The organism is Flavobacterium sp. UBA2787, from assembly GCA_002352205.1.
Lineage (GTDB): Bacteria > Bacteroidota > Bacteroidia > Flavobacteriales > Flavobacteriaceae > Flavobacterium.
The window spans coordinates 1-104,893 of record DEHZ01000001.1 but is presented as its reverse complement, the minus strand read 5'-3'; the positions used below and the strand labels follow the sequence as shown (position 1 = coordinate 104,893).

The 104,893-nt window shown below is 33.7% G+C and carries 82 protein-coding genes, 3 tRNA genes, 1 pseudogene and 1 riboswitch; of the genes and pseudogenes, 38 read left to right on the top strand and 48 right to left on the bottom strand.

What is annotated here, in order from left to right:
- The first annotated feature begins 120 nt into the window (after positions 1 to 120).
- The 16 genes from B4N66_RS00435 to B4N66_RS00360 all read left to right on the top strand — a co-directional run bounded on the left by B4N66_RS00435 (position 121) and on the right by B4N66_RS00360 (position 23,116).
- Positions 121 to 2,088 (top strand): tetratricopeptide repeat-containing sensor histidine kinase, encoded by a 1,968-nt coding sequence (locus B4N66_RS00435; protein ID WP_291091622.1) that lies wholly within the window; start codon positions 121 to 123, stop codon positions 2,086 to 2,088.
- Between the two features lie 57 nt (positions 2,089 to 2,145).
- Entirely contained in the window at positions 2,146 to 2,907 is a 762-nt protein-coding gene (locus B4N66_RS00430) for a LytR/AlgR family response regulator transcription factor (protein WP_291091620.1), read from the top strand.
- Positions 2,908 to 3,001: 94 nt separating this feature from the next.
- Positions 3,002 to 6,247, top strand: a complete 3,246-nt coding sequence (locus B4N66_RS00425; RefSeq protein ID WP_291091618.1) for a T9SS type A sorting domain-containing protein — start codon at positions 3,002 to 3,004, stop codon at positions 6,245 to 6,247.
- A 197-nt stretch (positions 6,248 to 6,444) separates the two neighbouring features.
- Complete coding sequence (locus B4N66_RS00420; RefSeq protein WP_291091617.1) at positions 6,445 to 7,728, top strand: citrate synthase; 1,284 nt, start codon at positions 6,445 to 6,447, stop codon at positions 7,726 to 7,728.
- 177 nt (positions 7,729 to 7,905) lie between these two features.
- Positions 7,906 to 10,143, top strand: a complete 2,238-nt coding sequence (locus B4N66_RS00415) for a C25 family cysteine peptidase (protein ID WP_291091615.1) — start codon at positions 7,906 to 7,908, stop codon at positions 10,141 to 10,143.
- A gap of 130 nt (positions 10,144 to 10,273) precedes the next feature.
- Complete coding sequence (locus B4N66_RS00410) at positions 10,274 to 11,893, top strand: hypothetical protein (protein ID WP_291091613.1); 1,620 nt, start codon at positions 10,274 to 10,276, stop codon at positions 11,891 to 11,893.
- The gene (locus B4N66_RS00405; protein ID WP_291091611.1) at positions 11,893 to 12,960 is read left to right on the top strand and encodes a lipid II:glycine glycyltransferase FemX; all 1,068 of its coding nucleotides are present in this window, start codon (positions 11,893 to 11,895) and stop codon (positions 12,958 to 12,960) included. Before B4N66_RS00410 ends, B4N66_RS00405 begins: the two co-directional genes overlap by 1 nt.
- Positions 12,957 to 13,427, top strand: coding sequence for a hypothetical protein (locus B4N66_RS00400; protein WP_291091609.1), 471 nt, complete (start codon positions 12,957 to 12,959; stop codon positions 13,425 to 13,427). Before B4N66_RS00405 ends, B4N66_RS00400 begins: the two co-directional genes overlap by 4 nt.
- 84 nt (positions 13,428 to 13,511) lie before the next feature.
- Positions 13,512 to 14,429, top strand: coding sequence for a dimethylarginine dimethylaminohydrolase family protein (locus B4N66_RS00395; protein ID WP_291091607.1), 918 nt, complete (start codon positions 13,512 to 13,514; stop codon positions 14,427 to 14,429).
- Positions 14,430 to 14,484: 55 nt separating this feature from the next.
- Positions 14,485 to 15,420 (top strand): citrulline utilization hydrolase CtlX, encoded by a 936-nt coding sequence (gene ctlX / locus B4N66_RS00390; RefSeq protein WP_291091605.1) that lies wholly within the window; start codon positions 14,485 to 14,487, stop codon positions 15,418 to 15,420.
- Between the two features lie 673 nt (positions 15,421 to 16,093).
- Positions 16,094 to 18,202, top strand: a complete 2,109-nt coding sequence (locus tag B4N66_RS00385; RefSeq protein ID WP_291091603.1) for a TonB-dependent receptor plug domain-containing protein — start codon at positions 16,094 to 16,096, stop codon at positions 18,200 to 18,202.
- A gap of 19 nt (positions 18,203 to 18,221) precedes the next feature.
- Positions 18,222 to 19,304 carry an HmuY family protein gene (locus B4N66_RS00380; RefSeq protein WP_291091601.1) on the top strand — a complete coding sequence of 361 codons (1,083 nt, stop codon included), beginning with the start codon at positions 18,222 to 18,224 and terminating at the stop codon, positions 19,302 to 19,304.
- A 128-nt stretch (positions 19,305 to 19,432) separates the two neighbouring features.
- Entirely contained in the window at positions 19,433 to 20,266 is an 834-nt protein-coding gene (locus tag B4N66_RS00375; protein ID WP_291091599.1) for a heme/hemin ABC transporter substrate-binding protein, read from the top strand.
- Positions 20,256 to 21,290: a FecCD family ABC transporter permease gene (locus tag B4N66_RS00370; RefSeq protein WP_291091597.1), complete on the top strand. Its 1,035-nt coding sequence runs from the start codon at positions 20,256 to 20,258 to the stop codon at positions 21,288 to 21,290. The genes B4N66_RS00375 and B4N66_RS00370 overlap by 11 nt, the downstream gene beginning before the upstream one ends.
- Positions 21,287 to 22,063 (top strand): heme ABC transporter ATP-binding protein, encoded by a 777-nt coding sequence (locus B4N66_RS00365; protein ID WP_291091595.1) that lies wholly within the window; start codon positions 21,287 to 21,289, stop codon positions 22,061 to 22,063. The genes B4N66_RS00370 and B4N66_RS00365 overlap by 4 nt, the downstream gene beginning before the upstream one ends.
- 15 nt (positions 22,064 to 22,078) lie before the next feature.
- Entirely contained in the window at positions 22,079 to 23,116 is a 1,038-nt protein-coding gene (locus B4N66_RS00360; protein WP_291091593.1) for a hemin-degrading factor, read from the top strand.
- A gap of 119 nt (positions 23,117 to 23,235) precedes the next feature.
- Here the strand turns inward: B4N66_RS00360 and B4N66_RS00355 are convergent, their stop codons facing one another.
- On the bottom strand, positions 23,236 to 24,006 hold the full coding sequence (locus B4N66_RS00355; protein WP_291091591.1) for a LytR/AlgR family response regulator transcription factor: 771 nt from the start codon (positions 24,004 to 24,006) through the stop codon (positions 23,236 to 23,238).
- Positions 24,003 to 26,909 carry a sensor histidine kinase gene (locus B4N66_RS00350; protein WP_291091589.1) on the bottom strand — a complete coding sequence of 969 codons (2,907 nt, stop codon included), beginning with the start codon at positions 26,907 to 26,909 and terminating at the stop codon, positions 24,003 to 24,005. The genes B4N66_RS00355 and B4N66_RS00350 overlap by 4 nt, the downstream gene beginning before the upstream one ends.
- A gap of 238 nt (positions 26,910 to 27,147) precedes the next feature.
- On the opposite strand from B4N66_RS00350, the gene B4N66_RS00345 reads away from it, so the two are divergent.
- Together B4N66_RS00345 and B4N66_RS00340 are read left to right on the top strand one after the other, a co-directional pair.
- Positions 27,148 to 30,648, top strand: a complete 3,501-nt coding sequence (locus B4N66_RS00345) for a fibronectin type III domain-containing protein (protein ID WP_291091587.1) — start codon at positions 27,148 to 27,150, stop codon at positions 30,646 to 30,648.
- 647 nt (positions 30,649 to 31,295) lie between these two features.
- Positions 31,296 to 31,664: pseudogene (locus B4N66_RS00340) on the top strand (ChuX/HutX family heme-like substrate-binding protein); the annotation flags it as partial.
- A 254-nt stretch (positions 31,665 to 31,918) separates the two neighbouring features.
- Here B4N66_RS00340 and B4N66_RS00335 read toward each other — a convergent pair.
- Positions 31,919 to 32,365, bottom strand: a complete 447-nt coding sequence (locus B4N66_RS00335; RefSeq protein WP_291091585.1) for a hypothetical protein — start codon at positions 32,363 to 32,365, stop codon at positions 31,919 to 31,921.
- 260 nt (positions 32,366 to 32,625) lie between these two features.
- Between B4N66_RS00335 and B4N66_RS00330 the strand changes: the two genes are divergently transcribed.
- Genes B4N66_RS00330 through B4N66_RS00320 form a run of 3 tightly spaced genes read left to right on the top strand, consistent with a single transcriptional unit; the run spans position 32,626 to position 33,970 of the window.
- Entirely contained in the window at positions 32,626 to 33,060 is a 435-nt protein-coding gene (locus B4N66_RS00330; RefSeq protein ID WP_291091583.1) for a DUF1801 domain-containing protein, read from the top strand.
- A 28-nt stretch (positions 33,061 to 33,088) separates the two neighbouring features.
- Positions 33,089 to 33,571, top strand: a complete 483-nt coding sequence (locus B4N66_RS00325; protein ID WP_291091581.1) for a nuclear transport factor 2 family protein — start codon at positions 33,089 to 33,091, stop codon at positions 33,569 to 33,571.
- Positions 33,572 to 33,583: 12 nt separating this feature from the next.
- A complete protein-coding gene (locus B4N66_RS00320; RefSeq protein ID WP_291091579.1) occupies positions 33,584 to 33,970 on the top strand; it encodes a hypothetical protein in 387 nt (128 codons plus the stop codon).
- A gap of 12 nt (positions 33,971 to 33,982) precedes the next feature.
- On the opposite strand, the gene B4N66_RS00315 is transcribed toward B4N66_RS00320, so the two are convergent.
- From B4N66_RS00315 to B4N66_RS00295, 5 genes are all read right to left on the bottom strand, one after another.
- The gene (locus tag B4N66_RS00315) at positions 33,983 to 34,291 is read right to left on the bottom strand and encodes a hypothetical protein (protein WP_291091577.1); all 309 of its coding nucleotides are present in this window, start codon (positions 34,289 to 34,291) and stop codon (positions 33,983 to 33,985) included.
- A gap of 125 nt (positions 34,292 to 34,416) precedes the next feature.
- Positions 34,417 to 35,031, bottom strand: a complete 615-nt coding sequence (locus B4N66_RS00310) for a chromophore lyase CpcT/CpeT (RefSeq protein WP_291091575.1) — start codon at positions 35,029 to 35,031, stop codon at positions 34,417 to 34,419.
- Positions 35,032 to 35,266: 235 nt separating this feature from the next.
- Positions 35,267 to 36,688, bottom strand: a complete 1,422-nt coding sequence (locus tag B4N66_RS00305) for an SDR family oxidoreductase (protein WP_291091573.1) — start codon at positions 36,686 to 36,688, stop codon at positions 35,267 to 35,269.
- A 48-nt stretch (positions 36,689 to 36,736) separates the two neighbouring features.
- Positions 36,737 to 37,360: a MarC family NAAT transporter gene (locus B4N66_RS00300; RefSeq protein ID WP_291091571.1), complete on the bottom strand. Its 624-nt coding sequence runs from the start codon at positions 37,358 to 37,360 to the stop codon at positions 36,737 to 36,739.
- Between the two features lie 65 nt (positions 37,361 to 37,425).
- Positions 37,426 to 37,854, bottom strand: coding sequence for a hypothetical protein (locus tag B4N66_RS00295; RefSeq protein WP_291091569.1), 429 nt, complete (start codon positions 37,852 to 37,854; stop codon positions 37,426 to 37,428).
- A 162-nt stretch (positions 37,855 to 38,016) separates the two neighbouring features.
- Here B4N66_RS00295 and B4N66_RS00290 point away from each other — a divergent pair, with 162 nt between their 5' ends.
- Positions 38,017 to 38,376: a CoA-binding protein gene (locus B4N66_RS00290; RefSeq protein WP_291091567.1), complete on the top strand. Its 360-nt coding sequence runs from the start codon at positions 38,017 to 38,019 to the stop codon at positions 38,374 to 38,376.
- Between the two features lie 195 nt (positions 38,377 to 38,571).
- On the opposite strand, the gene B4N66_RS00285 is transcribed toward B4N66_RS00290, so the two are convergent.
- The 6 genes from B4N66_RS00285 to B4N66_RS00260 all read right to left on the bottom strand — a co-directional run bounded on the left by B4N66_RS00285 (position 38,572) and on the right by B4N66_RS00260 (position 43,612).
- Positions 38,572 to 40,011 carry a sodium:solute symporter gene (locus B4N66_RS00285; protein WP_291091565.1) on the bottom strand — a complete coding sequence of 480 codons (1,440 nt, stop codon included), beginning with the start codon at positions 40,009 to 40,011 and terminating at the stop codon, positions 38,572 to 38,574.
- Between the two features lie 254 nt (positions 40,012 to 40,265).
- Positions 40,266 to 40,793 (bottom strand): DUF4252 domain-containing protein, encoded by a 528-nt coding sequence (locus B4N66_RS00280; protein WP_291091563.1) that lies wholly within the window; start codon positions 40,791 to 40,793, stop codon positions 40,266 to 40,268.
- 2 nt (positions 40,794 to 40,795) lie between these two features.
- The gene (locus B4N66_RS00275) at positions 40,796 to 42,007 is read right to left on the bottom strand and encodes a carboxypeptidase-like regulatory domain-containing protein (RefSeq protein ID WP_291091561.1); all 1,212 of its coding nucleotides are present in this window, start codon (positions 42,005 to 42,007) and stop codon (positions 40,796 to 40,798) included.
- Positions 42,008 to 42,116: 109 nt separating this feature from the next.
- Positions 42,117 to 42,650 carry a DUF4252 domain-containing protein gene (locus B4N66_RS00270; protein WP_291091559.1) on the bottom strand — a complete coding sequence of 178 codons (534 nt, stop codon included), beginning with the start codon at positions 42,648 to 42,650 and terminating at the stop codon, positions 42,117 to 42,119.
- Positions 42,651 to 42,654: 4 nt separating this feature from the next.
- Positions 42,655 to 43,116 (bottom strand): hypothetical protein, encoded by a 462-nt coding sequence (locus B4N66_RS00265; RefSeq protein ID WP_291091557.1) that lies wholly within the window; start codon positions 43,114 to 43,116, stop codon positions 42,655 to 42,657.
- Positions 43,103 to 43,612: an RNA polymerase sigma factor gene (locus B4N66_RS00260; RefSeq protein ID WP_291091555.1), complete on the bottom strand. Its 510-nt coding sequence runs from the start codon at positions 43,610 to 43,612 to the stop codon at positions 43,103 to 43,105. The genes B4N66_RS00265 and B4N66_RS00260 overlap by 14 nt, the downstream gene beginning before the upstream one ends.
- 115 nt (positions 43,613 to 43,727) lie before the next feature.
- On the opposite strand from B4N66_RS00260, the gene B4N66_RS00255 reads away from it, so the two are divergent.
- Positions 43,728 to 45,191 carry a S41 family peptidase gene (locus tag B4N66_RS00255; RefSeq protein ID WP_291091553.1) on the top strand — a complete coding sequence of 488 codons (1,464 nt, stop codon included), beginning with the start codon at positions 43,728 to 43,730 and terminating at the stop codon, positions 45,189 to 45,191.
- 29 nt (positions 45,192 to 45,220) lie between these two features.
- On the opposite strand, the gene B4N66_RS00250 is transcribed toward B4N66_RS00255, so the two are convergent.
- Positions 45,221 to 47,149 carry a TonB-dependent receptor plug domain-containing protein gene (locus B4N66_RS00250; protein ID WP_291091551.1) on the bottom strand — a complete coding sequence of 643 codons (1,929 nt, stop codon included), beginning with the start codon at positions 47,147 to 47,149 and terminating at the stop codon, positions 45,221 to 45,223.
- A gap of 79 nt (positions 47,150 to 47,228) precedes the next feature.
- Positions 47,229 to 47,496: riboswitch (cobalamin riboswitch) on the bottom strand.
- 405 nt (positions 47,497 to 47,901) lie between these two features.
- Here B4N66_RS00250 and B4N66_RS00245 point away from each other — a divergent pair.
- The 4 genes from B4N66_RS00245 (at position 47,902) to B4N66_RS00230 (ending at position 51,243) form a co-directional block, all read left to right on the top strand.
- Positions 47,902 to 49,032 (top strand): ABC transporter substrate-binding protein, encoded by a 1,131-nt coding sequence (locus B4N66_RS00245; protein ID WP_291091549.1) that lies wholly within the window; start codon positions 47,902 to 47,904, stop codon positions 49,030 to 49,032.
- Positions 49,033 to 49,095: 63 nt separating this feature from the next.
- On the top strand, positions 49,096 to 50,109 hold the full coding sequence (locus B4N66_RS00240) for an iron ABC transporter permease (protein WP_291091547.1): 1,014 nt from the start codon (positions 49,096 to 49,098) through the stop codon (positions 50,107 to 50,109).
- A gap of 47 nt (positions 50,110 to 50,156) precedes the next feature.
- Positions 50,157 to 50,927 (top strand): ABC transporter ATP-binding protein, encoded by a 771-nt coding sequence (locus B4N66_RS00235; RefSeq protein WP_291091546.1) that lies wholly within the window; start codon positions 50,157 to 50,159, stop codon positions 50,925 to 50,927.
- A gap of 82 nt (positions 50,928 to 51,009) precedes the next feature.
- Positions 51,010 to 51,243 carry a hypothetical protein gene (locus B4N66_RS00230; RefSeq protein WP_291091543.1) on the top strand — a complete coding sequence of 78 codons (234 nt, stop codon included), beginning with the start codon at positions 51,010 to 51,012 and terminating at the stop codon, positions 51,241 to 51,243.
- A 1-nt stretch (position 51,244) separates the two neighbouring features.
- On the opposite strand, the gene B4N66_RS00225 is transcribed toward B4N66_RS00230, so the two are convergent.
- The gene (locus tag B4N66_RS00225; protein ID WP_291091541.1) at positions 51,245 to 52,852 is read right to left on the bottom strand and encodes a class I SAM-dependent methyltransferase; all 1,608 of its coding nucleotides are present in this window, start codon (positions 52,850 to 52,852) and stop codon (positions 51,245 to 51,247) included.
- Between the two features lie 110 nt (positions 52,853 to 52,962).
- On the opposite strand from B4N66_RS00225, the gene rmuC reads away from it, so the two are divergent.
- The 4 genes from rmuC to B4N66_RS00205 all read left to right on the top strand — a co-directional run bounded on the left by rmuC (position 52,963) and on the right by B4N66_RS00205 (position 59,287).
- The gene (rmuC, locus tag B4N66_RS00220) at positions 52,963 to 54,330 is read left to right on the top strand and encodes a DNA recombination protein RmuC (protein WP_291091539.1); all 1,368 of its coding nucleotides are present in this window, start codon (positions 52,963 to 52,965) and stop codon (positions 54,328 to 54,330) included.
- A gap of 212 nt (positions 54,331 to 54,542) precedes the next feature.
- Positions 54,543 to 55,958 carry an Ig-like domain-containing protein gene (locus B4N66_RS00215; protein WP_291091537.1) on the top strand — a complete coding sequence of 472 codons (1,416 nt, stop codon included), beginning with the start codon at positions 54,543 to 54,545 and terminating at the stop codon, positions 55,956 to 55,958.
- Between the two features lie 29 nt (positions 55,959 to 55,987).
- Entirely contained in the window at positions 55,988 to 58,030 is a 2,043-nt protein-coding gene (locus tag B4N66_RS00210) for an FG-GAP-like repeat-containing protein (RefSeq protein WP_291091535.1), read from the top strand.
- Positions 58,031 to 58,111: 81 nt separating this feature from the next.
- Entirely contained in the window at positions 58,112 to 59,287 is a 1,176-nt protein-coding gene (locus B4N66_RS00205; RefSeq protein ID WP_291091533.1) for a GlmU family protein, read from the top strand.
- 121 nt (positions 59,288 to 59,408) lie between these two features.
- On the opposite strand, the gene B4N66_RS00200 is transcribed toward B4N66_RS00205, so the two are convergent.
- From B4N66_RS00200 to B4N66_RS00190, 3 genes are all read right to left on the bottom strand, one after another.
- Positions 59,409 to 59,711, bottom strand: a complete 303-nt coding sequence (locus tag B4N66_RS00200; RefSeq protein WP_291091531.1) for a hypothetical protein — start codon at positions 59,709 to 59,711, stop codon at positions 59,409 to 59,411.
- 104 nt (positions 59,712 to 59,815) lie between these two features.
- Positions 59,816 to 61,414: an ABC transporter substrate-binding protein gene (locus B4N66_RS00195; RefSeq protein ID WP_291091529.1), complete on the bottom strand. Its 1,599-nt coding sequence runs from the start codon at positions 61,412 to 61,414 to the stop codon at positions 59,816 to 59,818.
- A 97-nt stretch (positions 61,415 to 61,511) separates the two neighbouring features.
- A complete protein-coding gene (locus B4N66_RS00190) occupies positions 61,512 to 62,021 on the bottom strand; it encodes a pyridoxamine 5'-phosphate oxidase family protein (RefSeq protein WP_291091527.1) in 510 nt (169 codons plus the stop codon).
- Between the two features lie 208 nt (positions 62,022 to 62,229).
- Here B4N66_RS00190 and mtaB point away from each other — a divergent pair, with 208 nt between their 5' ends.
- Complete coding sequence (gene mtaB, locus B4N66_RS00185; RefSeq protein ID WP_291091525.1) at positions 62,230 to 63,564, top strand: tRNA (N(6)-L-threonylcarbamoyladenosine(37)-C(2))-methylthiotransferase MtaB; 1,335 nt, start codon at positions 62,230 to 62,232, stop codon at positions 63,562 to 63,564.
- 225 nt (positions 63,565 to 63,789) lie between these two features.
- Here mtaB and B4N66_RS00180 read toward each other — a convergent pair whose 3' ends face one another.
- Both B4N66_RS00180 and B4N66_RS00175 read right to left on the bottom strand, forming a co-directional pair.
- Entirely contained in the window at positions 63,790 to 64,416 is a 627-nt protein-coding gene (locus B4N66_RS00180) for a class I SAM-dependent methyltransferase (RefSeq protein WP_291091523.1), read from the bottom strand.
- A gap of 2 nt (positions 64,417 to 64,418) precedes the next feature.
- The gene (locus B4N66_RS00175; protein ID WP_291091521.1) at positions 64,419 to 64,700 is read right to left on the bottom strand and encodes a GNAT family N-acetyltransferase; all 282 of its coding nucleotides are present in this window, start codon (positions 64,698 to 64,700) and stop codon (positions 64,419 to 64,421) included.
- Positions 64,701 to 64,874: 174 nt separating this feature from the next.
- On the opposite strand from B4N66_RS00175, the gene B4N66_RS00170 reads away from it, so the two are divergent.
- The 3 genes from B4N66_RS00170 to B4N66_RS00160 are packed head-to-tail and all read left to right on the top strand — an operon-like array spanning position 64,875 to position 66,859.
- Complete coding sequence (locus tag B4N66_RS00170) at positions 64,875 to 65,537, top strand: alpha/beta hydrolase (RefSeq protein ID WP_291091519.1); 663 nt, start codon at positions 64,875 to 64,877, stop codon at positions 65,535 to 65,537.
- A gap of 50 nt (positions 65,538 to 65,587) precedes the next feature.
- Positions 65,588 to 66,475, top strand: a complete 888-nt coding sequence (locus B4N66_RS00165; RefSeq protein ID WP_291091517.1) for a lytic transglycosylase domain-containing protein — start codon at positions 65,588 to 65,590, stop codon at positions 66,473 to 66,475.
- Between the two features lie 18 nt (positions 66,476 to 66,493).
- On the top strand, positions 66,494 to 66,859 hold the full coding sequence (locus tag B4N66_RS00160; RefSeq protein WP_291091515.1) for a sulfite exporter TauE/SafE family protein: 366 nt from the start codon (positions 66,494 to 66,496) through the stop codon (positions 66,857 to 66,859).
- Here the strand turns inward: B4N66_RS00160 and B4N66_RS00155 are convergent, their stop codons facing one another.
- From B4N66_RS00155 to B4N66_RS00095, 12 genes are all read right to left on the bottom strand, one after another.
- Positions 66,860 to 67,561 (bottom strand): TlpA family protein disulfide reductase, encoded by a 702-nt coding sequence (locus B4N66_RS00155; RefSeq protein WP_291091513.1) that lies wholly within the window; start codon positions 67,559 to 67,561, stop codon positions 66,860 to 66,862.
- 120 nt (positions 67,562 to 67,681) lie between these two features.
- Positions 67,682 to 69,379, bottom strand: a complete 1,698-nt coding sequence (locus B4N66_RS16355; RefSeq protein ID WP_324522882.1) for a family 16 glycosylhydrolase — start codon at positions 69,377 to 69,379, stop codon at positions 67,682 to 67,684.
- 124 nt (positions 69,380 to 69,503) lie between these two features.
- Positions 69,504 to 70,439 (bottom strand): glycosyl hydrolase family 17 protein, encoded by a 936-nt coding sequence (locus B4N66_RS00140; protein WP_291091511.1) that lies wholly within the window; start codon positions 70,437 to 70,439, stop codon positions 69,504 to 69,506.
- Positions 70,429 to 72,795 carry an MFS transporter gene (locus B4N66_RS00135; protein ID WP_291091509.1) on the bottom strand — a complete coding sequence of 789 codons (2,367 nt, stop codon included), beginning with the start codon at positions 72,793 to 72,795 and terminating at the stop codon, positions 70,429 to 70,431. Before B4N66_RS00135 ends, B4N66_RS00140 begins: the two co-directional genes overlap by 11 nt.
- Before the next feature lie 25 nt (positions 72,796 to 72,820).
- A complete protein-coding gene (locus tag B4N66_RS00130) occupies positions 72,821 to 74,332 on the bottom strand; it encodes a glycoside hydrolase family 30 protein (protein WP_291091507.1) in 1,512 nt (503 codons plus the stop codon).
- Between the two features lie 3 nt (positions 74,333 to 74,335).
- On the bottom strand, positions 74,336 to 75,586 hold the full coding sequence (locus B4N66_RS00125; protein WP_291091505.1) for a glycosyl hydrolase family 17 protein: 1,251 nt from the start codon (positions 75,584 to 75,586) through the stop codon (positions 74,336 to 74,338).
- Entirely contained in the window at positions 75,586 to 79,059 is a 3,474-nt protein-coding gene (locus B4N66_RS00120) for a hypothetical protein (protein ID WP_291091503.1), read from the bottom strand. The genes B4N66_RS00125 and B4N66_RS00120 overlap by 1 nt, the downstream gene beginning before the upstream one ends.
- A 34-nt stretch (positions 79,060 to 79,093) precedes the next feature.
- Positions 79,094 to 79,909 (bottom strand): glycoside hydrolase family 16 protein, encoded by an 816-nt coding sequence (locus B4N66_RS00115; RefSeq protein WP_291091501.1) that lies wholly within the window; start codon positions 79,907 to 79,909, stop codon positions 79,094 to 79,096.
- A 35-nt stretch (positions 79,910 to 79,944) separates the two neighbouring features.
- Positions 79,945 to 81,360 (bottom strand): Ig-like domain-containing protein, encoded by a 1,416-nt coding sequence (locus B4N66_RS00110; protein ID WP_291091499.1) that lies wholly within the window; start codon positions 81,358 to 81,360, stop codon positions 79,945 to 79,947.
- An 18-nt stretch (positions 81,361 to 81,378) separates the two neighbouring features.
- Complete coding sequence (locus B4N66_RS00105; RefSeq protein ID WP_291091497.1) at positions 81,379 to 84,504, bottom strand: glycosidase; 3,126 nt, start codon at positions 84,502 to 84,504, stop codon at positions 81,379 to 81,381.
- Positions 84,505 to 85,380: 876 nt separating this feature from the next.
- Positions 85,381 to 86,766, bottom strand: coding sequence for a T9SS type A sorting domain-containing protein (locus B4N66_RS00100; protein WP_291091495.1), 1,386 nt, complete (start codon positions 86,764 to 86,766; stop codon positions 85,381 to 85,383).
- A gap of 383 nt (positions 86,767 to 87,149) precedes the next feature.
- Entirely contained in the window at positions 87,150 to 87,665 is a 516-nt protein-coding gene (locus B4N66_RS00095) for a DUF2892 domain-containing protein (RefSeq protein ID WP_291091494.1), read from the bottom strand.
- A gap of 157 nt (positions 87,666 to 87,822) precedes the next feature.
- Here B4N66_RS00095 and rpmH point away from each other — a divergent pair, with 157 nt between their 5' ends.
- Positions 87,823 to 87,984, top strand: a complete 162-nt coding sequence (gene rpmH, locus B4N66_RS00090; protein ID WP_026710894.1) for a 50S ribosomal protein L34 — start codon at positions 87,823 to 87,825, stop codon at positions 87,982 to 87,984.
- A gap of 102 nt (positions 87,985 to 88,086) precedes the next feature.
- Positions 88,087 to 90,939 (top strand): carbamoyl-phosphate synthase large subunit, encoded by a 2,853-nt coding sequence (gene carB, locus B4N66_RS00085; protein ID WP_291091492.1) that lies wholly within the window; start codon positions 88,087 to 88,089, stop codon positions 90,937 to 90,939.
- 40 nt (positions 90,940 to 90,979) lie between these two features.
- Here carB and B4N66_RS00080 read toward each other — a convergent pair whose 3' ends face one another.
- The 9 genes from B4N66_RS00080 to B4N66_RS00040 all read right to left on the bottom strand — a co-directional run bounded on the left by B4N66_RS00080 (position 90,980) and on the right by B4N66_RS00040 (position 99,406).
- Complete coding sequence (locus tag B4N66_RS00080; RefSeq protein ID WP_291091490.1) at positions 90,980 to 93,133, bottom strand: DUF3857 domain-containing protein; 2,154 nt, start codon at positions 93,131 to 93,133, stop codon at positions 90,980 to 90,982.
- A 4-nt stretch (positions 93,134 to 93,137) separates the two neighbouring features.
- Positions 93,138 to 95,057: a transglutaminase-like domain-containing protein gene (locus B4N66_RS00075; protein WP_291091489.1), complete on the bottom strand. Its 1,920-nt coding sequence runs from the start codon at positions 95,055 to 95,057 to the stop codon at positions 93,138 to 93,140.
- Between the two features lie 103 nt (positions 95,058 to 95,160).
- On the bottom strand, positions 95,161 to 95,610 hold the full coding sequence (locus tag B4N66_RS00070; protein WP_291091487.1) for a sterol desaturase family protein: 450 nt from the start codon (positions 95,608 to 95,610) through the stop codon (positions 95,161 to 95,163).
- A gap of 1 nt (position 95,611) precedes the next feature.
- Positions 95,612 to 96,451, bottom strand: a complete 840-nt coding sequence (locus tag B4N66_RS00065; RefSeq protein WP_291091485.1) for a phytoene/squalene synthase family protein — start codon at positions 96,449 to 96,451, stop codon at positions 95,612 to 95,614.
- Positions 96,452 to 96,462: 11 nt separating this feature from the next.
- Complete coding sequence (locus B4N66_RS00060; protein ID WP_291091483.1) at positions 96,463 to 97,932, bottom strand: phytoene desaturase family protein; 1,470 nt, start codon at positions 97,930 to 97,932, stop codon at positions 96,463 to 96,465.
- A gap of 54 nt (positions 97,933 to 97,986) precedes the next feature.
- On the bottom strand, positions 97,987 to 98,883 hold the full coding sequence (locus B4N66_RS00055; RefSeq protein WP_291091481.1) for a MerR family transcriptional regulator: 897 nt from the start codon (positions 98,881 to 98,883) through the stop codon (positions 97,987 to 97,989).
- 200 nt (positions 98,884 to 99,083) lie between these two features.
- A tRNA-Leu gene (locus tag B4N66_RS00050) sits at positions 99,084 to 99,165 on the bottom strand.
- A 46-nt stretch (positions 99,166 to 99,211) separates the two neighbouring features.
- A tRNA-Lys gene (locus B4N66_RS00045) sits at positions 99,212 to 99,284 on the bottom strand.
- A gap of 49 nt (positions 99,285 to 99,333) precedes the next feature.
- Positions 99,334 to 99,406, bottom strand: a tRNA-Lys gene (locus tag B4N66_RS00040).
- 125 nt (positions 99,407 to 99,531) lie between these two features.
- Between B4N66_RS00040 and B4N66_RS00035 the strand changes: the two genes are divergently transcribed.
- The gene (locus B4N66_RS00035; protein ID WP_291091479.1) at positions 99,532 to 100,053 is read left to right on the top strand and encodes a shikimate kinase; all 522 of its coding nucleotides are present in this window, start codon (positions 99,532 to 99,534) and stop codon (positions 100,051 to 100,053) included.
- On the opposite strand, the gene B4N66_RS00030 is transcribed toward B4N66_RS00035, so the two are convergent.
- From B4N66_RS00030 to thrS, 6 genes are all read right to left on the bottom strand, one after another.
- Positions 100,042 to 100,542, bottom strand: a complete 501-nt coding sequence (locus tag B4N66_RS00030; RefSeq protein WP_291091477.1) for a phosphoribosyltransferase family protein — start codon at positions 100,540 to 100,542, stop codon at positions 100,042 to 100,044. The genes B4N66_RS00035 and B4N66_RS00030 overlap by 12 nt on opposite strands.
- Before the next feature lie 119 nt (positions 100,543 to 100,661).
- Positions 100,662 to 101,234: a hypothetical protein gene (locus tag B4N66_RS00025; RefSeq protein ID WP_291091475.1), complete on the bottom strand. Its 573-nt coding sequence runs from the start codon at positions 101,232 to 101,234 to the stop codon at positions 100,662 to 100,664.
- A gap of 110 nt (positions 101,235 to 101,344) precedes the next feature.
- Entirely contained in the window at positions 101,345 to 101,689 is a 345-nt protein-coding gene (gene rplT / locus B4N66_RS00020; protein ID WP_112086596.1) for a 50S ribosomal protein L20, read from the bottom strand.
- Positions 101,690 to 101,839: 150 nt separating this feature from the next.
- Positions 101,840 to 102,037 carry a 50S ribosomal protein L35 gene (gene rpmI, locus B4N66_RS00015; RefSeq protein WP_091398482.1) on the bottom strand — a complete coding sequence of 66 codons (198 nt, stop codon included), beginning with the start codon at positions 102,035 to 102,037 and terminating at the stop codon, positions 101,840 to 101,842.
- Between the two features lie 101 nt (positions 102,038 to 102,138).
- Positions 102,139 to 102,687, bottom strand: coding sequence for a translation initiation factor IF-3 (infC, locus tag B4N66_RS00010; RefSeq protein ID WP_262510653.1), 549 nt, complete (start codon positions 102,685 to 102,687; stop codon positions 102,139 to 102,141).
- Positions 102,688 to 102,710: 23 nt separating this feature from the next.
- Positions 102,711 to 104,657 carry a threonine--tRNA ligase gene (gene thrS / locus B4N66_RS00005; RefSeq protein ID WP_291091471.1) on the bottom strand — a complete coding sequence of 649 codons (1,947 nt, stop codon included), beginning with the start codon at positions 104,655 to 104,657 and terminating at the stop codon, positions 102,711 to 102,713.
- Positions 104,658 to 104,893 lie beyond the last annotated feature (236 nt).

The window sequence follows — 104,893 nt, the reverse complement described above, 5'->3', positions numbered from 1 at the left end:
CCGAGAAATCGGAGGTTTTTTTTATGATTTTATTTCAGATTCTCATTCAAAACCCACAATTACTCATTTACGGATTAACTTCAAAAAGGATAACTTATATTTGTTTATCAAATAATGTGTATGAAGAAGTTATACCTTTTATTCTTTTTATATTGTTGTAGTTTTACATTTGTTTTCGGACAAAATAAAGTAGGAGACAGTTTAAAGAATGTCTTGAATCAAACAAAAAATGACATTGAAAAGGTGCAACTTCTCAATGAGATTGCTGATTATTATAAAAGCAGTAATCCGGTTTTGATGAATGAATATGCTAGTAAAGCATTAGTGTTAGCAAAAAAAATTAACTATCAGACAGAAGAAGGAACTGCTTTGCTTAATTTGGGAATTACCAAAATTATTACAGGAAATTATCCCGAGGCGTTAGATTTTTTTTCCCAAGCAAAATTGATTTATGAAAACGAGCTTGCTGTTAATTTAAAAGATAATCTTAAACTTAAAAACGGGTTAGCCAGAGTGTATGGAAGTATGGGAGTAGTTTTTTCGGAACAAAGTAATTATGCAAGAGCACTTCAACATCACCTTAAAGCCGTTTCCATTTATGAAGAAACAAAAGAACAAGAAAAATTAGCACGGGTTTATAATAATATTGGAATTGTTTACCGAGCCCAAAACGAAGATTTTAAAGCGTTGGATTATTTTAGCAAAGCTCAAAAAATTCAAGAAAAATTAGGTGATCCAACGGTCGGAATAACGTTAACAAACATTGGTAATCTACAATTAAAACAAAATAACCTCAAAGAAGCAGAAGATTATTATACGAAAGCAAAATACTATTTTGAAAAATTTCCTAATCCGCGTGGTTTAGGTGAATTGTATAATAACTTAGGGTTGCTTTATAAGAAAAATTCAACTTCAGAAAAAGCATTGGAAAGTTGGAATTTGGCTTTACAATCATTCGATTTAATTGATGATAAATTCGGAAAATCCGACACGTATCTGTTCATGGGAGACTATTTTTATGAACAAAATAATTGGAATGAAGCGTTGAAACATGCTCAAAAAGCAGCTGAATTATCCAAACAACTTAATGTTCTGGAAGGAAGAGCTTTAGCAGAAAAATTAATGAGTTCTATTTATGAAAAACTCAACCAGCCTGCAGAAGCGTTCAAACATTTCAAATTATATAAAACAGCACAAGACAGCTTGATTAATCACGAAAACATCAGAAAGAGTGTGCAAGCCGAAATGAATTATGAATTTGAAAAGAAAGAAGCCATCAAGAAAAAAGAGCAAGAAAAGAAAGCATTACTTTTAACCGAAAAATCTAAAAGACAAACTTTACAAACCATTTTTATAGCCTTGTTTGTATTGCTTTTGTTGGGAATTGCTTTTTTGATTTACAATCGTATTCAGTTAAAGAAAAACTTAACATTACAAAAAGAATTGGCAGAATATGAGCAAAAAGCGTTACATCTTCAAATGAATCCGCATTTTGTTTTTAATTGTTTGGGATCCATCTCGAGTTTTATTGTTCAAAACGGAACAGATTCGGCTATCAAATACTTATCAAAATTTTCCAAATTAATGCGATTGACTTTAGAATACTCCAAAGAGTCACTCATTCCGATTGATAAAGAAATTGAAAGTTTGCAAAACTATTTAGAATTAGAACAACTTCGTTTTAATAATGTTTTTGAATTTAACATATCAAAAAGTCTGGAAATAGAAGATGATATGGCTTTACCACCTTTATTATTACAACCATTTGTGGAAAATGCCATTATTCACGGCTTAATTCCTAAAAAAGAGAACGGAACAATTTCGGTTGATTTTTCGATAGAAAAAGATAATCTGGTTTGCACTATTTTGGATGATGGAATCGGGTTTGATAAATCCAAAGAAATCAAAGAAAATTTGGTAGCTATTCATAAATCGATGGCATTGGATATTACCAAAAAACGATTAGAAATGATGGAAGCATCTACCGCTCAAAAAGCCAAAGTGGAAATTAAAGAAATAAGAAATGATTTAGGAGAAATTCAAGGCACAAAAGTCGTACTGAATTTACCAATCCAATATATAAAATAACAATAAACGGTTTGTGTTTTAACTTGAAACCTTAAACTTGAAACTTGCAATTTAATCATGACAACAGCCATATTAATAGACGACGATGCCAACTTGAGAGCCGGAATGCGACAAATGCTTTCGCGATATGCTCCTGATATTTCAATAATAGGAGAAGCAGATAGTGTGCAATCCGGTGTGGAAACCATTAACCGATTGAAACCGCAAGTTTTGTTCTTAGATATTCAATTAACAGACGGAACCGGTTTTGATGTGTTGGAACAATTGGCGGAACTTAACGGAAAAATCACTTCGCAAGTGGTGTTTATAACGGCTCACGAACAATATGCCATTAAAGCATTTCGGTTTAGTGCATTAGATTTTTTATTAAAACCCGTTGATCCGGATGAATTGCAAAAAGTGATTGGAAAGATTAATCAGGTTTTATCCCAAAGTGATAACTATGCTCACATTGATTTGTTATTGGAGAACATTCGCAGAAAAGTAGATAATTTCAAACGAATTGCACTCTCCACTTCAGACGGAATTCATTTGTTTGAAATCAGCGATATTATTCGATGTGAAAGCGAAGACAATTACACCAAGTTTTATATCAAAAACAATAAACCGATTTTGATTTCCAAAACCTTGAAAGAATATGAAGAATTGTTAACAGAACATGGTTTTGAACGCATTCATCAATCGCATTTAATCAATTTGGCTTATTTGAAATCGTATATCAAAAAAGACGGCGGTTATGTGGTGATGGCAGATAATAGTAATCTTCCTATTTCACAACGAAAAAAAGAACGATTGCAAGAGTTATTGAAATCATTTTAAATTCTAATTCAAAACCACTAGATACTCATTAATCGATTTTTAAACTAAAAACATAAATTAAATTAGCTAAATAAATTTTCAAATTAAAACGATCATGAAAAAATTTCTACATTCATTTCTAATACTAATTTTCTTGAGTTTGTCTTCGTTACTAAGTGCTCAAGACGAATTGACTCCTATTACTGCTTGTGATACAATTGGTAATGGTACTGCTGAATTTAATTTAGTTTTTGCTTTTGAAGCGTATACATTGTCTGGAACAACCCCTTCCACACATGCGATTGCATTTTATGAAACTGAACAGGAATTATTGGATCGTGAAAATCCAATTATTTCTTATACAGATTATACAAATATTTCTAATCCCCAAACCATTCATGTTCGATTAGAAAATATTGAAAATAGTGCTGATTTTTTCTATTACACAGTCAATTTAGTAGCCCATCCTCCGGTAGTGATAAATGAGCCAATTAATTTATTCAGTTCGTCCGGTTTCTTTGATTTAACAGTGAACGAACCTATTATTTTGGGTGCCAGTACAGGGTATGAATTGGCTTTTTTTGAAACAAATCAAGACGCAGCAAATTTTGCTAATCAGCTAGCTAATCCAACATCTTATTTTTCTCAATCTCCTTCTCAAACAATCTGGGTAAGAGTCGTTGATAGTTCTACGGGTTGCTTTGAAATAACTAGTTTTATAATTTATAATACAGATGGTGATTTGCCTATTCCATCTAGTATCACACAATATATTTGTGATGACAATTCAAACGGTTTAGTCGTTTTTGATTTAGAGACTGCTATTCCAACTGTTCTGGGTGATTTAAATCCTAGTGAATATACTTTTTCATTTCATAGCACGCAACAAAACGCACTAAATAACATAAGTCCTATTTTAGATACAGCCAATTACATAGCAGGTGGAATGGGCTGGGTTGTATATTGTAGGGTGCAAAACATTGCTACAAATGAAGTAGGTTACACACAACTTTTACTAAGTGTTAAAAGAAAGCCAGTAGTTTACACTATTCCGGATCTTGTAGCCTATCAAGGAATTGATTTTACGGGAACAGCTTCATTTGATTTAGTTCAGGAAGTTGCTATGGGTGAATTTATCATTCTACCTAACCAAGAAAGCGGAACAATTGACGTAAAATTCTATTTAACAGAAAGTGATGCTATAAATGGAATAAATGATTTAGGTTCATCAGGTGCAAATTTATCAGCTTATGTTAATGTGTCAAACCCGCAAACAGTTTATATTGGTGCAACGAATAACTCAGATGGAGTTCAAGGGTGTGAAGCTACCTATTCAAGTTTTCAATTAAGAGTGGAAGCCGGCGATGAAGAAATTGTTTTTATACCGGATGCCAATTTTAAAGCTAAAATTTTGGAAGCCGATGTTACTAATTCTATAGCACAAAATCTTTCTTGGCAAAATATAAAAGTTGATGCCAATGATGATGGGGAAATTCAAATAAGCGAAGCAAGAGCAGTAGGTTCACTTACTGTTTCCAACGCAGTAATTGCCGATTTAACAGGATTGAATAGTTTTATTTACCTAAGAACTTTCGATGCACGAATAAATCAAATCACAACTATCAATACAACGGGTTTGCATTTTATGGTTAATCTTTACTTAGAAAATAATCCACTCACAGAAGCAACTTTGGTCGATTTAAATAATATTGTGATGTTAAACCTGAGCAATACCACTCTGAGTCATATTGATTTGAGTCAAACTTTTGGTGGTTTTGAGTTCTTTTGCTCCAATACACCCAACCTTACCTCTTTGAACGTTAAAAATGGCGTTCCAGGTAATATCTATTTAGGCTTAGGAGAATGGGAAAACAACGAAATAATTAACACAACTGCATTAGAATTAATATGTGCAGATGATTTTAACGTTAGTAGTTATATTGATTTCCTTAATATGTTTCAAAATGCCGAAGACATTATTGTTAATTCTTATTGTTCATTTAGTTCAGAAGGAAACAACATTATTTCAGGAACAGTAACCTATGATTTTAATAATGATGGCTGTGGTGAAGGTGATATTACTCGTTTTACAAAAATTGTACTAAATGATGGAACACAAGAAGGAGCATCTTTTAGCAATGACGAAGGAAATTATCTATTTTATACACAAGCAGGAGCTTTTACATTGAATGCTCAACTTGAAAACCCAAGTTATTTTACAGTTACGCCAACTAGTTCCACAGTTAATTTTCCCTTGGTTGATGGAAGCCAAGAAATAGTAAACTTTTGCATTACACCAAGCGGAACTCATCCTGATTTAGAAGTAGTTATTGCACCATTAATACCTGCACGTCCCGGATTTAATGCGACTTATCAATTAGTTTACAGAAATAAAGGTAATACAATTTTATCGCAAGACTATGGTTTAAGCTTTTTCTATAATCAACACCTTATGAGTTTTATTTCTGCTACTCAAACTCCTGAAAGTCAAATTGAAGGAGCTGTAAATTGGAGTTATGAAGATTTATTGCCTTTTGAAAGTAGAAGCATCATAGTTACATTTTTAATTAATGCCCCTACTGATGCTGAAAATCCGGTAAATATTGATGATGTGTTGACTTTTACTTCCATAATTACGCCACAAACAGGAGACGAGAATGTAATTGATAACACGTTTATTTTAAATCAAGTAGTTGTGGGTGCGTATGACCCGAATGATATAACTTGTATCGAAGGCGATGTAGTAAGCCCGGATTTAATTGGAGAGGAATTGCACTATGTAATCCAATTTGAAAATACAGGAAATTTTTATGCCGAGAATATCGTTGTAGTAATGGATATTGATGAAACTAACTATGATGTTTCCAGTTTAAAAGTTTTAGAAAGTTCTCATGATATGCGAGCACAAGTAAGAGGAAATAAAGCCGAGTTTATTTTTAACAACATTTATTTAGATTCAGGTGGTCATGGAAACATTTTACTAGTGATGAATTCAAAAAACACACTGATTAATGGTGATTTCGTAAAAAGTAAAGCGAATATCTATTTTGATTACAACTATCCGATTACAACTAACGAGGCTAAAACATTATTTGAAGCTTTAAGTGTTGTAAATCCAATTTTAGAAAATTTGATAACCATCTATCCAAATCCCGTAAAAGATATCGTTAATATAACCATCAAAAACAATTCAACCATCAAAACCATTGAATTGTATGATATTCAAGGAAGATTATTGCAAACGCAATTGGTGAATGATATCACTTCCGAATTAAATTTATCATCACGAGCAAACGGAATGTATTTTATAAAAATTAATACTGATAAAGGAAGTAAAGTAGAAAAATTAATTAAAGAATAAGTGGTTTAAATTAATTTTAGTTAGAAAAACTCACGTATTTTCATGCGTGAGTTTTTTGTTTTCCCTATAGCTATAGGAAATTAGCAATATTTATACTAAATTTAACGAAATCGTTTCGAATAAAATTTTAACAATCCTACTTTATTTCGTAATTTCGCAACAAACATTATTTATACCCATAAATTTATTATAAAATCATGTCAAAAACTGCAATATTAAAATTCGATGGCAAAGAATATGAGTTTCCTGTAATCGTAGGAAGTGAAAATGAAGCTGCTATCGACATCGAACAATTACGTGCTTTAACCGGTGCGATTACGCTAGATCCGGGATACAAAAATTCAGGTTCTTGTAAAAGTGAAATTACCTTTCTAGATGGTGAAGAAGGAATTCTTCGCTATCGTGGTTATTCTATCGAAGAATTAGCCGAAAAAGCAGACTTCCTTGAAGTTTCTTATTTGTTGATTTTTGGTGAATTACCAACTAAAACCCAATTAGAAAAATTCGAAAACGATATTCGTAAATATACATTGGTAAACGAAGAGATGAAAAACATCATCGACGGTTTCCCAAAAACAGCTCACCCAATGGGCGTTTTAGCTTCTTTGACTAGTGCGTTAACTGCTTTTAATCCAAAGTCGGTTAACCCTCATAACGAAAAAGAGATGTATGAAGCGGTTTGCAAAACTATGGGCAAATTTTTAGTAATTGCTACTTGGACATACCGTAAATCAATGGGCTATCCATTAAATTACTATGATAATACAAAAGGATATGTAGAGAATTTTATGCATTTAATGTATGAATTACCAACCGGCCCATACAAAATTGATCAAACAGTTGTTCAAGCCTTAGATAAATTATTCATTCTACATGCTGATCACGAACAAAACTGTTCTACTTCAACCGTACGAATAGTAGGATCATCACACGCGGGATTATTTGCGTCTATTGCTGCCGGAGTTTCTGCACTTTGGGGACCACTTCACGGTGGAGCTAATCAAGCTGTTTTAGAAATGTTGGAAGAAATTCACAAAAATGGTGGTGATGTAGATAAATATGTACTAAAAGCAAAAGATAAAGACGATTCATTCCGTTTGATGGGATTTGGTCACAGAGTGTACAAAAACTTTGATCCAAGAGCAAAAATCATCAAAAAAGCGGCTGATGATGTTTTAAATTCATTAGGAATTGATGATCCTTTATTAGATATCGCTAAAAAATTAGAAAAAGTTGCGTTAGAAGACGAATACTTTAAATCAAGAAACTTATATCCAAACGTCGATTTCTATTCAGGAATCATTTACCGAGCATTAGGAATTCCATCTGAAATGTTCACGGTAATGTTTGCCATCGGTCGTTTACCGGGCTGGATTGCACAATGGAAAGAAATGCGTGTGAACAAAGAACCAATAGGAAGACCTCGTCAAGTGTATGTAGGTTCTCCGTTGAGAGATTTTGTTCCGATAGAAAAGAGATAAAGAATCAAAATTGAATGATTTTAAAAGAAGCTTTCCCAAATTTGGAAAGCTTTTTTGTTTTTTAACAAATCTATCTTAGACTTATATTTCCATAATTTCTTTTCATTTGTTAAACCTATCACTCTTTTAAATATATTTGTAAGTGCTTTAAAATGAACAATTCAGTTGGAAATTTATATGAAAAAAAATTACGTACTCTTCTTAATCCTTTTTAGCAGTATTTTTTTCTGCTCAGCCCAAACATTTGAAGTTAAAAATTTAGCTAACGAGCCTTTGGAATTATCTTTACGTTTGCCGGCTTACATTAGCCAACAAAAAACGGTAGAAGGACAAAACTATGAAGATTTCTCAGCTCTCAGTAGTATATTGATGTTGCAAAAAGATGCACCGTCATTACCGATGTTTTCTGAGTCATTGCAAGTGCCCGATTCAGGTGCATTTTCATTAGAAATTAGTTATGACAGTTTTGAGGAGTACACCAATGTGGAAGTTTTACCATCCAAAGGAAGTTTAAAACGAAACATTAATCCGGAGACTATTCCTTACACAAAAGGTGAAGTATTTAATCAAGATACATTCTTTCCGGGAACGTTAGCTCAACTAGGAACACCTTATATTTTTAGACAAACTCGAGGAGTGACTGTGACGTTTTATCCTTTTCAATACAATCCCATTACTAAAACATTACGCATTTATCATAATGTAACCGCAAAAATTATTCATCAACCAAACGAAATTGGCTTGAATGAACGTTCTGTTTCTTCTCCAAAAAGAGATGAGGTTTTTGCTCCGTTTTATCAAAATCATTATGCGAATGCAGTTCAATACCAAAGCATGCTAGAACAAGGGCATCTTCTAATTGTTTGTCCACCAGCTTATCGCAATGTGGTTGAATCATTAGCCAACTGGAAAAAAGAAAAAGGAATAAACACCAGTATTATCGAGTTGACTCAATCGGGCATAATTTCCTCTTTTGATATTAAAAGCTTGGTCCAAACCCAATACCAAGCTAATCCTGATTTGGTTTATGTATTACTAATAGGTGATCATGAACAACTACCTACTCACAATTATGGATTCAACGGTGAAGAGAATTTATACAGCGACTCTTTTTACGGACAGTTAGAAGGAACGGATTTTTATCCTGAATTGTTTGTCGGACGATTTTCAGGTAACTTAGCTCAAGTGCTAACCATGGTAAACCGAACCTTAGAATATGAAATTAGTCCTTTTTCTGGAGCTTGGATGACAAATGCTATCGGAATAGGTTCTAATGAAGGATACGGATATGGCGATGACGGAGAAGCTGATTGGCAGCATCTTAGAAATATTAAAACGAAACTACAGGCATTCGGATACAATACCGTTCATGAATTTTACGAAGGTTCACAGGGAGAAGGAGATAGTCCGGGAAATCCATCCTCATCAATGATTGTAAACGCACTCAATCAAGGAGCCGGTTTGATGAATTATACCGGTCATGGTTGGACAGAAGGCGTAAGTACCGGAGATTTTACAAACAGTTCTGTAAATCAGTTAACCAATTCAGGAAAATATCCATTTGTGGTTTCGGTAGCTTGTAATAACGGAACCTTTGTAGGAAATACTTCTTTATGTGAGTCATTGTTGTGTGCCAAACAAGGTAGTGACATCACCGGAGCCATTGCCAGTTGCGGTTCTTCCATTCTCATGGCTTGGGCTGAACCGATGCAAACCCAAGACGAAATGACAGAATTGATTATTCAAAGTGATGAAAATACTCGAATGACAACCTTGGGTGGTTTGTTCTACAATGGTCAATTAAGTATGTTGGAAGCGTATAATCAAAGCAATACTGCGATTGAAGTAATGCAAACGTGGGTGTTTTTTGGCGATCCAACGGTTGTCTTCCGCAATCAGGTTTCGGAGGCAATTACTGCAATTCATCCGGAAGAAATTTCTATTAATGGTGGTGTAATTTCTGTTGGGAGTAACGTAACCGATGCAAATGTAACCCTTACCCAAAACAATATCATTTTGTATGATGGAATAATGATTAATAATGAAATAGAAATTGATTTGGCTTCGTTTAGTTCAGAGGAAGTTGTAAAAGTAACACTTACTAAACCCAATATGACTCCGTATCGAGGTGAAATTGATGTGAATGAGACTCTTTCCGTTTCCGATTTTGATAATGGATTTTCAATATATCCAAACCCTGCCAAGGATGTTATCAATATTAAAAGCAATCGTGCTGATTTAGGATTTGCTACTTTAAAATTGTTTGATTTAAATGGCAGAATGTTAGCGAATTATGAAAACGTTTCTCTTGATACGAATTACAGTATCTCAGTACAAAATCTTTTATCAGGAATTTATGTCTTGACAATTCAGAGCGGTGATTTGCAGAAAAAAAAAAAAATTGTGGTGAAATAAACTTATTTTAAATTTTTTTAAAAGCTCCTTTTTTGGGAGCTTTTTTTATTCGATTCTTTTAAAATTTATTTTTTTGGCAATAGTTAAGCGATAAAATGTATTTTTACGTTTTCAAATTTCTTACTTGAATATGATTGAATCTGTATATTTCGTTTCAAAAAATGGAGATAAAAAGTCTATTCAGAAAGAAATTATCTCTAACAAATTGGCATTTGATAGTAATGAATTTGATGCTTTCAAATCACAATCTTTTTCTATTTGTATAGCATTTAAAATACCTATCATTTCCTTCAGAAATCATGATTATACCTGGGTAAGATGTAATCAGGATAGAATTGCAAATGAATTTTGTCCAAAGATTATTATATTAGAAAATGGATATTATATACAACCAAATATCAATTTTGGAATATGGGAAGTCAATCCATCTAATCCAAAAAAACTTATTTGGCACTTTAATCCTGAAAACTCAAATCCTTTAACGGAATATAAAGGAAAAGAAAATTCAAAAAAAATTGTTCAGGCGAACAATTCGTTTGATTTTTTTATTCAACCCACATTACTTTTTTCACAACATTATGCAATCGAATTTAGTCGATCGAAAATTCCATTTTCTGCCATTGTGAGTTTTACAGATCATTGTGATTTTGACACATTAGAGAGTATTCGGTTACAAAGAATATTTTTTAAAGAAAACAATATAAAGGTTACAAAAGGTTTTTTTCTTAATCATTTTTCAAAAAGAGAAGATAATGCTTCCTTTGAAAATAACTCAGAAGAGCTATTACTTTGGAAAGAAGACGGACATGAATTGGCTTATCATTCTTTATCACAATCATTGAAACCGTTAGATGAAAGTTTAGCAGACTTTTTTAATTTTCAACCACCATTTGATGAAGTGTCAACATGGATAGATCATGGATACCAACCTTATAATTTTAGTTTGTATCATAATACTAAAATTGATTCCAAAGATTTTTCCAATAATCTGACACAAAAAAAAATCAAAATACTTTGGAATTACATCGATTCAGGAACTGCTACAAGAGGAGTGATTAATCAGTTAAACAGAAATGATTTTACTCTAATTAGTTTCCTAAAAGGGATTAAAGATTACTCTATTAAAGATAGACTTGGAATGATGATTAAAAACATAATATTTCATTTTTATGCAGATAGAAATTTGATTCTTAAATATGGAAAAACAGCTGGAAGTTTTAAACGTTTTTTTTATCAAAGAAAGTTTAAGTCTTTATTTACGTTTGTTAATTGTGTTTTGAGTCTGTTTTTTCCTATTATAAAGGTTTTTCTGTTTTGGAAATCTAATAAAAATAAAACATATAAATACGCAAACTATTCTCCGCTTTTTTTCAAACATAAACTAGTTAACAATGAATTTTATGTTTTTCAAACTTTAGAAATGGTCGATTTTAAAAAGGCTTTACATAAAGAAAATATCATAAAACTAATAAATGAAAAGGGAATATTTATAGCTCACACGTATTTTGCTGTTCCAATGAAGTATCATACTGGTAGAATTTTTAAAGAGCCAAATCAAATTGATGATGAAGTAGCAGAAAATTTCTCTTATTTAGGTAAAAAAATTAAAGATGATGAAATTTGGAATCCAACTTTAATCGAATTAGTAAATTATTTATCTAAATTTGAAAAAACCGTTTTAAATATTGATTTGGATGGAAAAATTGTTGTTTCAAATTCAAATGATTTACTATACAGAATTGTGAATTAATGGAAATTGTTTTTTCAAAAGACAAACTTTGGCTAGATAAATGGGATTCTTATGTAATAAATGAGGATCGAGGCTCTCATTTATTACTTTCTGATTGGAATAAGTCCTTTTATTCATACGGTTTTGATTTTGAAATTGGGATATTACTCGATAATGACAAAATTATTGGAGGTTTCGCCGCTGTTATTGCCAAAGCATTCGTTTTTAAATTTTACATTATTCCTTACGGACCAATTGTTAGTTTGGGGTATGAAGAATGTTTAAATGAATTAATTGAAGCGACTAATACAAGGGCAAAATATCATAAAACATGTTACTGCCATATAAATATTCCAATAACCGAAACTCAAAATTTACATACATTATCAGCAATTGATAATCTCTCGTCTTTAAAATCCGCCCAAAAAGGTCATGTTTTTAAATATGTGTATTCTACCAATGGATTAAATTGGGTAGATTTAAAATCGTATAATGAAGAATCAAAATTAAATTCTTTAAAATCTTCTGTCAGACGAGATATCAGAAGTTCGTATAGAAAAGATTTGCAGTTTGAAATCATCGAAACAAACCAACAGATTGAAGAAGCTTATCGATTATACTTGGAAAATGCAAAATCGGCAAATTACAGCATAAGAGATTGGAATGATATAAAAACCACATTGTTTGAACTTCAGAAGAAAAATGTATTAAAAATTCTTGTAGTTCGAAAAGAAAACCAAATTAAAGGTTCAATATTATTAATCAAATCAGGGAATTATTATACTTATATTTTAGGAGGAACAAAAAGAGAAAAACCTGATCTTTTAGCAGGTCATTTTTTACAATGGGAGGCAATTAAACTTTCATTAAATGAAAATCATTCGGGTTACAACATATCTCTTGGTGGTTCTAAAGGTGTTTTTGAGTTTAAAAATAGTTTTAACACAGAACAATTTTACTTTAAAGGTGGTCAATATCATTGGGTAATAAATTCAAACTATTTTAAACTTTATCAAATGCTTGAAAAGCATTTAAAAAAGAAAAAGAAGAAAATTTCTTCGCTTTTAAAATTTTTAAAGAGAAAATGATAAAAAAAATTAAACCTTATTTAAAAATTAAAAAAATTGATGTCTTATTATATTATATGACACCCGATTTTTTTGTTCAATTTCCTTCCCTTGATTTTAAGATTGAAATGGAAAAAATTAATGATAATAAATCCAAATATTTTATTAGAATTAATAATGTATATGTACACAAAAGCTTTCTTTTTAAAAAGCTTAATCTGCTTGCTATAATCAATAAAAAAGGACCAGCAATTGGAGAGTGTTCAACTATAAATGAATATAAAGGAAAATCAATTTACCCGTTTGTGATAAATTACATTGCTAGAGATGTTTTAAAAATAAGTAAAGAAGTTTTTATAGTTGTCAATACAGACAATACAAGTTCTATAAGAGGAATTGAAAAAGCCGGCTTTAAATTACATAAAAGAGTTCAAGCTAAAAGGTTCTTATGGTTTTACTACAATGTAAAATTGAATAATTCACAATAAGCATTTTATAAAACTATTAATTTCACAATAACTATTGCTTTTGAAACCCTTTTTTTATCTTTGTCAAAAGCCAATTTCAACTTTATGTTACCACTCAACATTCAAAACGAAACTTCCCGATTAAGGGCCGTGGTCCTAGGAACTGCTGTTAGCAACGGACCAACTCCAACTGCCGACGAAGCCTATGACCCAAAATCACTCGAACACATTTTAGCGGGAACCTATCCCATTGAATCCGATATGATTACCGAAATGGAAGCGTTTAATCAAGTATTCAAAAAATACGATGTAGAAGTTTTCAGACCGGATATCATCAATAATTACAACCAAATTTTCAGTCGTGACATCGGTTTTGTCATCGATGATATTTTCATCAAAGCCAATATTCTTCCCGACAGAGAAAAAGAACTCGATGCCATTCAATATGTTATCGATCACATCGATCCAAAAAAAGTCGTTCGCCCACCCGAAGAAGTCCATATTGAAGGTGGTGATGTAATGTTATGGAACGATTATATTTTCATCGGAACATACAAAGGTTCCGATTACAAAGATTACATCACAGCTCGAACTAACTGGCAAGGCGTGGAATATATCAAACAATTATTTCCGCACAAAAAAGTAAAAGATTTCGATTTAGTTAAGTCAAAAATAGAAGCTCGTGACAATGCGTTGCACCTCGATTGTTGTTTTCAACCCGTGGGAAAAGACAAAGGAATTATCTACAAAAGCGGTTTCCGTGAAGAAGCTGATTATATGTTTTTAGTGAACCTTTTCGGAAAAGATAATTTATTTCACATCACGCGAGATGAAATGTATCATATGAATTCCAACGTGTTTTCCATTGCACCCGATGTGGTGGTTTCTGAACGAAATTTTACCCGCTTAAACAATTGGCTTCGTGAAAATGGCTTCACCGTCGAAGAAATTCCATACGCCGAAATCGCAAAGCAAGAAGGACTTTTAAGATGTTCGACACTTCCATTAGTAAGAGATAAATAACAGCAGGTTTATAGCACTAAACAACCTGAAACTTGAAACCTGAAACAAAAAAACTATGAATCAAACTACAAACTCAATTCTAATGATCCGTCCCGTTGCCTTCCGAATGAATGAGCAAACGGCCGTCAATAATTATTATCAAAAAGTATTAGACAATACAACTCCAGCCACTGTGAATGCCAAAGCTCAGCAAGAGTTTGATGCGTTTGTAGAAAAATTGCAAAAAGTGGGCGTTAACGTAATTGTCGTAGATGATACACTTGATCCCGATACGCCCGACAGTATTTTTCCAAACAACTGGATTTCCTTTCACGAAAATGGCGATGTAACCTTGTACCCAATGTTTGCCGAAAACCGTCGTTTGGAGCGAAGAGAAGATATCCTTGACATCATCGAAGATCGTGGATTTGTGGTCAACGAAATTATGGATTACACTTCTGCCGAAGAAGACGGATTTTTCCTCGAAGGCACCGGAAGCATCCTCTTAGACCGCGACAATGCCAAAGCTTATTGTGCACTTTCGCCTCGTGCTGACGAAGAATTATTCATCGAATTTTGCGAAGATTTCGATTTGGCTCCTGTTATTTTCGAAGCCTATCAAACCGTCAATGGCGAGCGAAAACACATTTACCACACCAACGTAATGATGTGTCTGGCCGAAACCTTTGCCGTGATTTGTGCCGACTGCATCGACGATAAAAAAGAACGCAAAATGGTGCTCGACAACCTGCGTGCCGACGGAAAAGACATCATCCTCATCACCGAAGACCAAGTGAACAACTTCGCCGGAAATATGTTGCAAGTCAAAGGAAAAGACAACAAACGCTATTTGGTTATGAGCAATTCCGCTCACCAAAGTCTGACCAAAGCCCAACTTCACAAAATTGAAGAACACTGCGAAATAATCTCCTCGAGCCTCGACACCATCGAAGCCTGCGGCGGCGGAAGTGCCCGCTGTATGATGGCTGAGGTTTTTCTTCCGCAAGCATAAAAACATAAATTTATAATTCCACATCAGCTTTGTCAAAACTCCAAACTTTGACAAAGCTTTTTTTTCTCCCAACTCCCAACTTTTAACTTTTTTCAGAAGCTATTCCCGCTTTCCATTCCAAGCTTGTTTGTCTTGTTGTTTTTTTCTAAGTCAAAAAAAGAGCTTCCTTTGGTCGCTTTTTTTTGCCAAGAAAAAATACAACAATCCATCACAAGGCTTTCCATTTCAATCGGGGCTAGGGGAGCAGTAGTCAGTTTTCAGTCTCTGACTCAGTTTTCACACAATCTTGTCTTTCCTTAGGAATCCTTTCAATGTTCTCCGTGAGAAAAGAATTTTGTCCCAATTTTCACATCATCTTGTCATTCCGACGAAGGAGGAATCTCCATAAAGATTAATCAAAATTCTCAATAAAATGAAAATGCTACCCTAAACGAATCCATCCAAATCGTTTTATGGCGAAGCTATCAATCAGCTAAAATTATTATATCTATCAAATCCGTGTGCTATTTAAAACAGATTAGAATGATAAATAATAAATACATAAAGCAATTTCCGATTATCTTTTGACAATCAATTGTTTAAAATAATTAACATAAAAAAATACTATGTTTATTTAGAATAAATAAAAATAACATATATATTTGCCCAATATTATTTAGAAACAATCTTAATAGTGAGAAATTTAATCCCCATTTTATTCTTTTTATATGCTTCTTCAAGTTGGGCACAAGCAATTGACACCACCAAAACAATCGCTTTAGCCGATGTTGTTGTCACTGGTCAATTTGAACCGCAATCACTAAAAAAATCGGTTCATAACGTTCGTGTTATAACAAGTCAAGATATTAAAAACCTTGCTGCAAACAATTTGGGCGATGTGCTAAATCAATATTTAAACATTACTGTAAGACCAAGTAGCAGCACCGGCCGTTCAACTGTTTCGATGTTTGGATTAGACGCACAATATTTCAAAATTTTAGTAGATAACATTCCGCTAGTCAACGAAGCCGGATTTGGTAACAATGTCGATTTATCACAAATTAACCTCAACGACATCGAACGAATTGAAATCATCGAAGGTTCAATGGGAGTAACACACGGAGCCAATGCCGTTTCCGGAATTTTAAATATCATCACCAAAAAAAGCAATACACACAAATGGGCAATCAGCACAACGCTGCAAGAAGAAACCATTGGCAACGAATACGAATGGTTTGATAAAGGAAGACACATTCAAAACCTGAAAGTAGCTCATAACATTTCAGATAAATGGTTTGCCAGTATTGGCGTGAATCGCAATGATTTTCAGGGATTTTTAAATGAGCAAAAAGGAAAAAATCATTCTGAAAACGATGGACAAAGAGGTTATCGTTGGCTACCAAAAGAGCAGTGGAATTCAACCGCTTTAGTCAGTTTTAGAAAAGGTAATTTTCAAGCGTTTTACAAATTTGAATATTTGGATGAACAAGTTGATTTTTTCAATAGTGTCGTTCAATCCGGTTTCAGTAATCAGTTAGGAGCTTATAAGTACGGCGATGACATCCGCTATTTTACCAATCGATTTTACCATCATTTGAATGCGGTTGGAAAATTATTTTCCAAAGTAAATTACAATATTTCAGTTTCGCATCAATTACAAGAAAGATTATTTGAAGAATTCAGGTATAATATTTCAGCAAGAAACGAAATGAACAACAATGAATTCAAAGATCAATCGATGGAAGTCTTGTATTCAATCGGAAACTTCAGCAACTTTTTTAACAATGACAAATTCGATTTACAATTGGGTTATGAACTAGTCAATAATTACGGTTTTTCATTAATAGAAGGAGAAAATAACACCACCAAAACCATCCGTGAACGAATCGACAATTATGATATTTTTGCGGTTTCCGAAGTTAAACTTTCCTCTACTTTTTCACTTCGTCCGGGAGCACGTTACTCTTTTCAATCCAAATTCGACAATCAATATGCTCTTTCTTTAGGTGCCAGACAATTATTTAAGGACAATTTAGAAATACGGGCTTCTGTTGGAAAATCATTCCGAACGCCCAATTTTGAAGAAATGTTTAACGAAATGATTTTCTCCGGACACTTTTTTGTCGGTAATGAAAACTTAACTCCCGAAGTAAGTAATTCCTACGAAGCAAGTGTAAAAAAGCGATTTTCTTTTGGTTCCGATGTGGCTGTTTCAACAAATTTGATTGCCAGTTTTATGGATATCAAAGACAGAATCGATATGGCTTTAATCGGTTTTGATGAAACCACCAATAATCCAATGTACCAATACATCAACATCAACAAATACAATATGTGGAATGTTTCTACGAATAATCAATTGGAATACAACCAATGGCGATTCAATTTAGGAGCCTCTTTAGTGGGAATTTCCCGTTTGATTGATGATGGCGAATTTACTTCAGACGACAAATACCTTTATTCATTCAACCTGAATAGCAGTGTTTCATACAACATTGAAAAGTGGAATACCATTGCTTCCTTATATTACAAATTCACCGGAAAAACGCAACAATTTGTAGTGGGTCAACAAGGTTATATTTTGTCTGATATTGAATCGTATAATTGGTTGGATGCTTCCATTCAAAAGAATTTTTTCAATGAAAAATTAGAACTCACCATCGGAGCACGAAATTTATTCAACATAACCGACATCAATCAAACTAATCTAAATCAAGGTGGCGGACATTCCGTTTCCTCTCAAATTTTACTGGCTTACGGAACCAGTTATTTTACCAAACTTACGTATAACCTCAATTTTTAATTTTATAAAATCAATCACAATGAAAAAAGGATTTTTTATTTTATCACTTAGTGTTTTATCACTTGCATCTTGTTCAAGCGATGATGAAGGCACACCTTATGTTCCACCGATTTCAGAAGCTGTAATTGAAGCTTCAACAGGAGGCCCTAACCAACAAAATCAATTGTATGTCGATTTAAGTACATCAACCAAAACTTCTGTTGCAAGAGAATCTTGGGATTTAGGTTTTTCTTCAGGCTCAGCATTTAGAGTAGCTATAAACGGTTCATTAAAAATGGCTGTAAAACAGTTGAATACAACCAATATCGATGAGGTTCAAACGGAAGATGCATCGGTTTCTGTAGGTTTTTCAACCTTAGCTTCGTTAGGTTATGTTGACAATCCAACCGGAATTTTAGAAGGTGCGGGAGCTGGAGTAGGAACAGCCATTGCCGAAATTTCTGCCAACGATGCAGATAACAAAGTATATTTGGTAAACTTAGGTTTTAAAGCCGGAACTACTACGCCAAACCTTGGTGCTGTTGCCACCGACGGAGATCCAAGAGGTTGGAAAAAAATCAGAATTACCAGAAGTGGAGATAACTACGTGTTGCAATATGCCGATTTAGGTGCAACCACACATTCAACGGTGACCATTTCTAAAAATACAGCGTTTCATTTTTCATTCTTCAGTTTAGTTAGCGGACAAGAAGTTGCTGCTCAACCTGAGAAAAACAAATGGGATTTGAATTTCACAACTTTCACCAACTATTTCCCTTATATGGGAGCTGATGTAACTTATGGTTATGCTGATTTTATTACGACAAACGTAAAAGGAGGAACAACAGTTTATGAACTTTTAACAGCTGATGTAGCGTATGACACTTTCGGTTTAGCAGATGTAATCGAATCTTCATTCACTGTTTCGGCCACAGACCAAAGAGTTATTGGTGCAAATTGGAGATTGGGTGGTGGTCCTGGAGCATTGCCAAGCATCAGAGACGATCGTTTTTATATAGTGAAAGATGTGGAAGGAAACATTTACAAACTTCGCTTTTTATCGTTAACCAATGATGCAGGAGAAAGAGGTTTCCCGGTTTTTGAATATGAAATATTGAACTAATAATTACTGAGTTTTTTGTTTGTATGGATAATCGGGCTGGTAAAACGGCTCGGTTTTCTTAAACAAATAATAACTTAATGAACCTTAATTTCTTAATGATTTCAAAAAAATACTTAAAGTCAAAAACTATGAAAAATACAATCACATTTCTTTTTTGTTTGATTGGTATAGTTGCTTTTTCAAATGAAAATCAACAAAATCAATCACGAATTATCACCTTAAATGGAGCCATCACCGAGATGGTTTGTGCTCTTGGTCATCAAGATAAAATTGTGGCAACCGATGTCACCAGTACGTTTCCAACCACTTTAAAAGTAAAAGATTTAGGTCACGTGCGAACGCTTTCCATCGAATCGATTATGGCATTAAAACCAACCTTGATTTTAGCAACAGAAAAAGATATGAACCCCGATTTAGCTGCCAAATTGAAAGCTTCCGGTGTTAAAACACATATTTTTAAACAAGAATTTTCGATTCAAGGAACTAAAAACTTGATTCAAGAAGTGGCGATTGTTTTAGGCGAAAAAAAATTTGCTGCTTTACAGTCGTCAATTGATAAGAAAGTAAAAACCGCAAAAGCAATTCCGACTAAACCAAAAGTATTGTTTGTTTATGCTCGTGGTGCCGGAACATTAATGGTGGCCGGGAAGAACACACCGGTTGATAAAATGATTGCTTTAGCCGGAGGACAAAACGCTGTGAATGGATTTGATGATTTTAAACCTTTAACACCCGAAGCTTTGTTAGCTAATAATCCTGATTATATTCTCTTTTTTGATTCCGGTTTACAAAGTTTAGGCGGAGTAGAAGGAGCTTTAAAAATTGAAGGTTTAGCTAAAACCAAAGCCGGAAAAAATAAAAATATTATCGCAATGGACGGTGCATTACTCTCCGGTTTCGGGCCAAGAGTTGGCGAAGGCGTAGTAGAACTTAATCAATTAATTTCAGGAAATGCCAAATAAACTCGTTACCTACCTGCTTTTAAGTATTTTGTTGCTGATTATTTTGGCAACCGTATCTTTATTTGTAGGTGTGTATGAATTTGAAACAGACGTTTTTTCCATCCTGAAAAGTTTCTTCGTTTCTTCCACGGAAGTCTCAGAAGCCGATCAGTACATTTTATTTGATTTACGCTTACCACGAATTGTGATGGGTATTCTCATTGGCAGTATGTTATCCGTTTCGGGAACGTGTATGCAAGGAATGTTTAAAAATCCATTAGCAACTCCCGATTTAATTGGGATTACCTCGGGAGCGACTTTATTCGCCGCAACTTCCATTGTTTTGGGCGGTGTTTTAAAAGCCTTCATTCCGGAAAGTTTACATTTTTATTTGTTGAGTTTGATGGCGTTTTTAGGCTCTTTACTCACGATGTTAATTGTGTATAAAATTGCCACCGTCAACGGAAAAACCAATGTGGTTATGATGTTGCTTACCGGAGTTGCCATTACAGCCATCGGATTTGCTTTCACCGGATTTTTAATTTACATCTCAAAAGAAGAACAACTTCGCGATTTAACGTTTTGGAATTTAGGAAGTTTGGCCGGAGCAACTTGGATGAAAAACGGTTTACTTTTAGTAGTTTTATTGATCTCTTATTTCTTTTTATTAGGAAAAGGAAAATCATTAAATGCTTTGATGTTAGGCGAAAATGATGCAAAACATTTAGGTATTCCGGTGGAAAAAATAAAAAAGCAAATTGTAGTTTTTACCGCTTTGATGGTGGGAACGACAGTAGCTTTTTCAGGCACAATTGGTTTTGTAGGATTGGTAATTCCGTATATTTTACGGTTGATTTTTAAATCCAATTATCAATTGATTTTACCTTTATCGGCTGTTTTTGGTAGTATTTTATTAGTTGTTGCGGACACCATTAGCCGAACAATTGTAGCACCATCAGAAATTCCAATCGGCATTTTAACAGCGATGTTAGGAGCACCGGTTTTTATTCTTATTTTAATCAAAAATAAAAAATCAATTGTATGATAGTTGCTCGCAAAATATCGTATGCTCACAAAAAAGTGGCGATTCTTCAAAACATTGATGTGGATGTTAATTATGGCGAATTGGTTGTAATTGTTGGTCCAAATGGTGCCGGAAAATCTACTTTATTATCAATGTTGGCTAATGAAATGACCGATAACGAAGAACCTATTTTTTTTAAAAAGAAAACGTTTGAAGAGTGGGATCATAAGTTATTACCCCTTCACAAAGCCAAGTTTTCACAACAATACAATCACGATATTCCGCTTACGGTGGAAGAAGTGGTTTTGATGGGAAGGTATCCGTATTTTGAATCCGTTCCCTCCAAAGAAGATAATACTGCGGTTGAAAAAGCAATGGTTGAAACCGATGTAATTCCATTCGCCAAACGAAGTTACAACACACTTTCGGGTGGTGAAAAACAGCGAGTACATTTGGCTCGTGTACTCACGCAATTAGACAACGAAGTTGCTCATAAATTATTATTTCTAGATGAGCCGCTCAACAATTTAGATGTGTTGCATCAACATACCGTGATGCAATCCATCCGAACATTTACTCAAAAAGCAAACACAGCCGTAGTGGTGTTGCACGATTTAAATTTGGCAGCTCAATTTGCCACACATATTATAATGATGAAAAAAGGAAAAGTCTTTTGTCAAGGAAAACCAACCGACGTTTTTACAGGCGAAAACATCAGCAAGGTGTATAATTTTCCGTGTACAATTTGCACTAATCCCATCAATCAAAATCCGTTAATTTTATTTGGAACTTAATACAATCATACAAAAATGAATACAACAGAAACAACATTAAAAAATCAATGGGAAGCTTTAAAAGCAAGCAATCCCAACTTAAGAATTAGAAATGCTGCCGAGCAATTAGGCGTGAGCGAAGCGGAATTAGTTGCAACACAAATCGGTGAAACAGTCACTCGTTTGAAACCGGAATTTTCATCCATTTTATCCGAAATCGAAAGCTTAGGAAAAGTGATGGCTTTGACGCGTAACGAAGAATGTGTACACGAACGCAAAGGAATTTACTTGAATCCGGATTTCAGTAGTCCACACGCAGGATTATTTGTAGGTGAAGATATTGATTTGCGAATTTTTCTTTCCGCTTGGGATAAAGCCTATGCTGTAAGCGAAACATCTGAACATGGAACTCGCAAAAGTTTACAATTTTTTGGGAAGGATGGTTTGGCGATTCACAAAATCTATTTAACTCCCGACAGCAACGGATCGGCTTTTGATGCTTTGGTTGAAAAATACAAATCAGAAAATCAAGAAACGACTGAAACTTCTACTGAAGTTACAATACTGCCTACCGAAAAACCAGACTCAGAAATTGATGTTGAAGGATTTCAAAAAGCCTGGATTGAGTTGAAAGACACGCACGAATTTTTTGGAATGTTGAAAAAATTCGGAGTAACCAGAACACAAGCTTTACGTTTGGCTCCGAACGATTATTTTGCTAAAAAAGTAGAAAAAGAAGTCATCGTTACCTTATTGGAAGAAGCGGCGAAACAAAAATTACCTATTATGGTTTTTGTTGGAAATCGTGGAAATATTCAAATTCACACTGGAACTGTTCGCAAAACAATGTGGCACGGAACGTGGTATAATGTGATGGATCCTGATTTCAATTTACATTTAGATATGTCAAAAATTGCACAAACGTATATCGTTAGAAAACCTACTGAAGATGGCGTAGTTACAGCTGTTGAGGTGTTTAATGATAAAGGCGAAATCATCGTTCAGTTTTTTGGAAAACGCAAACCGGGCATTCCTGAATTGGAAGGATGGAGAGAAATTGTGGCAGGGTTGTAATGGGGTAATTTTAATAAGTTTAGTTATAGCCCAAATCATATTAAAAGTATTTGGGCTTTTTTTTGATGCTATATAAATGAAATTTTAGATTTTTTTTGAATTTTAGGATGAACTACTCTTTATATATTTCCTCTTAATTTCATCAGCACTTCCGGTTTTTTTCTTCTGGCTACTTCAAAGGTTTCATCGTTTGTCATTTGGATGATAAAAGGTTCACCTTTGAAATAGTTTTTGATATAAGAGGCATTGATAAGGTGTGATTTACTGATGCGAACAAAACTCGACTTTTCGCCGAAATAGTCTTCAAAATCTTTCAGGTTTTTTGGAGTAGTGAGCGTTTCTCCGGATTGAAGGATAACTTGACAATATCTTCCATCTCCTTTGATTACTTGAACATCTGAGCTATTAATCATTTTTACTTTTTCGCCATTGTGAATGGCAAATTTTTTATCAGAAGTATTCGTTACCAAACTTTGGATTAAGTTAATCACTTGATGGTTTTGATTGATTTTAGAGGTTACGTTTTTTATTACTTTCTCAACAGCTACTTCTAATTCTTTTACATCAATGGGTTTTAGCAAGTAATCCAACGCATTGAACTTTATCGCCGTAATGGCAAATTGGTCAAAACTGGTGACAAAAATGACTTCAAACGGAATTTCTTCCCACTTTTTGAGTAAGTTAAACCCATTGGCTTGTGGCATTTGAATATCTAAAAAAACCAGTTGAGGTTGTAATTTTATACACAATTGATACGCTTCATCTACATTGGATGCTTCGCCGATGATTTCGATTTCGGGATGCTTTTTTTCCAGCAGTTTGGTGAGCACTTCTCTGCTGTTTTTTTCGTCATCTACCAAAATGGTTTTTATGGTTGCTGTGTTGTTCATCCTCCTAAAGGTAAAAATAATGCTACTTTTGTTCCACTTGCTTCTTGTTTATCATCATATAAATCTTGAATTACCACTTTCACTTCATTGGTATTCCAGATGTTTTTTATCATTTCCAAACGTTCTTCGGTGAGTTGCATACCAACCGAATGATGAATAGTGGTGGTTTTGAATTCATTCGATTTTACTCTGCCAACGCCATTGTCTTCGATGATGATTTTTAACAGATCATTTTCTGTTGAAATAGCAATCGTTAATTTTCCGGTTCTTTCTTTTTTCAAGTTCATTAATCCATGCCAAATGGCATTTTCAACATACGGTTGAATGAGCATCGAAGGGATTTCTATTTCGTAGGGATTCACAGATGGATCAATCGTGAGCTGATAATCAAACGCGTGGTCAAAGCGAAGTTGTTCTAATTCGATATACAACGCCAGCATATCCAATTCTTCCTGTAAAGTTAATTCTTTATTTCTGGAATTATTTAAAACCAAACGGACGAGTTTACTGAATTTGGTTAGATAGTTATACGCTTCCTCTTCTTTTTTATTTAGGATATAATTTTGAATGCCATTTATCGCATTGAAAATAAAATGTGGATTCATTTGAGCTTGCAAAGCACTCAGTTGCGACTCGGATAGTAAGGTGTTGATGCGTGTTTTTTCAGCTTCTCTTTTTTTAATCGATTGAATGACTTGTTTTATGATTAGAATTATGACGAAAAGGATTAAAACTATCATCGACACGATGAACCAAGCGGTTTTCCAAAAAGGCGGATGAATTTTGAATTGCAGTTGCAATGGTTTTTCACTTTTTAAACCATCATTATTTATCGCATACATTACAAGTTTATACTCGGCTGGAGCTAAATTTTCAAAGCGAAGTACCTTAGTATTCTCTTTCCTGAATTCGGAATCCTGACCGATTAATTTATACAATATACCTTCTTGATTCCCTTTTTTAAAATGCAAACGATCTAAGGTTACGGTTAAATTGTTTTGCCAATAGTCCAGTTTAATAGTTTTATTTTCATAAGTATAAATAGAGTCGTTTACGCGAAGTTGAGCCACCAATAGGTGAGGAGGCGTTTGGTTTTTCAGTTCTGTTTCTATAGGAAATTGGCATAAACCATCAGGAGAAGAAAGAAAAAGTTTATTTTGATAATTACTCAAATGTGTAATATCATTAGATACTAATCCGTTTGCTTTGCTGTAAACATTCGATTTTTTGGGATGATACTTTATCAAGCCGTTATTGCCGGCTATCCAAATATTTCCATGTTCATCTTCTGTGAGATCATTCATTACCAAACTGGCATTTTCTATCGGAATAGCAATAGCCTTGTCATTTTCTAATTGATAAAAACCTTGTCCTTTAGTGGTAAAATAAACCTTGCCTTTTTTAGAAATTAAAATTTTTGAAACAGCGGTGTTGATGTCTTTTATTTTTTCCAACGTATTGGAAAGGGGTTTTATTTTATACAAACCGTCATTACAACCCACATACAGTAAATCTTCATTCAGTACTTTGAAACACCTTCCTTTGGAAGGTAAAGATTGCGGAAGGATCTCTGTTTTGTTTCCATTGTATCGATACACTGCACCAACTCCTAAAATATACACTTGATTGCCAAAATCATCGAGTTGATAACCCGTTAAATTACCATTATTTTTAGGACTTTCTATCGTTCTTTCAACTTGATATTGGTTATTTAAAGTGCCAAAATACCCTTTAGTTGCAATGTATAACTTATTCTTGAACCCTAAAATATCGGTTATGTCTGTATTGCCGGTTGATAGTAATTTTGTGTTATAAATTTGATTGTTTTCTATTCTCAATAATTGATCAATTTCAGTTGATAAAAACAGTTGATTGTTGATGGTTTTTAAAAATGTAGTTTTCTTATTCAGTTCTTTTTTATCCGGATAATGCAACACCGAGTAGTTTCCGGCATAAAATACACCTTTTTCCGTTGTAGTACACCATGTACCACCTTCTTTGTCCACTGCAATTGAACTAACGGTTAATCCATTTAAGCCATGATTAAACGTTTCTAAACTTTTGCTGTTGGGATAATGATAGACACCGTTGGAGCTGGTGCCTACCCATAATCCATGTTTCTTATGGATGTAAAGAGAAGAAATTACACTTGAAAAAGGGACGACTTTTATATTCAGCTCCTCATCAATTTGAATCAGGTTGTTGTGAACAGATACAAAAGTATAACTATCACTGTTTACTATTCTTGAACGCCAATCTAACCGCGAATCGTTGAGTAGGTTAATTGTAATTTTTTTTGCTTTTCCATTTCCTATAATGGCTATATCCAATTGATTATTTCTCTTTTGAAGTTCGCTTATCCATTTGATATTGTTTTTAACAAAAAAGCTGTTGTCTTTGTTTTTGTCAATCACTAGATAAGCATCCGTTTGATAGTTGTTGTGCGAAGATAAATCAATAATGTTTTTTGTTTTTGTATCAATTTGAATAGTGCGTTGTTGCGAATTAATGATTAGGTTATCCTTAGTGTCTTTGTTTATCAGATAGCTGATGTCAAAGGTGTGTTCTAATGAATTTAGCGAAAGGTAGCGTTGAATTTTTTGCGATATTTTTTCTTCTTTAATGGTATTGTTTATTATACTTAAAAACCGATTATTCGATGTGATGAGCATCAGTTCTCCCGGTTTTCTCTCTTCTATATAATACACACCATTTTCAGTCAAACCATTTTGTTTGTCAAATATGATGCTGCTGTCTTTGCTGTATTTTACCAAACCATTTTCAGTTGCAATCCAAATATACCCCTTGGCATCTTGCAGTACATTATAACATTCTTGTGAGGGTAGATTTAAGGAGTTACTTACGTTGGTAAAATAAATTTCCTGTCCGGAAAGAGTGCTCATCCATCCGAAAAAAAATAATAATGGTATTGTTTGAAGTAATTTAATATACCGGTTTTTATATTTTCAAAAATAACAGTTTTACTTTATTTAAGAGATGAAAATGTGTGCGATTTATGTTTTTAACGGTTCTTTAAAAAAGGAGTTGTTTTTTAGTTTAGCATTTTAGATGAATAGGGATTGAAAATTGAAATTGTATAATAAAGATTCCATTTTTTTGATTCTTTTTAAATGAATTACTATGCAAAAAATTACTTTTTCATTTTTATTGTTGATGCTGTTTTCAACTATTTCGTTACATAGTCAGTGTACAACAGGAACTCCCGTATCATCGGTTACGTTTACACCCAATTATTCCGGGAATGCAGAAACCATTGATTTGTTCACGGCTTCCAATGGAAAATACCATAAATTGAATGTATTGGCCAATCGTTTTTATACTTTTTATGCGTATAAAACCGGTGATGCTGAACAAGGGTATCAGGACTATATAACCATTACAGATGATCAAGGTTTTTATTTAACAGCCGGTTATTCTCCTTTGGTATTCAAAAACTTTAATTACACCGGTGAAGCACGTGTGTATTATCATACCAATGAAGCCTGTCAAACCAATAGCATCAACAAAACGGTTTATGTGATGAGTTCACTTCAGGATCGTTTTCCGCCCACAAACTTGACAATTACCAATGTATCGACCAATTCTGTTTCGTTCAGTTGGCAATGGGATTGGATTGGTCTGCCTCCCACCAATGGGTATCAATATCATATTATTGAAGCTCCCGGAAGTTTTAGTTTGCCGCTTCCGCCGAGTAACTCTTCTGATTCCGCTTTTACTGGATTTTCAGCTACAACTTCAGCCACCGTATCTAATTTAAATCCTAACAAACGTTATCATTATTGGGTGCGTTCTAACTATAACGGGCAATACAGTGTTTGGATGCAAGGTGGAGAGTTTTTTACCTCTGCAGTTGTTTGCAATCAACCCACTAATTTAAGTGTGAACAATATCACCGCCAATTCTGCCTTCTTTACATGGAATGCACCGAGTCCGGCACCGTCAAACGGTTATGAGTTTGCCTATAATTTAACAGGACTAGAACCGAATGCCTCTCAAACCTCTTATCCGCTCAATACCAGTACACTCATCAATAATTTATCCAGTAATACAACGTACTACTATTTTGTGCGTTCCAATTGTAATACGGTTCAATCAACCTGGTTATTCGGTGGAAGTTTTACTACTCCGCAGGGTCTTAATTGTAATAGTGCGTTTTATGGTTTACATCCAACAGCCACTTTTACACCTGCTTGTACTGGAAATTCGGAAACGATTGTTTCTAATGCAAAAGCCGGAGAATATTCGAATGTAAATGTATTGGCGAACAAACAATATACTTTTGGCAGTTCTATCGCCACGGATTATCTCACTATTACCAATGAATCAGGTACAGTTTCATATGCTGCCGGAATAACGCCTTTGGTTTGGCAATCCAGTGCTTCTGCGGAAACGGTTCGCTTTTTTCTGCATTCCAATTCGTCTTGTGGGAATAGTGCTACCTTACGTACCAGAACAGTTACTTGTGCTCCGTCTGCCGGTTGTGTACCGCCAACCAATTTGAGTACGTTTAACGTAGGCGTAAACCAAGCCAGTATCAGTTGGACGGCTTCTCCCTCCAATCCATCGTTTTATGATGTTTATTTTTCAATTAACAATACCGCTCCAACAAGCGGAACAACTCCTAATGGAAGTATAGCTGCTACTTCGGCAACAATGAATAACTTGACCCCTTCAACAACTTATTATTACTGGGTTCGTTCTAATTGTGAGGGTTTAACAAGTGCGTGGATTTCCGGTGGTAGTTTTACCACGTTATCCGTTGGAGCGTGTAACACTGCCTTTTATGGTTTGTATCCTGAAACTACTTTTTCCCCTTCTTGTACCGGAACTGCCGAGTTGATTGTTAGTGATGCTTGGGCAGGGGAGTACACCAACGTAACTATTTTAGCCAATCGCTCTTATACATTTTCAAGTTCAGTAACAACTGATTATATTACGATAACCAATGTCGCAGGTACCACTATTTTCGCCAGTGGTTTGTCTCCTTTATCATGGAATTCTACCACCAACAACGGGGTATTTCGTTATTACCTACATGCTAATGCCAATTGCGGAAATCAAAATGTAAATCGCTCTAGATTCATCAGTTGTCAGACCACTGCACCATCTTGTGGAAGTCCGTCCGGTATCAGTTTTTCGGCTATAACTTCGGGTACAGCAACCGCTACTTGGACGGCCGCTTCTCCGGTGCCTTCTAACGGATATGATGTGTATTTGTCCACTTCATCCACTGCTCCAATAGCAAGTACTACACCATCCGGTAACGTGACCGGAACATCTGCCAACCTAAACGGATTGTTAGCCGGAACAGTTTATTATGTTTGGGTTCGAGCTAATTGCGGTGCTACGCAAAGTGCATGGATTCCCGGTGGAAACTTTACGACACTCACTGCCAATGGTTGTACGACCGCTGTGTATGGATTATTTCCGGATGCTACTTTTACTCCAACGTGTAGCGGAACCGCTGAGTTGATTGTTAACAATGCTTGGGCGGGAGAATATAGCAATGTGACCATAGTGTCTAATCGTTCCTATACGTTTTCGAGTTCAACGGCGACTGACTATATTACGATTACCAATGCGGCCGGAACTACAGTTTTAGCTCATGGAGTTTCTCCTTTGTCATGGAATTCGGAAGCCAATAATGGTATTTTCCGTTATTATTTGCATACTAATGCGTCTTGTGGTAATCAAGATTCAATTCGTTCTCGATTTATCACTTGTCAAACACCTGCTGGTTGTGCTGATCCATCTAATATCAACATCATTTTTGCTACGGCTACTTCTGCTTCTTTCCTTTGGACAGCAGCCAATCCCGCTCCTGTGAATGGGTATCAATATTATATTTCAACTTCTTCAACGCCGCCCAATGCATCGACTATACCAACAGGAAGTATTGTCAATCAAACTACAGTAAATGTTTTTGGATTGAACCCCAATACCCTTTATTATTTTTGGTTGCGTTCGAATTGTACGCCAACTCCCGGGACATGGATTAGTGGCGGAGCTGTAACTACACAAGGAACTTCCACTTTTTGTTCTACTGCCGTTTATGGGCAGCATCCTGCCACAACTTTTACACCAGCCTGTACAGAAAGCAATGAAATAATTGTGAACAATGCCCGAGCAGGAGAATTTACTACTGTAAATATTTTACCAAACAAACAATATACGTTCACAAGTTCTGTAACCTCAGATTATCTAACCATTACCAATAGTAGTGGAACAGCTTTAGTGATTAGTGGACTTTCTCCGCTAACCTGGAATTCCGGTTCAACTTCCGGATTACTACGTTATTATTTACATGCTGATGGAGCTTGTTCGTTTGAAAATGCCAACCGTACTCGATCAATAATGTGTGTAAATGCGTTAAGTACTCCCGATGAGTCATTACAACGATTTACGGTGTATCCAAATCCGACTGGCTCAGTGGTAACGATAAAAGCATCCCAAACAATGATGAAAATTGAAGTAATCAATTCTATTGGTCAATTGATTACTACGCAAACAGTATCAACGGAACAGACACAAGTTGACTTGTCTGCTTATCCGAATGGCGTTTATTTATTCCGAATTCATGCAACAAATGGAATAGAGACAGTTAAGGTGGTGAAACGATAAGGTTTTTATTAACTGAAACTAAATTAACAAAAAAATAGTCAGGTAATTATCTTATCTGACTGTTTTCTGTTTATAGTCTTCTTCTTATTGAATGGTGTTATTCCCTAACATATTTTCTTCCGGACGCTGAATTCTACCTCTGGAATTATATGGAAAACTTTTAGTGTGAATTTTAATCATTGTCTCCAGATTATCCCCATCATAATCGATAATTTGAATTTTTTCATTTTTAAAGGAAAACCTAAAAGACGGTCAACCAATCAAAGTCTCCAATAAATTTTTAAAAGGTGATTTTGAAAAATTTTATTCTATTTGCCGGCATTATTTGATGGAATCATAAACATTATGCAACATCTCTATATAAATAAAGTGTTTAAGTACTAATTTAAATTCAATATATGATTAAAATAAGGTTGATATTCCTCCCGAACAATATCGTAAAATGTATCTAGACCTTGGTAGTTATTACAACTTATTTGTTTACTTTGTAAAGATATGAGACATTTGCCTTTACTTTGGATTTGATAAAAAAAGTTTAAATTTATTCAAAGGAAAGCAGAGGTGAACTTAAGCATTTGTAGTTAAAAACTATGCTCTGCATTAGTTCCTCTGCCTTCTTCTTGAATCCGTTGAATTGCTTCAAATAAAATGATTATTTTGCCAAAAAAGTAGAAAAAGAAATCATTGTTATTTTATTGGAAGAAGCCGCAAAGCAAAAATTACCGATTATGGTTTTTGTTGGAAATCGTGGAAATATTCAAATTCACACAGGAACCGTTCGTAAAACAATGTGGCACGGAACGTGATATAATGTGATGGATCCTGATTTCAATTTGCATTTAGATATGTCAAAAATTGCACAAACGTACATCGTTAGAAAACCAACCGAAGATGGCGTTGTTACTGCAGTTGAGGTGTTTAATGAGCAAGAAGAAATCATCGTTCAGTTTTTTGGAAAACGCAAACCGGGCATTCCTGAATTGGAAGGTTGGAGAGAAATTGTGGCTGGGTTGTAATGTGGCGATTAGACAATGAGACGATGTGTCAATTTTATGGCAAGCTTAACATATAAACAAAAACAGTCAGATAATTTTCTGACTGTTTTTGTTTTTCTTAGTATTTGTAAAGTGAAACTTCCAAAGGAGAGGGGAGCCGAGCTGTTGAAATAACTGCTAATTTAGTTGTGAGTAATCCGCTTCAATCCACTTTCGCTAAGCGAATAAAAATCAGCGGAAATCAATTTAATCCTATCAAATCTGCGTTCTATTAATTAAAATTCAGTTTTCAACCTAACGGTATCATTCCCCAACATGTTTTCTTTCGGTCGCTGAATTCTACCTCGAGAATTATATGGAAAATTTTTAGTGTGAATTTTAATCATTGTCTCCGGACTATCCCCATCATAATCAATAATTTGAATTTTTTCATTCTTAAATAATGAATAACCGCCATATTCTAACGGTAATTCTTCTTCAATAGTCCATTGGCCATTTTGCCAGAAATGATAAATATTTTCGCTTAAATCATAATAAACCCTCATGTTAGGATAATAATGATAGCGAATAGTTAGTCCTGTTGTTTTACTTGTTTCAAGAATAACTTCTTTTTTGTCTTCTTTTTTAGAATCCTTTTTTGGATCAGTTGGGTCTGTGTGTGTTGCCCATGAATTGGAAGTACATGTGCAAACAATAGCGATGAAGAGTAGTAAATTTTTCATAGTTATTTGATTTAATTTGTACATTACAAAGTTGTTTAAAAAGCAATAATTTCGTTTTACAACAATTTTTCATTTTGTTACAAGATTTTCATGTTATCAAAAACTAGCAAGCCTAAACGTGTGGCTCATCCTAAAGATTTACATCTTCTATTTATTTAAATTAATATCAAGTTCTATTTATTTTAGAACCTATCCATTTTTTTTATAATTTAGGCATTAAAATTCATCCTGAATTAAAAGTAATTACTAATTTTTTTCTTATGGCGACAAACAAAACAAACGAAACCCAAGTTAGTGTAACCGAGTTTATTCATTCTTTTGTAGATAATGATCAAAAGAAATCCGATAGTTTTGAACTAATTAAATTAATGCAGGAATGGTCCGGTTTTGAAGCCAAAATGTGGGGACCTACTATTATTGGTTTTGGGAGGTATCACTATAAATACGCGAGCGGTCACGAAGGCGATGCTCCCATGCTTGGTTTTTCACCCCGCAAAGCGGAATTTTCGTTGTATGTTTACTCGCCTAGAGAAGACAACAAACATTTATTGGATAATTTCGGAAAATTTAAAATGGGAAAAGCTTGTATTTATATCAAAAAACTAGCTGATATTGATTTAGCTGTGTTAGAAAAAATGTGTCGTGATTCTATTGCATATTTAGAAGAACATCATGAGTGTGCGTGTAGGAAGTAAAGTAGTTTAAAATTATATACTAAATAGTATGAAAAAAAGTATTTTGCCGATTTTTCTATCAATAACATCATTGCTCTCCGCTCAAGTGGCTAAGGATTCCGAATTGTTTCTAGCCTTAAAAAAGCAGGACAGTCTTTTTTTTGAAAAGAGTTTTAACGAATGCGATTTGGTTTTTTTGGAAAAAGCAATTCATTCCGAATTAGTTTTTTATCACGATCAAGGTGGTGTTCAAAATAAGACAAGTTTTTTGGAAAGTGTAAAAAATAACATTTGCTCCAACCCAATCCAAAAGCCAATCAGAAAAGTTAAAGCAGAAAGTTTGGAAGTTTTTCCGTTATATCAAAATGGCCAATTATATGGTGTTATACAAAATGGAATCCATGAATTTTATATTCGAGAGCCTCATAAAAAAGATATATTGACAAGTACTGCAAGATTTACACACGTTTATCTTTTAGAAAATAATCATTGGATTTTGAAGGAAGTATTGAGTTTTGATCATAAAAATTAATTCAATTCCAATATGCTTTTAGTTTCAAAGTATACCATTATCTTTTTCGGACTTTTCTTTTTCTTTGCGGGAGGCGTGATGCTTTTTAATCCCACAAAATTCAGGAACTGGGTGAGTATGGCCGGTAGTACAAACTTCATCAATTATACAGAAATCACGCTTCGATTAATTCCTGCCGCAGCCATGTTTTATTATGCAGAAGAATCGAAGTTTACATTAGTTTTTAAAATATTTGGAGGATTTATGATGATTACTTCGCTTGTTTTATACTTCGTTCCGAGACGTTACCACCATCAATTGTCTGTTAAGTTTGCTAATTTTTTGAAACCATTATATTTCCAATTAATTTCTCCATTGGCTTTTTTGATAGGTTTATTTATACTATATTCGGTAATGTAATTCGTGCTGAATCTAACTTCCGGCAAATGGAGTTCCAAAGATGCCAACAGCCAATTCAGCCCATACTAAAAATAAAATTACTAACACTATTCCGCAAAGAAGAATTCTGTTTTGAGTTGAACGAACTGTTCGTAATACCAGTTCACATACTAATCCGGTGCCAAGTAATAGCACAGCGGCCACAATAAAATCAAAGGAATCCCAGTTAACTTCTTCTGTAAATTCCATTGCGATTAACGGAATGAGAAGCAACGATACTACTATAACTACAATGCCCATCAATCTTTGATTGGGTGTGATTTTAAATGATTTGTTTTCCATACTTTTTGTTTTTTGAATATCTGCCAAAGCAGCGTGATGATTATGAGAGCAAAAGTATTAAAAGAACTTTGAAATACAAAGTAAAAATACGGTTTTTTTATAATATACCTTTTTTTAAATTTTAATTAATTGATTTTATCAAACACATAACCACCTTTTATGGCTCCCCAAACTTGCTTACCATCCTTGTCAAAACCTTGATCCCAAGAAAGTATTTGGGTAGGAGTAACGGTTACTTTTGAAGAAGCATAAGAAGCTCCTCTCAATTCACTCAGACAGGTTTTTTCACCGGTTTGACCAATGAAAGTTCCGTCAGTTTGTTTTTTTAAAATGACTTCACAGCCCGGTTTTAGTTCAATGTCCGATTCGGATAAAGTATCAAAAGCTTCGGGAGTTTTCCACTTTCCAATCCATTCTTTTTCGTTTTTTAACGTGTAAATTTCACTCACGAATTCATTATTTCGTTGAGAAACTTTGTAAATACGAACACGATATGGACTTTCCTGTTTCTCAAACATGGCTTGCTCTACATACAGATAATTTCCTTTTTCTTTCCAAATAGGAATCATCCGTAAAGAAATATTGAAGTATTCTTCATCTGTTATAGATTGTTTTTCAGAAGAATAAGTGCCTTGCATAATTTTAACAAGATATTCTAAATCGCTAGCTTTATTTTCTTGTGCTGATTTACATCCGATAATAAGAAATAGAGAAAATACGGTGAAAATTTTATAGTTCATATTTTTTTGTTTCAAGTTTCAAGTTTCAGGTTGGGTCTTGTTTAGAAGAAAATGTTCTCCAATAAATCCGTTTCAATCCATTATAGCAAAGCTATCAAATCGGTGAAAATCTGACTAATCTGTTCAATCCGTGTTCCATTTAAAGTTTTAGATTTCATGTTGATAGTTCGTTTTATTACTTTTCAAATTTCTAAAATTTTTTAAACCACTGTTCAAAAAACTTATTTTTTTTAAATTATTTCCCAATATTCCTTATCATTCCACCAAAAATAAAATAATGAAACGGAACCAAGCTGTACCAATACAATCTTCCAAAAAGTCCTCTTGGTCTAAAAGTGGCAATTTGGTGTAAAACATTTTCTTCATCAATTCTAAATTCCAGCCACGCTTCACCGGGCAAACGCATTTCGGCAAACAAAAGCAATCTTTTTTCCTCTTTATTAGCTAACAAAACCCGCCAAAAATCTAATGAATCACCACTGTCTAAATTGAAAGGGTGTGTTCTTCCTCTTCGTAAACCAACGCCTCCAAATAGTTTGTCCATGAAGCCACGAGCTTGCCACATCCAATTGCCGTAATACCATCCTTTTAATCCACCAATTGTCCAGATGTTGTCTAATACTTTCTCTGGGTTTTCAATCTTCATTTTCTTCTCATCTTTCAAACAACCAAAAGTTGGAACCTGAATAAATTCGGATAAATTGTGCTGAAAACGACCACTCACTAAACTGTCTTTCCAACTTGAAATAACTAAGTTTTGTTCTATTTTTATGAATGCCAATTTGATAGCTTCGGTATAGGAAATAGGTCTGATTCCTAACATTTTTTGTAAGCGATTGTCGTTGCAAACCACTTCCATTTTCATACTATCTACTAAATTCATAGCCAATTTATACGAAGTTGAGGTCACAAAATACAACCAATAGGAAGATAGTTTAGGAGTCATTATCGGAACTGTAAAAATCCAATTGCGAAAGCCTCTCGTCTTGGCATAAAGTTGCATCATTTGTTTATACGTCAGCACATTGGGTCCACCAATGTCGTAGGAATCGTTATAACATTCTTCTTTCAATAAAACACCCATCAAAAATTTAATTATATCGCGAATGGCAATGGGTTGTGTTTTGGTTAACACCCATTTTGGCGTAATCATCACCGGTAATTTTTCACATAAATCGCGAATAATTTCAAAAGAAGAACTTCCGGAACCTACAATAATTCCTGCACGAAGTACGGTTACATTGTAATTTCCTTTATATAAAATTTCTTCCACATTTTTACGCGATTGCAAGTGTTTTGAAAGCGTATTGTTGTTCACAATTCCACTTAGATAAATCACTTGTTTCACGCCAATGTGATTCATATAGCGATTGAAATTCTCGGCCGCTTTTGATTCCATTGTATCAAAAACTTGGGTAGAAGACGACATAGAATGAATCAAATAATAAGCCACATCAATGTCTTTTGGTGTGTTTTCGAATGATACTTCTTCCAAAAAATCTACTTCCCAAATTGTTATGGCGTCAAGCGTCGTCTTATCTAAACCTAATCGATTTTTATCGCGAACGCAACAAATTATTTCGTGATTTTGCGATAAAAGTTCGGGTAATAAACGACGGCCTACATACCCATTTGCACCTGTTAAGAGGATTTTCATTTTCTGCTATTTTTCTTAAAGATACTAAGAAAAATAGTTGAACAATCGTTAAATTGTTTTGAAGATATTTACAACAGAACTACTAATATATTGCACACCAATCGCGATAACAATAAATCCGATAATTCTGGAAATTGCCACAATTCCGGATGCTCCTAATATTCTGGAAAGATAATGAGCACTTTTTAACACAAAATAAATCACTAAAGCAACACCTAAAATGGCTAAGCAAGCAATTATTTTTTCACTGATTTTAGTATAATCTTGGTAGAAAGCAATCAATAAAGAAATAGAACCGGGACCAGCTAACATTGGAATTGCCAACGGAGTTAACGCAATTTGGTTTCTGGTTTGAGCATCATTTTCTACTTTCTTGTTTACACCGCGTGTTTTATTGAACTTTCCGGTAAGCAAAGAAAATCCGGAACTAACAATGATTAAACCACCGGCAATTCGAAGTGCGTCAATACTTATTCCAAAAAACTTCAACACATATTCACCTATAAAAAAGGAAATAATCAAGATGATGAAAACGTTCAATGCGGTTAATAGTGAAACCCGAGAACGTTCTACTTTAGTGTAATCTTGAGTTAATCCCACAAAAATTGGTACGGCTCCTAACGGATTTAAGACAGAAAACAAAGCAGCGAAAATGTAGATAAATAGTTCCATTGTTTTTTTGCAAAATAACAACAACCTTATTTTTGAAAGGTTATTAAATCAATAAAACAAAGTTACTATAAATCGTCAATATAAGTAGGAGAATTATCGGTTTTATATTGATTTAATTTTTCGATGAAACTATTCACACTTTTGTTTTTTGGAGGTGCATCAATCGAAATAAAGTGATGATCCATATGAAAAGTGAATGAATTCGCGGGTTTAAAAATCACTAGTTTATAGAAAGGAATCACCAAAGAAAAAGTTTCTAACAACGATCGAAAACGAATAATTATTCCTTTCGGACGTAATTCTATATTACAGAAATTACGATTGTTATCATACGAAAGAAGTGTGGCAATTTCTTCGCTGGTTTTGATTATGTCTAATCGTGGCGAACCAATTCCGTTTAATTTGATATTATCGATTAAACCAAATGGATTTCCAACCAAATCATTAATTGCTTGATTTATCTTTTTTTCGTTGTAGGAGGTATTTACTAGCATTTAATATGTCAATTAGTCAAATGTGCCGATTAGTAATATTTGTAAAATTAATGAATTGAAAATGTTGTTTTGAACGAATTAATATAGCTTTAAGAGTTGTTCTATTTTAAAAGTAGGATGAAGTTTATAAAAAGCATTATCTTTGTAACATAGAACAGTAAGATGAAAAAAACCTTAGTTATTGGTGCTTCCACAAAACCGGAACGCTATTCTTTTTTAGCAATTAATAGTTTAGTTGATAAGCAACATTCAGTAGTCGCTATTGGGCAGAAGATTGGTGAAGTAGCAGGTGTGAAAATCCAAACCAAACAAATTCCCTTTAAAAACATCCATACCGTAACGTTGTATTTAAATCCAAAAGGGCAGCGTGATTATTACAATTATATCGTTGGTTTACAACCAAAACGAGTAATTTTTAATCCAGGAACAGCAAATCCGGAGTTTTATGCGTTGTTGGGGATTAACAATATTAAAGTGGAAGAGGCTTGTACGTTGGTTTTACTTTCTACGAATCAGTATTAAATTGTTAATTGTTGAGAGTTGTATGAAATTGTGTACAGATTGAAATAGTATAGCTTCGCTATTTTTTTTTAAAGGAATACGGATTAGATAGATTAAAAGGGTTTTCACAGATTTGATAGCTTTGCTATAATGGATCGGGATGGATTCGCTCTGAGAACATTCTTTTTCATAGCAATTTATTTACTGAAAACTTTTTTACCGTTTACGAATGAGCATCAATCCTACAAAAGTCAACAATCCATTTACGATTAAAATTTCAAAACCAAAAGCAAAACCAAACCAGGATTCGCTATACAAATTCAGAATTATCGACGATAAAACTGCTGTAATAGCTACAATTGGCACCCATTTGTCTTTCACATTCCATTTTGTGAATAGTCCAAAACTATAAAGACCGAGTAAAGGACCGTAAGTAAATCCGGCAAATTTCAATACTTTATCAATAATACTTGCGTCTTCCACAAAATATTTGAATCCTAAAATAACTAATACAGAAACCAACACAAACATCTTGTGAATTTGTTTTCTGATGACTACTTGTTTTACGGAATCGTATTTTTTTTCTATTTCTAAAATATCAATGCTAAAAGAAGTTGTCAATGAAGTCAAAGCACTATCAGCACTTGAATAGGCTGCAGCAATTAATCCCAGAATGAAGAAAAATGCAACTCCAATTCCTAAGTATTCATTTGCTAAAATAGGGAAGAGCTGATCTTTGTGAGCATCAATGTTGTATTTTAAGGCATATTCCGTGAACAATAATCCCATCACTAAGAAAAGAAAATTCACAAACGTGAGCACAATCGTAAACCAAAACATGTTTTTTTGAGCATCTCTTAAACTGCGGCAAGTGAGGTTTTTTTGCATCATATCCTGGTCAAGTCCCGTCATTACAATTGCAATAAAAGCTCCTGATAAAAACTGTTTCCAGAAATAATTTGGGGAACTAAAATCTTCAAAAAAGAAGGTTTTAGACAAATCACTATCGGCAATAAAACCTGAAATGTTAGTAATATTTAATCCTAAATCCTGCGAAACTGTCACGATACAAAATACTACGGCAATTAGCATAAATAGTGTTTGCAAGGTGTCTGTCCAAATAATGGTTTTGATGCCTGATTTATTGGTGTATACCCAAATCAGTAATATGGTAACGGTTACTGTAATCCAATACGGAACATTTAATTTATCAAAAACGATGGTTTGGAGTACATCGGCCACCAACATTAACCGTAAGTTAGAGCCAACTGTTCTGGAAATGATAAAAAACCAAGCTCCGGTTTTATAGGAGTTTCTTCCAAATCGGTCACCTAAATAGGCATAAATTGAAGTAAGATTTAATCGATAATAAAGTGGTAATAAAACAGTTCCAATTACAAAGTAACCCACAATGTAACCAAGAACCAACTGAAAATAAACAAATTGTGAAGCTTCTACTTTTCCGGGAACAGAAATAAACGTGACACCCGAAAGCGATGCTCCAATCATTCCGAACGCGACTAAATACCAAGGTGAGTTTTTGTTGGCTTTAAAAAAGGCATCATTTCCTTCGTCTTTTTTACTGATTAAAGAAGAAATCAGAATAAGTAATCCAAAATAACCCAGAATGAGTAGTAGAATAGAAATCGGTTCCATTTGTAATTTTTAATTCGTTTGCAAATTACAAAAAGGAACCGGTATTCTGATTTTATAAATTATTTTTATACAACTTAAATTCAGTAAATATTCTTTATTTCAATTTAACCTTAGTAATTATAATTTGTAACCACAAATTCACAAATAAAAATGTCTTTCTTTATAAAAATTAGTTGTTCATCTTAGATGAAAATTCGAATGAAATCAAATGAATACTAAATTTGAATTCGTGGGTTCGTGGTTTTTTATAAAAATTATTTAAAAATTCCTTCCAAAGGTTTGAGTTGATCCATGTCGATGTCTGATTTTTGAAGAGCACTCAACAATGTCATAAAATCTTCAGGATTCATTTTGTCGCCTAAAATTCGAACAACGGCAAAACCATTTTCGTCTTTACTACCGTAGAGTACAAATTCTTCAATAGCATCGTCTTTTCCCACAAAATAGACTGCCGCACCTTCTTTACCTGAACCAAATTTCATCAATTCCTGGTATTTTTCGTCTTTTAAAATTTCTTTCACTTTGGTTCTTTCCCCATCAAATTTAGATTTGTTTTCTTGATTGATTTTGAAGGCCAAAATATTCATTTTTTTGAATGTTTTCAAAGCTTCTTGTTGTTCCATAGACAATGCATCCGGTTTGATGTTCAATATACTTGGCGACATATCAACAGAAATAAAATCAGTAGATTCTGTTTTTTCTACAAAATATTTTTGCAAGCTGGGTTCTTTTTCACAGGCGATGAAACTCATCAGCAAAAGTGAAAACAGTAATTTTTTCATAATTATTTACTTTTTAAAGTTTGTAAAATCCGCTCTTCATTTTCAGAAAGTGGTAAGGCGTTGTTAGTTTCCCAGAAGTTTTCTGTGAAATTCATTCCGTTTGAATATAGATTTCTTTCCTTGAAAATTTTATTTTTTTCTGGTAATGAGGAAACATCATCTGTAAAATCAGTCACTACCAAATCACTAACACACATCATTCGGTCATTCATTTGCTTACCAAATTTTATATGTATGTCAATTATTGATTTTCTATACGAAGGTATGTATTTGTCATTTGAATATTTATAGGTTTGCTTAATTTGAATATCATGAACTGCAAATTTCATGATTAATGCATTAATTGTTTCGACGTGTTGTTTGTGGTTTTCAGACATTTTTATATCAATGTCTAAAACTACTTTTTGAATAGGGTCATAAATGATTTTTCCTGTTAATAAAGCTTTTGCAACGTTTGGTTTTGGTTTTATATAAATTACTTCAAGCGTGTTACCATTCTGATCTTTTTTAGAACGAAGTTCAAAATCATAACTTTCGTTAGCTTTATCAGATGAAATTCTGTCAATATATTCATAGGTAAAAAAGCCATTTGCAGCCTTTTGAATATCAAAAAAGGAATCCATTTCAGATAAATCTGCTTTTCCTTTTTTCTCAATTTCATCAATACCAGCCAATTGAAATGCTCTACTTTGATTAACAACAAGCTTGCTTTCAATTTTTTCTTTCTTTTTGGGTTGAATGTAAAAATCAATTACGCCATCAGAGAATTTTGAATATTTATCATTGATTTTTACAAATTCACGGTAATAGGTTTCTAGTTTTATACTTTTATCTAACTGATTTTTAGAATTAGATAAAATTCCAGCCAATATTTGATTGATAGGTTTGTTCGTTACAATTACTTCTTCCAACGCCATTTCATCTGTTTCTAGTTGAATTGTAATGGGTTCAGCCTTGATTTCAGTCACCGAAAAAATTTGTGTTTTATAACCAATATGTCCAACTTCAATATTTTTTGCACCATTTGGAATGTAAAATTTAAAAATACCATCTTCATTTGAAATAACGCCTTGCGTAGAATTTTGAACAAAAATGTTTGTAAACGGAATACTTTCCTGTGTAGTTTTGTCTACAATTTTACCTTCAAAAACAAGAGATTGAGCAGTTGACGACAATGCAATTAAAGCGAAAAGAAACAAATAAATTTTTTTCATGTGTTGAATTGGTTTTGATTTTTAAAGATGCCAAGGTAAGAATTTACAACAAAAAAAACTTTGCCAAAAATGGCTTTTGACAAAGTTTTTATCATTTAATTTCAAAAGTTTACTTATTTCCTTTTGAAGCTTTTTTCAAATTATCGCCACCGGGAAGATTCATTTGTTCCGTTAATGCTGAAATTTCATCTAAATTAAAGTTTCCGGTTAACGAGAATAAAACGGTTTCATTGTCTTTTGAATTTCCTTCAATAAACATAAATAATTCTTTAACTATAGAATCATTTGCACCTGATCGCATATAGATTTTCACGTTTTTCCCGCCATCTGAAACCCGCATCAACTCATCCATACCGGCAGTTTTTAAATATTTGTCTGCTGTAGCACGCATTTCTGCAGTTTGTTTTTGGCTCGTTGTGATAAATACTTTCAGGTTATCCAGTTTCTTAAGTAGATTCACATATTGTTGAGTTTCCTTGTCGTTAGCTTTCACTTTGCTCATCATTTCAAACATTTTTTTGTTAACAATGATGGTTTTTACATCTTCTGGACCGTCAAATTTGTCAAAGACAGACTGACCAAACATTACTTGTGAAATTAATAATGTTGCAAATACTAATAATGATGTTATAATTCTAGACATTTTTTTATTTTTTAAAGATTAAATTTTTTGAGTTTTCGTATTCATTAATATAGTTTACACTTTCCATGCCAATATTTACTTTTTCTGATAAAAGAGCTAGTGCTTTTTGTGTTTCTTCAAAGGCTTCTTCTGGTGTTTCAAAAGAGCCTAATTCAGAATTAGCAACTTTTGGTTGGTTTTTGATTGGATTATAGTTTAAAATGGCAATAACACCTAAAAAGAAAATTAGACTAGCGGCAATACTTATCCTGGCAACAGTAAATCGTTTTTTAGTTTTTAAGGATAGCGTTGGCGTAAATATTTCTTCTTTTTCGGTAGCAAAAAAACCAAAAAGTGGTTTGTAGTGCTCCAAATGTGCGGCTACTTGTTCTGTTGAAAAGTACTGTTTCAACTGAATTTCTTCTGCAATGGTGGTTTCTCCTTCGAAGTATTTTTCTAGTAATTGTTCTATTTTAGCTAATTCCATATTGATGGGTTTTAGTCATTTTTTCTCTAATTGTTTTTCGTGCTCGGGATAAATTTACTCGAACCGCTGTTTCATTCATGTCGAGTATTTTGGCAATTTCTTCAAATTCATATTGCTCGATATCACGCATTTGAATAATTATTTTTTGTTGTTCCGGCAATTCGTTTATCATTTTTTCTACCCAATTCCAACTGTCCGAATCTTCCACTTTTTTGTCTAAAGAAGCTTCGGTAGAAGTAAAATTGTTATGCACAATTTTCATATTCGATGCTCTTTTCGACTTTAATTGATCCAAACAATAATTTTTGGTCATTGTCATCGCTAATGCTTCCACACTTGCGTAATTTTCTAAACCATTTTTTTTGTCCCATAATTTTACCAAAATGTCCTGCGTAGCATCCTGAGCTTCTTCGTTACTCACCAGTAAACGCTTGGCAAGTCTGAAGACCTTATCCTTAAAAGGAGCTATCAGAGTTATAAACTCATTTTGGTTCATTGGTCTGGTTTAAAACTTGGTTATATAGTCAAGACGATTCATAATCTTTTTTGTTACAAAGAAATTGAAATTAAAACTAAAGTTATTAAATTTACGTTCTTAAAAAGAAAAAGCTATGAGATTATTTTCAAAAATGGTTGCGTTTACCGTCTTTTCACTTTTGATTTTTCAATCGTGTGAAGATATGGACGACAAACCCGTTCCATCTGAATTAGAAATAAAAGATTTCATTTGGAAAGGATTAAATTTATATTATTTATGGCAAGCTGATCAACCAAAATTAGCAGATGATTTATTTGAAACACAACGTGATTTAAATGTTTTTTTAGCAGAATATGATACTCCTGAAGCTTTGTTTAGTGATTTAAAAGTGGCTCCTGATATCGATCGCTTCAGTGTAATGTTTAGTGATTATAGAGTTTTGGAGAATGCTCTACAAGGCGGTTTTCGAACAAACGGAATTGAGTTTAGCCTGAGATACAAAGACGATACACAAACCGATATTTTTGGCTATGTGCGTTATGTTTTGCCGAATACAAGTGCTTCCAATCAAGGGGTGGAACGCGGAATGATTTTTTATTCCATTAATTCTACTCCATTATCAGCATCCAATGAATCATTGTGGCGAGCGGCTTTAGCACAAGATTCATATACGCTACAGTTTGCAGATTACGATGGAGGAAATATTACCCCAAACGGAATTTCGCTAAGTTTTACTAAAGCTCAATACAACGAAAACCCTGTTTATTTAACCAATGTAATTGAAGTAGATGACAAACGAATCGGCTATTTAATGTATAATGGATTTTTCTCTAATTATGAAACACAATTAAACCAAGCCTTTGGTCAACTAAAAGCAGCAAATGTTACTCATTTAGTACTTGATTTGCGTTATAATTCCGGAGGTTCTGTTGATACCGCTACACGTTTAGCAAGTATGATTACGGGTCAGTTTAACGGACAAGTTTTTGCCAGACAAGTTTGGAATCAAAAAGTAATGAACTTTTTTAACGAAACAAATCCAGAGCAATTAATCAATCGTTTTACCAATCAAATTGGAAACGGAAACACGATTAATAGTTTAAATTTAAATAAGGTTTATGTTCTCACTACTGGTCTAACTGCTTCTGCAAGCGAATTAATTATCAATAGCTTAAAGCCTTATATTGATGTGGTTCAAATTGGTACCATCACAGTTGGAAAAAATGACGGGTCAATTACACTGTATGATTCGCCAACGTTTGGTTCAAATAACAGAAATCCAAATCATCGCTATGCCATGCAACCATTAGTTTTAAAAATTGCTGACAGAGATGGAGATGGTGAATATCAAAATGGAATAGAGCCTATCCCATCATTAATTCAATTTGAGGATGTTGCCAATTTAGGTGTTTTAGGAGATCAAAATGAACCTTATTTAAATACAGCAATCAACGATATTTTGGCCAACGGAAGAGTTGGAAACCGATACATCGAGTCAAAAGATTTGCAAGTTGAAAATAGCAAATCAATGCGAAAACTAAGTAACGAAATGTATATCGAAAAAGTTCCCGAAGGATTATTCCAATTATTACAATAAAAAAAAGGCTCTTAATTGAGCCTTTTTCATTAAAACAAAAATGTGAATCCGAGTTGTACATTCCGACCACGCGTACTATAACCCACGGTTTCTACAAATTCTTCATTCAAAATATTATTCACAGAACCAAAAACGGTTACTCTGTTTTTCAATACATCATATTTTACTAATCCATTTACTAATTGGTAAGAGCCCAACATAACATCAGTAGTTGCAAAAGTACCACCATCAAAAAATGCATCTCTTCTTCCATCAACATATTGATAGTTTAAAGAGAATAAAGTCCGCTCATTCGCTCTAAAATCTAAAGCTACATTTCCTTTGTGCTTCGGAATCAATCTATTCAATTCTTGCGGAATATCCGTAAACGAATAATTTCCATTTAACCTCAATTTAGAAGTAATCTGATAACTCAACGTAGTTTCAATTCCGCGAACATTATTTTCTCCTTCCACATTCACATAATACGAATCAAACGTTTCCGGATCAAAAAAGAAACCAATTGAATGAGACTCTTCTCTGTAAAAACCAACCGCACTAAACGTAATTTTTTTGTTTAATAATGTAGTTTCAAAACCAACTTCAGCCGTTGCATTTTCCTCCGGTTTTAGTTCTAAATTTCCGTAAGGTGAATATAATTGATACAAACTCGGAGTGATATATGCCGTACTATACGAAGTAATGATTTTTAAAGGAAAATTTTTAAAATTATACGACGGATTAAAATTATAAACCAATTGATTATCATAAACCGAATGTAAATTCATTCGAGCTCCAGCATTAATATTCAAACCAAAATTAGAATTGTAAACTGCCGTTACATAAGGATCAATTAAATTTAATTTGGCACTTTCACGATTAATCTCATCAAAAGGCGTTTGCGTTTTCATGTCGTGAAACTGAAATTGTGTTCCCACAATCAAAAAGAAATTTTTATGAAAGTTATATTTATTCATCGCATCCACACTCACGCTTCTTGAAGTATAAACATATTGGTCAATTGTACCTGAAAACGAACTAAATTCATCATAACTTCGTTCCAATAAAGTAAAACCGGAATTAACAATGAACTCACCTTTGTTGTACTTGTATTTCGGATTAAATCCAAACCGAAATTGCTCCGACAGCGAAACATTTTCCAACACATCCGGACTATTGAAATTGTCAAACGGACCATCATAATCGGTTTTCATTCTGTCGTAATTACTAAAGAAATCCAACTTTAATTTTGAAGTAGCTTGAAAGCCAATTTTTGCCAATGCATTCACTCTCGAAAAACGATCTTCTTCAAAATTTTTCCCCGCAGCCTGCGAAATTCCTTTGGTTTCTGTACTATTTAAGGAAGCATAATAATAAATTTTGTCAACCGTTCCGTTCAAACCAAAACCTTGATTAAAATCTTGCGGATTCGCTTTAAAACTTTCCGTCGTGTTTTGCGTACCAAAATTCATATACGCATTTCCGGAAATTGCTTTTTTGGCCGATTTTTTCAACGTAATGTTAATCACACCAGAAGCCGCACCCGTTCCGTACAACGTACTTGCAGCACCTTTCATAATCTCAATGCTTTCCACTTGTTCCGCAGGAAGCAATCGCAAATCATACTCAAAATTAATCCCCGAAGCATCCGTCATCGGGATACCGTCAATCACAATCAAAACCTGACGATTTCGCCCGCCACGAATAAAATAACTCAAATTTTTTCCATTCGCACTTTGGTTTCCATTCACTTCCAAACCAACGGCTTGACTCAAAATCGTAGCAACCGATTGACCGGTGTTTCGCTCCAAATCTTTTGCCGAAATTTTTTCAATAATTTTACCTGATTTTTCTTTGGACTGCTCAAATTTTGTGTCCGAAATCACAACTTCGCTCAACGAAATCGTGTCTTGTTGTGCAAAAGCACACGTTCCCCATAACGCCAAAATAGCGGTACAGTACCTGAATTTTTGATTCATTTTAATTAAAAATAATTTTACTAAAAATGGGAGAAAAGTATAGAATTTACCCATACCCAAACCTTTTTTCCCGAAAGTTTGTTACTCGATGTATAAGGCAGGTCTCCTGGCTTGCGTCTTGTTGTTGGCCTTCTCGTTCGCCGCGGCGAACAATGGCATGAAAGTGAACAACAAGCTAAATAGCTTACAGTTGCGGGTACAGCTCAGGATTTAAACAGCTCAAATTTATAAAGTTACAAACTCCAACTCGGAACTCGAAACCAATAAACCCGAAACCAATTTCACCTGATTCCCTTTTAATGCTCGGCCTAAAAAAGGCGTTGCAACCAAAATACGGTGCGAAAGTAAACATTTTTAATTAAACAATTCATAAAATTTTTCAGAAGCAATTCCGGCTTTTCACTGCAAGTTTTTTTTCAAAACAAAAGTTTTGCAAGTCGTGGCAAGAGCTCCCAAGGTCGCTTTGCCAAGCCAACAAAACTAATTTGTTTTTTCAAAAAAAGCTTTTCGTTGCAATCCGGGCTAGAAGATAGTGCAATAGCGAAAATTCATTTGTCAATCGTCTTTTTTCTTATTCATTTTAACCCATAACCAAATAAAACCAACTATAAAGTGAACTAGAATAATACCACCAACGATATACATGAACGTATTTGAATCTCGCATTTTATTTTTTATGTAAAAGTAAAAAGACATTTTTTTTCAGAACATAACATTTGTTACAAACAGTTACCTTTGCAAAAAAGCACTTAATGAAAAACTACATATTACTTTCCATATTTTCTTTTATTTTGATTTCATGTCAGCAAAAAGAGAATAAAAATACAGAAAACCAATCTCCCGAAAATTACATTCGCTATGCCAGCGGACTTTCCATTCAAAAATATGCTGATTTTTCAATCGTAACCGTTTCCAATCCTTGGCCAACAGCCGATAAAAATTATACCTATATTTTACACAAACAATCAGCTAAAATTCCCGATAGTTTACAAAAATATTCCGCCATCCAAGTTCCGATAAAATCAATTGTAGTAACATCAACCACACACATTCCGGCATTAGAACTATTAGAAGTAGAAAATAAATTAATCGGATTTCCAAATACTGATTACATTTCCTCTGAAAAAACAAGAACTTTAATCGAAACCGGAAAAGTACGCGAAATCGGAACCAACCAAAGTTTAAACACCGAAGTTTTACTCGATATGCAACCCGACCTAATCATCGGATTTGGCGTAGATGGCGAAAAGAAAACCTATGATAATCTGCAACAAAATGGTCTAAAAATTCTCTACAATGGCGACTGGACAGAACAACATCCGCTCGGTCGAGCCGAATGGATTCAACTTTTTGGTGTTTTATTCGGCTTGGAAGAAAAGGCAGATCAAGTTTTCAAAACCATCGAAAATGATTATTTGGAAGCCATTGAATTAGCCAAAAAAGCCACTTCAAAACCAACCATTTTGAGCGGAGCCATTTACCAAGATCAATGGTATTTGCCACAAGGAAAAAGTTGGGCTGCTCAATTTCTAGACAATGCAAACGGCAATTATTTCTGGAAAGATTCCGAAGGAACAGGAAGTTTATCTTTATCGTTTGAAACCGTTCTCGAAAAAGCCCAAGATGCCGATTTTTGGATTGGTCCCGGACAATTTACGTCCTTCGAAGAACTTGAAAAAGCCAATCCAAACTACAAATATTTCAAATCTTTTCAAAACAAAAACGTTTATTCGTTCAGTTCCAAAAAAGGAAAAACCGGAGGCGTAATTTATTATGAATTAGCGTCTAATCGTCCGGATTTAGTGCTCAAAGATTTAATCAAAATTCTTCATCCGGAATTATTGAACGATTATGAACTGTATTTTTTTGAGAAATTGAAATAATCAACGAATTACATTTTAATTAAAGTCTTAGTATATTTACAACTTTCTTAATGGTTTAAAAAATTGCCAACTCAAAAACATAAAATACTTTTCGTTTTTTTAAGTTTCGTTTTAATCGGAACGTTTTTACTTAACCTTAGTTTAGGTTCAGTTTCCATTCCAACAATCGAAATTTTTAATTCAATTATTGGAAAAGAAATCAAACCTTCTTGGGAAATTATTTTATGGAATTTTCGCCTTCCAAAAGCCATCACAGCCATTTTAGTCGGAATGGGTTTGTCGATTTCAGGTTTATTAATGCAAACGTTGTTTAGAAATCCGCTTGCCGGACCGTATGTGTTAGGATTGAGTTCCGGTTCGAGTCTAGGTGTTGCTTTTGTCATCATGGGAGCCGGTTTTTTACCTTCTTTTTTGGTTTCCGATTATGGAATCGTTTTGGCTTCGTCTTTGGGAAGTTTTTTAGTTTTATTAGCGGTTTTGGTAGTTTCACAAAAATTGCGTGACACAATGGCGATTTTAATTGTCGGATTGATGTTTGGTAGTTTCACCAGTGCGATTGTAAGTGTGTTGAGTTATTTCAGCACTGCTCAAGAACTACAAAAATTCACCTTTTGGTCAATGGGAAGTTTAGCTAATTTACCGTGGAATTCCATTTTAATTTTAGCTATATGTTGTGGTTTGGGATTAGTGTTGAGTATTTTCAGCATCAAACCTTTGAATGCATTATTATTAGGAGAGAATTATGCTAAAAGTTTAGGTTTAAATTTCAGAAGAACGCGTTTAATAATCATCTTTGCCACCAGTATTTTAGCCGGAAGCATTACCGCTTTTGCAGGACCAATCGCTTTTGTCGGATTGGCTGTTCCTCATTTAGCAAAATTGCTTTTTCAAACCAGCAATCATTTCATTCTATTTTGGAGCACATTACTAATTGGAGCCATTTTGATGTTAATTTGCGACAGCATCGCTCAACTTCCCGGCAGCGATTATACCTTACCAATTAATGCCATAACTTCTATGGTTGGAGCACCGGTGGTGGTCTGGCTATTAGTTAGAAAACGAAAAATAATGATTTAATAAAACCCAGCAACTCAGTATCTCAGCAACTCAGCAACTCAAAAAAAATGATTCTCCAAACCAAAAATCTCACAATCGGCTACACTTCTAAAGCAACTACCAAAACGGTAGCTTCAGACGTTGCAATTAGTTTGGAACCCGGAAAATTAATCGGTTTAGTAGGAGCAAACGGAATTGGGAAATCAACTTTGTTGCGAACTATTACCGGCATTCAAAAACCACTTTCAGGAACCGTTTTATTAAACGAAAAATCAATCGAAGTTTTTGAACCATTAGCTTTGGCTCAACAAATTAGTGTGGTGTTAACCGAAAAATTACCACCAAGTAATTTAACCGTTTATGAATTAATTGCGTTAGGAAGACAACCCTATACCAATTGGCTTGGGAAATTAACAGACGACGATAAAATCAAAATCGATGAAGCCATTGAACTAACTGAAATCAATCATCTAATCCATCAAAAGCATTACGAAATCAGCGACGGACAATTGCAAAAAGTTTTAATAGCCAGAGCATTAGCACAAGACACACCGCTGATTGTTTTGGATGAACCTACTACGCATTTGGATTTACTACATAAAGTTTCGCTTTTTAAACTCTTGAAAAAATTAACTACTGAAACCCAAAAATGCATTTTATTTTCCACTCACGACATTGATTTAGCCATTCAATTGAGTGATGAAATGATTGTGATGGACGGAAAAACCGTCATACAAGATCAACCTTGTAATTTAATTTCAAAAGGTGTTTTTTCTACTTTATTTAAAAACGAACATATTCAGTTCGATACTTCAAAAGGAAAGTTTGTAATCATCTAAAACTTAACAATCTTTTTACATTCGTTGAAGTAACAAAATAAATTCAAATTCTACTTATTAATAAACTTAAAATGAGTAGATTATGGATACTAAATTTTACAGATTTTTATACGGAGGTTTTGTTTTATTTGGATTGTATTATGCGATTTTTTCGCAAAACTACAGCGACGCCGGAATGATGTTAGGAATTGCGTTAGCTTTTGATCCGTTCGATCAAAAACAACCTTTCAACGAACGACCAACTTGGCAAAAAGCGTGGTTATTTGTGCATTTAATTTTAGTGTTTGCTTTTTTTGGAATTGCTTTTTTGGGTTAAATTATTTCCCTTTCAACAAATTAATACTCACGGTTGCATACTCCGTGTTTGGGAATTTATGAAATAATTTTTCGTCGGGTTGCAATCCTGCTTCGGCAGCAATTTTATGCAAAACATCAATTTCAACAATGTACTGATCGGAAAATCCGTGTGTAGCATCATAAGCTGTTGCTGCTGTTTTGCCTAAATTTTTTGCCGTTAAGTCAGGTGAAATCGTATGTAATTCAATTAAAAGCAAACCGTATTTTGCCACAAAAGGGGACCATTTTTTCAAATGTTCTAATAAATTATCTTCCACATCATTATTTGTAATTCGCTCACCTCGAAAAGCAAAAGCTCCAGTTGATGGACTTAAGCGATTTGGTGTTTTCGTTTTCGGATTTTCCCAAATTCGGTTGTGGTCCAGAAAGGTTCGAACATTCAACAAATCATTTAATTGAATACCGTAATTTTCACTTAAATCTTTGGCTAATACATCGGGTTGACCAATATCGCCCCAAATCACTTTTGCCCAGATATCAGCATTAATCAAATTGGCTCTGGTGACTTTCAACGCAGCTTGATTATAATCGGCACCGACCAAAAATAGGGGATAATCATCCAACATTCTTCCTCGCAATGTTTGTCGATCAATGACTTCAAAAATATGCTGAATAAAGGCTCCGTTACCACATCCCATATCTAAAATACCTTTCGGTTGTTCTTCAATCGGACGGTTAAAAAGTTCAATTATAATTTCATCAACTACTTTAAAATAGGTTGCGTGAGCTCCGCCACTTCCCCAAACATTCATTTCACGGTCCACGTGCAATTCATCTTCGCCTAAACCTACATTTCGTAGCACATTTGGATTGCCAAAAATCAATTCATCTACTTTTCGAAACATTGGTAAATAGGAAACCGTAACGCCATAAGCCGCCACTTTTTTAGCAAAGAATAAACCATCTTCCGTAAATTGATAAAATCCGTTTTTTTCGGTGAACCATCCCAAATGCACAAAAAAGTTCAGAATTTGCGTAAAATGTTCCGGTTGTTTGTGAAATTCTTCCGGTTTAAAACTCGTTTCCATAAAATACTTATGAAACATGCCATTCATTCCCAATCGTACTAAGGTGGAACCCACTAAATTCCCTTCAATATGTCGTAAAACTTGCTTTTGAATCGAAAGTGTTGTTTCATCATCCGAAAAAGTGATTCCACAATTGTTTTTATATTTTTCAAACAATGGTTTTAAACGTAAAAAAGGTTCTTCCTGAAAAACCCGATTATGAAAATTTCCGGCGAATTTGGATAATTCCACTACATCCTTATACAACGGAAACAAATTAAATGCAAGTTTACTTTTTTCGTTTATCGAATAGGAAACTTCATTCGATTGATTATTCACTTGAAAATCAATAAAACCTTGTGAAGCCAAAACCCGCATCGCCACATTGAGATAACCTTCGTTTGATTTGAATTGCGTTGACAAATCAGACAGTGAAACTGATTTTTCAGATAATAAATAATCCAACACACCTTTTCCCCATAAAGCATAGGCTACGGGAGCGGTTACTAATCCATCTAAATGTTGAAAAAGCTGACTTCTAAGTAAAGATTTGTCTTGCATAGTGAACCTATTTTTGTTAAAGATAAAAATTTTTTCATTTAAATCGAACGAGTTCTTTGTATATGCATTTTTCTTTTACGTATTTTTACTTTTCAAAAAATCATCGCCAAATGTCGGACATTATTCTTTTTACCATTGTATTTATTCTTGCTTTAGCCATAGGAATTTATATCGGAAAACTACTTTTCACAGCTCAATCCAAATCAGAAAAATCAGGTTTGGAAGAACGAGTGAATGGACTTTTGGCTCAAATTAATCAATTAAAAATTTCTTTTTTAGAGGAAAAAAATCAGTTTGAAAAAAATTTAGAATTAGAAAGAAAAGATAAAGAAGAAATTCGCCGAGAAAAAGATTCTTTATCGATGCAATTGACCAAAAAAGAAGCCGATTTTGAAAATCTTTGGCAACGCAACAAAGAACAAAAACAAGAAGTAGAGGAGTTACAGGAAAAATTTACGAAAGAATTTGAAAATTTAGCCAATAAAATTCTCGAAGAAAAAACAGTGAAATTTACGGAACAAAATAAGGAAAATTTAAAAAATATTTTATCGCCATTACAGGAAAAAATTCAACATTTTGAAAAGAAAGTAGAAGATACGCACAAAGAAAGCATTGATTATCACGCTGCTCTTCGTCAGCAAATTGTTGGGTTGAAAGAAATGAATGAGCAAATGAGTAAAGAAACGCTCAATTTGACAAAAGCGTTGAAAGGCGACAGTAAAATGCAAGGAAATTGGGGCGAATTAATTTTGGAACGCGTTCTCGAAAAATCCGGATTAGAAAAAGGGCGTGAATATCACGTGCAACAAAGTTTTCAAACTGAAGAGGGCAGTCGTGTTTTTCCGGATGTCGTGATTAGTTTACCTGATGGAAAGAAAATGATTGTCGATTCAAAAGTTTCGTTGACGGCTTATGAACGTTATGCTAACGAGGAAGATGATGTGCAAAAAGCAGTATTTTTAAGAGAACATATCAATTCTATCAAACGTCACGTAGAACAATTGAGTGATAAAAATTACCACGATTTGTATCAAATGGAAAGTCCGGATTTTGTCTTGCTTTTTATTCCGATTGAATCCGCTTTTGCGATTGCTTTGAATGATGATAATTCGTTGTATAACAAAGCTTTTGAAAGAAATATCATCATTGTTACGCCAACAACTTTATTAGCAACCTTGCGAACCATTGACAGCATGTGGACCAATCAAAAGCAACAAGAAAATGCTTTAGAAATTGCTCGTCAGGCTGGAGCTTTGTATGATAAATTTGAAGGTTTTGTTTCCGATTTAATCAAAATCGGCAAAAAAATGGATGAAGCAAAAGTGGAATACGGAAATGCAATGGGAAAATTGGTAGAAGGCAAAGGAAACCTTGTAGGTAGTGTAGAACGTCTCAGAAAAATGGGTGCAAAAGCCAAAAAAGCACTTCCTGAATCTATTTTAAAACGAGCAGGCGAAGAAGAAGGCGAAGAAATGTAAGATTCACATTTTCAGATTCATATAGTTTTGTGTTTTCAAGAAATTAAGAAAACCTTATGAATAAAGAACTTTTGAGGTATTTTAAAAATTTGAAATGACGTAACCGTATTGAATTTGCTTTTTTTGCTTGTAAATTCTTAAAACTATTTCAGTTTATTTGTGAATCTTATTGATTTTTTATTATTTTTGGATGCAAATTCCAAAAACTAATAATGAAAAAGAGTTACGCATATTTATTCCTATTTATTTTTACTTTAGGCTCAACTTTTACTATCGTTTCATGTTCTGATGATGATGATTATACTCCGATTGAAGATGTTTTGCCCATTGCTACTGATGATTTTGCAACTTATCCTTTGGCAGAATCTGTGGAAATCCCAGTTTTAGAGAACGATATAACCGGAGATGAAGTAATTCCAACAACTGTAAGCATTGTTGGAGGAGTAGATACTGATTCAAACGGAACATTAGACAAATTAGATGTTGCTAATGAAGGAATTTGGACAGTAAATGCATTGAGCGGAAATATTACATTTACTCCTTCAGAATCTTTTATTGGAAATCCTACAGTTATTAAATATACTGTAGAAGATTTGGAAGGAAATGTCTCCAATCAAGCCAATGTAACTATAACAGCCGTTTCAATAGCAGTTGTTGATTTAACTCAAGTTCCTTATCCAAAATTATCCGACTACAAATTTTTTGTTGGCGATATAAAAAATCAAAATCCATCTTATGGTGTTTTACCATATAAACCGGCAAGTTCTCTTTTTACAGATTATGCTCTAAAAGCACGATTTGTTTGGATGCCGGATGGAACAACTGCAACCTATAACGGTGATGAAAATAATTTAGAATTGCCTGTTGGAGCTGTTTTGATTAAGAATTTTTACTACAATAATGTACAACCTTCCAATACAACCCGAATTATTGAAACTCGTTTAATGATTAGAAAAAGTGAAGGTTGGATTTTTGCCGAATATGTTTGGAACAATGAACAAACCGAAGCTTTTTTACAAACAGGAGGAAGTTTGACGAGTATAACTTGGTTGAATCAAAATGGAGTTTCTCAAACGGTTTCAAATTATAGAATTCCTTCGGAGGTTGAATGTTTAACTTGTCATAAACAAGAAGTAAATCCAATTCCAATCGGAATTAAACCACAAAATTTAAATACTATTTATAATTATCAAACCGGAATGCAAAATCAATTGGCAAAATGGATTGAGATGGGTTATTTGCAAGATAACTTACCAAATACAATAGCTTCAGCAGTTGATTATAATGATACTTCTAAATCATTAGATTTACGAGTTCGTTCCTATCTTGATATTAATTGTGCTCACTGCCACAGCGAAATGGGACATTGTAATTACAGAGACATTCGCCTAGATTTTGTAGATACAACAATACCTGCCAATTTAGGTATTTGTGTGCCACCGGTTCAACCAGTAGATGGTGCCACAAGTATCGTTGAACCAGGAAATCCTGCACGTTCTGCTTTACATGGTAGAATGAATACTAATGAAGCAAATTTGATGATGCCTTTAGTTGGCAGATCAGTAATACATGAAGAAGGAGTTCAATTGATTCAGGATTGGATTAATTCTTTAAATGGATGTAATTAATATAACTAACTAAAAATAAACTAAATAACATGAAAAAAATTACAATTTTAATGCTGACTTTTATTAGCATTTCTTTTTTTCAGGTAAATGCTCAAGATACTTGTGCTACAGCTCAAGGAATTACTGCAGGTACCTACACAGTTTCAACAATTGATGGAACTCAAATTCCATTACCGGTTTGTTCATCAAACGGAACAGGAGCTAGTAATGGTGAATGGTATTCTTATACCTCTACAATTAATGTAAATGTTACTGTTACAACTGATTTACAAGTGAATATATGTAAAGATACTCGTATTCAAGTGTACACAGGTAGCTGTGATGCCCTTGTTTGTATAACCGGAGACGATGATTCAGGAGTAATTCAATGTACTACTAATAATAATACAAGTTATTTATCGGTAGCAAACTTTACAGCTATGGCAGGAGTAACTTACTATATTGCTTTTGATGATAAATGGAGTGATAGCGGATTCGATTTTGATTTAATTGAGTCAGAGTATGAAGAACCCGTAGTGCCAAGAATTTCATTTACAAATACAAACATCGCATTAACAGGAACTTTTAAGGAGTGTACCGTGGATATGAATAATGATTTTTTAGATGATATAGTTGGTATTAGTCAAGATTTTGTTCATATTTTTTATCAAAATCCTGAAGGAGGATTTACCACAAACCAAGTAATTCCAACAACTAGTGCACAATTTATGCCTTCATGGAGTACAGCTGCCGGAGATATTGACAAAGATGGTTATAATGATTTATTATATGGAGGAGGACAAGGTGTAACGTTTATGAAATCTATAAACAATGGAACCGGTTTTGTTCAGATGTCAACTAGTGAATATGTGTTTTCACAACGTTCAAATTTTGTTGATATTAATAATGACGGACACTTAGATGCATTTGTGTGTCATGATGTGGCTCCAAATGTATTCTACCTTAATGATGGTGAAGGAAATCTTAGTTTTAATCAAGGAGGAATTGGAAACTATCCTTCAGGTGGTCATTATGGTTCTCTTTGGGTTGATTATGATAATGATGGAGATATCGATATGTTTATCGCTAAATGTGGTGGTGAAATAGCAAGAAGAACTAATCAATTATTTAGAAATGATGGAAATGGTGTGTTCACAGAAGTTGGTGCAGAAGCCGGATTAGCAGATCCAATTCAAACATGGTCTTCCGCTTGGGCAGATTATGATAATGATGGCGATATGGATGTTTTAGTTGGTTCTTATGTAACCAACGAAGCTCACAAATTAATGCGTAACAATGGTGATGGAACATTCACAGATGTAACTGTCGGTTCAGGATGGAACTTAAATACTGCTGTTGGTACAGAATATATTACCTATGATTTTGATAACGACGGATTTGCTGATGTATTGGGTTCTGGTGGAATTGTAATGTTTGGAAACGGAGATTTAACTTTTACTCCTTTTACAGTGTCAGGACTATGGGTTGGACCAGTAGGAGATTTTAATAACGATGGGTTTTTAGATATCCAAGCAGGAAATACTTTAAAAATTAATGATGCTAATGATAATAATTGGGTAAAATTAAACTTTAGAGGAATTCAAAGTAACGGAAACGGAATTGGAGCTCGTGTTGAAATTTATGGAGCCTGGGGTAAACAAATTAGAGACGTAAGAAGTGGTGAAGGGTTTGCTTATATGAGTTCTTTAAACGTTCATTTTGGTATCGGTCAAGCAACAGCAATCGATCAAATCATCGTAAGATGGCCTTCAGGAATTGTTGATACTATTGATAATCCTTCAATTAACGAAGCTTTATTGGTTGTAGAAGGAGAAACATTAAGTGTAAACAACAACGCTTTTTCAAGCTTTAAAGTGTATCCAAACCCTGCAAAAGATATTGTAACATTACAATCTTCAAATAATTCTGAAGTTGTTTCAGCTGAAATTTTTGACCTTAACGGAAGAAAAGTTTTTGAAACTCCTGTGGTAAATGAAACTATCTCAATTCAATCACTTGCTACCGGAACGTATATTCTTTTAGCAAAAGATAGCCAAGGAACACCTTCAACACACAAGTTGATTAAACAATAATACCTAACCAAACTAAATTTTGAAAAAGCCCTCCTTTGTGAGGGCTTTTTTATAACTTTGAATTTCAAAAAAATTATCAAAATGAATTACATACTTTTTGACGGTCCGGTTCGAAATGCACTTTTGCCCTTTACATTTACCCGTCCGGTGGCAGATATACGTGTCGGAATTTTAACCATTCGCGAAAAATGGGAAAAATATTTAGGCTATACCACCACAACTATTACCGAAGAATATTTATCAGAAAAATTTCCAATGGTTGAAATGGAAGAAAATATTCTAATCAATTCTTCTTTTTTGCCGAATGAAGTATTGGTAGAAATGATTAAAAGTTTAGAAAAAAATCAAGCCATTTTTAAAGGCGAAGAAGTAGTTGCTTTCTATACGAATGATACACAAGAAGAAGTAGATTTTGATACGTATGAAATCATCGATTATAACGAAGAGGGTTTACGCATTGAACACACATGGGATATTTTTGCTAAAAATGATGCCGCCATCCGCGAAGATTTTGAACTCCTAACCGAAGGAAGAACATCACAACCCATTCCAAAAAGCGTAAACGTCATTAATCCTGAAAATATTTTTATTGAAAAAGGAGCAAAGCTCGAATTTGTCACCTTAAACGCCTCCACCGGACCAATCTATATCGGCTACAATTCCGAAATCATGGAAGGTTCTGTCATTCGCGGCCCTTTTGCCTTGTGTGAAGAAGCTCAAGTAAAGTTAGCTACAAAAGTCTACGGAGCAACCACAGTTGGCCCACATTGCCGAATAGGTGGTGAAGTCAATAACTCTGTTCTTTTTGGTTATTCCAACAAAGGTCACGATGGATTTTTAGGAAATGCTGTTTTAGGCGAATGGTGCAACATTGGAGCAGATTCAAACAATTCCAACTTAAAAAACAACTACGAAGAAGTAAAATTATGGAGCTACGAAACCGAAGGTTTTGAAAAAACCGGCTTGCAGTTTTGCGGACTCATGATGGGCGATCACAGTAAATGTGGAATCAACACCATGTTTAATACGGGAACTGTCGTAGGAGTTTCAACCAACATTTTCGGTAGCGGATTTCCAAGAAATTTTGTGCCGAGTTTCAGTTGGGGAGGAGCAGCCGGGTTTTCTACTTACATCACCAAAAAAGCATTTGAAACAGCTCGAATCGTCATGTCTCGCCGTCATGTAGAATTCACCGAACAAGATGCGAGAATTTTAGAACATGTGTTTGAAGAGACGAAGAAGTGGAGGAAGGAGTAATTCTTTTTATTTCTCGCAAAGACGCCAAGACGCGGTAAAAAGCTTTGCGTCTTTGCGTCTTTGCGAGATATTATTTTTAGCGTTCTTAGCGTAAACCTTTGCGAACTTTGAGGTTAAATCATCACTTCACTTTATAAAAAAATCCCTCAATCCATTTCCAATTATAATTGAATATATAAAGAACAATAAAAAGCATAATTAGAAACAAAATAACTTTTATAATAAGTTTTTTTCGTTCTAATTTCCGTTCAACAAGCATTTTTTCTCGAATGGATTCCAATAATTCAGGTGTCGCTTGCACGTGATCCACAAACTCAGACGTTTCGTTGGACGTGTTTTCCAAACGTTTTAATTTGTCAATTCGATTGCGTTTGTTGTTTCTCGAACTGATTAAAGCGTGCAACATTGAACCTTCTCCGGGCATAACCTTTATTTTATGTTTTAGTTTTCTCGCAAAGACGCAAAGACGCCAAGTTTTTTCTCTGCGACTTAGCGTCTTTGCGAGAAATTACTTTTGTGAGCTTAGGTTTAAAGCTTCCTAACTCTTTTTAAAGATAACAAATTCAACGGATTAATCCCCAAACCTTCCACATTTTTCCTTGTAAACCGAGCCACTTTATCATAAAAAAGTAAAATAACCGGAGCTTCTTCAATGATGATTTTATCCATTTGTTGATACAATTCAAATCGCTTGGCATCATCGGTTTCTAAAAACGCTTTTTCATATAAAGCATCAAATTCAGCATTTGAAAAATGAGTATAATTCGGTCCGTTTGGAGCAAAGTTCTTACTATAAAAAAGTGATAGATAATTCTCCGCATCGGGATAATCGGCAATCCAACTTGCTCTGAAGAAAGTTACTTTGCCAGTCGCAATCGCTTGTCGTAATGTCGATGGCGGATTCACATCAATTTCAACATCCAAACCTATTTTTTGCCATTCGCGTTGTAAAAATTCACCAATATCAATGTAAGTTGCATTCGTACTTAAAACAATTTTTGGTTTTTTAATGCCTGTTTCTTTGATATAATCAGCTACCAATGATTTGGCTTTTTCGGGTTCGAAGTCATACCCTTTTTGATTATTGAAACTTGGCATTCCGCTTGGAATTATTCCACTTTTTGCCGGAATTCCCATATTGTTTCGAAGATAGGTAATCATCTTAGCTCTATCGAAACCATAATTTAATGCTTGACGAATTCGTTTGTCCAAGATTGTTTTATCCGAACCATCCATTCGAAAACCTAGATATTCAGTGTTGAGATATGAACCGCTAATTAAATTCACATCATCTGCATATTTCGGTTGTAATTCACCTTTTTGTGTTAGAATTTCATCTTTATAGGAAGGATCCAAGCCGGAAACAAAATCAATTTTTCCTTGAATAAATTCTAAAAAACCACTTTGTTTATCGGGTAAAAAAGTAATGGCAACGGCTTCTAAATAAGGCAATTGCTTTCCGTTTTCATCTTTTTCAAAATAAATCGGGTTTCGTCGCAACACCAATTTTACATTTTCTTCCCAAAATTTAAATTGAAAAGGACCGGTTCCAATTGGTTTTGTTCTGAAATCATAATTCGGACTTTCAATAATTTCTTTTGGAACAACCGATGCATATTTCATCGATAACAAACCTAAAAAAGCCGGAAAAGATTTGGCTAATTTTATTTCGAAAATAGTATCATTTATCGCTTGAAAATTTTCCACATTCTGTAAAATCCATCCTCCGGGTGAAGCGATTTTTTCGTCTTTCAATCGTTTTAAACTGTATTTAAAATCACTTGCTTTCACAGTTCGAGTGGAATCTTTTCCAAACAAATGATGCTTATGAAAATACACATCGGTACGAAGTACGAATTGATAGGTTTTTCCATCTTCCGAAATCGTCCAACTTTTGGCAATATCGGGTTGAATTTTCAAACTATCATCCAACTGAACCAATCCGTTAAACAATTGATTACAAGCCCAAATGATGTTTTGTGATTTTGAAAATGCAGGATCTAAAGTGGCAATGTTCGCACTTTCATTGTACCTAAAAACATCTTTTACATTTTTATTCTTCTTGGAATCTGTGCATCCAAAAGTTAATAGTAGTAACAAAAAAAGGATAAATCTTGTAATCTTCATCTTTAAATTATAATCTCGATTACAAATATATAGATTAGAAAGTCGATTACTTTAGGAATAACAAACAAAAATAAAATCTTCCCGGATTTCTTTTTTGTTATACAGTTATTCTTCCTTCTACTCCATCTGAGTTATCCGATTTTTTACCGCTAACAATCGCTCCAAAAAAGTGTAGCATTGAAATAAATTTTCCGGATTTTGTATCCCAATAGTAAACTTCAGAAGGTTGAACTCTTATTATGCTAACGTTTGGATCCTCTTTTCCATCAAACCAAGCATTTGCAAAAACTGACCATTTTTCGTCTATCATTGATTGATTATCATAAATATATGCATTTCCTAAAATAGATAAGTACTCATAATCCCCGTTGTTCATAAAATAGAGTTGAACCTGATTATCTTGCAGAATTTCCATATTTTTATTACTTGCCTTGCTACTAATAAACCATAAATTTCCTTCTTCATCACATTCTTGCAAACTCATTGGTCTTGCGTTAAATGGTAAACTGGTTTTCAAATTGGTAATAAACATACAATTTTTGGCTTTTTCAGCTAATTCTTTAAGCTTTGCAATTCCTTCTTTATTAAATAAATTTTCTTTAGACATAGTTATAGATTTTTAAACGATTTTGTAATTTTTGTTACTTTCAAAATTCCATCATTTTTGTACATTTTGCATTACATTATTTTGAGAAATTGTTATATAATTAATAATTGCGACTAAATCGGTTTTGAAAAAACCAGTGTATTTTAAAATTGTTTGTAAATTTGCGGCGTTCATTCTTTGACAACGATTTCATTAATGGACGCTAGCTATGAAGAATAATAAAAAAGTCGCTTTTTACACGCTTGGCTGTAAACTGAATTTTTCAGAAACATCTACAATTGCTCGAAATTTTCAACAAGAAGGTTTTGAACGAGTTGATTTTGAAGAAGTTGCTGATATTTACGTGATTAACACCTGTTCGGTAACGGAAAATGCTGATAAACAATTCAAACAAATTGTAAAAAAAGCATTGAAAAATAATGAGAAAGCGTTTGTAGTTGCGGTTGGATGTTATGCTCAATTAAAACCCGAAGAATTGGCAGCTGTTGATGGTGTAGATTTGGTTTTGGGTGCGACAGAAAAATTCAAAATCACTGATTATCTCAACGATTTGAGTAAAAATGATATGGGCGAAGTGCATTCTTGCGAGATTGAAGAAGCCAATTTTTACGTAGGAAGTTACTCCATTGGCGACCGAACGCGTGCGTTTTTGAAAGTTCAAGACGGTTGCGATTACAAATGTACGTATTGCACGATTCCGCTTGCTCGTGGGATTTCACGTAGTGATGAATTGCAAAATGTGTTGAATAATGCCAAGGAAATTTCGCAACAAGGTATCAAAGAAATTGTGCTAACCGGTGTAAACATTGGTGATTATGGTAAAGGCGAATTTGGTAATAAAAAACACGAACATACTTTTTTAGAATTGGTTCAGGCTTTGGATGAAGTGGAAGGCATTGAGCGATTGCGAATTTCTTCCATCGAACCCAATTTATTGAAAAATGAAACCATCGATTTTGTTTCAAAAAGCCGAACGTTTGTACCGCATTTTCACATTCCATTGCAATCGGGAAGTAATGACATTTTAAAGAAAATGAAACGTCGTTATTTGCGAGAATTGTATGTGGATCGGGTGACTAAAATTCGCGAAGTGATGCCGGATGCGTGCATTGGTGTGGATGTAATAGTAGGTTTTCCCGGAGAAACAGATGAACATTTTTTAGAAACCTATCATTTTTTGAATGATTTAGATATTTCCTATTTGCACGTTTTCACGTATTCTGAACGAGATAATACTGAAGCAGCTGAGATGGAAAATGTAATTCCGGCAAATGTTCGCTCCAAAAGAAGTAAAATGCTTCGCGGATTATCCGTAAAGAAAAGAAGAGCATTCTACGAAAGTCAACTCGGAACTACCCGAACCGTTTTGTTTGAAGCTGAAAATAAAGAAGGATACATTCACGGTTTTACCGAAAATTATGTGAAAGTAAAAACGCCTTGGAATCCGGAATTGGTTAATACGTTACACGAAATCAAACTGACGAAGATTGATGAAGATGGTTCGGTTAGGATGGAGTTTTTGAAGGATTTTGTTTCGGTTTAAAAATAGAATTTTTCTCATATCTGTGTCATCCGACGATAAGGAAACCCGAACTAAGCCAACAGGTGAAGCAAATCACACAAAGTTGAGATTGCGTATTCTATTAGTTTAGTAACACTTTAACTTGGATTATGTGATTTCTCCTATCGTCGAAATGACACAACTGGGCGGGAAAACTGTTCCTGTAGTTGCAGACTGAATACTGATCACTGCGACTGTGACTGATCACTACTTCTCAAAAACCGCCATTCTTCCATCAATATAAAATTTAGAAAACCCAATATTCTTACTAATCCAATCCATTGTTTTAGGATGATAAAAGAACACGTGCGTTGGGTCATTTTTATAATACCACGAATCAAAATTATTTTTTTCCGAAAAGAAATCGGTTTTGCAGTATAATTTTCCGCCGGGTAAAAGTAAATCATACAATTTCTTGAACTCTTTGTAGGGATGATGAAAGTGCTCAATCACTTCGCAACAAGCAATAAAGTCGTATTTTTCGGTTAGAACTTCAGGATTGTTTGCAAAAAATGGATCGTATTCCACAATTGAAAAACCTTCATCACGAAGCATTTTTGTAATAACAGGTCCGGTTCCGCTGCCAAAATCTAATCCTTTGTGTTTTGTAGTAAAGTCTTTTTTGATTGCATCAACAATTGGAGAAACAAATTGCTGATAACCAAGGTCGTTTACATCATTGTTGTGAAGTTCGTAATGTTTTTGTTCTTCAGTTTTAGAGATGTAATTTCTATCATCCAAAAAAACAGAAAAACAATTGGTACAGAAATAAAATTCTCTCGAATTATGACTGTAAAAATGGTTAGATGGCGAAGAACAAAGTGGACATTTCATGGTTACAATTTTATTCCGGGTGGTAATAATTCTTTGTAAACCGGGTTTTTTCTGAAAAAATGAGTAACTTTTGGGTGCGTAGGAACAACTTTAAACTTTCTTTCTTCGGCAATGGAAAGTACAGCTTTAATAAAATCATTAATGATTTCTAGGTCTAAATCTTCAGAATGATGAAGTTTTGTTAAAAACAATTTTCGTTCTTGTATAGCATATTCCATTACCAATAAACCGAAATCGGTTTGGGTTTCAAATTGTCTTAATAATTGATTGTCTTTGATTTCCATACTTTTGTTGGGTTAGGAAAAATGAAATTAGTTTAAGCAAATGTACGGATTTTTAAAATTTTTTCTTTCAAAAAGAATGTTAATGTCTGCCATTGCTAAAATTATCAGTAAATTAACTACCAATTCAATTCAATTTCATTGTAAAGTTTTAATTTTAGGACTTAAATAATTGTTATGGAAAAAATTCCAGTTTATTTCATGCCAGGATTGGCGGCAAGTACGTCAATTTTTGAAAGAATCGAATTGCCGAAAGATCAATTTGAAGTATTTTTGTTAGAATGGATACTTCCAAATCCAAAAGAATCAATAGCTGATTATTGTATCCGACTTTCAAAAAATATTAAACACAAAAATCCGGTTTTAATTGGTGTTTCGTTTGGTGGTGTAATTGTGCAGGAAATGTCCAAAGTGATTCCGGTTCAAAAAACAATTATTATTTCCAGTGTAAAATCGAATAAGGAGTTTCCCAGACGATTGAAAATTGCAAAATCAACCAAAGTTTATAAATTATTGCCAACGGGGCTAGTTCAAAATGTAGAAACATTGTCAAAATTTGCTTACGGTGATACGGTCAAGCAACGATTAAAATTATATGATCGCTACCTTTGTGTGCGAGACAAATGCTATTTAGATTGGGCTATTGAAACTATAATTCTTTGGGACAGAATTGAACCAGACCCAACAATAATTCATATTCACGGCGATGCTGATAATGTTTTTCCAATAAAATATATCAAAGATTCGATCGTTGTTAAAGGCGGAACACATATTATGATTTTAAATAAATTTAAATGGCTCAACGAAAATTTGCCAAAAATTATTTTAAATAATAGCTGAGTTGGACTGATTTTTGTAGTTTTACAATTAACAAATAAATAATGTTAGGTATGAAAAGGATAAAAAATGTAGCAATTGCGGCAGTTTTAATAGGTTTGAGTGGACTATTTGTTTATTCATCATCTAAGAAGATTGTTGTAACAGAAAAAAGAGAAGTAATAGCACTTCCTTTGGAAATTGATTTTGCCGGTGAAAAAGCACCTTTAAATATTGCTGATGTTCGTGAGCGGTTGGATAGAGAAATGGTTATTAACACCAATTTGCATTCAACCACAACGTTAATTTTAAAAAGAGCAAATCGTGCTTTTCCAATCATCGAACCTATTTTAAAGAAATATGGTGTTCCTGATGATTTTAAATATTTAGCCGTTATTGAAAGTGGTTTAGCTAATGTAGTTTCGCCAGCGGGAGCTCGTGGTGTTTGGCAATTTATGCCTGAAACTGCTAAAGAACACGGAATGGAAGTGAACGATTTTGTAGATGAACGTTACCATCTTGAGAAATCAACCGAAGCTGCTTGTCGTTATCTTTTAGCCGCAAAAAATAAGTTTGGAAATTGGACTTTGGCCGCTGCTGCTTACAATGGCGGATCTGGTGGTGTGAATAAACAAATTACCAATCAACAAGTAACGGATTATTATGATTTGTTGCTAACGGAAGAAACTTCGCGATATGTTTTCAGAATTTTGGCTTTGAAAGAAATCATGAAAAATTCTGCTAAATACGGTTTTGAAATTCCGAACGAACAATTGTATCATCCAATTGAAGTGAAGAAAATTGAAATTGATTCTACAATTACTGACTTAGCCGTTTTTGCGAAAGAACAAGGGATTAATTATAAGATTTTAAAAATTCATAATCCGTGGTTGAGAGATAAAAAGCTTGAAAATAAGTCTAAGAAAGTTTATACGTTAGAAATTCCGATTGAAGGTTATTAATTTTTTAAACAAATGAAAATGACAATTTCAACTTTGTTTTTGTTGCTTTGTATCGGATTATTAGCCGGAATTTTAAGTGGGTTAGTTGGTGTTGGAGGCGGAATTATTATGATTCCATTATTGGTAATGATGGGAATGTCTCAACATCAATCACAAGGAACAAGTTTAGCTGTTTTGGCAGTTCCTGTAACAGCTATAGCCGCTTTTAATTATTATAAAGAAGGTTATGTAGATTGGAAATATGCCGCAGTTATTGCCGTCTTTTTTGTAATTGGCGGTTACATTGGAAGCAAATTTGCAGTTCAAATTGACCAAAAAATTCTGAAGAAAATCTTTGGAATTATTCTTCTTTTTGTTGCCGGAAAACTTATTTTTGGGAAATAATTAATTGGTTACTAACAATTCTTTTTTGTCTTGTTTGAATTTTATTAACTCCGAAAGCCGATCTTTAAAAACAGTATAATTCATTTCTACCGCTTTTTTTGTAGGTGTTTTTAGTGGAGTAGAAGCAGAACCTCTTTTTATATTTACAACTTGAAGATGTTCATCAATCATGTAACAGGTTGGAAAGCCTAATGTTTCTCTCATGTTTTCTACGATTTCATTATCGTTTTTATAATTTTTGTGAGCGTAACAGATCTCTATATGACTGTTAAATTTTTTCGCAAATTTTCGGGCTTCTTTTTTCTTACCCCAAACAATTACGATGAATTCAACATCTTTATTTTCTTTTGCGAGTTTATTTAAGGCTGGAATTTCACCTTTTCCTGGAATGCACCAAGCTGCGTAGGTTACTAAGAAAATTGGTTTTTTAACCTTACTCATTTTGAGTTTTCGGTTATCAACTCTTTTTAAGGTGTAGTCATTAAATTTGGATCCGATAAGTTGATTTTGAACTAAACTATCAAACAAAAATTGACCTCGTTCAAAATCACCAACGCGATAGGCTTCATTACTTTGTATTCTATATTTGAGAAAGTTTGTTCGAACAGCCTCAGTAAATGATTTTGGAGATTCCAGAACTGTTTGACTAAGTAAGTCTAAGTTTGAGGTAACAAATACTAATATGAGAATAATTCTTTTCATATTTAGAGTAATTTGATTCAAACAAAGCTATTTAATTTTATTAACAAAACCAAAATTTATTGGTTAATAACCTGTTAATAAGTCAAATGGTAAAAAATAAGCCACAAAATATGCCCTACTTTATTTCACAATCATTTTTTTGACACTTTTTTTATCTCCTTGAAAAACTGTTACTAAATATATTCCTTTTGATAAATTTTTGATGTTGATAGAATCATTTGGTGTTGAAGTAACCAAAACTAATTTACCAAGTGAATTATGAACTTCTACTTTATCAATTGAAACATTTTGATTTAAGTACATATAATCTGTGGCAGGATTAAGAAAAGAAAATAAATCCAGTTCTTGAGAAGATTCAATTGAAAGCGAGCAATCGTCTCCTACAACATACGAAAAATAACTGGTTACTGATAATCCACCGGCATAAGCAAATTTAGTAGCATAGCTAATAGTAGAACCTATTGTTTGATTGGTAATTGTGTACGTGTAGATATTTCCTGAAACATTTGTCATTTGGTATTCGGTAAATGGAGTTTGTCTCCACAAGAAAGCTACAATTCCTACTTTATCCGTATCTAATAATTCAAAAGTGATTTTAACATCGTTTCCGATCGTTTCAAAAGCATAGTTATAGCCAATTGAAAAAATTCCTTGTTGGGCTTCGTTGTCTGTTCCTGAGCAACCAATTACTTCGGTTGTTGTGGCACTCAAAAGAATAGGATTGTTCGCAAATTCATTCCCAGAAACATCACTAGCCGATACAGAAAAGTCATAGGTTGTGTTTGGCATTAAATTTGGAACGATTACTGATTTCTCTTCGCCGGAAGGATTTGCTGTAGTAATATTTTGACTACCATAACTAATTGTGTAGGCTACATTACCTGAATTGTCATCTGCGTTGAGTAAAAGTTCAATAGTTGAGCTAGTGACCGCTCCTACAGTAGCAGTAAAATTAGTTGGAGCCTCAGTATCAACCAACGTGTTTTGATAAACTCTAACGTAATCAATTTCCATCGTAGCTTGTGTGAAATTTGACGGAATGTTTCCTGCAACTCCACCCATAGCGATATTTAAAAGTAAATATTGTTCTGCATCGAATGGCCAAGTATTAGCGTTTTTAACTGATGGATTATAGGTGTAAAATGCTACACCATCAAGTAGAAATGTAATTTCAAATGGAGACCAATTCATTGAATACACATGAAAATCATTTCCTAGATTTGAGGCAATTGTTCCGCCATGATTAATGGTGTTTCCAAAGGAAGAAGGCGTGTGAATGGCACTTTGTATGTAACCCGCAGGTTGTGATTGCGTAATTCCGTGTTCCATAATATCTATTTCGCCGCAGGCCGGCCAACCTGTATTTCCAAATTCTGCATCAAAAAAACCACCGTCTTCGTTTACATTTTTCCCTAACAGCCATAATGCAGGCCAAGTTCCAAGATTGGTTGGTATTTTGGCTCGGATATCAACTCGACCATATAGAAATGCAAATTTTGAGTTTAATCTGGCAGAAGTATACTGTTTTGTTACTCCTTGATAGGTATAATTTTCTTTTTTTGCCACAATGTTCAGAAAACCATTATTTACAAATGAATTTGAAATTAGGTTTGTATAATGTTGCACTTCACCATTAAACCAACTTCCGCCATTTGGTAATTGCGTTTGATGATGCCATTTAGTAGAATTGATTGCTCCGTTTGTTTCAAATTCGTCAGACCAAACTAAATCGGTGTAGACAACATCAACTTGAGCATTACTAGATTGTGAAGTCATAAAAATGAATAAAAAGAGAGCAAAAAGGATAGTTTTTTTCATGATACATACAAATTTTCGTAGCGTTTTTTTTAATTTTAAAGGAATATCCTTTAACTGAATTTTTAACCAACATATAAGTTTGTATGGCTTATGTGTGTAATTTTTTTAAGAGGATATAATTTTTTTATTTCTCACCTTGGTATTTTAATTCTTCATTTTTATCCCATAATCCCCAGTAAGCACCAACTTCGCCTTCGGGACCAACCTTCCAACCTTCATCAAAAGAGGAAAAGTAGAAAATTTCAATATCGTTTTGTTTTGACCAATTTTGAGTATCGATAAAATATTTCATAGCATTTTCATGAGAAGCCACAGCACCTTTAAGCGATCCACCTTGACTTGGCCATCCTGTTTCGGTAATAATCACTCGTTTACCATTTCCGGCATGCTTAGCAGATTCAAACATGCTTATCATGTGATTAAAAGAATGTTCAATAGGGCAACCTTCCCAGTAGGGGTAGCAGTTGGTTAAAATTACATCACAGGCTTCGGTAATTCTCGGACGATGTGAAAATTCGTAATAGGCATCCACGTAACCAACCGGAATATTTGGAAGGGCTTCTTTCACACGTTGTATGTATTCCAATAATTGGTCTTCGGTTAAATCGTTACGGTACATTACTTCATTGCCAACGGCAGCAATTGTGACACAACCTTCGTTCGCCAGTGAAATTAAAGCTTCGATTTCAATTTCATTTTTTTCTAAATCATTTCCAAGCCAAGCACCTACTAAGGTTTTCATTCCGTTTTGATGAGCAATTCTAGGGATGTGTTCATTTCCTTCAATACAAGAAAAGGATCGCACCCAATTGGCATGGGGTTTTAAGATTTGAATACGTCGGTTTACTTGTTCGCCATATATTATGTCACCAGGTTTTTGATCATTTTCATACATACTAAAACAAATGCCATGCATGCCTTTATTTAATGTTTTTAGCCATAATTTAGATAAATCCTCAGGAGTATAATCAGCGATTTGAACTTCCTGATGAACATTTACACCATCCGAATAATTTTTATTTTCATCTAATGAAAAATAGTGACCTTCTCTAAATGACATATGTATCTGTTTTAAGTTCAAATTTTAGTTTTTCGTTTTTATCCCAAATTCCCCATGCTGTTCCTACAGTTCCTTCTTGTTTCACTTTCCATGATTCATCAAAAGAGGAGAAATAGAATAATTCTATGTTATTGCTTTTTGCCCATTCTTGAGAAGCTATAAAATACTTCATTGCATTTATTTCCGATGGAATAGCTTCTTGAACATTTTCGCCTTTACTTGGCCAACCTGTTTCTGCAATTATGATTTTTTTTCCTTTTGAAATGGTTTGAGTTAACTCCATCATATTTTGTAAATAAGAAAGTGAAAAATCATTATTTGCACCTTCCCAAAAAGGATAAAAGTTCACCAAAAGCACATCGCAATTTGAAACTAAATCAGGTCGGTCTAAAAATTGATAATAGGCATCAACATAGGCTACAGGAATACTTGGTACTGCTTCTTTCACTCTTTTTAGGTAAGTAATAAGTTCTTGCTCAGAAATTTCATTTCGATGTAATACCTCGTTTCCAACAGCAGCAATGTCAACTAAACCGGATTTTGCAAGTTTAATTAATGTATCAATTTCTTTTTCATTTCGAACTCTATCGTCACTAATCCATGCACCAACTACTGTTTTTAAGCCTTTTTGATGAGCAATTTCGGGTATTAACTCGTTACCTTCTGTACAAGAAAATGAGCGAATCCAATTGGTATGAGGTGTAATAATATCTAATCGTCTCTTTATTTGATCTGCTGTAAGAATGTCACCTGCTTGCTGACCTTCAACATAAGGACTAAAACAAAGTCCGTGTAATCCTTTGTTTAACATTTCTGAATAAAGAATTTTTAAATCTGATTCGTTTTTTAAGTTAAGTTCACTACTTCCAAATGATGTTACATTATTATTTAGTAAAGATTTTAATTTTCCGGGTATGTATGAAGATGATTCTATATTTTTATTTGCTTTTCTTTTAGCTAATTCTGCACTTATTTCCATCGCTCTTTTTTCAGTAATGTCATAATTTCTCATAACATACATTGCAATCAAAGTTCCTGCTATTGGAAAGGCAGAGAAAAATAATCGCAATCCATCTACGGCACCATCCGGTTGAGTTGGAGCATTCGGCGTAAAATCAACCAAATACATGATTAATCCACTTAAACCGCCGGCAATGGCAAATCCGAATTTTACCATCCACCAATAAATTGCACCAAAAATTCCTTCTCTTCTATGACCAAAATTTAATTCATCTAAGTCGCAAACATCCGCAGTCATCGACATCATTAAGGTAAATAATCCTCCGATACCGAATGAAAAGAAAGGCAAAGCAATCAAAAACAAGTAAGGTTTACCTGGAACGAAAAGAAACCAAAGTAAAATATAGCCAAAAATTGAGATACCTTGTGATGTTAAAAAGGCATTCTTTTTGCCCATCATTTTTGACATTCTTGCAACAATTGGTATTACTAAAAATGTGGTTGCTAATGCACCAATGCTGCCAAAAAGTGTTGGCCAAATCCACGCAGCACCAGCGTCACCATTAAACAAATAATAAACGATTATGAAAAATGAAAATGATGCAACTGTATTGAATGCATTAAAAATAAAAAATGTAGCAATACATAATTTTCTAAATGGTTCTAATTTAAATGCTTCTTGAAAACCTTTGATAATTTCTTTGAAACTTGAGCCAATGTTTTTCATTGTCAAAGGCTTTAAATTATCATCATTTATGGTGGATTCACTTTTTATAAAGATTGCAGGTACAATTGCCAAAAGACCACAACCAACTCCAACCCATATTGCCAATGTTTGTGCGGCTACATCTGCGGAAGAAAACCATGAAGGATCATACATTACTACCCAAAACCAAGGAGCAATTACCCATGCCCATTGACCAATCCACTGAGAGACAGCCATTATACTTGTGCGTTCATGAAAGTCATTACTCATTTCATATCCCATCGCCACATAAGGAACACTAAAAATAGTGAGTCCTAAATAGAACATCAACGACCAGAGTAAGAAATAATAAAAGTTATAGGTTATCCCATCCGCTCTTTCTAATTGCCACATCAAAATAAAAGAAATAGCCATTATAATTGCACCAATAAATACATAATGACGTCTTCGACCCCATTTAGACTTGGTATTGTCCGAAATAAAACCCATGATTGGATCAGTTATCGAATCGAATATTCGAGGTAAAAAAAATAAAACTCCCCACATCCATGTTGGAAATCCTAAATCTTGCACTAAAACAACCATAAATATACCTAATGCAGCAGGAAACATTTGATTGGCCAACATTCCCAATCCAAATGCGATTTTTTGTCCCATTGGCACTTTTCCGTTAGAAATACTATTTGACATAAATTGTTGTTTAGTTTGTTATTACCTACATTTTGACAACTATAGTTTGCAATGCCTTTGCACTTATAGTTGTGTTTTTTATTTGATTTCCAATATTCATTTGAATACTTTGTGGCTTTTCAGTCGGATTAAAAACAACAACAGCAATACTTCCGTCTGGATTTTTAACTGCAGTTGTCATTAACTCTTCATTATTAATCGTACATCCAATTTTTACAGCTCCCGGACGCATGAATTTGCTGAAATGTGCCATGACATAATATAAAGGTGTGAAATACACTTCGTCTTTTTCCGGATCAACAATCACAGGAGCAACACACCAGTTTTTAAACCAATTTGGTCCTCCTTGACGGTCTAAAACCATATTCCAATCTATCCAACCATCTACCCAATTGTTTAAACAACCGATAATATCAGTAGCATAACGATTCACGGGGGCATATTTTGGATGTAAATGTTTATCTTTTTCACTTGCCCAATCCCAGCCCCAATCGGTGGCTTCTTTTTTCCAATACCAAGCATCGTCTTGCCAATGTGGAATTTCAGAATCCACACAACCTTCGGTTTCAATTAAATATTTATTGGGTGCTTTTTTGTGAGCATATTGCAACGCATCAGGAAAAAAATCATAGGTACTTTCATACCAATGAATCGCCGTTCCTGCAAAATATTTGGAAGTTTCTTCGTTTTTATACATCGCATCCACCCATTCAGGAAGTCCTGCTCTGTTTTGGTCGTAGCCGAAGATTTTTACGTCTTTCCAACCGTCTTTTTCTAATTTTGGTCCGAGATGATTTTGTACAAACAAAGTCATTTCTTCTGGTAAGAAGTGAGTGCTTTCCCAGTTGTTTCCGTTTCCGTGTGGTTCGTTGATAACAGTAACTCCCCAAATATCAATTCCTTCTTTTTTATATGCATCTAAATATTTTGAAAAGTACAACGCAAAGGCATCGTTGAATTCGGGTAATAATTTTCCGCCAACGTAATTTTTGTTATCTTTCATCCAAGGAGGACAAGACCATGGGGAAGAAATGATTTTAAATCCATCTTTAGAAATCGCTTTTGCTTCTAAAATCATCGGAATTAAATCGTCTTTATCATCTTCTATGGTGAAATGTTCCATTAAAGTGTCGTTTTCCACTTTGGCATAAGTATAATTACTCAATGAAAAATCACATGATGCAATGTGTGTTCGGGTTAAGGAATATTTTGCACCTTCTTCACTAAAATAAGCATCCAAAATTTTCTTTCTGTTTTCTTTGCTAAGTTTATTAAGTAGATAAGCCGAAGCTTCTGTAAATGATCCACCAAAACCCGTAATGGTTTGAAATGTTTCTTCGGGATTGATGTTGATGATTGTCGGATTTTCATTTGCTGAAAATTCAGTAATTTTTGTCAGTGAATTTCCTGCTTCAGAAGTTTCATAAACCTCAATTTCTATTTCTTTTGTATCGGAACAACTTGCCATAAAAAAGGTCATAAGTAACGGAATGGTTAAAAATTTAAAATTGATTTTTATGTTTTTATTTTGCTTCATTGTTTAGTTTTTTAAAATGGATGAAGGCATTTTTACATCCAACCACAATACTTTTTCATCACCATTGTAGGTTTTAGTAATTGGTTTTCCGTTTCGGGTTAAACCTTTAAAAGTTCCGTTATCCACTTCATCCCAAAGTGCATATTTTGCTTGGTTTTGTAAATTAATCAGTCCGAAATGATTTTCTGAACCTTCAGGATTGGCACTGTCTTTCCAATTTTCATCAAAAGCTTCAAAATAGAAACAGGAAACTTTTTCTTTGTTACTCCATTCACGCATCAATTTGTAAAATTGTGCTGATTTGTATTCATCAGTCGCTTTGGCACCTTCATTTCCATAATGTTCGTTGGATTGCGATGCCCAGCCGGTTTCTCCGATATGAACCGGTTTGTTTACACCAATTGATTTCATATAAGCCACCACACTATTGTATTGATCGATGGCGTAATTTCTCGAACGAAGCATCGCAGCATCAATCTTTGCTTTATCTGTTAACGTTTGCTCACTTTCTTTTATTCCCCAAAAAACTGGATTGTAATGTGTGTCGTGCATTGGATATGTATGCATCGAAATATAATCAACTGCTTTTATCAATTGATTTAATTCTTCTTCATGGTATTCTTTTCCACCGCCTCCCCAAGAAGCAAAATTGTCTGAACTAGTAATTAAAACGTCTTTAGGTAATTTATTTTCCTTCTTCAAATTCTGAAGATGATTTACCCATTTTAAAATGATATTTGGCGTAACATAATAACTAGTTGCCCATTTTACCATCGCTTCATTTCCAACAGCAATAATTTTTACTACATCAGGATATTGATTGGTTAATCGAACAGCTTCGGTAATTTCAATGGCATTGCGATCGCTTTCTTCGTTATGAATTGGAGGCAAATTTGTCCATGCGTTTTTGCAATCAATCCAAGCACCGAGCATGACATACATTTCAAAATTGGCGTCGTCTTTTTTTAATTCGGTAATAGCTTTTAATAAATTGGAAACTTCTTCATAATGAACGTTGTACGTTCTAAGTACTTTTATTTTTAAGGCGGATAGTAATTTTAAATCTTCTTTGATTTCTGCTACTGTGGGTTGAATCTCACGTGAATTTGTGCGATATCCTCCGTAACAAATAGCTTGATAGTTTTCATTTCCTAAAATCATTTGGGCTGTAATTTCTTTTGAGACTATATTTTTATTGTCTTTTTGATTACATGATAGAACCATGAGTAATATGATGTAAATCAACTTTTTCATTATTGCAAATTATTCTCGGTTAATGAAACTGTAATTTGCGTAATCTCTCCGGTTCTATCGAAAACTTTTTTACTGTTTTTATAGTCTAATTCTAAGCTTCCAAGCATATCTTCAGCTCCGTTTTGATAAATAAGTTTGATACCATTTACTTGATCAATTTTGTAAATAATCGGTACTTGACAGAATGTAAAAGCCAAGCAATTTTTATCTATTGTAATGGTTTTTGTTTGACCGTTTACCAATGAAAAAGTAGCTTCCTTTGGCTGGGTTAAAAACTCACTTTTGTGTAATAAATTTGGTTGAAATTGAAGTTTTCCTTGGTTCATTTTCACACCTAATTCCCCAATTCTAGTTAGAATATCTTCTTTCACTTGACCGGTCATTCCAGGCTGTTGAGCACCTTTGTTAAATGGTGTGTGCGAATAAGGATCAGTTGGAAAAGCACCGTACACCTCAGGTGATTTGTGAACGCCAATTCCATTTCCAATTTCATAGAAATGGGAAATTAATTGGTCAATAACGTCTTTATTTTCTTGGTTTTCAATAGCTGATTCAGTTACTTCATAAACAGCAAGATAAAGTTTAGAAACCATGTGCCAATAAATTGAGCCCAAACCTTCATAACCATAAAACGTTCCTGAACGACCTGTGAATGCTTTGTGGTTGAATACATGTTCAAAAATTTGCAACACTTTTTCAGCATCTTTGGCAACTAAATCTTTCAATTGTTCTTGCTTTCCAAGTTCTTCTAAAGCATTTTTAACATCATTAGCATTATGGAAATTACCATTAAAATGATAGCCACCTTTTATGTCTTTATTGATTAATTGAAAATTTTGGTTTTGAAGTAAATTTTTCAACAATTCAGAAGATTCAACTCTTTCTTTTGGGATGCTATTTTTTTCTAAAAACTTGGGTAATTCTTTATTTGGATATAAAATATAACTTTCTTGATCTTTGCGATACAACGAACTATTCCTCAACGCATTCAAAACCTCAAGCGATTCTTTTCCGTTTAAAAATCGTGAACTTAAAACGGCCACTTGACCTTCTAACATTTCCGGTAAATAGGAAATGGTAACGCCATTGTTTTCAATTGACATCAAATTATAAGCGTGATATAATTTGTCTTGTCGTTGATTGGCTTTGATGGCGTGTTCGATGAATGCCAAGCTTACTTTAGTAAATGTTTTTAAACCAGCCATAGAATGCGTTCTCTTTTTACCCCAAAATCCACTATTGTAAATTTGATGACGGTAATCGGAAGCAGCATTTCCTAAAGCATCCAATATTTTTTTTCTATCTTGATTGTTTATAGATGATGAAAGTAACGGTTGAAAAGCTATCAAATTTTCTCGAATGGCATGATAAAACTCAACCATTTCATTAGAAATTTTGATGGTTTCTTGATTTGAATTTTCTAATAATTGTTCAAAGAATTTCAAAAATCTTCTTAAATAATAGAGAGTTACCATCGAAACACCGTTACCAACTAACGCATTATTGGCATCATTCCATTCCGGACGTTGAGTGTTCATCCAAATACCGGCTTCGGGAATGAAATTGGACATTTTTACTAAAACGGTAGCCAGTATTTTTTCAATCAAATTAACATGATAAATTTCGTCGTTATTGTCTCTTAACAACGCACCATCTGCACCAATGGCATTTCTTCGGGAATTAATTTTGGCTTCCCATTCATGGCTGTATCCAATGGTGTCTTTTGGGTTTTGAAGAATTTCTTCGTATGATTTTATCGTGTAAGGAACGGCAGCATACACAAAACAATCTTTATCAAAATAGGAATTTAATTTACCGGGTTGGTATTTTTCAATAAACTCTAAAAATTTTAATAAATAGATAATTTGATGATCGCCCCAATAACCAATGTACGACCAAGGATTGTCGGGTTCAATGGCTTCCCAGTCGAAACCGCTTTTGGTTACGCGATACGGATTATATCCATCAAAAGTGGAAGCATTCAAGAATTTATGAATCATTCCGTCAATAAACTCAGGAAAAGAATAGGCTAAAGCTTCCCAGTTTTGAAAGATGTCACGCCAATTTCCTTCGTAATCTAAAATTTTTGAACCGTCAATTTCGCTTCTGGTATTGATGGAAAATTTATTCCACGGACGACTTGGATCACCATGTCTTCTACTAAATTTTAGCGGAAGGTATTCTGTGCACAAACGAACTAAATCGGCATCATCTAACTTTTCAATGCGTTGTTGTAGATGAGAATAATCGAACGTGTTAGGTAAATTGTTTAAAAATGACTTGTTTTTTTCAAAAACGAGTTTGTTTGCCTTGGAAAGATAATTAGTGAAATCGTGTTTTTCTATTTGATAATTGTTATCAAAAATTCCACCTCGCATGATGTTGAACAGCACATTAGAAAAATGACGCGAATCTTTTCTGGAATCGGCTGTAAATTGCAAACCGTCCGCTGTTGCATTCAAGGCAATGAGGTTTTGTGTCCCAAGATTTACATCATCAACCACTTTTTGTTCCAGCGATTTATCATTAGAAATAGATTCTGCTAATTCAATTATTTGAGCTTGATTTTGGTTGACATTGGCGATAATTTTCCAACTTTTAGATGAATTATTTTCTAAATTCAAGTCAGTAGAAACAAAATAAGCTCCTTTTTCACCTTTAATATCTGTTTCAGTTTTTGGCTTTTGATTTTTACGAAAAGCAGGAACTTGTTTGGATGATAGTAAATAAGTTGGATTTTCTAATCCTAACGACCAAGCGATGTTGGCTTTGAGAGCTTCGCTCGGTTCGGCTTTATCAACAATAATAGCACTAAGTGCAAAAATTCCTAATCCGCTGTTTTCTTCTAATTCGCTGCGTTTGTAAGCATCTACCAAATTACTGGTAGTTGCTTGCAAACCGCTTTCAACACCATGAGGAAGAATGTTTTGAATTCCGTCTAACAGTGTAATTTTATAATTTTTGTTTGAATCGTTTATAATTTCTGAAGTTCGCACAAAGCCAAAAGCATTGCTCGAATTCCAATGGTATCTGAACGTGAGTTGCAAATCATGAAAAATTTCTTCAAATACGATTTTATTACCGTACGTATTCTTGTATAAATTTCTACTGATGTTGTATTTATCATTGAATCGTTCGGAAAAAGGTTCCCAAATTAAAGTAGTGTCTTCCAACTGAATTTGAAAAATCGATTTACTTCCGGTGATATCGGCAAATTCTGTGATTTTATCATCGGTGTAATAGGGGAAGAGGGCAAATTCTGCATTTTTTCTTCCGGCTGATAATCCTCCATTACTGGAAATAAACATCCAATGATTGGAATCACTGACAATGCTCATGAAAAATGGCCGCATAGTATCGGAATTAACTATTTTATAATAGTTTTCACCCTTGACTGTAACCATTTCCATGGAGATTGATTTCGTATCTATATTTAATTCTTCAACATTCATAGTATACCTACTTTGGCTCATAATTATTTGAAATTCCGACTTTTTTAGATTTTAATTATTCGTAAACCCTTATGTAATCAACTAACATCGTTTGTGGAAAGGAAGTATCTGCATTTGGCGAACCCGGTAAATTTCCACCAACAGCCATGTTTAAGATGATATAAAAAGGTTGATTAAATACCCATTCACCATTAACATCTGCCGGAGTAATTTGGTTGTATAAAACATCATCAACATAATAATTGATATAGTTTTCACCCCATTCGATACCAAAAATGTGAAAATCGGTGTCAAACCTACTGTTGGGTAGCGTGAATGTTTTAGATACAGATTCACCTGCAGAATAACCTGGTCCGTGAACGGTTCCTAATATTTTGGTTGGTTGATTTCCTAGGTATTCCATGATGTCTATTTCACCACATTGCGGCCAACCCACTTCATCAATATTAGCTCCAAGCATCCAAAATGCAGGCCATAATCCTTTTCCCCATGGCAATTTTATACGAGCTTCAATTCGACCGTATTTTTGTTCAAATTTACCTTTAGTTAAAATTCTTGCTGAGGTATAAGAAGAACCTAAATACAATTCTTGACGAGCAGTAATTTTTAACATACCGTCTTCTATAACAATGTTCTCAGGTCTATCAGTGTAATATTGTAGTTCATTATTACCCCATCCATTATTACCCGTTCCAATTTCAAAACTCCACAAAGCAGGATTTGGAGCTCCGTTTGTGTCAAACTCCTCCTGCATTACTAATTGAGTTTTAGTAATTACTTGTTGTTTTTCGTCTTCAGAGCATGCTAAGAGCAATAGAAATGAACTAGCAAAAAGTAATCCTTTTTTATTTGATATATATTTTAATTTCATTTTTTGTTTTTTTATGAAGTAAATTAGAAATTATATTAGTTATAAAAATAGATGTTATCAGCATAAAGAACTGAACCGTCGCCACCTTCTAAAATAATTTGTGCTAAATGAGATCGACTTGCTAAATTTGGCATGTTTGCAAACGGAATATCAATAGAAATCCAATTTTGCGAAACTAATGTTGGAGCAGTAAAAGTTGTAGAATGTCTTGTGTCGTCTCCACCACCAAAAACTCCACCTGCACCAAAATCAACCACAATAACTCTGAGTTCTCTTCCGGGAGCAATAGGACCTGGAATAAAAACATCTAAGTGAATATGAGTCATAGCTGTTGCGTTAACGGTAGGACTGCTAAACTCAATACCTACAAAATTAAATATGGTATAATTTAGTATATTATCACCATTTACTGTAAAATCATTTGAAACAGTAGTCTGCCATGGTTGCCAGTAACCGTTATAGTAATTTACAGGCACATTTGTATATTCATCTGAAAATATCGAAATAACATTTGCTTGATTTTGCGGTGGTGTAGGAGCGTGAACAAATGTACCCACACAGTTAATCGTTAAGCTTCCGGTTGCTGCTACGCCATCAATTGTAGCCGTAATTACTGCCGTTCCCGGACTTACAGATGTTATTAGACCATTTGCATCTACAGTTGCTACATTAGGATTGGATGAGCTGAAATCTAAGTAGGCTGTACTTAAATTTACTACTTGATTAGTACCGTTAGGTAAGCTGAAAGTTGAAATCACACCCTCTACATTTGAGTTTACGCCAACAAAAGTTGTTTCAGACACATTATTTCCATTCATGATAGAAGCTTGAGCATGAGCGATAGTTCCTAATTTTTCAAATTTTAATTCATCTATCCATAGCGTATAACCAAAACCATTTGTGCCATTTGTGCCGGCTGCATATCTAAACATGCCTCTTTCTTGCAATAACTTTGCAGCATCCGGAATTGGAATGATAATTTTTGTCCAATTTGTTCCAACACTCACGTTAGTAATTGTTGCCATGTATTTGTTTTGATCAAAATCTTCCCCAAAACCAAACTCACCTACTGTAACCCCTTGCGAAGCTTTAGCATAAAAAGTTAGTGCATCGTATCCGGTTAAATTTCGACCGGCACCATCAATTCTAAAAATACCTCCAGCGTAGGCACCTTCCGGATCGGTTGCGTTCGGTACATCAATACGAACCGAGGAATTACTTTCATATCCTTCTTCTAAATCAACAGAAAAAGCTGTGAATTTTGAATCTCCGTAAGGAAAATAAAAATTACTACCCATGGCCACAAAATCATCCGTGAAAATTTCTGCTGTTTTAGCAAAAGTCGCATCGGTTGCCTCATCGGACAAATCTCTCTCACAATTAAGACTGGTAACTAAAACCAATCCTAAGAGTAAAGTCTTTACTAAATAATTAATTTTTCTATTTTTCATTTTTTCAATTTTTTAAAATTATTTTCCAATATTAATATGAATGTAAGTTCTAATTTCCCATTCATTACCTTTTCCGAATCCAACAGGACTTATTTCAGGTACAGCAGGGAAAGTGTTTGGCGGAACAGCTGCTGGAGAATATCTTGGAGAATATTGGTCAAGTGAACGCCAAATTCCCATAATTCCAATTCTTGTATCCGGTAAAATAAACCAGTTTGGTTTTCCAATAGAAGTTGAAATGTCTAAAGCACTTTGTAATGGATAAGTTAAGTTGAAATCTCTGTGGTAATCAAATGGTCCCCAGTCGTTTAATTTTAACGAAGTAACAACTTTTACTTTTCTGTAAATAGCTCTTACATCTCCACCAACCCTGTTAATTGTTCTTTCTGAATCACCATTGGCTTGTCCATTTCCAAAATAGATGTTGGCTATTAAACCAAAATCCGGAGTTAATTTTGAAACAATTCTTGTATTTGATTCCCATAAATCTTTTGCAGGAGCAGATCTTTCAAATGCAAAAGAAGAACGATTTGCTAAAAATCCAATTGCAGCATCCTGAGTAGTTGGTAAATGACGGTAAACAAAACCAGTACTAAATGCAAATTTTGCATCTTCTACCATGTCATTGTTCCATTCGTACATCCAAGTTCCCGGAGTTGGGTCATAAGTAAGTAAAAGTTCACCACCAACAGTTTCTCTATTTCCTCTAACTATAAATGGGTCGTCTAAGATATTTCTTAATCTTCCTGGAGCGTCTACACCGTTTGGCATTGCTTCAACTAATGGCTTTTGCCATAAAAAGTTAGGTGCAATTTGTAGATTTGTATTTACATTGTAAGTGAAACCAGCTAGGAAGTTCATTTGGTTTCCGCTTCCAGTATCTTTTAATCTCCAACCAGTGAAGGTTTGTGTAGCATCAGCACCTCCATTAGCTACCAGACCTTGTATAGCTCCTTGTGTATAAGCATTAAATTTTCCTTTTGAAAAGGTAAGTTTTGCTTTTCCTCCCCAATTATCTTTAGAATTAATTTTATCAACTTTTACAACATCACCATCCATGATTTGAAATTCTCTACCATTTAAAGGTTCTCCTCCCCATATACCGCCTAATTCGATTCCTAAGCTTCCTATTTTTCTTTGTACATAAATTGTTGCTCTTCGTGTTTTTGGTATTGGAAATGCGATTGAGGAAACTGATTGAGAAACTTCGGCTTGATTAATATCTTCGTGGTAAACTGCAGCTACATTAAATTTTCCGATTTGTTTAGCATATTTTAGTAAATAAGCCGGGTTAGCTCCCCACCATAATTGTGGTCCGAACGCTGCTTTTAATCCTTTCAGACTTCTTTTTCCATCAATCTCAAAACCAAGTGTTTCTCCGTTGTAGATATCTAAATTTGGTCCGTAGTTTGCTTCAGGATAAAGACCAAAGAAATCTCCTTCGTAACCCCAATGATAATGACCAACTCTGTAGAAACCTCTTAAATCGAAGTCTTTAGCGTTCCAGTTGTAAGAAGCATTATATATTTGAACTCTGTTGATATCAGTAGATAAAACTCTTCCATCTGCGGTTTCAACGTTTTGTGCACGACCTCTGTTTTCGTAGAAAATTTCATTAATAGGATTTTCAGCTACGCGACCTAATATATTCACATTTACGTTAGCTGTCATGTTTGCAGAAGGTTTTCCTTCTACACCAATAAAGTAAGACTGCATGTGATCAAAGCCTAATTGATTAGGATATTCGTTAGTATCCGGATTATCTGATTCAGGAGTTGTAATTAAGCTACCACCAGTGTTAAATGTAGTAAACTCCGCTCTAAGATTACTTATTCTTAGAACCTGTGAATCATTTCCTCCCATGGCTGCTTTATCGCCTCTTGCTCGCAAGGCTGCATCCATGATTTGTGCATCTCCAAAATGTAAATTAATACTTTCCAGATTAGCTCCAGGTGCATATGGTTCGAATTTGTGTAGATCTTTCAATAAATAATAGGCTGCACGCGGATATAATTGATATAAACCTTTTTCGTTGGTTGGGCCTTTTGCACAAATTCCGAACCATTCTTCGTTCATATTGTTTTCTCCTTCAGAGAAATCTTTTTGATAACCACCGTTTGACCATGAAGCATTAGTGTCGTGAACATCTAAACCAGATGTTTGGCCGAATTTCCACCAACCATCGCTAAATTGAAAAGTATAACCTCCTAATGAGTTTCCTGCTTTTCCTAAACCAGCAGCATTCTCATAGATTTCTTTCCAATTTCCTTTTAAATAATAAGCTTGAGACTTTTGATCTTCTTGATTGGTAATTACATTAAATGCATCTGCTCCAAATTCTGTAAAAAGGACTGGTTTACCATATTCTTTTTTAACACGATCAAATAAATCGCCAAAAGAGACACCTCTGTAAACGTTTGTTCCAAAAATGTCTACGTCTTTACATTCTTCAGCAATTAAATCTAAGAAAAGTAAATCACCATTACACAAAGCCACCGGATGATTCGGATCAATGGCTTTCATTGCCAAAGCAGCTTCGTTGAATAATTTATACATGGCTCTAGCTCTGACAGTTGATTTTCTGTCTTCAATCGGAATGTTTTCTGTTTCTGCACCATCCCAGAATAATCCATAATTGTTTTCGTTACCTAATAAAAATAACAAAAGTCCTTTTGTATCTTTATAATCAGTTGCTATTTGTTTTACTTCTTCTAAAAGTAATTTTTTAGTTTTTTCGTTGCTATACTCGGTATTTGGGGTCCAAACACCATCTAATGTTAAGCCGTATCTTCCGAAGGAATGATTTAGCATCGTATAGATCCCATAATTTGAATGGATGTATTCTATCCATTTTTTTGGAATTCCGGTATAAACACGAATAGAATTTACTCCCATGTTTTTGAGCAGTCCCATTTCTTCATCTAAAGCTTCTTGAATTATAGCATCGGGTTGATTCCACAAACTATAGGAGTAATTAGTTCCGATTGGGAAATAGTCCCAATTCATTCCATTTACCATAAAATCCTTACCATTGACTTTAAGTTTCATTTGTGAATTATTCGAGTCTACGTACACTTTTTCTGTTTGCGAAAAAATAGATTGAGAATAACACCAAAATAGGAGTAATAAAATTATTTTTTTCATTTGGTTTGTTAGTTTAAAAAAAGATTAATGAAATATATAAAAAGTTGCTAGATTATTTTTTGATTCTATAAAAATAGTAATGAAATATTACATTATTGATATATTAACCTCAACAAAAAATATACACACCAACATAATTTCAGAATTTTGAACTTATTTTAATTATTACAATCAAGAATAACACTTAAAATCATTGTGATTTTTTTGTATAAAGAATAGTTTGTCTATTCAAATTTCACTTTAACAAAGTTTAACGTTTCGTGCTTAAAGACCTTATGTTTAGGATTTAAACTGTGAATTTACAAAATTTTTGTTATTTGAGTGTTAGGAATTTTGAACCCCTTTTGTAAAGGAATTACATCTCTATATTCAATAAATTTAGAAAGATTGTATTCAGCTTTTTTTTCTGTTTCTAAAAGGATTCAAACGTTAATGTTGAGGTGGTGTATAGTTGAATTTTTGTTTTTTGTATTGTTTTATTTGAGATTTAATGAGCTTGTTTTTAGAAGAAATGTCGTTTTGTGTCAGATATTCAAAAACGCGATCTAAATTATTCTGTACAACTTAAATTGGCTTCCCAAATGAATATTCCATGATAGAGTATTATTTACGATTTTAATAATTATAAACATTTGATTATGAGTATTTTTATTAATTATAATAATTTATTCATCGTTTTGATTGATCAAAATCATTGATTAGATAAAAGAACGTTATTTGTAAAACGGTATTGTTTTAAGTTTCTTTTTAGAATGAAAAATTAAGCACAAAATTAGAGTTTGATACTACTATTTATTTACTCAAAATTAAGAAGAACTTAGAATAAAAAAAAGCTGCCTTAAAGAGACAGCTTTTGTTTGTAATCAAATACTTTAGTTATTCTTTAATGATTCTTGAAGTTGAAACAACTCCATTAATCGTTGCTTTTACAACATAAACTCCAGCCTGAAGACTTGAGATATCAATTGTAGCTTGATTATTGTTAGGATTGTTTTTAATTACTTCTTGACCTAGTACATTGTAAATGCTTACATTGCTTACTAAATCTTGTGCTTCAATTGTAAAGTTAGTAGTTGCTGGATTTGGATACATTTTGATATTAGACGCTTCAAAACTAGAAACACCTAATGTGTTTTTGTGTAAATATAAGTTGTCATAAAATACAACACCTAAATCTGAAGTTATAACAAATTGTGCAAAATCAGAAACACTTGGACAAGCATTGCCCGGTGGTGTATTTATGCAGCTAAAGGCAGAAAAAGGGATATCAATTGAGATCCATGATCCTTCAGCACCGCTTGTTAAAACATTTGCGTTTGTAGCAGTATATTCGTAAGCATTTGTTTCTCCTGTTGTATTATTCCAGTTAGAAAATTTAAAACTAAAAACTCTGTCTTGAGTTGGAGTAGGAGTCCATATATCAATGTGAAAACGAGTAAATCCAGTCGCATCGAATCTACCTGCAAGAAAAGCTATCCCTTCACATCCTAAACCTGTTATTTTATTTGTATTATTTCCTTCAATTTGTACTAAACTAGTTGTTCCAGGACACCAAGAAGTATTATAGGTATTATCATCACCTCCTGAGTAACCCATCACTGTTACGGGTGTATATGCATCACTAAATAAAGATCTAACATCTGCTGCTGGTCTGTTTGGTGGAGTTGGAGCCGCAGTTTCTGGTTCTGGTTCTACTGGTGGAGTACCTAGTGGACCTTTAATATTGTCTACATAAAAAGTTCTCGCTGGTGTAGGCACAGTTGGATTAAAAAAGCCTACTGCACCTGGAGCCCAATAAGTGTGTATTACAAAACCACTGTAAACTCCACTTGCCGGAGCTGCTTGTCCATCCAACGATGTGTTGAATGTAAAGGAAACTTCTTCCCAAGTGCTTCCACCTGGGTGGGATGCTGCAGCAGCTACAATTCCTGGACCTCCAACACCGCCAGTTACTTTGACTAAAAATGTTATTGGTGTATCAGAAAATACATCCATAGTCATTGTCTGGGTTGAACTCAAATTAACTAGTGATGTTAGGTTTAAATTTATTCCTTGCCAAGGTTCGCCTGCCGGATTGCCTGTGATTTTTAGAACTTGTGAAGTATTGGTTCCTGAACCTGCTTCAACAACTGGTGCAGGACCACCGCCGAATGGATCTCCATTTACGCCACCACTTTCTCCTGATTCAAAGCCTAATAAGAGGTCCTGTGAAAACCCTAATGAAAAAGTCAGAAGGATAAATAGTAAAGTAATTTTTTTCATAATATTTATTTTTTTGAGTTAATATTTTATAATTCCAAATTTAAGTATTAATTAATTATGAAATTTACATTTCTGTATATTTTAACTATACAATTCGATGTTATTTTCTTAATGTGTAGAAATAGCTTATTATATGGACTTTTCCGTAATTACTTATAGTTTCAAGGCTTTTTGTTTTTAGTCAATTTCAACTTTTGTATAGTTTTTGTATAGGTAAGTTTTGTTGAATTTATCAACTACAACGTTTGCCTTTACAATTTAACTTATTTTAAAAATTGAATATTTCCTTAAACTAGGAATTAAGTTTTAAAGAAGTACAATGAACAAAAAAAACGATCTGTATAATTACAAATCGTTTTTAAGTATTTTAAGTTCTTTTCTACTTATATTTTTTTCAACTGTTGTTTCATCATTGTGATTTGTTCCTTCAACATTTTTTGTTTATCAAGTTTATTCGCTTCATTCAACAAATTGGTCGCTTCTATTTTTCTTCTTCTCGACATAGCAATTCCGGCTAAATTTAATTTAGCAACCGCTAAATCCATATCCATAGAAAGGCCTAATTCAATTGCTTTTTTAAAATATTTCTCGGCTTGATTTAAATTGGTTTGTGAAACCATCAATCCGTGTAAATAATTATAATACCCTTGCTGCTTCTTTACTAATGCCGTTTCTGGATTTTTTATTTTATCTAACCAGTTTTTAGCACCAGCAAAATCTTGTTTTCTCAATTTTAAGAAAGCCAAGAGGATAAATTCATTCTTAAAATATAAAAAAATCGGAATTATTGTTAATAGGATAAGAAATATACCGTTTCCAATGTAATTTTCGGTAAACTGCCAAATTCCTAATGTTACAAGAATTACTACAAGTACTAATTTGATATTTTTGTGAAACATAACGACATTATTTTTTTGTGTTTGCAAAGGTAATAAAATGAATTGAAAATATTTTTAGAAAACTGCTTGTGAGAAAAAAAAGTCTTTGTATATTTGCACTCGGTTTTTAAGAAACCCAACACAAGAAAATTATACACGATTTTAAAGATACAAAACAATGAGTAAGAGAACGTTTCAACCATCGAAAAGAAAAAGAAGAAATAAACACGGGTTTATGGATAGAATGGCTACTGCAAATGGTAGAAAAGTCCTTGCTCGTAGAAGAGCCAAAGGAAGACACAAATTGACTGTTTCCTGCGAACCAAGACACAAAAAATAATGATTAGCAATAATCATAATAAAGGCGTTACTTTTTTTAGTAACGCCTTTTTTTTATAACTTGTCAACTCAAAAAACAACTAAACTACTATAAAACAACAACATGCCTAAAGATCATTCAATAAAATCGGTGTTAATCATAGGTTCAGGTCCTATTGTTATTGGTCAAGCTTGCGAATTTGATTACGCAGGTTCACAATCCGCACGTTCCATTAGAGAAGAAGGAATTGAAGTTATTTTAATAAACTCCAATCCGGCAACCATTATGACCGACCCATCAATGGCCGACCATATTTATTTATTGCCATTAACTACAAAATCGATTATCGAAATTCTAAAAAAACATCCAAACATTGATGCGGTTCTTCCTACAATGGGAGGACAAACTGCTTTAAATTTATGTTTGGAAGCTGAAGAAAAAGGAATCTGGGCCGATTTTAATGTAAGATTAATAGGAGTTGACATCAATGCCATCAATATTACGGAAGACAGAGAGCAGTTTAAACAATTATTAGAGCGAATTGGAGTAGGAGCAGCCCCTGCAAAAATTGCCACTTCGTTCTTAAAAGGAAAAGAGATTGCTCAGGAATTCGGATTTCCGTTGGTGATTCGTCCATCATTTACGTTAGGTGGTTCAGGTGCTGCATTTGTTCATCATAAAGAAGAATTTGACGAATTATTAACCAGAGGTTTAGAAGCTTCTCCGATTCACGAAGTTTTGATTGACAAGGCATTACTGGGTTGGAAAGAATATGAGTTAGAATTACTTCGTGATCAAAATGATAATGTTGTTATTATTTGTTCAATTGAAAATATGGATCCGATGGGAATTCATACAGGAGACAGTATTACCGTTGCTCCGGCGATGACATTATCGGATAAAACATTCCAGAAAATGCGAGATATGGCGATTTTGATGATGCGAAGTATCGGAAATTTTGCCGGTGGATGTAACGTTCAATTCGCCGTTTCTCCTGACGAAAAAGAGGATATTGTTGCGATTGAAATCAATCCACGTGTTTCAAGATCTTCCGCATTAGCATCTAAAGCAACAGGTTATCCGATTGCGAAAATAGCATCTAAATTGGCTTTGGGTTATCATTTGGATGAGTTGCAAAACCAAATTACCAAATCTACATCGGCACTTTTTGAACCTACATTAGATTATGTAATTGTAAAGATTCCGAGATGGAATTTTGATAAATTTGAAGGAGCAGACAGAACATTAGGTCTTCAAATGAAATCGGTTGGAGAAGTGATGGGAATTGGTCGTTCGTTCCAAGAAGCTCTTCATAAAGCGACTCAATCACTTGAAATTAAAAGAAATGGTTTGGGTGCTGATGGAAAAGGGTATAAAAATTATGATCAAATCATTGAAAAATTAACCTATGCCAGTTGGGATCGAGTTTTTGTGATTTATGATGCCATTCAAATCGGAATTCCGTTGAGTCGCATTCACGAAATTACTAAAATTGATATGTGGTTTTTGAAACAATATGAAGAACTTCATTTATTGGAAAAAGAAATTTCTACCTATACAATTGAAACTTTACCAAAAGAATTGTTGCTTGAAGCTAAACAAAAAGGTTTTGTTGACAGACAAATCGCTCATATGATTCGGTGTTTAGAAAGTCAGGTTTATATCAAAAGAGAAGAATTTTCCATCAGTCGTGTGTATAAATTAGTTGATACGTGTGCAGCAGAATTTAAAGCAAAAACACCTTATTATTATTCCACTTTTGAGGCTGAAATTGAAAACGTTACAGGAGAAAAATATGTTCATAACGAAAGTGTTGTTACCGATAAGAAAAAAATAATTGTACTTGGTTCGGGACCAAACCGAATTGGTCAAGGAATCGAATTTGATTATTCGTGTGTTCACGGCGTTTTGGCGGCCAAAGAATGTGGTTATGAAACAATTATGATTAATTGTAACCCGGAAACGGTTTCAACTGATTTTGATACAGCCGATAAATTATATTTTGAACCTGTTTTTTGGGAACATATTTACGATATCATTCGACATGAAAAACCGGAAGGTGTGATTGTTCAATTAGGCGGGCAAACTGCTCTTAAATTAGCAGAAAAATTAGATCGTTACGGCATAAAAATCATTGGAACTAGTTTTGATGCGTTAGATTTAGCTGAAGATAGAGGTCGTTTTTCTGAACTTTTATCCGAATTAAAAATACCTTTTCCTCAATTTGGAGTAGCTGAAAATGCGGATCAAGCTTCCGCATTGGCTGATGTTTTAGATTTTCCTTTATTAGTTAGGCCTTCCTATGTTTTGGGTGGACAAGGAATGAAAATCGTGATTAATAAGCAAGAATTAGAGGAGCATGTGATTGATTTATTAAAAAATATTCCCGGTAATAAATTGCTTTTAGATCATTATTTAGATGGTGCAATTGAAGCCGAAGCAGATGCAATTTGTGATGGTGAAAATGTTTACATTATCGGAATCATGGAACACATTGAGCCTTGTGGAGTTCATTCCGGGGACAGTAACGCTACTTTACCTCCGTTTAACTTAGGCGAATTTGTCATGCAACAGATTAAAGATCATACCAAAAAAATAGCTTTAGCTTTAAAAACGGTCGGATTAATTAATATTCAATTTGCTATTAAAGATGACACGGTTTACATTATTGAAGCAAATCCAAGAGCATCGAGAACAGTGCCTTTTATCGCAAAAGCGTATGGCGAACCGTATGTAAATTATGCTACAAAAGTAATGTTAGGTGAAAATAAAGTAACCGATTTTACTTTTAATCCGCAATTAAAAGGGTATGCCATCAAACAACCTGTTTTTTCTTTTGGTAAATTTCACGGTGTAAACAAAAAATTAGGTCCGGAAATGAAATCAACAGGAGAAAGTATTTTGTTTATTGAAGATTTAAAAGACGATCAATTCTATGAATTGTATTCCAGACGAAAAATGTATTTGAGTCGATAATAAAAAAATACCCCGTCTAAATTGAACGGGGTATTTTATTTTAATTCTTTTTTAATAGAATTTTTTCCTGAGTAAATTGAAAAGCATCTTCTAAAAAGTCAATCATTTTGCTCCAATTACTATTTGGTTCATAATAATTGTTATACGATTTTGTGGTTTTGATGGTAATTAAATTTCCATTTTGTGAAATTGAACTAATAAATCCGCCCGTTTCATTTTCTGCATTTTTATTGAATTTATCCAAACCTGAAGCGGTGTAGCCTTCCGGTATTTCAAATTGAATTTCATGTACAATTTGTCTCGGGAAACTCATGTAGATATTATTTGTTCTGTTTTTTTCTTTTTCAGAGAGTTCAATCTGAGAGGTTAAGAACTTTCCTAACTCTACAATTATATTATTGCCGGCTTTTTTGATGTATTGGTCTTTTATCGTAAAAGATTCTTTGTACTTCATTGGTTCTTTACTACCAAATCTTCCTGTGTTTTCGATGGATAGACTATAGTCTTCAATGTCATGTCCCAACTCATCTTTTACCGCATTGGTAAATCTTTCCTTTTGAGATTCCTTTAATTTTGCAATATAAGCATCAAATTCTTTTTGAAGTTTTGCCTCATATTTTTTATTTTTAAACCTTTCAATTACCGATAAAGTTCCATATTTTTCATAATCTTCATACACATAATCAAAGAAATATAATTTATCTGATTGTTCACTTTTTTTGTAATGTCCGGATAAACTGTTTTCTCTTTCGATTTTAAAACTATTTAAGTCTTCGTTAAATTTTACTTTAGTAATGTTTTTAGAAATATTATCACTTTTAGTTGATTTAGGAAGTTTTATTAATTCAGAGTCAACTACTTTTTTATTTTTTGAAATTTGTAATAAATAAGCTTCTGTATCTTCTAGGCTATAATCAAATTGATCAGCAGAAGTGTAAGGTGAAAAATACTCTAAATAGATAGGGTTTGGTGTATTCACACGAAGTAATAACTTTACATTTTGCTGTATTAGCATATCTGTAATAGGGCCATTATACCTCGGTGTGCCAATGACAATATCATAGGAAATATTATTATCTTTTAAAAAAGCCATAAAAAAGTTTATGAATACCTCTTCATTTCTAAAAAAAGTATAATTGCTATATAAATGAGTAAGTGTATTTTGAAGTATTTTTGCATCTTCTCCTACAATAGCTTCTATAAAAAGTGTATAATATTGATGTCTAGAAAAATAATATACTTCTCTTATTTTTTCTTCATCAGAACTAAATGTTTTGCCTTTTAAAAACTTTTCGATTTCCTTTGTATTTCCTTGAGGTTTAAATTTTGTGTTATAATAATTAAAAACATCTTCTTTAGAAACGGTTGATTTTACTATACTTTCCTTTTCAGAAAGAAAGGCTTCTGCTCGTTTTTCAAATTTTCCCGATCGTGCAAAAAACACTTGAAATTTGTAACATGGTAATTCAATCAATGGATAAAACCATCTTGGAAATTCATTTTTTTCAATGTCTTTGGCTACAAATTCATAATGACGTTCGCCACCCTTGTTACTCGGAATTTCTTTGAGTTCCGGTGCTCCGTTATAAGTGGCAAAATTCAAAAAGAAATCGTTTTCAGTTTGAAAAATGAGCTTATAATCCATAATTGGATACACGTCACCCAATGTTCTTTCCACCGGATCAAAACCCGTTTCTAATTGTGATTTAAACGGTTCTTCGGAGTGTAAATAATAATCAATAATATCACCTATTTCTAAATTTGGAATGGCAATTTTCTTCTCTTTATCGGCATCAACGGCTTCTTTGCTTACATCAATGATTGTTTCTTTGCCATTCGGTTTTATAACTTTTATACCTAATCTGTTTTTTCCGGCACGTCTGCTCCAGCCTTTGTCGGAAGAAAAGCGTTCTTTAAACGTGAATTCTGAAAATTCTTTTACTGCAGCTTCATCGAGCAATTTTACTCTGTTCCGCAATGCAGAAGTATAATTTACATTTGATCCGAATTTGTGATAATCGTGAAATTCATATTTATAAATCATTACCGCTGATTCATTTTTCCATTTATCAGGAATAGTCATTGTTTTAGAATGTGGATCGTCTTTTCCCCAAAAGAAATCTCTGATTTTAACATCGTCTTGAGCAGATAACGAAACAGTTACAAAAAGACAGATAAGTAGAATTTTTTTCATAAAACTATGATTTTGATAAAGTAATAGATGAATTATAAAGTTCGGTTAATTTTTTGTGAGCTGCATTCCAGGATTCTTGTTGATTTTTTCGAATAATTGCATTCTTAAAAATGAAAACTTTTCTGTAAACAAGTTCTTTTCCTTTTAATGAAAAACTAGCTTCAATGTCATAATCTTCATTTTTCTGAGTCAGATTTTCAGGTAATTTATCTACTTTATAACCTTCCGGAAGTGTGATGGTTATTTCGGAATCATATAACGTCTTATAATCTAACTCATAGTCGGTTTCACGATCTTTGAATGTGAAATTTTTATATTCATTCATAAATTCAAAATTCAAGTAAATTTCATCATCAAATTCACTTATTCTGTTGGAAGATTCTAAGGCGTAATCAATCGTGAGCTTTGCATCCCTGTTCTTTAAATCACTTGGTTTTATCTCTTTTACTTTATTGTTTTTATCTTGTTTTGCCAAATAATATTCCAGTGCTTCTGCTTTTTTGTCGGTTTCAAAACTGTTATAAATGTTTAAAAATTGGTTTCTGCTTTCACCGATATATGTTCGATTACAAGTTCCTTTTAATTTGTCTTTTTCAATAACTAATTTTGCTCTGAATGTTTCCTTATTTGTTTCGGCTGAACTTGTTGGAATTTTATCAATAATAAAATCATTTCCATTTTCAATCATTACTTCTTTGTTCTGAATGCGTTCGGCATAATTTCCTAATGAACTAAATTTTTCTGTTCCGTCAAGGTAAATTTTCTTACCATTCTGAAAAACCGTACAAATCATATGATTATCAACAACTAAAGAAGGAATGGAATAGTTATAAGCAATATGTTTGGTTCCAATCCACGTTAAACGAGCATCAAATCCGGCAATTTTAAGCATTTGTTTTGTTAGGTTCGCCATTCCTTTGCAATCGCCATACCTTTTGGTAAAAACTTGGTGTGAATCGTCTGGTTTGAAACCTGCAATACCATCTTCAAAGGCAATATAACGGATATTGTCTTGAACCCAGTAAAAGATGTTTTTTATTTTTTCTTCGTCTGATGTTGCTTTTGCAGTAAGTTCTGTCACTTTACTTTTTAGTTGCTCAGTGTCATCTTTCATTTGATCTATGAGTGATTTATACCAGCCATATAAATCAGAAGTGGTTTTAAAAAGATTACTTTTCTTTCCATTATAATCATACGATTTTGCTAAAACCAATATGTGTGGATATAAATAAGATCTCCCGGGACTGCTTTGTTCATTAAAAACAGCAGGAATATCTTTGTAAGTATATAAATAAGTAGTCGATTTATTTTTTGGATCTTTAGTTTCGCTTTTGATAATATTGTGTCCGTTGAAATTCATTTCTTTTAATTCAACTTCAAGCCAATCAGGAATTGTAACTTCAATTTTTTTATCAATTACCGGAAATTCATCATTAAAGTGAAGCGAAGTAAAATACTTAACATCATCAAATTTCTTGTTCATTGAATAATTATAAGTGTATCCTTGAACAGGAAAATCAATTTGAACATGTTTCACCCTAGCATCGTTGTAAAACAAGTCTTTATCTTTATAGAATTCATCTCTAATGGGGAAGGAGGCTGTTTTTTCATTTCGATATTTCAACAAAAACGTTTCAATTTTAGAAGAACTATCATAAAATTCATATTTGTAGATGTCTGCACGATGATTAATATTCATCAAGACTTCCTTAACAGATAAATCTACCGTGACATTTGAAGTTGATTTATTAAAACCAAAATTCACTATTTCAGTACTTTCCAAAATAGCAACATCTTGCTTACTGTATTTTCCGCGAATGGTTTTGGCGAGTTCAATATCATTTGGGGTTGGGTCAATGTTTTTTTGACTACAAACAGATAAACTTCCCAATAAAAAGAGAAATAGGATGGTTTTGAAATGCATAAAAATTGTTTTTGCTAAGAAAGTAAAAAATAATAGTTTATGCTAAATTATTTTTCAAAAACCTTTTACTTTTTATCCTAAGTTTTAAAATAATCTGAATTCGCTATTTTTTGAAGTATTTCCAAGGTACAACCAGCATTCCAAAACATTCTCCATCACCTTTTCCTAAGTGTTTATGGTGCATTTTATGAGCTCTTCTTACTGCTTTTGCATAAATGTTATTTGCGTTTCTAAACAATTTGAATCGCTGGTGTATAAAAATATCATGTACAAAAAAGTAGGCTAATCCATAAGCAAAGATGCCAATTCCAATGGCTAAACCGATTTCTAAAATGTTGTATTTCCAAAGCAAAAAGAAACTGATACTTACAATAGCATAAAAAATAAAAAACGCATCATTTCGTTCAAACCAAGAATCATGATCTTTTTTGTGATGATCGGCATGCAAATGCCATAAAAAACCATGCATCACATATTTATGTGTAAACCAAGCCATGAATTCCATCATGAAAAAGGTTAAAAAGAATACTAAAATGTGAATCCAGATACTCATATTATATTGTTTTAAATCGATAGTTGATGTAACATTTTGCCAATAATCCCACTTTCTGATAATCGGGAACTCTAATTCTGGTGTTCTTGATGGCTAGTGAAGGTGTCTTTTTTAGTTTTGAAAGTAATTTTTTGTAATAAACATAAGCCGTATAAACACCAAATTTTGCTTCAATTGGCAATTTACGAATTCCTTCAAAACCAGCCTCAAAATCGGCTTCAATTTCTGCTATAATGATTTGCTTTGACGCTTCGTCCAACTGGCTTAAATCGGTGTTAGGAAAATAGGTTCTGTTTAACTCTTCGTAATCTGCCTTCAAATCTCTCAAAAAATTCACTTTTTGAAAAGCAGAACCCAATCGCATGGCACTTTCTTTTAGTTCATCAAATTTAGTGTCGTTGCCATTTACAAATACTTTTAAACACATTAATCCCACCACATCTGCCGAACCGTAAATGTATTCTTGATATTCCTCTGTAGTTTTATATTCTGATTTATGTAAATCTAATTTCATACTTTTCATAAAAGCATCAATCAATTCTTTTGGAATTTCATAACGATTCACGGTATGTTGAAATGAATTTAAAATGGGATTTAAACTAATTTTATGGTGAAGTGCATTTTCTAAATCACTTTCAAATAAAGTAAATAAGGTTTCTTTATCATACTCATGAAATGAATCTACAATTTCATCGGCAAATCGAACAAAACCATAAATATTATAAATATCCTGACGTATAGAAGGAGCCAACATTTTTACTGCCGAAGAAAAAGAAGTGCTGTAAGTCTTCGTGACATTTCTACTGCATTCATAAGATATATTGTCAAAAACAGATTTCATAGCAAGAATTTTTAACGTTTTGTTGCATTTTTTTGGATTAATTCAGAAACCAATTTCCCTGAAATCAAAGAAGGCGGAACTCCCGGACCTGGAACTGTTAGTTGTCCTGTGAAAAACAAGTTTTCTACTTTTTTACTTTTCAGTTTTGGTCTTAAAAAAGCGGTTTGGAATAACGTGTTTGCCATTCCATAGGCATTTCCTTTGTATGAGTTATAGTCTTTTATAAAATCATTTACGCAATACGATTCTTTAAATATAACACTTTCTTTGACAGATTGCTCCGTTAGTTTTTCAAATCGATTAATAATTATATTAAAATACTTCTCTCTAATTTCATTCGTATCATTAATTCCGGGTGCAAGTGGTATTAAAAATATTCCCGCTTCTTTACCTATAGGTGCAGCTGAATCATCTGTTTTGGATGGAAAACTAGCATAAAATAACGGCTCTTCCGGCCATGAGGGATTATCATAAATCGCTTCAGCATGTTTGTCGAAAGATACATCAAAAAATAAGGTGTGATGCTCTACATTCTCAATTTTTTTATCAAAACCTACATAAAATAATAGGGAGGAAGGTGCAAACGTTTTCTTTTCCCAATACGATTCAGAATATGCTCTGTGTTCAATATCCAATAATGTTTCCGAATGATGGTAATCTGCACCACTGAGTACAACATCACAAAATTGTTCTTGTCCATTGACTTTAATGCCAATTGCTTTCTTTTGTTTTACAATTATTTTTTCAACATTGGCATTGGTTTGAATCTTTACACCCAATTCGTTGGCTAAGGATTCCATTGCTAAAATTACGCTGTACATTCCGTTTTTAGGATGCCAAGTTCCCATTCCAAAATCGGCAAAATTCATAAAACTGTAAAATGCGGGTGTGTCTTGTGGTTTTGCTCCTAAAAATAATACCGGAAATTCGAGTATTTGAACCAATTTTTGATTCTTAAATCGCTTTCGAACTTCCTTACTAATGTTTGAAAAAAATTGACCTACTTTCAAAGCAGTTTCTGGCGTAATTAATTCAAGTGGCGAAACTCCCGGTCTGTAAACTAAATTCTTGATGGCAATGTCGTAGTTACTTTTTGCTTCGGACATGAATTTTTCTAATACAACACCACTTCCTTTTTCAATACTTTCAAATGTTGTAATGATATCTTTTAAATTATCTGCAATAGTTACAAAATCTCGAATACCAAAATATACTTGATAGGCCGGAGAAAGTTTAATTAACTCGTAATAATCGGAAGGCTTTTTGCCAAAATCATTAAAAAAACGTTCAAAAACATCGGGCATCCAATACCAAGTTGGACCGATATCGAATGTAAAACCTTCTTTTTTGAGTTGCCTGGCTCTACCGCCAATAGTGGAATTTTTTTCAAAAACAGTAACATTGTTACCTTCTTTAGCTAAATAACAAGAAGCAGCTAAAGCTGAAAAACCGGAACCGATTATAAATATATCTTTTTTCATATTGTTTAACAAATATAGATAAAAAGTTAAACAAAAAAAAGATTTAAGGAAAAATTAAAGATTATTTGACATTTCTAAAATTGAACTGAACACTTTTACGTTCGGATGTTGTTCTTGTTTTATAAATTCGGTTAGTCTGCCAATTGTCCATAATTCAGATTGACTGCTTTCTAAAATTTCAGTATGAATTTCTTTTAGATAATTATTGATATCATCTTTAGAAGGTTCAACGGTCATGTATGATATATAAGTGACCTTGTCGAAATATTTTTTGATGTCTTTTAAACTTTCAATTGGAACACTTTCTCCCAAATAAATTGTTTTGTATCCATTTAAGATAATTTCGTAATTAAGATACATCAATCCTAATTCATGTATTTCATTCAACGGAAGAAAAAGTACAAAAACACGATCGTCTTTGGTTGGTTCTAAAATCTGAATTTTTTCGGTATTAACCAATAATTTTTGTTTTACTAGATAACTGATAAAATGTTCATGAGCAGGAGAAATGGTTTCAGACTGCCAAAGCAAACCAATTTCATTCATGAGCGGAATGAAAATCTCATAAAAAACCTCACGAAACGATTTTTCGGAGAGTAAGTTGGTATAAGTATTAAAAAATAAAGTTTGATCAAAATTCATCATCGCCATTTTGAATGCATTAATGGCATGATGTTTCACGCTTTTTTCATTTACAATTTCTCTAACAAGAATACTTATTTTATCAGGAGTTAGTTTCGAAATTTTAGAAATTTTGTAACCGTGATTGTGAAGTAATGTAATGTTTAAAAGCTTCTGAAGAGCCGGTAAATCATAGTAACGAATGTTTGTGTCTGTTCGCATGGGTTCAAGAACATTGTATCGTTTTTCCCATATCCTAATGGTGTGGGCTTTGATTCCCGATAAATTTTCAAGATCTTTAATGCTGAAAACATTTTTTACATTGTTCATTCTTTCGCTATATTTGTTAAACAAAATTAGTAATTATTAATTAATGAACTATTTTTTTATGGTTTATTTTTGAAAATAGTAGATTTAATAAGGAAAAATAGTACAATTAGTTATTTTTGAAGAATAATCTATTACATTAATTAAACTTTACGTATAAAAAAAACGCTAAGTACACTTAACGTTTTTTAAAGTTTATTATGTGACCACGATGGGATTCGAACCCACACGCCTTTCAGCACCACCCCCTCAAGATGGCAAGTCTACCAATTTCTCCACGTGGCCTTGCAACCTAAAAAAGTAAAGACGTTGCACTGCAACGTCTCTTTTGTGACCCGACTGGGGCTCGAACCCAGGACCCCAACATTAAAAGTGTTGTGCTCTACCAACTGAGCTATCGAGTCAATGCATCCTTCAAAACCTGTTAATACGTTGCACTGCAACATCTCTTTGTGACCCGACTGGGGCTCGAACCCAGGACCCCAACATTAAAAGTGTTGTGCTCTACCAACTGAGCTATCGAGTCAAATACAATTTCTTGAATGCGGGTGCAAATATACGGTCTTATTATTTATTTTTCAAAGCAAAATTGTCTTAAATTTGGATTTTTAAATTAATCTTTCTTAACGCCTTATTATACAGGGATTTATTATGCGAAAAAAAATTATTTTACTTGGATACATGGGTTCAGGAAAGACAATAATAGCTTCTAAACTATCAAATGTTTTGCAAAAAAAGCATTTTGACTTGGATGTTTTAATTGAAAATGAACAAAATTTATCAATCAATTCTATCTTTAAAACCAAAGGAGAACTTTATTTTAGAAAGCTTGAACATGAAACTTTAAAAAAATTAATTGAATCGGATGATGAATTCATTTTGAGTTTGGGCGGAGGAACGCCCTGCTATGCGAATAATCACCTTTTCTTGCAAAATGAAGGCATTGTGTCAATTTATTTAAAAACTTCCGTAGAAGAGCTATACAGACGTTTGAATAAAAACAAATCTGCAAGGCCAATTATTGCAGAAATGGTTGAGGAGGATTTAAAAGAGTTTATCGCCAAACATCTTTTTGACAGGAGTTTTTATTACCATAAAGCAAAGCATATCATTTCTACTGACGATAAATCAATTGAAGATGTTGTAGAAGAAATTAAGAAGTTAGTTACTTAAATAAGCATAACTAGCATCATTTTCAAAAACCACTTGCACATGTTCTTGTAAAGAAGTAGAAAGCGAAATGCCTTTAAAATCAACTTTTACCGGATATTTTTTGTGATTTCTATCCACTAAAACTGCTGTTTTGAATTTTTTTAACGGAACATCTAAGAAGTGCTTCACACCATAAACCAATGTTGTTCCTGAGTTTAAAACATCGTCAACCAGAATTATACCTTTGTTTTGATACTTTTCTTTTGATAGGGAAGTAGTTATGGGTTTAAAAGGGTCTAACTTATCAATATAAACTTCGCACAATGCTATTTTTATTGATGAAATTCTGCTTAATTCTGCCGCCAATTTTTCTGCAAAAACATACCCATTTTTAGCAATTCCGGCAAGAATAATTTCTTCCTCATCAACAAAAGTTTCATAGATTTGATAGGCAATTCGTTTGATTTTATGCTCAATTTCCTTATGTGAAAGAATTGTAATTTGCGGCATGGGTTTATATTTTTCTCAAAGATAGAAAGATTAAGTATATCCAAAAAACATTTTTTGCAGAGAAATTTCGATATCCAAATTAATTATTTTTCTTGAATTTAGTAGAAAAGCACCATGATTTAAACGTTTTCAGACTCGCTAGTTACTATTTTTGATGATTTGTAGAAAAGCTCTTGATTGAGCGAAACACTGTAAGCTAAGCTTATGAAAATGCACCATGAAATCAAATAAGCAGGAAATTTTTCTACACCAAACTGAAGATATTCATTTTTAGAAAAAACAAACATCACAATTACAACAAGTGTGTGGCATAGACTAATTGCCCAAAAACTAAATTTAAAATCAATTACTTTAAACAAAAACGAGTAGAAGTAAAATAGCAACAATGCTGCTAAATAACCACCAATTGTTATCAATGCTACGCCTTCTATCTCTGAACTATCGCCATTGGAAATGTTTTGAATCCACTCATCAAAAAAGTAAATTACAATAGCTAATCCCAGAAAAACCAAATAACTTTGGCCAATACTTAAAACAATTCCCAAAGCTTTGTTTAGTTTGAGTTTGTTAGTATTCACTAAACTTACCGAAAGTGCAAAAATGAGTGGTAGGAAAAACAACGCTTTTTCTACCGAAGGAACAAGTAGCATTGTGATAATTACCAAAACAGAGCCTAAAATTACTCGTAACATAAGTTGAGATTTTAAAGAGAATAATATCGTATAAAGATAATAAAAAAAGAGCTGTCTTTTCAGACAACTCTTTTCTATATAAGTAAGTTAAAATCGGATTGTTAAAACGTTTATTTTACTTTATTCAAAATTGCTTTAAAAGCTTCCGGATGATTCATTGCTAAATCAGCAAGCACTTTACGGTTCAATTCGATACCGTTAGATTTTACTTTTCCGATGAATTGAGAATAACTCATTCCTTCCAAACGAGCACCAGCGTTGATACGCATGATCCATAACGAACGGAAGTTTCTTTTGTTTTGTCTTCTGTCACGGTACGCATAAACCATGGCTTTTTCAACCGCGTTTTTAGCAACCGTCCAAACGTTTTTACGTCTACCAAAGAAACCTTTGGCTTGCTTTAATACTTTTTTTCTTCGTGCTCTTTTAGCAACCGAATTTACTGATCTTGGCATAATTTTCTTGTTTTTTTGTAGCAGGCGTCCCGAATTTAATCAAGGGAACTTATCGGCCATACTCCAAGGTTATTAAATAATTTTTAACCTAAAGAATTAATTATTGAAGAATTAATGACTATTTACTAATCACTAATTACTATTCACTAATTATATAATTCTTAATTGTTGTTTAATGCTTTTCTCATCGGTTTTGTGAACCAAAGTCGAATGAGTTAAAGCTAATTTACGCTTTTTAGATTTTTTTGTCAAAATGTGACTTTTAAAAGCGTGCTTTCTCTTGATTTTTCCAGAGCCAGTTACTTTGAATCGCTTCTTAGCACTGGATTTTGTTTTCATTTTAGGCATAATTTCCCAAATTTATTTGTGATTCAACTTACTTACTATTTTTTAGTTTCTGAATAGCTAAGAACATTCTCAGCAACTCAGAATCTCAGTTGCTCAGCAACTTATTTCTTCTTCTTAGGAGCGAGATACATAATCATTCGCTTTCCTTCCAAAACAGGCAAAGCTTCCACTTTTCCTAAATCTTCTAAATCTTGAGCCAAACGTAATAAAAGAATTTGACCTTGTTCTTTATAAATAATCGAACGTCCTTTAAAGAATACAAATGCTTTTAATTTTGCTCCTTCTTTTAAGAATTTCTCGGCATTTTTCTTTTTAAACTCATAATCATGTTCATCCGTTTGTGGTCCAAAACGAATTTCTTTCACTACAATTTGAGTCGATTTGGCTTTGAGCATTTTATCTCTTTTCTTTTGCTCGTAGATAAATTTACCGTAGTCCATTAATTTACAAACCGGCGGCTCTGCATTGGGAGAAATCTCTACCAAATCCACCTCGAATTCTTCGGCTAAACGTAAAGCTTCAGAGATTTTGTAAACTCCTGGCTCGATGTTTTCACCTACCAATCGTACTTCGGGAACACGAATTAAATTGTTAATTCTATGTGCTGCCTTCTTTTCTACTCTGGGTTGATATCCCCTGTTGTTTCTAATTGCTATGACTTTTAATTTTTAAGTTAAACTACAAATGGTTTTAATGTTTTGCTTATTTCTTCGTTTACAATTTTTGCAAATTCTTCAACTGTAACCGTGATATTTCCTTTTCCTTCTTGACCGTGCCTTCTCACAGAAATCGTGCCGTTCTTCTCTTCTTCATCGCCAACAATAATCATAAACGGAATTTTCTTCACTTCCGCGTCCCTGATTTTCTTGCCAATTGTTTCATTGCGGTTGTCAAGCAGGCCGCGAATTTCGTGATTTTCTAGCAAAGTTAAAACTTTTTCGGCATAATTTTCATATTTCTCGCTCAAAGACAAGATTATAGCTTGTTCGGGCATTAACCATAGTGGGAAATTTCCTGCTGTATGTTCCAATAAAATGGCAATAAATCGTTCCATCGAACCAAATGGTGCTCGGTGAATCATCACCGGACGATGCATTTCATTATCCGCTCCTTTATAATTCAATTCAAAACGCTCCGGTAAATTATAATCTACTTGAATCGTTCCCAATTGCCATTGTCTTCCCAAAGCATCTTTCACCATAAAGTCTAATTTAGGTCCGTAAAAAGCAGCTTCGCCATATTCTACAACCGTATTCAAACCTTTATCTCGAGCAGCATTGATAATTGCATTTTCTGCTTTTTCCCAATTTTCATCACTACCAATATATTTCTCTCGGTTCTCTTGATCTCTCAACGAAATTTGAGCCGTGAAATTTTCAAATCCTAATGAACTGAAAACATATAAAACCAAATCAATTACTTTTTTAAACTCGCTATCCAATTGGTCTGGTGTACAAAAAATATGGGCATCATCTTGCGTAAATCCACGAACTCGTGTCAATCCATGCAATTCTCCACTTTGCTCATACCGATAAACCGTTCCAAATTCAGCATAACGCTTCGGTAAATCTTTATAACTCCAAGGTCTTGTGTTGTAAATTTCACAGTGATGCGGACAATTCATTGGCTTCAACAAAAATTCTTCGCCTTCTGCCGGAGTGTGAATCGGCTGAAAACTATCAGCTCCATATTTCGCATAGTGTCCCGAAGTAACATACAATTCTTTCTGACCAATATGTGGCGTCACCACTTGCTCATAACCCGCTTTTTTCTGAGCTTTTTTCAAAAATTGCTCCAAACGATCACGCAAAGCAGCTCCTTTTGGCAACCATAATGGCAAACCTTGACCCACTTTTTGCGAAAAAGCAAATAAATCCAACTCTTTCCCTAATTTTCTGTGGTCTCTTCGTTTGGCTTCTTCCAGCAATTCCAAATATTCTGTCAACTCTTTTTGCTTCGGAAACGAAATACCATAAACACGTGTCAACTGCTTGTTCTTCTCATCACCACGCCAATACGCACCGGCAACGCTCATAATTTTCATCGCCTTAATCAATCCCGTATTCGGAATATGACCACCGCGACACAAATCAAAAAAGTTAGCGTGATCACAAAACGTAATCGTTCCGTCTTCTAAATTCGAAATCAATTCCGTCTTATATTCATTATTTTTATAAACTTCCAAAGCCTCCGCTTTCGAAACCGAACGCATTTTAAACTCGTGCTTCTCTCTCGAAACTTCTAAAACTCTGTCTTCAATGGCTTTAAATTCAGCTTCCGTAATTTTTGTATCACCAAAATCCACATCATAATAAAACCCATTATCAATCGCCGGACCAAGCGTTAACTTAATTCCCGGATATTGCTCCTCCAAAACCTGAGCCATTACGTGCGAAGTCGAATGCCAAAACGCTTTTTTGCCCTCCTTGTCATTCCAAGTATATAATATGAGTGAACCATCCGTGGTCAATTCCGTCGTCGTTTCCACAATAGTGCCGTTATATGACGCAGAAATCACATTTCTCGCCAAACCTTCACTAATACTTCTTGCAACATCCATCGGAGTCGAATGCTTCTCAAACTCCTTAACCGAACCGTCAGGTAAACTAATTTTTATCATGCCTAAATTTTTATGGACTGCAAATATATAAGATTACAAAATCCCACACAATATATATAGGTAATATTAAAACAACATTTTCAAGAAGCCATTTCCCGCTTTCCATTCCAAGTCCGTTTGTTGGGTTTGGTTCGGCAAAGCTCTGCCAAGAGCTTCCGTTGGTCGCTTTGGCAGAGCAAGCCTCACACAACCCCAACAATCCGGGCTTTCCATTTCAATCGGGGCTAGGGGAGCAG

Bases quoted from the DNA above. Each gene is read 5' to 3' on its own strand.
- B4N66_RS00290 (WP_291091567.1), top strand. From the start codon at position 38,017: ATGAAAAAAACCTTAGTTATTGGTGCTTCCACAAAACCGGAACGCTAT.
- B4N66_RS00395 (WP_291091607.1), top strand. From the start codon at position 13,512: ATGTTACCACTCAACATTCAAAACGAAACTTCCCGATTAAGGGCCGTG.
- B4N66_RS00335 (WP_291091585.1), bottom strand. From the start codon at position 32,365: ATGAAAAATTTACTACTCTTCATCGCTATTGTTTGCACATGTACTTCC.
- B4N66_RS00410 (WP_291091613.1), top strand. From the start codon at position 10,274: ATGATTGAATCTGTATATTTCGTTTCAAAAAATGGAGATAAAAAGTCT.
- thrS (WP_291091471.1), bottom strand. From the start codon at position 104,657: ATGATAAAAATTAGTTTACCTGACGGTTCGGTTAAGGAGTTTGAGAAG.
- rmuC (WP_291091539.1), top strand. From the start codon at position 52,963: ATGTCGGACATTATTCTTTTTACCATTGTATTTATTCTTGCTTTAGCC.
- B4N66_RS00400 (WP_291091609.1), top strand. From the start codon at position 12,957: ATGATAAAAAAAATTAAACCTTATTTAAAAATTAAAAAAATTGATGTC.
- B4N66_RS00275 (WP_291091561.1), bottom strand. From the start codon at position 42,007: ATGAAAAAAATTTATTTGTTTCTTTTCGCTTTAATTGCATTGTCGTCA.
- B4N66_RS00120 (WP_291091503.1), bottom strand. From the start codon at position 79,059: ATGAGCCAAAGTAGGTATACTATGAATGTTGAAGAATTAAATATAGAT.
- B4N66_RS00405 (WP_291091611.1), top strand. From the start codon at position 11,893: ATGGAAATTGTTTTTTCAAAAGACAAACTTTGGCTAGATAAATGGGAT.
- B4N66_RS00025 (WP_291091475.1), bottom strand. From the start codon at position 101,234: ATGTTACGAGTAATTTTAGGCTCTGTTTTGGTAATTATCACAATGCTA.
- B4N66_RS00065 (WP_291091485.1), bottom strand. From the start codon at position 96,451: ATGAAATCTGTTTTTGACAATATATCTTATGAATGCAGTAGAAATGTC.
- B4N66_RS00230 (WP_291091543.1), top strand. From the start codon at position 51,010: ATGGATACTAAATTTTACAGATTTTTATACGGAGGTTTTGTTTTATTT.
- B4N66_RS00325 (WP_291091581.1), top strand. From the start codon at position 33,089: ATGAAAAAAAGTATTTTGCCGATTTTTCTATCAATAACATCATTGCTC.
- mtaB (WP_291091525.1), top strand. From the start codon at position 62,230: ATGAAGAATAATAAAAAAGTCGCTTTTTACACGCTTGGCTGTAAACTG.
- B4N66_RS00375 (WP_291091599.1), top strand. From the start codon at position 19,433: ATGAAAAATACAATCACATTTCTTTTTTGTTTGATTGGTATAGTTGCT.
- B4N66_RS00355 (WP_291091591.1), bottom strand. From the start codon at position 24,006: ATGAACAACACAGCAACCATAAAAACCATTTTGGTAGATGACGAAAAA.
- B4N66_RS00035 (WP_291091479.1), top strand. From the start codon at position 99,532: ATGCGAAAAAAAATTATTTTACTTGGATACATGGGTTCAGGAAAGACA.
- B4N66_RS00370 (WP_291091597.1), top strand. From the start codon at position 20,256: ATGCCAAATAAACTCGTTACCTACCTGCTTTTAAGTATTTTGTTGCTG.
- B4N66_RS00330 (WP_291091583.1), top strand. From the start codon at position 32,626: ATGGCGACAAACAAAACAAACGAAACCCAAGTTAGTGTAACCGAGTTT.
- B4N66_RS00250 (WP_291091551.1), bottom strand. From the start codon at position 47,149: ATGAATCAAAAATTCAGGTACTGTACCGCTATTTTGGCGTTATGGGGA.
- B4N66_RS00305 (WP_291091573.1), bottom strand. From the start codon at position 36,688: ATGAAAATCCTCTTAACAGGTGCAAATGGGTATGTAGGCCGTCGTTTA.
- ctlX (WP_291091605.1), top strand. From the start codon at position 14,485: ATGAATCAAACTACAAACTCAATTCTAATGATCCGTCCCGTTGCCTTC.
- B4N66_RS00315 (WP_291091577.1), bottom strand. From the start codon at position 34,291: ATGGAAAACAAATCATTTAAAATCACACCCAATCAAAGATTGATGGGC.
- B4N66_RS00425 (WP_291091618.1), top strand. From the start codon at position 3,002: ATGAAAAAATTTCTACATTCATTTCTAATACTAATTTTCTTGAGTTTG.
- B4N66_RS00270 (WP_291091559.1), bottom strand. From the start codon at position 42,650: ATGTCTAGAATTATAACATCATTATTAGTATTTGCAACATTATTAATT.
- B4N66_RS00300 (WP_291091571.1), bottom strand. From the start codon at position 37,360: ATGGAACTATTTATCTACATTTTCGCTGCTTTGTTTTCTGTCTTAAAT.
- carB (WP_291091492.1), top strand. From the start codon at position 88,087: ATGCCTAAAGATCATTCAATAAAATCGGTGTTAATCATAGGTTCAGGT.
- B4N66_RS00105 (WP_291091497.1), bottom strand. From the start codon at position 84,504: ATGAAAAAAATAATTTTATTACTCCTATTTTGGTGTTATTCTCAATCT.
- B4N66_RS00205 (WP_291091533.1), top strand. From the start codon at position 58,112: ATGAATTACATACTTTTTGACGGTCCGGTTCGAAATGCACTTTTGCCC.
- B4N66_RS00135 (WP_291091509.1), bottom strand. From the start codon at position 72,795: ATGTCAAATAGTATTTCTAACGGAAAAGTGCCAATGGGACAAAAAATC.
- B4N66_RS00255 (WP_291091553.1), top strand. From the start codon at position 43,728: ATGAGATTATTTTCAAAAATGGTTGCGTTTACCGTCTTTTCACTTTTG.
- B4N66_RS00140 (WP_291091511.1), bottom strand. From the start codon at position 70,439: ATGTCATTTAGAGAAGGTCACTATTTTTCATTAGATGAAAATAAAAAT.
- B4N66_RS00225 (WP_291091541.1), bottom strand. From the start codon at position 52,852: ATGCAAGACAAATCTTTACTTAGAAGTCAGCTTTTTCAACATTTAGAT.
- B4N66_RS00190 (WP_291091527.1), bottom strand. From the start codon at position 62,021: ATGTCTAAAGAAAATTTATTTAATAAAGAAGGAATTGCAAAGCTTAAA.
- B4N66_RS00380 (WP_291091601.1), top strand. From the start codon at position 18,222: ATGAAAAAAGGATTTTTTATTTTATCACTTAGTGTTTTATCACTTGCA.
- B4N66_RS00095 (WP_291091494.1), bottom strand. From the start codon at position 87,665: ATGTTTCACAAAAATATCAAATTAGTACTTGTAGTAATTCTTGTAACA.
- B4N66_RS00235 (WP_291091546.1), top strand. From the start codon at position 50,157: ATGATTCTCCAAACCAAAAATCTCACAATCGGCTACACTTCTAAAGCA.
- B4N66_RS00195 (WP_291091529.1), bottom strand. From the start codon at position 61,414: ATGAAGATTACAAGATTTATCCTTTTTTTGTTACTACTATTAACTTTT.
- B4N66_RS00345 (WP_291091587.1), top strand. From the start codon at position 27,148: ATGCAAAAAATTACTTTTTCATTTTTATTGTTGATGCTGTTTTCAACT.
- B4N66_RS00175 (WP_291091521.1), bottom strand. From the start codon at position 64,700: ATGGAAATCAAAGACAATCAATTATTAAGACAATTTGAAACCCAAACC.
- B4N66_RS00350 (WP_291091589.1), bottom strand. From the start codon at position 26,909: ATGAGCACTCTTTCCGGACAGGAAATTTATTTTACCAACGTAAGTAAC.
- B4N66_RS00310 (WP_291091575.1), bottom strand. From the start codon at position 35,031: ATGAACTATAAAATTTTCACCGTATTTTCTCTATTTCTTATTATCGGA.
- B4N66_RS00160 (WP_291091515.1), top strand. From the start codon at position 66,494: ATGACAATTTCAACTTTGTTTTTGTTGCTTTGTATCGGATTATTAGCC.
- B4N66_RS00360 (WP_291091593.1), top strand. From the start codon at position 22,079: ATGAATACAACAGAAACAACATTAAAAAATCAATGGGAAGCTTTAAAA.
- rpmI (WP_091398482.1), bottom strand. From the start codon at position 102,037: ATGCCTAAAATGAAAACAAAATCCAGTGCTAAGAAGCGATTCAAAGTA.
- B4N66_RS00155 (WP_291091513.1), bottom strand. From the start codon at position 67,561: ATGAAAAGAATTATTCTCATATTAGTATTTGTTACCTCAAACTTAGAC.
- B4N66_RS00170 (WP_291091519.1), top strand. From the start codon at position 64,875: ATGGAAAAAATTCCAGTTTATTTCATGCCAGGATTGGCGGCAAGTACG.
- B4N66_RS00260 (WP_291091555.1), bottom strand. From the start codon at position 43,612: ATGAACCAAAATGAGTTTATAACTCTGATAGCTCCTTTTAAGGATAAG.
- B4N66_RS00280 (WP_291091563.1), bottom strand. From the start codon at position 40,793: ATGAAAAAATTACTGTTTTCACTTTTGCTGATGAGTTTCATCGCCTGT.
- B4N66_RS00365 (WP_291091595.1), top strand. From the start codon at position 21,287: ATGATAGTTGCTCGCAAAATATCGTATGCTCACAAAAAAGTGGCGATT.
- B4N66_RS00210 (WP_291091535.1), top strand. From the start codon at position 55,988: ATGAAAAAAATTACAATTTTAATGCTGACTTTTATTAGCATTTCTTTT.
- rpmH (WP_026710894.1), top strand. From the start codon at position 87,823: ATGAGTAAGAGAACGTTTCAACCATCGAAAAGAAAAAGAAGAAATAAA.
- rplT (WP_112086596.1), bottom strand. From the start codon at position 101,689: ATGCCAAGATCAGTAAATTCGGTTGCTAAAAGAGCACGAAGAAAAAAA.
- B4N66_RS00100 (WP_291091495.1), bottom strand. From the start codon at position 86,766: ATGAAAAAAATTACTTTACTATTTATCCTTCTGACTTTTTCATTAGGG.
- B4N66_RS16355 (WP_324522882.1), bottom strand. From the start codon at position 69,379: ATGAAAAAAACTATCCTTTTTGCTCTCTTTTTATTCATTTTTATGACT.
- B4N66_RS00070 (WP_291091487.1), bottom strand. From the start codon at position 95,610: ATGAGTATCTGGATTCACATTTTAGTATTCTTTTTAACCTTTTTCATG.
- B4N66_RS00125 (WP_291091505.1), bottom strand. From the start codon at position 75,586: ATGAAAAAGTTGATTTACATCATATTACTCATGGTTCTATCATGTAAT.
- B4N66_RS00060 (WP_291091483.1), bottom strand. From the start codon at position 97,932: ATGAAAAAAGATATATTTATAATCGGTTCCGGTTTTTCAGCTTTAGCT.
- B4N66_RS00165 (WP_291091517.1), top strand. From the start codon at position 65,588: ATGAAAAGGATAAAAAATGTAGCAATTGCGGCAGTTTTAATAGGTTTG.
- B4N66_RS00180 (WP_291091523.1), bottom strand. From the start codon at position 64,416: ATGAAATGTCCACTTTGTTCTTCGCCATCTAACCATTTTTACAGTCAT.
- B4N66_RS00200 (WP_291091531.1), bottom strand. From the start codon at position 59,711: ATGCCCGGAGAAGGTTCAATGTTGCACGCTTTAATCAGTTCGAGAAAC.
- B4N66_RS00110 (WP_291091499.1), bottom strand. From the start codon at position 81,360: ATGAAAAATAGAAAAATTAATTATTTAGTAAAGACTTTACTCTTAGGA.
- B4N66_RS00115 (WP_291091501.1), bottom strand. From the start codon at position 79,909: ATGAAATTAAAATATATATCAAATAAAAAAGGATTACTTTTTGCTAGT.
- B4N66_RS00055 (WP_291091481.1), bottom strand. From the start codon at position 98,883: ATGAACAATGTAAAAAATGTTTTCAGCATTAAAGATCTTGAAAATTTA.
- B4N66_RS00430 (WP_291091620.1), top strand. From the start codon at position 2,146: ATGACAACAGCCATATTAATAGACGACGATGCCAACTTGAGAGCCGGA.
- B4N66_RS00030 (WP_291091477.1), bottom strand. From the start codon at position 100,542: ATGCCGCAAATTACAATTCTTTCACATAAGGAAATTGAGCATAAAATC.
- B4N66_RS00130 (WP_291091507.1), bottom strand. From the start codon at position 74,332: ATGAAGCAAAATAAAAACATAAAAATCAATTTTAAATTTTTAACCATT.
- B4N66_RS00080 (WP_291091490.1), bottom strand. From the start codon at position 93,133: ATGAAAAAAATTCTACTTATCTGTCTTTTTGTAACTGTTTCGTTATCT.
- B4N66_RS00320 (WP_291091579.1), top strand. From the start codon at position 33,584: ATGCTTTTAGTTTCAAAGTATACCATTATCTTTTTCGGACTTTTCTTT.
- B4N66_RS00245 (WP_291091549.1), top strand. From the start codon at position 47,902: ATGAAAAACTACATATTACTTTCCATATTTTCTTTTATTTTGATTTCA.
- B4N66_RS00285 (WP_291091565.1), bottom strand. From the start codon at position 40,011: ATGGAACCGATTTCTATTCTACTACTCATTCTGGGTTATTTTGGATTA.
- B4N66_RS00295 (WP_291091569.1), bottom strand. From the start codon at position 37,854: ATGCTAGTAAATACCTCCTACAACGAAAAAAAGATAAATCAAGCAATT.
- B4N66_RS00435 (WP_291091622.1), top strand. From the start codon at position 121: ATGAAGAAGTTATACCTTTTATTCTTTTTATATTGTTGTAGTTTTACA.
- B4N66_RS00265 (WP_291091557.1), bottom strand. From the start codon at position 43,116: ATGGAATTAGCTAAAATAGAACAATTACTAGAAAAATACTTCGAAGGA.
- B4N66_RS00075 (WP_291091489.1), bottom strand. From the start codon at position 95,057: ATGCATTTCAAAACCATCCTATTTCTCTTTTTATTGGGAAGTTTATCT.
- B4N66_RS00415 (WP_291091615.1), top strand. From the start codon at position 7,906: ATGAAAAAAAATTACGTACTCTTCTTAATCCTTTTTAGCAGTATTTTT.
- B4N66_RS00215 (WP_291091537.1), top strand. From the start codon at position 54,543: ATGAAAAAGAGTTACGCATATTTATTCCTATTTATTTTTACTTTAGGC.
- B4N66_RS00420 (WP_291091617.1), top strand. From the start codon at position 6,445: ATGTCAAAAACTGCAATATTAAAATTCGATGGCAAAGAATATGAGTTT.